Source organism: Edaphocola aurantiacus, assembly GCF_019797745.1.
Lineage (GTDB): Bacteria > Bacteroidota > Bacteroidia > Chitinophagales > Chitinophagaceae > Edaphocola > Edaphocola aurantiacus.
In genome coordinates this window covers 634,388-734,369 of sequence record NZ_VOSI01000003.1, presented here as the reverse complement: position 1 = coordinate 734,369, position 99,982 = coordinate 634,388, and the positions used below count along the sequence as shown (strand labels likewise).

Below are 99,982 nucleotides of genomic sequence, written 5' to 3'. Positions count from 1 at the left end.
TGTTATTATTGATTCCTGACATAAGTTTTGGGTTTAGAAAGTGAAAAAATATTACCTCTAAAATAATATCCCGCTCTTGCAACCGCAGCAGCCCGGGCACTAACTTATGTACTGTTTTTGGGGTTTCAGGAGGTGATAGTATGGAGCCAGGGCACAACCCTGACGCTTAGGGAGGCCTCCGCGACAGGGTTTCGTCTTCCTCGTCATATCGACTGTAGCGAAGCGAAATGGAGATATCTCCTTTTATACAGAACAGCATTCAGGAGATTTCTCGACTGCACTTCGTTCCGCTCGAAATGACGGGAAGGTTCACTTCTTGTCTGGTCTTAGTCTTCCGAAAGGACTACTAAGACCAGACAAGATCTGTTCCGATTGTATCGGGACTTATATGTAAAACACCCCGATACAATCGGGGCAGGAATTATGCAGACGTGAGTGCCCCTGCGGGACACTCACGCTAGAAGAGCCCTTAATAACAAAAATAGCGACCAGGTCTGATCGCTATTTTTTATTCACTTACTTCTGTTTAGACTTTCTTTGGTTTGTTGCAATTATTCACTCTTCATGTAAATCTGTAAAGAAAACCCGCTTTTTATTGATAAGGCAAAGCTATATTTTTGAGGTCATATGTATACAAACTTTATAGTTATTCGACAGTTAAATGGGGTTTATACTATAATGCGAAACACATACCTGCCATCACTCTTCCACAGCAGCATCCAGTAAGTCCAGGTCGGGTCGAAAGTCTTCATTGTTGATTATTAAGAAGTTATGGGTGGTATGTGTACCAGTGCCATCTTTTATGGCATGTGTCCCTACTATAAAGGTACGTGTAGCGTCCTGATATATTTTTTGGATAATGTTATGCTTAGCATTACTACTAAGCAGTTTGGCACCGCTGGCCTTCAGGGCAGTTAAGTATTTATTATATACATCAAGTTTATTTACCTGTATGCTTATCGTATTATTGGCCGATTTCTTTGGATAGGCGTAATATAAAAATGATTCTGCATCGTCAATGAGTTCTTCCTTCTTGTATGTAAAGGTAATTATCGTGTGTGTACCACCCTTATTGCGATCTGTATGCAGAAGTTCCCAGCCCTTGGCCGAAAGAAACTCCTCTACCTCCACCAAGCTCTTTTGCTGTAGACTAACAAGCTCCTCAAAGCTCAGGTTTTGTGCATAAAGTACATTGCCATACACGATTGCCAGCAGGCAAAGCAGGTATCTGATCATATCTGTCCGTTTTCTACATAAAAGCGCACGTCCTGAAACGCGCGCCTGCATATTAGTCTTTTTGAAATGTTTATTACTGATTTTTTACTTTAGAAGCCACATAACTATCTACTGTACCAAACAGAAAAGTGGGGTATTCACTGGCAAACTTCAGCTTTACAAAACCACCCAGTAGTGGACGGGCAGCAGGTTGTTGCAGGCTGGCCGTGTCTGTAGGGATCAGGTCGTATGTTGCAGCAGGGTAGTAGCTGAGCACTCTCGATGCCAGCTCTACACGATTCATATAATCGCTGCCGCCGATATGATATATACCAGATTTGCCATCTTCGAGCAATACCAGCATAGCACGGGCTATATCCCAGGCATTGGTCGGTGAGGCAAACTGATCGTAAGGCAGTTTCAGCGTCAGGTGCTGACCGGCCTCACACTGTTGTATAATGCGGGCTATAAAGTTCTTTCCCCTCAGTTCATCGCCATACACATTGGTAATACGCAGTACCAGCGTGTCCGGCAATTGCTGCACCGCCAGTTGTTCCGCCTCCAGTTTGTGCTTTCCGTAAACACTCAGTGGGTTCAGAGGTGCTGCTTCGGTATAGGGTCCGTCTTTACCGTCAAATACATAATCGGTAGAGATATAGACCAGTTTTGCATTGCATTTTTTAGCCCATTCTACGAGGTTGATGGTGCTTTGTACCGTCTTCTCGTAGCTCTCTTCAATATTGGTCTCGCAATAGTCTACATGCGTGAGGGCCCCGCAATGCACAATTACATCGGGATTAAAGGTCAGCAAATCGTAGTTGTCTGGATGTGCGGTATCCAGTGTGTTGAAATAAACGGTTTCGGCTGTAGCATAAGACAGGTGTGTACCCACAACTTCATGACCCTGTTCTTTAAAGTGTTTCAGGCAATTGCCGCCCAGCAGACCGGATGCGCCGGAAATGAATATTTTCAAAATATGTGTGTTTACTTTTAATTATAGATGATAAAAAAAGCTTTGCCGGTAGAGCAAAGCTTTTGGTTGGATATTATTTTACGTACCCCAGTATTTTCAGCATGCTCAGCGGGCTCTGCTCTTTGGCATATAACCAGTCTTCCAGCTGTCCGTTTTTATCGATGTCGACAATAACGTGTTTCGGAGACGGGATCATACAGTGCTTGATGCCTCCGTAGCCCGATAACTGATCCTGGTAGGCCCCGGTATGGAAGAAGCCGATATATAATGGCTCTTTCTCTCCTGTGGGTGTACCTGCCTGTGGTGCCGGTGCATCTTTATTGCCATCGTCCAGCTTGGGCAGGAACACGGCATTGATATGCTCTTCTGAGGTATAGAAATCATGACCATCGCAGGTAAGGCCACCAAGGTGTACTTCCTGGTATTCATTCTCCCAGCGGTTGATGGGCAGCATCAGGAATTTCTCTCCGATACCCCAGGTGTCTGGCAGGGTAGTGATGAATGAGCTATCGATCATATACCAGATCTCACGGTCATTCTGCATTTTCTCGCCCAGCACACTATAGATTACCGCTCCGGCCTCACCAACGGTGAAGGAACCGAACTCGGTAAATATGTTAGGCATATCTACTTTATTCTTTTTACATACGCTTTTGATGGTAGATACAATCTCATTAGCCATGTATTGATAATCGTAATCAAAACCCAGGTTGTGCTTGATCGGGAAGCCACCACCGATATTGATGCTGTCCAGTTCCGGACAGATCTTTTTCAGCTGGCAGTACAGGTTGATCACTTTGCTTAAGGAACTCCAGTAATAGATATCATCTTTAATACCTTTGTTCATAAAGAAGTGCAGCATTTTCAGCTGAAACTTGTTATTACCCTTGATCTTATCTACATAAAACTCCAGTACATCTTCCTTACGGATACCCAGGCGGGAGGTGTAGAAGTCAAATGTCGGTTCTTCCTCAGCCGCAATGCGGATACCCAGGTTTACCGGCTCTTTGGAGCGTACAAATTTCTGGTAATCTTCGATCTCTTCCTTGTTGTCCAGTACCGGTATTACTTTATTCCAGCCTTCATTGACCAGCTTAGAGATAGCACGGGTATATTGTTTGGTCTTATAACCGTTACAGATAATGAAACGGTCCTTGTTGATCTTCTTTTTGGCATGAAGCTGTCTGATGATATCGATATCATAGGCAAAAGAAGTCTCCAGGTGGATGTCATGCTTCAAAGCCTCTTCTACGATAAAGGAGAAGTGCGAACTTTTAGTACAATAGCAGTAATTGTAAGTACCGGGATATTTGTGCTTCTTGATCGCATTAGCGAAAAGCTGCTTCGCCCGGTTGATCTGCATCCCTATTTTCGGTAAATATGTAAGTTTGAATGGTGTGCCGTACTTATCAATAAGTTTTTTAATGTCTACACCATTGAATTGTAAATAATTTTCGTGCACATCAAAATCTTCCTGAGGAAAATGGAACGTTTGATCTACGAGACCACGATAAGTATTATTCATCTATCTAATAACGAAAAATGGGTTGTGATAAATACAAGAATGTTTAAGAGTGCAAACGTACAAAGAAATCATTAAAAATTGCGTCATCTGTGTATTAAATAATATTTAATGCATGGCTGATTTGGAAATTGCCGGCTAATCCATCACTTTTGCAGCATGAATCAGAACCTTACAGAAGAAGAGATCAAGGCAGGAGCGGTTATCCTTATCGATAAGGCTTATCGCTGGACCTCGTTTGATGCCATCAGCAAGTTCAGAAGAACGACCCATGCCAAGATCGGACACTGTGGTACACTGGACCCGCTGGCTACGGGGCTGCTGATCTGCTGTACCGGTAAAATGACCAAGCAGATAGAGCAGTTTCAGAAGCAGGAAAAGGAATATACCGGTATTATACACCTGGGGGCTACTACTCCTACTTACGACCTGGAGTCGCAACCCGAAAATATACAAGCTACCGATCACCTGACAGAGGCACAAATACTGGAGGCAACTAAAGCCTTTACCGGTACCATACAGCAATTACCACCCATACACTCTGCCATCAAAAAAGATGGTAAACGCTTGTATGAACTGGCCCGCGCGGGTAAGGAAGTGGTGGTTGAGCCCCGTACGGTTACGATCAATGCATTTGAAATCACTAAAATAGAACTGCCTGAAGTACACTTCAGAGTGCATTGCAGTACAGGTACTTATATACGATCATTGGCCAATGATTTTGGTCAGGCCTTGGGTGTAGGCGGTTACCTGCAGGCCCTGCGTCGTACACAGATCGGCGACTTCCGCGTAGAAGATGCCCGTACCATAGACCAATGGATGGAGTTTCTGCAACCGATGACATTTGTAAAAACACCAAAGCAAAGACCGGCGAACAGAAAGAAGAAGAATTTTGAGGAATAAAGTAATCGTACATCCATATCATACATGAAAACATTCCTTTTACTATTAAGTTGTTTCTGGACAAGCTATCTGTTCGGACAATCGATTAAAATAGGTGATAACCTGCAGCAGGAATTCGATAAGATTGATACGCCGTACTTCTTTGATGCTCCATCATTTACCGACTGGGCTGAGGGTAGTGGTATGATGATGATTGCATCAAAACCTAATCCTAATGAATGTGAGTATGTATTCCTTGCACTGAAAGATACCACTTTGATCGGGGCATATATAGACCGTCAGCTTAAGATACTTCTTGATACTGAAGGTAATTCGGTATTGAGCGTCGCTTCAGATTTCATGATCATTCCGGAATGGGCAGTTAAGCGTCATGCCAAAATTGATGCTACAGATAAGACGATCTACACGATATTTGATAATATGTACGCACAAGCCTTGCAGGCAGATAGTGGAGATGTCAGCGAAGAGACGCTGCTGGCATATGCCAAATTTGCAAGCGACACAACATTGGCCAACAGGCATATTGCCTTATTGTATGAAAACTATCGTACAATTATGTCAGGAACAGCTTTAAAGGATGTTCAACCTCCTCCGGAAATCTGTATACCTATAATTAATAAACTGGCCGATGAGTGCAGGGCGCTTTATGGCAGTGTTCCGGCCATTGTAAATATTTATCAGGGAGAGGCGCTAGAAAGCGCTGGTGAAATAGATAAAGCCAGAGCACATTTTAAACAATCGCTGAAGACCTATCCCGGTTCTATCCCGATACTGGTGTATAATTACGAATTAGAGCAAGATGCCCAAAAGAAGAAAGCAGTATTGAAGCAGTTGAAAAAGAAATATCCAGCACACTGGATGGTGAAGGGGCTGTAGAAATAATTCAATTACGATCAATGTATTTGGAATTGCTACAATAACATTACACCCAAAGTATACATCAGATTATATAGCCACCTAAACAGGTGGCTTTTTTAATACCGTTAAAACCACTGTCAGAATAGGGGTAAATACCCTTTTATCAGATTTGAATAGGCCTTACTTTACGGGCAAGTACCAGGAGTTGTATAAGTAAATAATAATATTTCACCTCAACAAAACAATTGATTATGAAACGGATTTTTACTTTATGGCTGCTGAGCTTATTGCCTATAGCTGCCTCTGCACAATTCCCGGGCAGAATTTATAATCTGCAGGCACCGAAGATGGACAAGGTGATGAAAACCGTAGAATCGAGTATAGACAAAACCTTTCAGGCGGGCCGGTACATTATTCTGGATACTACAAATCTGAAAACATTGCTCCGGCAGCAGAGCTCATCTTTGAATGCTGAAGATAGTTTCATGCGTTTTGTAAATAATGCAGGAGACCAATTTCAGACAGGGCTGGCGCACTTAAAGGAAGAACTGGTAAAGGACATTAAAGAAAGCAGCTACACCATGTCTACCGCAGATTCTATGATTGCTGAATATCGCAAACTGGTAGGTGCAGGTATTACAGACACGATATACCCTGCAATGGCTTACTGGTACAGAAATATCATTGATAAAGCAATATTGCAGAACCGTGCTATAGAGGAAGAGCATTACAAACTGTTACAAAAAAGTGTAATATCCCTTCCTTCGCTTAAGCCGGAAGAAATTCAGAAAGATGCATGCAAAGAATATATTCTAAATAATATACACTCAAGCCAAAAGAGAAGACTAATTGCCCAGGCGCGCAATTATTTTCATTATCTGTATCTGTCAGAAGACAACCAGGTCAGAAAACCATGGTTTATTCCTTTAAGGAGTATTACCCATGCAGAGTTCTTCTATTTTGGCGAAAACGGGGAGCGACTTAAATTACTGACCAATTTCACTATTCAATCCAATTTTACTAACAATGCCACCGTGAGTACGGAGATCATCAGCGGCATTCTTCCATTTGAGGCCTGGGGACAGAAAAATCCGCGGCGCAGATTTTCATTGCCCCTAAAGTTTGATCTGGGTACGACCCTGGCCCAGAGTTCCGATACCGCTACAGAAGCCAAAACGGCGGATAAATTACTATATGGTGGGCTGCTCCATGCACGCCTGTCTTACCCCTTCTTTTATTCTAACTGGAAGTATTATAATGGCAAGGGAATACAGCTGTACCTTCCGCTGACAACAACCATGAACTGGGAAAACGTTAAGGATGGCAGTAACCTCTTAAGTGATATGTACTATTTCGGAGAGATTGCACTAAACTTAAATGCAGAAATAGATATTATCCAGGGCATTAGTACCAAAAGCGATGCAGCCTTGTTTATCAATGGCAAATTTGCCTACATCGATGGCAGTCGCAGATTTCATGAAAGCTTATCAGCAGGCCGCTCCGGATTATGGTTGTTTCAGATGAATGGAGGCATAAGGGTACGCGAACGCTTTACTATTGCGGCAAATGTACCGGTTTGGTGCTCTAAGCCGCAGCTTTTGAACAATAAAAGTGCCTCCCTGGCTATATTAATTGATCCTAACTTTTAAAAAGCAGCATTATGAAAAAAGCATTGTTACTTATCGCTGTTGCAGCTTTACTCGCATCCTGCACAGAAAAGAAGACCTGTATGTCCTGCATTGCAGAAGCCCATTCCGGTGTTACCGTTGATTACTTTATAGAATGTAGTGAAGATGTCAGCTTTCTTCAGGGTTATGCTGAAGGCAGAAGACTGTATTATAAAGACAATGGAGATACGGTTAAGGTACATTGTATTTACGAGTAGTAAACCTGCTAATTAGAAGCCTCCCGGACAAAGTCCGGGAGGCTTCTAATTAAGGCAATGCAGTAGTGATGATGCAATCGCTAGCCATTATGATGAGCGAAATATTTCTTCGAAATGATTCATCAGGGCAGATCATTCTTTTAAGTTAGCGTATATTTGAAATAGATATGATTACTTTTCCAGACGATAAAATAATATAAGCGTACTATGAAAAGAAACACCCTTATTTTCTTTACCCTCATTTCCCTTTTTTCCTGCAATAAACCGGGCAAAAGTGGTTTTGAAAAAATGAATGGTAATTATACTGCGACTTTATACAAATGGACCGTCAGTACTAGCCAGGAAGAGCACTATGATACGCTGTACAATCAGCCGGGAATACTGGAAGTAAATGATGACTCCAATCTGGTGCGATTTAATAATATTATTTATACCGCACATAACTCACTGAAAGACTCCCGGGGAGAGGATAGCCTGTACGCCTCCGTGATGGTTGGCAGAACGGGTTATAATATAACCATCTACAAAAAAAGTAAAAAAATTAAGTATTATGAATCATGGGGCGCACCTGTAGGACCTTCAAGAGGAAGAACTATGGGTGAATACATGAAACAGTAATGTCCTATGCTTACTAAAAAGGCTCCCATACAAGATATGGGAGCCTTTCTTTTTATATAAAAATTGCTTATTGTGCCATTTCCTGAGACATCTCGTAGGTAGGACCGTACAGAGAGGGTACTACATTACCGCTGGCACGCAGGTGAGCGATCATCTCGCCACGGTGATGGTATAAGTGATTGTATAAGAACCCTCTTACAACCTGTACCTTAGGCATAGGCGGCATTAATGGATTACCACCGATATGCATCGTCCAGGTATTCATGTATTGCGATTCATCAGAATTTTCAATAGCAGCTTGTGCCTTTGCAGCATTCTCTTCGAATTTTGCTAAAATGTTAGACGCCTTGCTGATATCTCCTTTGTCGTACTGATAAGTAGACATATCGAAATTGTCCTGGTTAAAGGTAGCGTCGTACCAGTTGTATACTTCTGCAATGTGAGAGGCTAACTGACCTACAGACCACAGGTGTGGTTGCGGGCGATACTCCAGTGCGGAATCAGGAATAGCGGTTAACAGTTTACGGGTGTTTTCCATTTCGTGCATGAATTCTCCCATTAATGCTTGCTTGATCATAGCTGATGATTTTTTGAATGTTAGAGGATTGAAAATTGATACCGTAAATGTAACCAATGGATATTGATTTGACAACAATGAAATGTTAACAATGCGTGTTATTTAACCAAACCTGGTTTCGCCTGAAGGCCGGTTCAGATAAGGGTTTTCGTTCCATTTTATGCTAACTTGTTGATTATAAATTGCATATAACTTCTGACTCAAATTCGCCTGTGCAAAATGTTCGACTTTTAATCAATTGTAGTTTTTTTGTAGTGATACTGGAGTATTAAGTAACAATATATCGACACTAGCCTTAATTTTGGAATGATTACCAGATGAGTATTATGTCCCGGATAAAGAACTATACTGATGAGCAGCTATTCTATAAGTTGCTGCACAACAAAACACGTCGCAGCGACTGGAATTATATACGTGAATTACGGTCCAGAACAACGAAAAGTGTTTATGAGCAGGCAATGGCGCTTACCTATCAGGATAATCAAAGGGTTGTATTGGCCGGCATCAATATTCTAGCACAATTTGGTTTTCCCAGACTTTTTCAGCCCAGAACGATGAATCGTTATTTTCAGATACTGAAAAACACAGAAGACTGGTATATTGTCAGCACCACATTAGTGAGCATCAGCCATAATAATAAATTGCTTACCGATGAGCGTGTTCAATTTCTGAGCCGCTATCGGAAATCGCGCAGTGTAGAGATAAGGAGCGGATTACAACATGCGCTCAGTTGTTGCGATCACGACCTGGCTATTGAAATTAAGATTGAATTATCTGCCGATAAAATAGACCACATCAGGGATTGGGCTACTTTCTCCCTCGCTTCGCAAACAGAATTAGATACCAGTGCCATAAGACAGGCATTATGGGCAAGGACTACCGATCCTTACCTTATGGCAAGAGATGAGGCATTGATGGGATTAGCGATACGTAAAGATCCCGGTGTAAAACCCCTGTTGGTGCAGGCCCTTACCAGTAATGAAAATCATGACTCTATTATCCTGGAGGCTATTGAAGTATTTAATGATCCGGACTTTATTCCTTTACTGGAGCAGCAGATCATTGCCCCTGATCCGCTGTGGCCTAAAGACTGGGTACAAGGGACACTGGAAAGATTAAAAGAAACGATTCAATCTGAAAAACTATGAAACAATTAACCGCTAATCAATTGGGGAATGGATAATGTCTTCTCTGCTATACAATACCTTAATGCCTCAACAGCTACTATCTGGCAAGTCCTTACCGATCCTGCACATATGCTGCAGTGGATGGGCGATGAGACCATGAACCTGACGATCGATACAGATTGGATGCCTGGTGGTAAAATGATGATCTGGGGTACGCATCACCTGCCTTTTGAAAACAAAGGCATAGTGCTGGAATGTATACCTGGTCAGCAATTGAGCTATACCCACCTTAGCTCTTTATCACGGTTACCTGACGAACCCGAAAACTATACCCGCATGGATTTTCATCTGGAGCCCGATGGAGTACAAACAAAATTGAAGTTGGAGATCAGCAACTTCCCTACAGAGTCTATTCAGAAACACCTGGAATTCTATTGGCGTACAACGATGATTAACATCAAAAGATATGCAGAGCAGTATGAAAATCAAAATGTCTAAATACTGATATGAGGTCAAGAATCTTCTGGATACTGGTAATTGCGCTATTACTCTTTTTGGGTTATGGTTTACTTCCTGTCAAATTCCCGGACAGGAAACAAGATTATGATGCACCCAATACCTTATTCATCACCAATCAGGAATGCGGCTGCCCTTGTCCTAATGCCCGTGTGTTGAAAGGCAAGCTGGTTGCTGCTGACAGTATCCTTTTACAGTACCCTGGTCTTATTGTAGATGCCGGCGAAATAGAACTGGAAAATTTTCCTCCGTACAAAAAGCCGATAGCTGATTATGGTTTTATAGCCTTTAATCAATTTAAAGTAAAAGGGCATATTTCCGGTGCATATGCTGTGTATTGCGATCCGGGCGGCTGCAAATATGTTCCAAAGTTTACCGTAGAAAGCTGGTCCATGACCACGTATTATGCAAAATTCTGGCTTTTTCCGGCTTGGCTTGCTATATGTGTATATTATCTGTTTGTTCTTAGTGCTGCCTGCTTTGATAATATATGCGCTGTACAAGTTATGGGAGCGATATATGTCCGTATTGCCGGCCAGGCAATAAGCATTAACTGTTTTTGTACAATATTTCGTAAATTGTAGCATAACTGCTGATCTATGCACATTAAAGAAATCGACCTTTACACCGCAGATCTTGAGGGAACGATCCGGTTTTATTCAGGCAGCATTGGCCTGGAAACGCTGTCCCTGCAAGAGGATAGGGTAGCATTCAAAGCCGGAGATACGGTATTGACGTTTATCAAATCCGATACAGAACATACCTATCATTTTGCTTTCGATATTCCAAACAATAAAATGCTGGAAGCGGTGCAGTGGCTGGCCTTACGTGCCGAACGCATTGCTAATCACGAGGGCAATTACCTCACCGTATTTGAGAACTGGAATGCACAGTCTGTCTACTTTTACGACAACAATTCTAATATAGTAGAGTTTATTACCCGCTTTGATCAGAACATTAATAGTGACGAACCCTTTTCGGCCGCGCTGATCGCATCTGTAAGTGAGATCGGTTTGGTGGCAGAAAATCCTATCGATTTCGGGGAGCAGCTAGCAGCACAGTATCCCGTATCGTTTTATCATAAAGGACCCAAACGGGAAGATTTTGCTGTACTGGGCGATGAGTCAGGCCTGTTTATCATTTCCGGGCAGTCGAGGCACTGGTATCCTACAGAGATCACTGCTCATGCAGAACCCTTATCCGTTACATTCGCTAATGATCAGGCTGAGCCGGTATTCAAAATGCAATTTGGTGAGGTGCAGTAACTTATAAAATGATTGCTGAAATAAACCATTTTCTTCACATTTAATTAATTTGTTAAGTACCTGGCCAGTTCGTTACTTAACCTTCATTCATCTTACTTTTAGTAAAATTGACCTGAACTAAAACTGTAAACTATGAATAGAATGAAGATGATGACAGTCGCTTGTGCACTGCTATTAAGCTCCTGCGGCGGTACAGATACCGAAGATGCAGACACCATTGAAATACCTGTGGAGCATAAGGCAGTGGTGACACCGGAATTGCTGATGGGAGACTGGGTGGAACCAAATCCTATAGATGCTGATGAGCTTCAGGGAATAGAACTGCTCAAAGATGGCAAAGCCAAATCCATTAATATGGAGACCTTGCAGTATGCCAATTGGTATATCACAGAGGGCAAGCTGGCATTGGTGGTAAAGAGTATCGGCATTCATACCAGCAGTATTGATACATTGATCTATACCGTTGAACGCTTAACTGATAAAGAAATGATCTTAAAAGATCGTGATGTAACGATCAGCTATACAAAACAATAAGGCGCACGTGCGCCTTATTGTTTTGTATAGCTGATTAGTCTACTAGTATAATGGGTTCGGCAAGATACAGGTTCATTGCCGGTTCTGATGGAAATAAGGGCGCCTGATTCATAATATTCTCCATTTTAGCGATAAACGTTTTTACCTCAGGAGTATACTCGTTGGGGTACAATTGCAGATCATCTTTTGAGGGGAAGAAGTATACTTCGTAATACACGATCTTGCCTGCCTCATTCATCACGCAATTGCTGAAATGGACCCTCAGATCCTTATCATTGAATTTCAAAGCTGGCATTTTGGCCTTAGCGATTGATTTCTTCAAGTATTTCTCCAGTGTCTTTAGTGTCTTTGGCGGGAAAGTACTGCTCACGGCTTGCCCGTTCAGGCGCAGCAGGTGTCCGCGGTTCTGCACCGTAATCACCGTATCTTTTTTGGTATACTGACTCACCGTCTTTACTTTATCAAATACCATTTCCCATTCAAATTCATTTCCCTTGATCTTCGTAGTACGGGTTGTAGGCCTTTGTGCCAGGGCACTCATGCTCAGTGAGGTAAATGCGAGGAGGTATAAAAATCGCTTCATTGTATGCTTATATAGTTGTCAGACAAAGAAAATAAATTTCCTGTAGAATACATAGTGCTGCAGAAATAATGACTTTGCTTCACATAAGATAATATTTTATGGTTATCCGCATGTTGTCAACTCTTTTTTTGGTCCTTTTGTCCGGCAACAAAAGGACCAAAAATGCCTTTGTTTTCATCAAGGTAAAAGGTAGCAAAAGATATAAATAGACTATTTAAATCATAATGCTAGTCTTTGTTTCCTTTAAGCGGATACTCAGTAAATATTTTATGGCTTTAGGCATTGCCTTTGTAGGATAAATGCCGTTTATTTGAGACTCGAAAACGATCGTATGGAATTTGATTTTTATAAAAAATACCAGACCCTTAGCGATGCAGAACTGATGCATATCTGCCATAATTCCTCAAAATACCAGCCAAGGGCAGTAGAAGATGCCCGCAGGGTATTGGAAGAGCGCAATGTAGATATAGCAGGTTATGTGGCAGACACTTCAGAGGTGGCTCCCAAGAAGCCATCTGCCCTGGTACAAAAACTTGGCAGCATATTTGAAGAGACTGCTGTACCCAGAGATACCTGGGATTTTGATAAAGAAGGCAGCCTGCAGGAATATGCCAAGGCCCCGACACAGGTACTTCGCTGGCACTGGGTGCTGCTTTCGGTATTTACCCTGATGACGATCAGGAATACATATTTCACATTACAGCTCCTGCTGTCCTATATCATGTATCCCGATTCTATCTACAACAATTACATCACCCTTTCTTTTTATGTACTGTGGACCGCACTGGAAATAGCAATTGTATGCGGATTGTATAAAAGAAGAGCCTGGGCCTGGAGCCTGCTCGTGGGCTATGTTGTTGTCAACTTCGGAACGCGTATGCTGGGACTGTTTGATATCTTCATGGATCCATATACCAATGGTATCGCAGATTACTGGCAGGGAGAAAGTACCTTGTACCTGCTGGGGTATATTGGGGTATTTATCTTATTGATCCAGCCTTTCATGCAGGTATTTTATGGTGTAGATGATAAACGGAAAAAGAAGACTTTGCTCGTTTCTGTAGCCATTTTTATCGGATTGAGAATCCTGCTTTATCTCATCAAAAACTTTACGATCTGATATGTACGACCAATATCAATCTTATAGTAACGAAGACCTGCTGTATATCTGTACCCATGCCGAACAGTATGATGCGGTAAGCATTACCTATGCCCGTCAGGTCTTAACCGAAAGGGGAATCGCCGTTCCGGAAACTGCGCCGGAAGCTAAGTGGTCCGGTAAGGATAATGACCTGATTGGCAACCCTTATAATAAACTCAGCTGGGATTTTGATGCAGAAGAGGGCGTGCTCCATGCCGGTCCGGAGATTGATCATAAGGCCCTGCAATGGCATAAATACCTGTGCTTGTCGCTCATTGTACTGACCGCTATACTGGTTATCCTGAAACAGGCACCGGGTCTGATTATGTACGGCCTCTGCATCTATGCCTTATACAAATTCAAGTCCTGGGGCTGGTACCTGCTGCAGTACTTTGCCATCAGTAATATTATATTGGTCATCATTGAGGTATATTCCATCATCGGTATTGGCGCTTTAGACTATTTCGCAGATTCCATGACCTTGTTCAGGATCGGAACAGCGATATATTTTGGCTGTGTTCTGGTGGTGATCCACAAAGACCGTATGCTGAACCTGTTCAATATATCCCACCGGAATCGCAGAAATGCGGTTATCTCTGTATTTGCAATCATTGCTGTGATCAGAGTGCTCTTTTATTTGCGCTATAACTAAAAATAATCGGGGAATGCTGTACATTTGCAGCAAATTTCCACACGATAATGGCAATCAGAATATTAGTTACCGGCGGTACCTTCGATAAAGAGTATGATATGATCAATGGCAAACTGGACTTTGAGGAGACTCATGTTCCGGAAATGCTGCAATTAGGGCGCTGTACTATAGATACAGAAGTGCGCACCCTGATGATGGTCGACAGCCTGGAGATGACTGATACCGATCGTGAAGTGATCCTGCATAATTGCCGTAAAGCGGAAGAAGACCGTATCCTTATCACGCATGGTACCGATACAATGGCCGAAACCGCTGAGTTTATTGCCAATGCAGGACTGGAAAAAACAATTGTGATTACAGGTGCAATGATCCCATACAAGTTCGGTAGTTCTGATGGGTTCTTTAACCTGGGCGCCGCACTGGCTTTCCTGCAGACGCTGCCGCATGGTGTATATGTAGCCATGAACGGCCGTTATTATGCATGGGACAATGTGCGTAAAAATAAGAAAACCGGTTTCTTTGAAACCCTAAAATAAACGGTGTTTTGGATATTGTGCATTACGAAAAGCTGGCTAAAGAGCACCAGGGCCAGTACAGAAATTTTTTAAAAAAGGCCAACAAGAATAAAGTGTTGGCCTTATTGCCTGATCTGCATGATGAGGCATTCCAAAATGTAGATTGTCTGGCCTGTGCCAACTGCTGCAAAAATTATTCTCCACGGTTTAAGATGCCGGACATCAAGCGTATTGCCAAACATTTACGCATGAAAGAAGCAGCTTTTATAGATACCTACCTGAAACTGGACAGTGATGGCGATTATGTAGTCCGGTCCAGCCCTTGCCCTTTCCTGGGATCTGATAACTACTGCAGTATTTATGAGGAGCGCCCCAGAGACTGTGCCCGCTTTCCGTATACCAATGAAGATGTGTTGCTGAAGCAACCCAGCCTTACCCTTAAGAATACTACCGTATGCCCAGCCATGTACTATGTCATGGAGCGCCTGATCAGTATGTAATTTTTGATTTGAAGGTAATGTTCATACTGTATTATAGAACAATACTTTATGTGTCGTAGACCACATTTTTGCATCCATCTTTCTATAAATAATAATATTTCCTTTGCATTAAAATATGTACTTTTCAGTCATAAAATCAATGCATTATGGGCACACCTATTATTATGGTCGAGACATTCCAGGCACCTTTAGAACAGGTGTGGAAGGCCATTACTGACAAAGACGCAATGAAAGAATGGTATTTTGACATTGCAGACCTCTCGCTTACCGAAGGCGATACATTCAACTTTTACGAAGGACCATCTAAGCTATACCATCATCAGTGTAAGGTACTGGAAGTAGTACCCAATAAGCGTTTCAAACATACATGGACACATCCGAGCCACTCCAAGGGCACTTCCGTACTGACCTGGGATCTGGATGAAATCGATGGGGAGACAAGACTTACCCTTACACACCAGGATACCGAAAACTTTTCTGATGCCGGATCCGATTTTTCCAAAGAGAACTTTGAAGTAGGCTGGCACGGAATTATCCGCATCAATCTGCGCAATTATTTATACAATATCGAACGTACGCCTTTTACCATCGAGATCAATGCCCCGGCAGAGAAAGTATGGGAGGTAATGTGGGATCATGACAGTTACACAAAATGGACGACTCCATTCTGTCCGGGATCATATTATGAAGGAGAGCTGGAGGCCAATGAGATTGTTCACTTCCTGGCTCCTGATGGTTCCGGTATGTACAGCCAGGTGTTTTATGTAAAACCATATGAAAAGATCATCTTCAGCCATATCGGTAGCATAAAAGAGGGTGTGGAAATGCCGGTAGATGAGGCTGCACGCCACTGGACAGGCAGCCTGGAGATGTATACCCTTACAGAGAAAGACGGGGTTACGACCCTGCTCGCAGAAGTAGACGTAGACCAGAAGCATAAAGATTATATGCTGTCTACCTTCCCGAAAGCACTGGAAGAGATTAAGCGCTTATCTACTGATGCAGAGACCATCATCTGATTATAACCTATTTTTAATCATAACCTTACAAAACAGCAATCATGGCAAGCGTAAGCACCTATCTAAACTTTCCCCGTCATACCGAGGAGGCATTCAATTTCTATAAATCCGTGTTTGGCGGTGAGTTCGGCGGTCCCGGCATTATGCGCATGGGGCATGGTCCCGCACCAGAGGGTGTTCCGGAATTGTCCGAAGCAGATAAGAACCTGGTTATGCACGTAGAATTAACCATCCTGGGCGGCCATAAGCTTATGGGTACTGATGCACCGGAGTCTATGGGGTTTACCATAAACCAGGGCAATAATGTATACATCAGTCTGCAACCGGATACCCGTGAAGAAACAAGCCGCTTGTTTACGGCCTTATCTGATGGTGGTCAGGTAACGATGGACCTGCAGGATATGTTCTGGGGTGCATACTATGGCAGCTGTGTAGACAAGTACGGCATTCAATGGATGTTTAACTGCCAGTAAGTATATAAAAATCAGGCAGTCCGGGATCTTGTTTTGATCCCGGACTGTGTGTATAAATATGACGGTGTAGTGACAAATTCCTTTTTATATAAGTATTTGTTCCCGAATTGGCAATCCACTTTCTATTGATTTTCAGAATTTTACATAAAAATTACAAATTCAGAAATATTATGGAAAACAATAGAAACTTTGTTGCGATTAACTACATTGATTGTGAAGCAGATTACAAAGAAAGATTTGAAAGCCTGTTTGCCTCCCGTGCACATGCCATCGATACCATGACCGGATTTATCGATATGCAGGTATTGAAACCACAAACCGATGATGGTAAATACCTGATCGTAAGCTTCTGGGATACGGAAGAGGCCTTCAAAGACTGGACCAAATCTCCGCAGTTTATCGAAGGACACAAAAGAGGATTTGAAGATATCGCTATCGCGAAAAAAGAAGGCAAAACTCCTCCGATGAAATCCGATTTCAAAACATACAAAGTCATCAGCAGATAATGGATACACAGGAAACAGAGACGAACCCCAAGGGGAACCGTAAAAAGTGGCTTAAGCGATTAGGCATCTTCGGCTTTTTGTTTTTTCTGATCAAAGGTCTGGCCTGGATTGCAGTAGCTATTGCAGCCTGGTATGGCTTCAAGCTATTTTAGGGAGTATACCCCCATTATACATACGTGTGCCCCGGCAAATTGCCGGGGCACACGTATGTATAAACTTTGGAAGTAGTAATTACTTTTTCTTGAATAGTACCATCTTCAATAAGATGACGATGGGAAATAAAAATGCACAAGCAAATATTAAGTATGGGAACTATTGCTTAACTCATTTTATGTAATATCCAGTCTCCACTTTTTATTAATCTACTTTCCTCTGTCGGCTCTTGTGTAGCCTTACCTTCAACGACAACTCTAATTTGCTCATTCTGACCAGATTTAATTTTGAAGCTAAGGGTATTGTTATCCAAAAGCTTTACTTCTGCCTTGCCATAGCCTAATCTACGATTGGGATCACCAAATGACATTACTGAACCATTATTTAAGTCAATAAGATAAAAAGAGACTAGGGCCATGTTAGCTTTACCATCATTATTAAGATCACTGAATGTACTGCTTACAGTAACTCCATTGATTTGAAAATCATGCCAGCCAATGATAGCATCGGTGTATATCTTCCCAAATTGTTTTCTGGATTGAAGTGTTAACTTGATAGTCAATGTCTCATTGCCTCTTGTTGCTTGCCATTTACCTTCCAGTTTATGTAGATCAGACTGCTGCACATAAGTACCAGCTTTGGGCATTTGTGCGTCTGTTGTAATAGGTACTATAAACGTTGTAGTAATGAAAAGGGCTTTTATTAAGTTTTTTATATTCAAATTTTAGATTTTAATTAGTTCGCACCATTAGAAGCGTCACTTTAATGAATAAGTCTTAACCTTAAAAGCCGCTTTGGGTTGTATCAAAGATAAATATACAAGGCATAATAAATAAACAATCGGTATCGCCAGCACCGCATAGAATGCAAAACCGTGAAGTTGATCTCTGAAAATTTGCAATGCGGCACAGCTTATCCATGCCAGCAGGAATAGAATACGATGTACTTTATTTTCGGTCATCACAATTACAGAATCATTATCAACCTTTACGGTATATGTCGAAAAGTGTAATGGTGATGGTTTGACAATAACTTCTGTAGCTTCTTCAATATCCAATATCGCCTCTGACTTAAAGCCCGATATTTTATGTACAATACCATTATTGGCTATTATAATAATGGGTAACCAGGTGCCGTAGTAAGCAGTATTTTTTATAAATATCATAGTTTTGTTTTTCTGAATTAATCCCACGATAATGCGACTACAGCTGATGCAATAGCACCAACGCCGACAGCACCAACTGCAGTTCCTATACCTACAGCGGCACCCGCTAAATCCGCTTGTACCAAATTGGCAATTCGCTGCTCTTTCTGAGCCTGCATTTCTCTTTTCTTTCTTTCCTCCTCTTCTTTCTTCTTCTTATCATCGTCTCCCTTACCCATTGTAATCATTATTGCTCTATCAACCCATCCATCATAGTTGTTCTCCCAATATTGATAAGAGGAATATGCAACACTAACCATTGTCGACAATCTTATTTTATATTGAGGAGGGCACCCACGTTCGTAGTTAGCATAAATATTCAAGAGGCCCGCTTTAAATTCATCTTTACTTCCAGTGTTACGTAATAAATCTTTAATATCTGCGTAGGCTGAGCCTAGAACGGGTGTATTTTCTAAATCTGTTTTAATTTGATTGATTACAGAAACTGACCGTCCATACGCTGCGTTTTCCTTAAAAGAAACCAGATAGTTATTATCTCCATAATTAGACGCTAGTTTTTCAATATATCGCTTCATTGTGGATTGATAGATTTGACTATCTATTTCGCCATAATTATCTATCAAGATTGAAAAAGAATCTAAATGCAGGTTATGAAGGTTGCCGCTATTGTTAAGTATAGAATCATAAATTTTTAACGCGCCAGAGTACAGTACTGTTTTTCTTCCATTTGCGTTAATTGGTTTTGGGCACTTATTACAAGCTAAGAAACTAGTTGTCAGCGCTCCTGATAACCCTACTGCTACAATTAATAATACTTTTTTCATGGTTTTTGTAAATTCTACTGGTTAAGAATAGAACAAATGTATTAGGTCTTAGTATGTTCCCCAACGAACAATAACTAACTTCTGTACTGTTTTCAGACGCGGCAGGAGCAGTGGCCCATACTTTTGAATGGGTTGGTGTCAACATTACTTCACTGCACCACAGGATTAACATACTATTCCCAAAAAAATCTTATTTTTAAAGCACTGAAACTAAACTGACATCTGATGCATAATGCCCAATGGGAACAGGAGGTAGAATACCTCCATAGCATTATCCGTAAAATGAATCTTGATGAGGCCATCAAGTGGGGGGCAACCATATATACCCATAAAGGCCGCAATGTGGTGGCCTGTGGCGGATTCAACAATTTCTTTTCTCTCTGGTTTTATGATGGTGTTTTCTTAAGCGATCCCTGCAAGGTACTGGTCAACGCATCTGAAGGTAAAACAAAGGCCCTGCGCCAATGGCGGTTTACCGGTATGGAAGAGATCGATCCGCAAAAGATTGAAGCATATATAAGAGAAGCAATCCGTAATGTAGACGAAGGCAAGACCTGGACACCGGAGCGCTCTGCAGAACTGGTCATTCCTGATGCATTGCAGGAGGCCCTGGACACGGATGCAGCACTTAATGAAGCCTTTACGGCACTGAGTTTGTACAAGCAAAAAGAATACGTAGAACATATTGAAACAGCCAAGCGGGATGCTACCCGTCTGAGCCGGCTGGAGAAGATTAAACCAATGATCCTGGAAGGCAAAGGATTGAATGACAAATACCGCTAACAAGTATAGTTATGGCCAAAGCAAATAAAACTGTTTTTACAGAAGATAGTGTTACCGATTTTATAGAACAGGTAAGCGATGCGCAGCAACGCAGCGATAGTTATGAACTGGTACAGCTGATGGAGCAATGCTCCGGTAAAGCGCCGCGCATGTGGGGCAGCAGCATTATCGGGTTTGGCGAGTACCACTATAAGTACGACAGCGGCCATGAAGGAGATGCACCGGTAATCGGTTTCTCACCCCGCAAGGCGGCCATATCTGTTTATGTCTATTGCGACACCATACGCCAGCAGGAATTACTGAATGCACTGGGCAAATTCAAGATGGGCAAGGCCTGTATCTATGTAAAGAAACTGGAGCATATAGACCAGGAAGTACTCAAAGAAATGATTGCAGACACCTTACAGTTTATAGACCAGAAATACGGTATAAAATAGGGAAATGATGAAACAACATACGACTAACTATATCAATACATTTATAGAAGTGGCAGAAGATTGCCCCGTAATGCAGGCAGATGTGCCACCGCAGAAGGGAGACAAGCTGTCTATCGCCAATATGCAGTATAATATGCTGCACGATCATCCGTACCGCTACAGTTCCGACGAAGTGATCTTCCAGTGCCATGCCTTTAAAAATGAACTGACCAATGATGAGTGGGACGATGCCCGTGAGCAATTCTTCTCCAGAGGACAGGCTTGCCTGCGTGCCTCACCACTGGCCAAGCGCTATGGCTTTGGCATTCATCATAACGAAGCGGGTAAGGTAGCCCTCTACGGTCGTGAAACCAAGGAATATCAGCGCTTCTGTGCCGATAAGCATATACAGAAGGTAAAAGCCATGCGTTCCAAAAGAGCATAACCGATTAATCAAAACACATAAATTAAAACACTATGCACAATCCGATCCACGTAGAAGTACGCATTCCCGCTTCGCTGCAGCAAGTATGGGATGCCTTTACCCAGCCCGATGCCGTACAGCAATGGAATGCGGCAAGCGAAGACTGGCACTGCCCGGAAGCACGAAACGACCTTCGTGAAGGAGGTGATTTTAAATATATTATGGCCGCCCGCGATGGCAGCATGCAGTTCGATTTCGGTGGTACGTACACTGAAGTGAATCCGCATAAAACCATTGCCTATACAATGGGAGACGGCCGCAAGGTGCATGTAGCCTTTAACGAACAGGGCAATGATACCGTAGTATCTGAACATTTCGAGGCAGAAGATATCAATGACCGTGATATGCAGCAGGCAGGCTGGCAGGCCATCCTGAACAATTTCAAGCATTACGTAATCAATCAGCAAACATAAAAATCTTACCTCATAACTATTCTTAAAAAAACCTTTAAAACACACAATTATGGCAGGCTACAACCCGGTACACTGGTTCGAAATCTATGTAGATGATATCAACCGTGCACGCAAATTCTATGAAACCGTTCTGGGCTATTCCATGAACGAAATGGCTACACCAGGAGATATGGATATGAAAATGCTCGGCTTCCCTGGTGTGGAAGATGGTATGGGTACCTCTGGTGCCCTGGTACAAATGGAGCATGTAAAAGCAGGTGGTAACAGCACCCTGGTATACTTCGGCTGCAAAGACTGCTCCGTAGAGCAGGGCAGAGTAGAAGCAGCAGGCGGTAAAATACAGCAGCCTAAGTTCTCTATCGGGGAGTATGGCTTTTGTGCCATTTGCAACGATACAGAAGGCAACTACTTCGGTCTGTACTCGATGGAGTAAGATGGAGTAAACAAAATTTATTTTTTATGATAAAGGCTATTACGGTAATGTGTAATAGCCTTTATATTTGTAACAGAAATAATATTCCTATGGCGCAAACCTTTATCAGCGATATCTCCGGTCAGTCTTATCCCATATCAGAAAGGGTTAATGCACATGCCATAAATGTAGGTCTGTTCAATATGATTGTAAAGGACAAGCCACAATTCAACGATAGGTCCTCTCTCACTTTGAAAGAATTAAATGAATACCGGATGCAGTATATCTCCTCCTATCTTTCCAAAGAGGTAAGTAACCTTACCGATATGGAGCAGAAGGTAATGCAGACGCTGAATGATAATAGTATCATCACTAAAGAAGTAGATACTGAAGAGGAGACCTCTTCAGATACCTTTGGAGAAAGAGTGGCCGACAAAGTAGCCACTTTCGGCGGCAGCTGGACATTTATTATTGCATTTGGTGTGTTTATTCTGTTGTGGATCGCAGCTAATGTATACCTGCTGGCCAATAAGGGCTTCGATCCTTATCCCTTCATCCTGCTGAACCTGATCCTGTCCTGCCTGGCATCTTTGCAGGCACCCGTGATCATGATGAGCCAGAACCGGCAGGAGGATAAGGACCGGCTGCGGGCCAAGAAGGATTATATGATCAACCTTAAAGCAGAGATTGAATTACGTGCCCTGCATGAGAAGATCGATCACCTCATCATTCACCAACAACAGGAGCTGCTGGAGATACAGCGTATACAGATTGAAATGATGAATGATATCCTGGAAAAAATCGAACCGAAGACAGAAAATTAAAGCCGCCGTTCCTTACTTTTGACAAAACAACTAAACAATGTACATCTACGACAGCAAGACCTGGTTCGACTTTAAATTCTTACTCTCCAAGGCAGATACCTTGCGTAAGATGCTGCCGATACTCATCGCAATATTTATTTACTGTGCCGTTCTGGGTTATCTGGAAATCGAAGTCTGGCAGCTATCCAGCAATAGCTGGATCAAGAACATAAACCTGATGCATACCACATTGGGCTTTGTAATCTCTTTACTGGTGGTATTCCGTACCAATACGGCTTATGACCGCTGGTGGGAGGGACGCAAACTCTGGGGAGCGCTGGTCAATAACAGCCGCAATTTTGCCATAAAGCTGGCTTCTGTACTGGATTCCAAGGATGAGGAGTACAGACTGTTTTTCAGGAAGTATATACCGCTGTATGCAGAATCACTGAAGATACACCTGCAATCGGAAAGCACACGCTTAAGCCTTGATGTAAAAGAGCATCCGGAATTATATATACTGGAAAAGGATAAGCATATCCCCAACCAGGTAGCACGCATATTATCTCTTAAGGTGCAGCAGATGTATAAAGAAGGTATTATTACCGATGCCCACATGATCAATTTAAACAATGAACTCTCTGCACTGACCGATATCTGCGGTGGCTGTGAGCGCATTAAGAACACACCTATTCCTTATTCCTACAGTTCATTTATCAAGCGCTTTATCATGATCTATGTGATTACCTTACCGATCGGGTATGTATTTCAGCTGGGTTATTATGTAGCCCCACTGGTTACCTTCATCGCGTATGTGTTGGGTAGCCTGGAGCTGATTGCAGAAGAGATAGAAGATCCGTTTGGAGGAGATCCTAATGATCTGCCTTTACAAAAGATCTGTAATAATATACAAAAGCATGTAGGGGAAATTCTTTAATATAATACATTTCCCTGATATATACTTCAGTGCCTGCTGCAAAGCGGGCACTTTTTTTATGCAAAATGCCCTGCTGGTGTGATTTTGAGCAATTAGGCCCATGAAAAACGGGGATTTTTCCTCATACGGGAGCCCTGAAATATATAGACCTTTGAACTATAATTGAAAAGCGTGATTCTAATATAAAATTTATTGATAATTAACTCTAAACAATATAGACACTTCTATATATATAACCAATTTTCAACTATAGTAAACTATTCTCACTTTAAAAACAAAAATTATGAAATCAATTGTATTACTACTTGCCCTGGGCATGAGCACTTATTGCTCCAGAGCCCAGAGCATCTCGCCCTCTACGCTGAATGCCACAGGGGGTAGTGCTGCCATCTCCGGTAACACGTACGAGTGGTCCATTGGTGAAATGACCCTTGTACATACCGCAACAGCCGGTTCGCTTACGGTCACACAGGGCCTGCTGCAACCCAAGGCATCACAGGTGGGCATCAATGATGTACCCTTATCCCTGGATCAGCTGAGCGTTTACCCAAATCCCACCGGTAGCTTCGTATACCTCGAAACCAAACTGAACGCTTCTGCAGAACTGCATTACAGCCTGTATGATGTACTGGGAAGATCCCTCACCATGCACACCTACAAAATCCCTTCCGGTAAAGAAAAAATTATGATTGATCTGGCTCCTTATGCTGCGGGTAGTTACTACCTCAATGTGCAGATACAGCAGCAGGGCAGTCAATACCGTAACAGTTTTGAAATCAAAAAAGTTCAGTAAGTCAAATCATTTCAACTATTAAAAACAAAAAAACATGAAAAAGTTATTATTTATATCGCTTTGCATATGCGCATCTATGGGTATTTCTTTTGCCCAGGTGCCAGATATGTTCAATTACCAGGGTGTGGCCCGTAACAATGCAGGAGCCGCACTGGCTAATCAGTCTATCGGACTGAGGTTATCTATCCTTGATGCCTCCAACACGGTATTGTATTCCGAAACGCAGAGTGCGATGACGAATGCCTACGGCTTATTCAATGTACAGGTTGGTTCCGGTACGGTTGTGACGGGTACTATGTCCGCTGCAAATGGCCTCACCGGTGATCGCTTTATGAAAGTAGAAATGGATCCTGCAGGCGGTACCAGCTATGCAGATCTGGGTACAACCAAAATGTTGTCTGTACCATATGCACAAGCAGCCAAAGGGGTACAAGCTACGTCTAACGGCGGTTATGGCCTGGTAGGCACTACAGCCAGCAGTTTATGGTGGGGCTTTTATGAAAATGGTTTGTACAGAGGGTATCTCGGTAGCTATGCCGGTAAAAACGAAGACGTAGACTTCGGTACCGGTGGTGGTAATACATTAGGTAGCCTGCACTTAACCATTGCTGCATCACCTAAATTGACCATAGACTCTATCGGTCGTGTAGGTATCGGTACCCGTTATCCAATGACCAATCTGACGGTTACCTCAGCATCTAATGATGTGATCAATATCGGTAACATGAACGGATGGACTGCCATTGGTCTGGCCAACTCTTCTTCCGGACCGTACAACGCAATCGGTAATGGTGGCACTTACCTGAGCTTCCTGTATAACGCCACACCTACGACCAGCATATCTGCCACCAATTCAAAAATGCTGATGGATGGTACAACAAATACCTTCAGACCAACAAATGATAATACCATGTCCTTAGGCGCCAATGGTTCCCGCTGGACTGCAGTATGGGCTGCAAATGGCACGATTCAGACTTCTGATGAACGCTATAAAACCAATATCCAGCCTTTATCTTCTGGTCTTAGCACCATCATGCAGCTGAAACCGATTTCCTATAACTGGAAAGATGAAAAACTGCGCCTGGGTACAGGAGTGAACTATGGCTTCTCTGCACAGGAACTGAGTGTCAGTGCACCAGACCTGGTGATCCACTCTACTACACCGATAGATGTAGAAACAGGTAAAGCAACAGCAGAGTATAATGATGCTTATGGTGTGAAATATGCAGAATTCACCCCTGTGCTGGTAAAAGCAATCCAGGAGCAACAAGCAGTTATTGAAGAGCTGAAAAAAGAAATTGAAATCCTGAAAGCAAAAATCAAATAACAAAACCTGCAAGCAACCTGCGTCATGCGTTGCATTTCACTTAAAAACAATATTTACAATATTCTTAAAAAATCATCTGTATGAAAAAGTTAATACTAAGTATTGCAATAGCCTTTGCCGCCATCCAGGTGGGCACGGCTCAGGCACCACAAAAATTCAATTATCAGGGCGTAGCCCGCAATAATACCGGGGCTGCGCTGCCCAATCAATCTCTGGGATTGAGAATCAGCATCCTCGATGGTTCATCTTCCGGTACGGTTGTATATTCTGAAAGACAGAGTGCTACTACAAATACATATGGTCTGTATAATATCTCAGTAGGTAATGGTACACCATTGAGTGGTACTATGGCCGCAGTAAACTGGGGTACCGGCGATAAGTATATGAAAGTAGAAATTGACCCTGCCGGTGGTACAAACTATACCAACCTGGGTGCTACACAATTATTGAGCGTACCTTTTGCCTTACATGCAGCTAACGGTGGCGTAGCTGGTCCTGCTGGACCACAAGGCCCTGTCGGTCCGGCTGGTCCTGTAGGCGCGACCGGTCCTAACGGAGCTACTGGTGCTCAGGGACCCGCTGGTCCAGCAGGACCTCAGGGGCCAGTTGGCGCAACAGGTGCACAAGGTCCTGCCGGACCTGTAGGTGCTACAGGAGCAGGCGGTGCTACCGGGGCAGCAGGCCCCGCTGGTCCTCAGGGCCCTGCGGGCAGTGCCAATATCAGTGGTACGACCAACACTTTGGTTAAGTTTACCGGAGCTGCTACGGGAGGTAACTCTCAGTTGACAGATGATGGTACTTCAGTTGGTGTCAATACCGGTACCCTCAGTCCGAATATCAAATTTCAGGTGACTGCCGGTTCTATCGGCAATGCCATGAGGGCTACACTAACTGGTACGCCAGCAACCTCTATCGCTACTGCGGGTTCTGTATATGGTGAGTCCACCACCGGTATCGGTGTAATCGGGGTCAGCGGATCTCAGAACGGGGTGTATGGTCTGTCTACAGGTACTCTTGGCGGTACAGTCGGTGTTGCCACCGGTACCGGTAATGGTATCTGGGGTGTGGCTACAGGTGCCGGTGTGGCCGGTTTCTTTGATGGTGGTACTACTGGTCGTGGTATCGTAGTATCTACCGGTGCATCTGGTTTCGGTACCTCTACACCAAGCGGTAGATTGCATGTAATGCAGCCTGCAACTCCGGTTCCGGCTATAGATACCTTCGCAGCCATCACAGGGTATTCTTATACCTCTCAGGCTTGTCTTAAAGCCGGTGTATTCGGTAACTACAACGGCAGTAACTATGGTGTCGGTGTTCAGGGTACCGGTTATAACGGAGTTAATAACCAGGATGCCAACACTATTTTCGGTGTAGGTAACCAGGATCTGGGTGTGTATGGTTCTGCCAACACCGCCGGTGTAATGGGGGCTTCTGTCGGAGGTATAGGCGTGGTTGGTTATAATAAAAATGCCAGCTTTGCAGCAACAACTGGTATTGGTAATACCTATGGTGTATATGGTAACGCACAAACTGTTGGTGGGGCTACAGTACCAACCGTACGTTATGGTGTGTATGGCTTCGCCAGCGGCGCAACGACTAACTATGCCGGTTATTTCTCCGGTAATGTGCAGATCACGGGCTCTATTGCCAAAGGTAGTGGTACGTTCAAAATCGATCACCCTTTAGATCCTGAAAACAAATACCTGTACCATAGCTTTGTAGAAAGTCCAGATATGATGAACATCTATAATGGTAACATTACTACAGATGCCAATGGTTATGCAACGGTAAAACTGCCTGAATATTTTGAATCGCTGAACCAGGATTTCCGTTATCAGCTTACCGTAATCGGTGCTTTCGCACAGGCAATTGTTGCCCAGGAAGTGTCTGGCAATGAATTCAGAATTCAGACCAATCAGCCTGGTATTAAAGTAAGCTGGCAGGTAACCGGTGTGCGTCATGATAAATATGCCAATGCGCATCGTGTAGTACCTGAAGTAGAAAAAGAAGCACAATTTAAAGGACGTTATCTGCATGCTGCAGAATGGGGCATGCCGGAAGATCGCAGTATAGATGCTATTACCCGTCCTAAAGATTATATGAACGTGGAGAAAACAGCAACTCCGGAACGTAAAGTCAGCACACCTGCTACTGAAAACACAGGAAAAGTTGGTGGTGCAATCTTAAAAAACTAAACACTAGAGTAGTACAATAAACCCAAAGCACAGGGCCTCCGTTTTTCAACGGAGGCCCTCTCTTATGTTCACCTTGATTTTTTAGCGCTACCTTTTGCATCAAAGCAAAAGGCATCAATAAGAATCAAGGAAGTTTTTGTTTGCTGAATGCAGGTATTCTGTATAATTCAATCATGTCGACAATAATCCGGTGATTCAGCTCATTTATAATGCTATTTTCTTATGCTTTCTTCTGGCAGTCAACAGATAAGTCTCGATACATAAACTGATCAAGGCCAGTACCACGCACCACTTCCAGAGATCAACACTACCTGTTTTACCACCGCTGAATCCCGGACCTTTATGTTCATTCCAGTATACTGTAGCTGGTTTCAGCAGATTACTGATCTCCGCTTCTGTAGCCGGTTTCAGGCGCGATTCCAGGATGTCATTATTGACCGCAATTAAAGTACTGTCTTTAACCTCATCATTGCTCAGGCGGTAAAACCCGGTTTGGGTAATTACATTACCGGCATACACATTAGTACCATTTCCGAAAGGAGCCTGTGGGGGAACGGTTTCCTGACCGCCACCCAGGATGCGGAATACACTTCGGTTGCGGGAATGTAAAGGCACAAATACAGGCTGACTATTATTGGCCGTAACAGCGTAGATAGACTGCGCTCCGCTCTGCGCGCACATTTTGTATAATATAGGCAGAAACAGATTACTCAGCACGAAATTACCGGCCTGCTCTTCCAGCGGACTCGCCAGGAGGTATAATCTTCCCTGACCAATGGTGTATTGCGCCAGGAAAGGATGACCATTCTTCAGGCTCAAAATACTTTGCTGGCCAGCATTAAGACCGGCAGAAATAGGGTAGTGACGTAATACTGCCGGTAGCTGCACATTGGCCGGCATGCTCGCAATCACATCCTTCAACAGGGCATGTTCCGATTGCACACTACCGATCTGTGTTGCTGTAGTATCTTCTTTAGCCAGGCTGATGGGGGCCAGTGTATTTAACTGTGTATTGAAGGCCTGAATATCCCTGATGTTTTTCGGGATAATAAGGAAGCTCAAACCATTATCCAGCCCACTTTGTATTGCCTTTGCAGTAGCGGCATCCATTCCGGAAATATGATGCAGGATAACGAGGTTATATGCACTCAGGTCTTGTGTACTTATCGCACTGATCATTCCCTGTTGGGTAAGGAAGCCGTTCATAGGGCTCAAAGCCGCTGTGATATATGGACTGCTGCTGCCTTCTGTAAGATTCAGTACAGATAGTGTAGCATTGGTCTTTGCTGTAATACGGAAGGTATCATCGTAGTTTACCTGAGCATCTTTCAGCACCAGGGCTATTTTATGCCATCCCGGTGTATTGATCACCAGTGGTATGGTATCCAGTACGGTACTGTCATTCGGTACTGCAATGGTTTTTGCTGCCCTTACCTGGTTATCGACCAGTACCTGCATAGATACCTGCTGGTCCTTATCGGCACTGCCGGAACGGGCCACTTTTACGACCAGCGGATTTTCCTGGCGGGTATCAATTACCGGTTGCAGGAAGTATGCGGTATCAAAGTAAATGTTATTATGCTCGTCCAGCTCTACTGTTCTGAAATGGAAACGGGCACCGGATGTGGCTTTTACTGCAGCATCCCGCAGCAAAGTGCTGCGTTGCATATCTGAAAACAGGTAAGCATCTGCATTGGTAATATTATTGTCGGAAAGAATATTGTTAACCGCTGTTACAACCTGGCTCAGGCTGGTCGTACGGGCACTGATCTGCAGTGCATCCAGTTTCTTTAAAACCTCAGTCTGCGGTACCGGCCTGCTGGCATAAGGATTATCATTTGTAAGCAGGATAAAATCTTGTGTGGCATTGGATTGCTCTACCACTTTCTTTGCATCAGAAACAGCCTTCTGCAGCAAGGACAATTGTCCCTTATTACTGCTGATAGACATACTCTGTGAATTGTCTACATATAATATGTTCAGATTGCTCTTACCGGCAGATGCATTTTTGAATAAAGGTTGTGCAAAAGCCAGTACCAGCGCAGCTACGAACAGGATACGACTAAGCAACAGCAACCAGTTTTCGATAGTGGCACTGCGTTGTGAGGTAATCTTGATGGACTCCAGCAGACGGGTGTCCGGGAAATAAATCGTTTTGTACTTTCTGAAATTAAAGAGATGTATTATGATCGGTATGGCAATAGCCAGACCGGAGATCAGAAACAATGGAAACAGGAAGTTCATACTTATTCATTCATTAAGCCGTAGCTTGTTTTTCTTTACGCACCAACAGGTAATACACCGGAAGGCCGATCAGTACCACAATAATTCCAAATACACAGGTCTCCCATTTGGCAATCAGCAAGCCCAGTGCCATAGCACCCGCAAGGATAAAATACAATATAGGTATAAACGGATAACCGAATGCTTTATAAGGACGCTCCGCATCAGGTCTGCTTTTGCGCAGTCTGAAAATACCGTATATAGTAATCATGTAAAAGATCAGTGTTACAAATACAACGTAATCCAGCAGTAAACCGTATTTACCGCTCAGACATAATATTGATGTCCAGAAACATTGTGCCCACAGGGCCCATTCCGGAACGGAATTTTTATTCAATCTGCCTGCTTGTTTGAAGAACAGGTTATCATTTGCCATTGTATAAAATACCCTTGCACCGGTCATGATCAGGCCATTATTACAGCCAAAGGTTGAAATCATAATCATTACCGCAATTACCAGCGCACCGATATTGCCAAAGATATTAAATGATGCTGCAGTGGCTACACGATCCTGTACGGCAAAGGCAATACCACCGGAATTGGGTGCATAGATACCTCCGGTTTCAGCCGGTGTCAATGGCAGAACGGCAACATACATCAGGTTGATGGTAATGTAAATAATCGTGACGATCAGGGTACCGAAGAACAGGCTCAGGCCCACATTTCGCTGCGGGTTCTTGATCTCTCCTGCCAGGAAAGTTACATTTTCCCAGGCTACACTGCTGAATACAGATCCTACCATTGCAGAGGCAATCAATCCCAGTGCCGCAGACCAGCTGCCAACCTGAGAGAACAGATTCCATCCATTATCAGGATTACCATTTACCGGTGTGGTGAACTTCATGCTCAGGCCTGTTGCCCAGTTTTCGTTCCAGATATCGGCTTTTGCAGCCAGCAGGAATCCGAAAATGATGAGGCCGAAAAGGGATAATAATTTTGCAGAAGTAAATATAGTCTGGATGAATTTTCCTTCTTTAACTCCACGGCTGTTGACCCAGGTCAGGAAAATGACAAGAGCAATAGATACAAGTTGTGCGGGATATAGTTTAAACTGATCGCCGATGGTAAAGAGAATATTGGCATCTTTCATCTCCAATGCCGGGATGAAATAGCCGGCAAACTTACTGAAGGCTACACCTACCGCAGCAATAGTACCGGTCTGGATTACGGTAAAAAAACTCCAGCCGTATAAGAAACCGGTCAGCGAATTGTAGGCTTCTTTTAAGAACACATACTGTCCGCCCGCTTTGGGAAACATGGAAGATAACTCCCCGTAAGAGATCGCCGCAAAAACCGTCATCAGACCGGTAATGAGCCAGATCAGCATCAGCCATCCGGCGCTGCCTACATTGCGGACCATATCGGCACTGACAATAAATATACCTGATCCGATCATAGATCCGGCAACAATCAGTATGCCGTCGGTAAGGGTTAAGCTGCGTTTTAATCCGGTGGTCTGCTCCATTAATGTAGTTTTCGGTTTTTAAAGTGCCAAAGTATTAAAAATATTACATTTGAATGCCTATTCTGTGAAATTTTATCGCTGATCATCAGATCACCATCAGGCTGCAACCCCTTAGTGCTGCATGGTCGCGACGCCCCAGCACCTCGAAGGTATCGTCTCTGTGAATCTTGGCAATATCCTCTGTGGCGATGAAAGCACAGGAGTCGATATTGGCCAGGTCTATAATGTTTAAACAGCCGCTGCCATAAGCATAGGTCTCCAGTGGATCAGATTCGTCCCGCAGCAAAACCTTCATGGTACGATCGCAGGAAAACAGCCCGTTTGCAGGCGCATACGCCTGGGAGAGCAATTCGCTCATACCATATTCAGAATGTACACCCGGCAATTGCCATTGCTGTTGCAGGTAAGCATGTACCTCAATGCGGGTCCATTCTTCTTTCCGGCCCTTCATGCCTCCCGTTTCCATCACGATTACATGCGACAGGTCCATAGGGTAGGCCTCTGCAAAATCAAGCAGGGCAAAGGTTACGCCAATCAATATAATTTTCTTGTCCCGGTGTTTTTGCAACACGATGGCCAGCTGTTCAAATTCATTAAGGTAAAATCCGCTGTCTTCATGTGCACTCATCTGCACCAGGTCATTCACCATATATACCAGTGAGGAGTGCTTCCGCTCCAGGTAGGAGGGCAGCAGCCCGATCACGATATAATCCGCTACATTGCCGTAAAAATGGGCAAAGGCACTCCTGTAGGCATATTCATAATACTTCGGATGGACAATGTGGTGCCTGCTGGGAATCATACCGGTTGTGCCACTGCTTTCAAAAAGCAACTCAGGCTTATGTGTTCCGGTAAGCACCGTATGACTTTTAAAGAATGATATGGGCAGAAAAGGGATGTCTGTAAGATGACGTACCGCTTCTGCGTTTATATGTATGGCATCAGTATAAGCACGATACAAGGGATTGTGTTCGTATTGATAATGAAAGAGTGCAATTGCTCTTTCTTCAAAGTTATGATGGTCAATTGTTTCCAACCAGTGCAGATCAGGAACTGTATTTGCTGCCATGATTTTAATTGTGTATATTTGAGTGCAATAATACTACATTTGGATTTAGTAAATCGCGTTATCCTATGTCACCATATCTTAAAATTACCGCAGCAGCCCTCATTACCGGACTTGCTTTTGCATCCTGTTCCAAGGAAGATAATGTAAGCTATCCGGATACACCGGAGTTGACTTACCGTTCTATGAATACCGGAGAGGTAAGTTATAATGATACTACCCGCTGGATAATGAATTATGACTTTGTCGATGGTGACGGAGATATGGGAACAGACTATACCGATTCCAAACTGGCTGTAACCATTACCAATCTGACCACAGGAGCGATTTATCATTATCCGTTCCCCTATGTACCAACAGAAGCCCGCTTTGGTAAAAAATACCTGAAGGGTAGCGGTACCGTATCTTTTGCTAAAAATGTGTTCTTCGTTCCCCGCACGGATTCGGTGCATATGCTGCGCGATACCTTCCGATTCGAAATGTATGTAACCGATAATGCCGGTAATAAGAGTAATGTAATCTCTACACCACCTGTATATGTAAGCCCTTAAATTTTCTGAAATAATGATATAAACAATGCCCTGCTGATCTTGTTTCAGCAGGGCATTGTTGTATGTTATAATGAAGTTTGGAGCAGAAGGCTTGTAGTATATTCGAATTATCTGGATCAGCCTTATAAGCCAGGTTTAATAATTATCCTGGTAAGCCCTCCTGCGCACCAGCTTCAGATCTTGCAGTACAGAGGATTTTACATTGATGGTAAAGTTGTAATTGCGGTATATACCAAAAGGTACAATATTCAGCATCATCTGCCAGCAGTGCAGATCGCGGGTTACATTGATGGTTGTATAACCGATCGATTTGCTATAGAAATCATAACCGGAAGTGATGTTCAGCATCATCTTAGGTGTAAAGCGTATGCTACCGGTAAAGGAAAGGTTGGGTGTAATGATAATCGTATCCTTGCCACTAACCAGGTTCTTTCTCAGGTAGTTTAAAGAAGAGTTGATACTGATATTCCAGGGAATATTGAAATCGTAATAATCATTGATCCCGTTATTTCTCAGCAGCAATTGCGCCTCTTCACCCTTACGGCCCTCTTCGGTTTCATTATCCTTCTTACTTTTCTCACCGCCCTGGTAGTTAAAGCCCAGTCCGACACCCAATGTACGTAATTGTACCAGTGGCCCTCCTGTATTAATCAGAAATTCTTTAGACCGGTAACCGTTTACAAATCTGTATGCATCGAACTGTCCGTTCAAAGTCAGGTCCAGGTGTTTGGCCACATTGGTTCTGGCATTAAGGTTGATGGCACTCAGATTCTGCGAATCTGCAAAGAAATTATAATTGGCATTCAGTCCGAAACCATCCAGGATGGAGACGATGTGTGTCGATCCGGTATCTTTACCGCGCACCTTCATCTGCAGGGTATTATTGATAGAAATACCGGCAGATCCGACCGGATAAGGGTTGGTAGGGTAACCCACATTGCCCGGAGATATAGAATATGGCGACAATGCAGTAGAGTAACCAAACTGATCTACGTAATTATAAAAATAGTTGAACGGCTTATTGGAAAAGCCCGGGGTATAATTAAAGTTCAATGCTGGAGTGATCACATGGCGAATACCTGCAACACTACCTTTACGGAACATTTTTACCCCATAGATACGGGTACTGATGCTGGAGGTAACACTGAAGTCACGCGTAGCATAGAAGCCCATATTCATCGTCGTATCATCTTTACGCGTACCTGGATTCCAGGTGCGGATCAGTTGTTTGGTATTCCAATACTCATTATACGGAACATTTACACTGAAATTGAAGAAACGAAAAATATTATATGCAGCACCCAGGCTGAAGGAGTGCTTGATGCCGCTACTGAAATCAGACCATTTGATATTATTCAGGCTGAAGGTAGAGTCAACAAAATCGTAACGGTTTTGCGCAGCGACCATATAGGTTCCCGATATTTTCTCATACCACTTTGGCGTACCCACTGAATTTTTTCGCTGGAATGGAGTGATCTGCGATACATTGAAAGTAATGTCCGGGAGGGTAATAGACCCCAGTCCGGTATTTGTACTCTGGTTATGGCGTAAGGCCATAGATAAGGCATAAGGCTTGCCGATCCAGGACTTGCTGTAGGCAATGGAAGTATTGTACTGGTTGTTCAGTACCATACCGGAAGTCATCCCGTTTACGCGGTTATAGCCGCCGGTACCGAATTCTACCTTTGCATTAAAGCTGGCACCCGGCATAGACCTTGGGTCAACCTGGTGTGTCCAGTCTATACGAAAATCATTTTGCTCTGTTTTACCTATATCATAAGGCTCTCCGAAAATACTCTTACTGTAGTTGACATTGAGGCTACCATTATACTTATATCGTTTGGTATAATTTGTAGAGCCGTATACACCATAACTTCCTTTAGAGAAGATATCGAATTGTATAGTGGCACCGATATAATCATTGATATCAAAATAATACCCGATACGTTGCAAACCCAGACCACGGTTCTGTTCCATCGTATAGGTGGGCAGTATGAAACCGGATTTCTGTTTGGGGTTGATCGGGAATATCCCGAATGGAAACATTAATGGAGTAGGGATGTCTGCAATCTGCAGATTAGCCGGTCCGGAAGCAATTACTTTATTCGGAATAGCCTTGATCTTTTTGGCGTAAATGCCATAGTGCGGATGATCCAGGTTACAGGTGGTGTACGTATTTTTATATCCGTAGATCGACTGATCTGGATTACGCTTCACCTGCTGGCTGATCATAAATGCATCGCCATAGGTAGAGCGGGCATTGCGCACAATAGCTCTTTTACTTTTGAAATTATACTTTAAGGAATCGTACTGAAATTTTTCCGAGCCCTGTATAAATTCCTGGTCAGAAGTTTTCAGTCCTGTTGTATCATAAGTAGGATAGGCGCTGACCACATTACTTTTCTGGTCAAACTCTACCACACCGGATTTCAGCTCTATATCTTTCTGATTGATCTGCGCATTGCCATACAGGAAGAATACATTCTTCTCCATATCCATTATAGCAGAATCCTTAGCTACAGAAGTAACTTCATCTTCAGGTGCGTCTTTGGAAATTTTGATGCCCAGCTGCTTTTCTTTGGCTTCTTTGGTCATGGCCGGAACTTTAGCAGTGGTGTCACTTTGCTCCGTTGCCGGTTCCACATCCGTATCGGGCACCTGTGCCCATATAACACAAGGGCTCAGTAAGAGCACAATGAGCAGGAGCAGGTGACGGAATGGGCGGGTTATGTTAACGGATTCTATATGCATTGGAAAAACTTCGCAAAAATAGTATTTCTTTAATAGCAAAATTGCTTTAAATATTTTTAATTCCCTTAACCTTCGATTATATTTGCAGTCTTACCTAAAAGTATTGTACGATCAGGAACTGAAAACAATAACAGAAATCAGTATTCCGTTAGATAACGTTATGGACATGATGAAAAGTATAGCCCGACTGTTTTTAATATTGATAGTGGTAGGATGCGCACAGCAAGCCCTGGCGCAGAAAGTAGTGAGTAAGGTAGTATTGGATGCCGGTCACGGAGGCAAAGATCCCGGAGCGATCGGCAGCTTTTCCAAAGAGAAAGATATTGCACTGGGTATTACCCTTAAGGTGCGTGATATACTCAATAGAGAAATGCCGCAGCTGAAGACTATCCTGACGCGCGATGCAGATTTCTTTGTAGAACTGAAAGGCAGACATGAAATTGCCAATAAGGCCAATGCCGATCTGTTTATTTCGATCCACGTAAACTCTACCGCAGGTACGCGCAGCCGTGTGCAATCCGGTACCCGTCGTGTAAAGCAGGGCCGCAAGTATGTGACCGTGCCGGTATACAAGACCATTGTAAACCGCGCGACCAGTGTAAGTGGTACGGAAACTTATGTACTGGGTCTTTCCCGCAATTCTCAAAAAGAAAAAGCAATTGGTGAATACAGTGAAACTGTTTCTGATGAGCCTGGTCTGATGGATGAAAATGATCCAACAACAGCCATCATCATTGCGCAGTACTCACAGGCATTCCTGGGGAGAAGTGTAACACTGGGCAGTAAAGTACAGCAAAACTTTGGCAAGCTGGGCCGTGGCAACTTTGGTGTAAAACAAAAATCACTGGAAGTACTGGCCGGAAGTGCCATGCCGGGTGTGCTGATCGAGGTAGGTTTTATTAATAATGCCGAGGAAGAGGCTTATCTGAATTCACCTGCCGGACAGGATGCGCTGGCCAGAGCCATTGCAACTGCTATCATCGATTACAAACTTGAGCTGGAACGCAAGAAATAATTTTCTGTTCTCATAAAAACGCTTACTTTAGTGTCATTAATCAGTAAAAAAATGAAGAAATTAGCGGTTCTTACAGTATTAGGATTAACGATCACTATGATCAATTGCTCCCCGAAGAAAGCAGCCACTCCCGCAACAACAGCGGCAATGACCAAAGAAACAGCACAGAAACAATATACAGCAGATCAGCTGGCCTCCGGTCAGCAGCTTTATGCTTCCAGTTGTGGTAGCTGTCATAAATTATTTAAAACGGAAGCGTTTACCGATGTTAAATGGCATGGTATCCTGAACCGTATGATTCCTAAAGCAGATGTATCTGCAGCAGATGCAGCCCTGATCCGCGCTTATGTAATCGCGAATGCAGCAGCAGCTCAGTAATCAGTAAAGAAAACAAAAGAAAAGCGCAGTAACCTATTGGGTCGCTGCGCTTTTTATATATGGGTAAATCAAAGGCTTAATCACAGTTGCCATCGATATCGCAGGACGGGCCTTGTTGTACCTGTAACACCGTAGCCTGTTGCTTGCTGCTCCACTCCTGATGTGCCTGCTCCAGAGTCTGGGTAAAAGCCGGAACCGGTTGTGCGCCTGATATAGCATATTTACGGTCAAATACGAAGAAGGGAACCCCCTGCACACCTATCTGCTGCGCTTCCAGTACATCCTGTGTTACTGCTTCCGCATACTGATCTTCACTTAGTGCCAGTGCTACAGCTCCGGCATCTAAACCGATAGAAAGAGCAATAGAACTGAGGGCTTCCATATCGGAAACATTTTTACCTTCTGTAAAGTATGCTTTAAACAGTGCTTCCTCTGCGGCATCATCCAGTCCCTTTGTTTTAGCCAGTTGTATAAGGCGGTGTGCCTTAAAAGAATTGGTCATATAGGTATGATCGAAATCATAGTCCAGGCCAGCCTGTTGCGCCATTTGTGCCACCTGTGCATGCATCTTTTCTGATTCTGCCAGGCTCAATCCTTTACGTTCAGCCAGGTATGCATATACATTTGCTTTATCTCCGGCATCTTCTTCTGTAGTCGGATCCAGCTGAAAGCTTTTCCATACCAGTTCTATATCATCTTTATGGGCAAATTGCTCCAGGGCTGCTTCATAATGGCGTTTGCCGATATAACAGAAAGGGCACATGATATCGCTCCATACTTCGACTTTCATCTTTTGTTGTGCTTGCATATTATAATTGATTTGTGCAGGTATCCTGCAGGAAACAAATAAGGACTCCCTACTGGCTTTATCCGGTAGAAGAGTCCCTTGTAAGTATTAAACAACAATCTTAAAATTAATCCAGAATCGTCAGGAATTCTTCTTTAGGCGTACGCACTTTTTTCAGGTTTACCAGCCAGTCATTAGCGGCATCTCTGTATCCTAAAGTAAGAATAGTCGTACTTCTCAGACCTTTTTCACGCAGACCCAGTAACTCATCCAGCTGATCAGCTACGAAACCTTCCATTGGCGTAGCGTCAACTTTCAGTTCTGCGGCAGCGGCAATAGCCATACCGAAACCAATATAAGACTGACGTGCTGCGTGGTCGAAGTTTACTTCGGCAGGACGCGGAGTGTACATGGCGATCAGGTTGTTTTTATAATCAGCAACCGCCTCTTCCGGCATATTGCGTTCAGTTACCATGCGTGTGAATACAGTGCTGATGCGCTCTTCAGTATAATTATCCCATGCGGCAAATACCAGTACGTGAGATGCATCTGTGATCTGGCTTTGGTTGTACGCGATCGGTTTGATTTTTTCTTTCAGTTCCTCGTTAGAGATCACGAATACCTGGAATGGTTGCAGACCGGATGAGGTAGGCGCCAGATAAGCTGCTTCCAGGATCTGGTCAACCAGGTTCTGATCTACTTTTTCACCATTCATTTTTTTAGTGGCATATCGCCAGTTCAGGGCACTTAATAATTCCATTGTTTGAATTTTTTGTTTTTTATTTTGAGTATGCTTGTTGAATAAATGTTTGTACTGATTGTGGCTGACGGCCCAGTAATTGAACCAGGTCATCGGACTGCTGATCAAATTCGGTGTTGGCAATGGCCTGACCGAACATAGACAGCATGGCTGTAACCTCCTCCGGCAAGCCGGCTTCTTTCATAGTGGTGGCGTAGTCATTGACGTCCGGAGACACATATTGTACCGGCGCACCGATAGCTGTTGCAATTATTGTTCCAATTTCTTCAAAGCTGATCTGTTCTGCTCCGTTCAGCTCATAAATCTTGTTTTCATGCAGTTCCGGTTGAGACAGAATGTTCGCAGCAGCTGCCGCAAAGTCGGTTCTGGCGACAAAAGCTGTCTTACCTGTGCCTGCAGGCAGATAAACCGTTTTGGTTTCTGCCACTTGTGCACCCAGGAATAAAGGTACTACTTCGGCATACAGGTTATGCCTTAGTAACGTAAACTTCATACCCGATGCTTTGATCAGGTTTTCAGTCTGTACATGCGTACCCACAACCGGGTAGAGTGGTGCGGTAGCAGACTCATCTTTCCTTACGGTACTGGTATATAATATATGCTGAACACCTGCCTCTTTGGCAGCATTGATTACATTTTCGTGCTGTTGTGCGCGGGCAAGTATATCATTTCCGGAAACAAAGTATAATACCTCAATTCCCTGAAAAGCCTGAACCAGGCTTTGATAATCATCATAACTCCCTTGCTGTACATTGATGCCCTGGCTGGTAAATGCTTTAACGGTTTCATTTTCCGGGTTCCGGACCAGTATACTGATGTTGGCAGCTGGTTGTTTTGCTTTTAACTGACGAACCACTTCACTTCCCAATCCGCCGGTAGCCCCGGTAATCATTATTTTCTTCATTATGAATTCAATGTGATTTTTTGATTAATAAAGTATATTTACTTACTTTTGGTAAGTCAAAGGTAAATAGTAACTTTTGTTCCAACAATAAGGCACGGAAAAGTTTTATACTTACCTGGACGAAACTAATATTGAAAATCAGATAGTTATGATTGAAAATAATCCAAAAAAAATACATATTCCGGAACATTGCCCGGTGCGTAACGTATTTGATCGCTTCGGAGATAAGTGGTCTGTGCTTATTTTAATGGCATTGGATACTGCCCCTTCTATGCGTTTTAATGAATTGCATAAGGGCATAGAACTGATCTCTCAGAAAATGCTGACGGTAACACTGAAGACCCTGGAGGCCGACGGACTGGTGAAACGGACTATGTACCCGCAGATACCGCCCCGTGTGGAATACGAACTGACGGAGCGGGCTAAAACATTACTGCCACATATTCACAACCTGATTGACTGGTCTAAAGAACATATGGCAGATATTGAAGAATCCCGTAAAGTATACCAGGAACAGCTTGCATAAGCTGAAGCGGACAGGTATTATATAGTAATATTACTTGCTGAAAGTTGTGCTGCTAGCTCATAATTATTGCTCAGGCGAGGCAGTTTGTGCTGCCCGCCGAGTTTGCCGATACTTTTCATATACTGCTGGAATGCATTTCCGGGCAGGAAGCGCACGCGGGAGGCCTGTAATTGATGCTCCACGATAAGGTTATCATAAGCCTTGTTCTGCATGCGCAGCATATGATCTATAGTTACTTCAAATGCACGTGTCTCCAGGTCTGACAAAGGAGCATCCGCTGCAATAAGCCATTCATAATAAGGGGCGCCCTCAGATTCGGTATGAGGGGCAACAATAAAGTCTACCACCTTCAACTGGTGCTGGTTTGTCGCGGCCAGCATAGCCCGCTCTACATCATGGCTGATCACCTGCTCTCCGAACAGGGAGATGTAATGCTTAACCCTACCTTTTACAATAATGCGGTACGGATCCAGGCTTACAAATTGTACAATATCGCCCATATTATAGCCCCACAGACCAGCATTACTACTGATAATGAGTACATATTTCTGACCCAGCTCCACATCCTGCAGGCGCAGTCTTTTGGGCTGGTCTTTATGAATTTCTGATATGGGTATAAATTCGTAGAAGATACCGGAATTGGTGTTCAGCAACATTCCCTCTGCCTGTACCGAATCCTGGAAGGCAAAGAACCCTTCAGAGGTAGGATAGGTCTCGAGGGTATCAATATCAAAGCCCACGCGCTCTTTAAGACGACTGCGGTATACGTCAAAATTGGCGCCGCTGTGTATGAGCACCTGAAGGCTTGGGAACAGGTGTTTGATATCATTTTTCTGACTATGCTCCAGCAACCAGTCCAAGTACATCTGTATCCAGGTTGGCATACCGCTGATCAGCGTCAGGTCCTTATTCATGGTTTCTGCAACAATACGCGCCAGCTTATCTTCCCAGTTTTCGATACAGTTTGTCTCGTAAGAGGGGAACTGGTTATTGCGCATATACGCCGGCACATGGTGGTTAATGATGCCACTGAGCCTTCCTGTAGGAATGCCAGCAAAGCGTTCCAGCGTTGGCGGATCGGAAAGAAAGATCATATTCCCGTTTGCAAAATCGGCATTGCGGGAGGTGGCCATATAACTGAGCAGTACATTACGCGCAGAATTGACCTGGTTATGAATCGATTCCCGGCTGATGGGGATATATTTTACGGCATTGGTCGTGCCGGAAGTCTTGGCGAAATATAGGGGTCGTCCTTTCCAGAGCACATTGCTTTTTCCTTCCTTGATATGCTCCAGATAAGGCTTGAGCATATCATAAGTATGTACGGGTATAGCCTGGCTAAAGGCATCGTATTGCTGTACTTCTCTGAGCCTGTGGTCGTTGCCGAACTGGGTGAAAGAACCGTGTTTGAGCAGGTCTTTGAAAATGCGTTCCTGGTCCTGCACGGCTGTTCTCATTTCCTTCTGGATTTTCTTGTGAACAATCGCCGCATAGGGTTTGGCAAAAAAGGACTTTATCTTCATTGTCAATGAATTATAGAGGACAGTGAAGTTACTTAATTGTGCCCTAAAAGAAAAGCCAATTTTAGTTTTATTCCTTTTTATGCCGGCTCATCTGCATTGAAAAACGGCGCCAGTCTTTCCCGTAACACTTCGGGCAGCTTCGTCTTTTTACGGGTTACCGGATCGTAGAAAGCCAGGGTTACAGAACCTTTATTGATCAGCTTACCGGCCACATTGTACAGCTCGGAATGAAAGGTTACAAAATAGCTGTCCGGCAGTTCTTTAAGGATGGTTTTTACGGTGATCAGGTCATCATAATAAGCAGGACGCAGGTATTCAGATTGCATAGAAACGACCGGCATGATCGTGCCTTGCTCTTCCAGTTCTTTATAGGTAAAACCGAGGCTGCGCATAGCGTCACCACGGCCCTGTTCATAATATAAAGCATAATATCCGTAGTACAGGTAACCCATCTGGTCGGTCTCTCCGTAGCGTACTCTTATTTTAGTCTCGTGTGTAAACATAAACTGGAAGAAAAGAAAACCCTTTGGGCTGTTATCCAAAGGGTTTGTGTTATAATTTTCATCTGAATATTAAGCCATGTTATGGAATACGCGCTGTACGTCATCATCCTGCTCCAGGCGCTCAATCAGTTTAAAGATATCATCGCTTTGCTCTTCCGTAACTTCAGTAGTATTCAGCGGAATCCACTCCAGCTCTGCGCTGATCGGCGTCATGTTTCTTTCCTCCAGTGCTTTTTGCATATTACCGAAGTCAGAAAAAGCACAACGGATCACGATATTACCATCACTGTCTTCTCCTAATTCTTCCAGGCCGGCATCGATCAGTTCCAGTTCCATATCTTCCATACTTAAGCCTTCCGGATTTAATTTGAATACACCCAGGTGATTGAAGAGGAAACCTACAGAACCACTATTACCCAGGCTACCACCACCTTTATTGAAGTGTGTACGCACATTGGCAACGGTACGGGTTGTATTATCTGTAGCGGTTTCTACCAGGATAGCGATACCATGCGGACCATAACCTTCATACAGTACTTCATCAAATGTGCTGGTATCTTTACCCAGTGCATTCTTGATAGCCCCTTCGATACGCTCTTTAGGCATATTGATCGATTTGGCATTCTGCATTACACGACGTAAAGCAGGATTGGTATCCGGTTCAGGACCACCGGCTTTTACAGCAATTGCAATCTCTTTACCAATACGGGTAAATTGCTTTGCCATTCTGTCGTAACGTGCAAACATTTTCGATTTACGTACCTCAAATATGCGTCCCATAGTATTATTATTTCCTTAGATTAATATTGTTTAAATGCGCGACAAAATTAATGTATTTTCGAACAATAACAAATCAATCCAAAGTACTAACTTCGCCGCCAAATAAACCATTGATATGCTTGATTTTGATGCATTCCTGAGCCATTTACATTTCCAGGACCTGATTCATCCGAGAGACTATGATTCCCTGCAGCTGGCCCGCTCTATCAAGGCCCTGAGAACAGGTGGGATAGACCTTGATGCGGCAGATATTATCCTGCTGGGCTGTGGTGAGCGCCGTGGAGGGCAAGGTACCGATGTGTACTCAGATGCCCCGAATGCCATCAGAGAAGCATTTTATGCTTTATACAACTGGTATCCTAATATACAGATTGCCGATCTGGGCAATATTGTAGAGGGTGCCGCTATTACCGATACCAAAGCAGCATTGCGCATTATCCTGGAAGAGCTGCACAAAGCCGGAAAGATCGTGATCCTACTGGGTGGTACGCAAGACCTGACTTTACAGCAGTACGAAGCGTTCAAACAGCCACAGGAGACAATTGATGCCGCAGTGATTGACAGCCTTATAGACCTGGAAGACGAAGAAGCCCTCAGCGACAGAAGCTTCCTGATGGATATGCTGACCAGCCATCCTAACTATATCCGCAACTACAGTCATATAGGCTTCCAGAGTTATTATGTAAATCCGCGTATGCTGGAGACCCTGGACAAGCTGCGTTTCGATTTTTACCGGTTAGGTACAGTACGTGGTGATATGGAAGAAATGGAGCCTGTACTGCGTAATTGCAGCCTGCTCAGCGTAGATATGAATGCCCTGCGTCGTTGCGATGCCCCTTTTCTCCCGGATGCTTCACCTAATGGATTTTTCGGCGATGAATTGTGCCAGCTGATGCGTTATGCCGGTATGAGCAAGAAAATGTGTTCGGTAGGTATTTATGGTTATAATCCGGAAGATGATGAAGCGCGTCAGGGAGCCAAACTGATTGCACAAATGCTCTGGTATTTTATAGATGGGTACCGCATCCGTATTTCAGAAGCAGAGCCGGCGCAGAACGACCAGTTTCTGGTATATAATGTACCGTTTGCGGAGTATGATACCGCATTTCTGAAGAGCCGCATTACCGGCAGATGGTGGATGCAGATGCCGGATCAGTCTTATATGCCTTGTTCGCAGAAAGATTATGAGACCGCAGCACAGCAGGAAATACCGGAACGCTGGATGAGAGAACAGGAAAGATTATTATAATGATTAATAGCAAGAGGAAGATGTATACACGTCTTCCTCTTTTGTTTTGTTGAGGCCCTCAAAATAAATACACCATTCAGAAACCTCAGCGTGCATATTCTTTTAATATAGCATATAAGCAGTTCGTTTTCAGCTTAAATCCAATTAAATTTGCGTATGCTACATTTGAATGGATGGCCAAAATGCCTGACCCTGCTTCTGCTCTTTTGTCCCGCTTACCTGAATGCACAATTATTGCCTGCACATCAACGCCATAACTGGCAGGCCGTTTCAGACATACCTGCGGCCAATCCTTCAATGCCCGTAGTATCCATCCTTAATTACGGAGGCTGGAATGATTCCAGTGCAGACAACTCAGCTGCATTGTCGTTGGCTATACAAGCCCTGGGTAATAATGGAGGAATTGTACATTTTCCCGCAGGCAAATACAGATTTAACAGTACACAGCACTTACCGGCAGGTATTATTATCCGTGGTGCCGGCGCAAATGATACCCGGTTGTATTTTGACCTTGGGGGCAGTCCTTCCAATTGCTTCGAAGTAATGGGCAGCGGAACGGGCAATTTACGGGATGTGATCCAGGGATATACCGAAGGCAGTTCTATACTGCAGGTCAGCGATACCAGCGGCATCAGGGCAGGGACATTTGCCGAAATAAGAGAGGATAATGGCAGCTGGGATGTGGTGCCTGCTACCTGGGCGACTTATAGCGTTGGACAGCTATTGCTGATTGATTCCATCCGGAATAACCAGGTATACCTGCGCTATCCATTACGCATTACCTATGATACCGCATTGCATCCCCAGATACGCCCGATCAGCCTAAAGCAGGGCAATGGATTTTCCTGCTTTTATGTAGAGCGTATTGATGAACCGACCGGCGGGGCAGGGTATAATTTCCTGTTCGAACAGGCGGTATATGGCTTCTTGCGTGGCGTAGAAAGTAATAAGAGTGTAGGATCGCATGTTATGATCAGCCTGAGTAGCCATATACAGGTGCAGGGCAATTATTTTCATGATGCATTTACCTTTGACGGCGATGGCACGCGGGGTTATGGGCTCACACTGGACAATCATTCCGGCTCCTGCCTGGTAGAGAATAATATCTTCCGTAAACTGCGCCATGCCATGATGGTCAAGTATGGTGCAAATGGTAATGTGCTGGCTTATAACTACAGCCTTGAACCAAAGCGCTCAGAGGCCATTCCGGATTTTTCCGGAGATATATCTCTGCACGGGCATTATGCCTATGCCAATTTATTTGAAGGAAATGTAGTGCAGAACATTATTATAGATCATTTCTGGGGGCCCTCCGGACCGGACAATGTATTTTTCCGTAACCGTTCAGAACTCTATGGCATTATCTCTACCACTGGTACTCCCCAAACTGCAGAGCAGGCTTTCATTGGCAATGAGACCACCAATGTCGGAACATTTATGGGTAGCTTCAGCATTCCGGGTTCAGGGCATTTCAATTATGGGAATAATATACTCGGTGTGATACAACCTTCCGGTACCGGAGTCGTTAATGACACTTCATATTACCGTACCACCGTACCCGCATTCTGGTATATAGCTGCACCCTGGCCTTCAATTGGCTATCCGAATACGGTTAATCAATATACGATTCCGGCAAAGCAGCGCTATACTGAGCAGCGTTATAGTATTTGCAGTGAGACAGAACTGGGTAACCCAACACACATCAAAGAGATCAGTTTGCACACCGGCATAACGGTTTTCCCGAATCCATCTTGGGGCGTCATTAATCTTCCAGAGGGAGAAAAGGTTTCTTATATAAACGACTTGCAGGGGCGCAATATCAGCTGGACGCAGTCGGGTACAAGAGTAAACCTGATCCATGTTGCACCGGGAATGTATATAATACACACCGTTTCGGGAAAGCATGCAAGGGTAGTGGTTTTGAACCCGTAAATAAGCGCCTTTTCACTTAATTAATTTCAATATTTAGATTGAGCTTATGTAGTTTCTGTACTTATACAGGTGCTCCTCTATAGTGAATATATGGGACAATGGATAGTAGTAATTATTTTACATATTGATTATAAAATGGTTATTGTGTAGCAAAAAATATATATACATATTTGATTTCACTTTGCGGTGAATAATATTATTTTAGCCAGGCATTTAACTCTCTTTTATATGAACAAAATTTTCTCCTTTGCCACACTGGCCATGCTTTCAGTGGGCAGCATCAGTCATGCGCAAATTTTCACCAATCCTATTGCCGATGAGTTTACCTACGGCAACCCGGATATGAAAGCGCCCAATCACATTTCCTGTAACTCTGCCAGGGGGGTAGATTACGATGGGGTACCTTGTGACCTGTACGTATCCACCTGGGGCGATTCAGAACCGGGAACGATCTGTGAATTCAATTACCAGTTTGCCAAACCGGGTACTACGCTTATGGCTTACCAAGGTTCATTTTTATACAAAGATGTAACCGGACTGAGTACTGCTATTATTTATGACAACAATTACGGTACCAGAATTTTTGTGGCTTATTACAAGCCGGGTGCAGGCCACTTTGTAGATGTATACGATGTGGTTTCCTCACCTTCAAACCCTGTGGTACTGAACTCTACGGTCCAGCTGTCTAATGCTCATGATTATGGTAAAATCAGTATGGATGGCTTATTCTATGCCGGACAGTTAAGCATTGTATGGGCCAATCCTGGTGTCGGCATCGAAACAAGGGTGTACGGTCCGAATGGCTGGAGTGCTGTGAGTACCCTATTAAGCACAACAACTCAGGTAGCTCCGGATGTCGCTATGCGATATAATGGCAATGTTCAGGATGTGTATATTGTATTTAATGATAATGCGGGTAACATTACTAAGTTATCGGAGACCTGGGCTGGCCTTAATACCCCTTTTCCTGCTCTTATTACGCCTAATGTAGAAGACGTAATTAATCCGTTCGGGGCAGGACAGAAAATTACCCCGGCCATAATCGACTGTCCTGATCAGGGTGCGGCCAATTGGGCATATTCCATTTCCAATGGCGTAGATGTATTTGTGCGTTCAGCAGACTACGCTCCTAACCCGGCACTTCCGGTATATACGTTCAGAGAGATCACTACCGGTGCCGCACCGCTGAACAATCAGCCACTGAATGCATCCAGATCTTATTCCCCGGCTTTGCACTATGGTTTTTACAACACAAACAGCGGCATCATAAACGATGGTATTACCATAGCATGGTATGCGTCTAATGACAATACGTATAATGGCTACATGGGTGTTCAAATGAATCCTAATACAAATAATCTGATTAATGCACAGGATTACATGGAGCTTCCTAATGGCTTCACCAATTCACAGATTACAGAGAATCCTGGTATTGCCATCAGTAAATCTGATCTGGAGGCTGTTCCGGATTATGAGTATGCTGTTTATTATAATTACGATGAAGATAAGGGCGTATATGTACTACATCATGCATTCCATCCATGGAATAACAATGTATTTAAAGGCACGAAGGATATAAAAATTGCAGACAATACTTATCCAAATCCGTTCCATAATGAAATACATACCACGGTTACCGTTTCAGAGCATAGTCCTGTAACGTTGCAGTTACTGGATATCACCGGCCGCCAGATTATACAGAAAAGATATAACGCACAAAAAGGCAAAAATGCATTCACCATTGATGGTTTGCAGAATGTACTTGCCGGTACTTATTTCCTGAATACTACTGTAAACGGAAAGAAAGTAAATACACAGATTGTGGTGAAACATTAATCGAAATGTATACATCATATCAAAATAATAAAGGCTGCAGCAAATCTGCAGCCTTTATTATTTTATACTATAATCTCAACGAAAAATGCAGCATCGGGGACTGGCTGAAGTTGTATGGAAAAGCCAGGTCGAGCCTGATAGGATAGCCGGCCAGTATGGTTTTGGCACTGAGTCCGAAGCTATGTCTTTGCTGCCAGAGCGCATCCGGCTTCCAGGTTTCCCAGGCCCAGGCCACATCTGCAAAGGCTCCTAATTGTAGTCGGTTTACGAAAGAATAGGGTGTTTTATAATCAAATAAACCGTCAAAGATTTGCACATATACATCGGTATTCAGCAAACCATATACATTACCGTACAGACTGTTCTGCTTAAAGCCACGCAACTGCGTCACCAGGCTCTGGAATACATATGGTGCCTGCTGGTTGAACAGTACAGAGGAGTCTACTCTGCCATTTACATTATGATCTACACCACCGAATGTGTACAGGATATGTTCCCCTCCACCGCTATAGCCGGCTTTCAGCTGGGTAACCCAGTTAATGGCTTTATTTAATGGCTGATGCCATTCAAACTGATTACTGATGCCATAAGTAAATGCAGGATTTTTACTGCCGATCTGCATCATTACATCCAATAGCAACTTGTTGCGAAAGCCGCTGTAGAAGGCATTATTGTGTACCGTTGGTTTCAGGTGGTTGTGATTCAGTGCCACCGTATTCATATTCCACTGCTCCCGCAATGCCGGATAAGGCAGACTGTACGGATCAGTTGCCAGGAACACAGTACGGCCTTTACGATATGCAATCGTAGCACTTACCGCACTATGATAAGTAAACGGATAATTAAAACCCAGTTCATAATAATACGTCTTTACTTTAGCCGCAGCCGGGTAGGGAATACCCTGTGCATCTACCCATGCCTGTCGGGGATCAGGTTTCAGGCTTTCTACCTTGCGGAAATAAAGCGCATACCAGTCCAGTCGTTTTTGTTTATTATGATAGCGTACAAAGAAATCACTACCCTCGGTGCCGGCCGGTAATTTATAGCCTATACTGAACTGATGCTGTTCAAAAATATCACTGTAGCCACTGCTGAACATACCACCGATCTCAGGGTACTTATACGTGCCGAGATAGCCCTGGTAGGGTTGCAGGCGATTAATAAAATAATCATTATTGATCGCTGCCTGGAACCAGAGACTATGCAATTGCAGTCGATATGGCTGTACTTGTTTAGGATCAAAAATTGTATAATCTTTTTGTATGCCGGTATCCTTATTACTTCCCAAAACCTGCTGCAGGAAAGAGTTTCCGCCCTGTGATTTATACTTTGCTTCCAGTGCGGCAATACTGTCGTCTGTCTTTTTCTGCTTGTGATACGCCAGTAACCAGGTTTTTCGGTGTTGTGGCAATGAAGTATCTGTCTCAGATAATGCGGCCTGCAATTGTTGTTCAAACACAGAGCTGTCGCTGATCAGCAGTTGTTCTGCTTTACCTTCCGTAGCATTACTATACCAGCCATAAGTCTTTCCTTTTATGGTATCTGCAACAATACTATCTTTTATACGACTATTCTTTTTTAGCTTGATCAGATCAGGATAACCGCTGTAGTAGCGGATTACACCGGACGACTTATCTGCAGCAAGCAGTGTATTATCAGCAAGATCATTGGTCACCGGGATTACTTTCAGGCTACCCGGCAGGAAACGGATCACATCACTTCTGCCTTTAGTATAGGTCGTCATCAGCCACTCCCGTTCACTCACCGCCTCAAAACTACTGATGCCGTCTATACCGCGGGGTAATTCGCTGCGCTTAAGTCTCGCACCGGAGCCGGTGTATTCCGAAACCTGTAGATTTCCTTTCTCCGGGGCAATGATATAGATGCGTCTCGCACTTACCTGTACCAGCGGATAGGTATCCCAGTTATAATTACTGATCCATGAGGGTAATAAATAGGTATATAATTTCTTAGGTTTCTGCCCCGCCTGCTGCATCCACACACTGCGGCTTTCTTCGCTTTGCCTGATCCATAATGCTGAAGATGTATCTGCATTAGTCCAGATTAATTTGGCTTGATGATGCTCCTGCAAAGAATCTGCGAATGATAATACCGGAGCAACAGTATCATTAATCTGCTGCACTTGTCCGTAACGACTGTATAAAAATGCCATGTACAGGTCCTGTAATTGTGCGAAGGAGCGCTTGCAGACCAGGCGTACGGCTACGGCAAATGTCTTTTTCTTCCTGAGCTGAAACAGGATTTGTTTTACAGCATCTTTACGATACGTCTGTTCGAGAAAATAACAGAATCCTTTCACCGCAATGAGCTGTTGCGCAGATGTCGTTTGTGTCATAGTAGACCAGGTTGGAAAGGCCTGACGGCGATACCATTGATATAATACATCATTATCAGTCAGTGAAAATCCGGTAGCCAAATATTGTATAGCCCCTTCTTTAAACCACTGCCAGTCCAGCTCATTAGCCGTACTGCGGATGTCGGTGCCATTAATATAACCAAAGGATTGCTGCCACATATTGCGTACAAAGGCTATGCGCAGCTGTTCTGTAAAATCTTTATATCTACCATTAAAACCCAGTATGATGCGATTACCTTGCCGGGCAATGGTCGGAAAAGCCTGTGTGCCCGCATCCCAGCTCCCAATGCGGGATTCATAAGCCTGGCTTACAGCAGGATAAATGATCAGGCTCGGAGTTCCCTTTACCGACATGCCGGCTTTCTTTTCCACGATCGCCTTCTCCTGTAGGTAATGTGCCAGGGTGAATGCGCATACACTATCCATACCTGCAGGATAATAAATATGAGCATTCGGTGTTTTGTATACCTGCCAGTGCCATTGATGATAGGGCATACGGTATGCCGGCACCAGCTGGTTCAGGGCCGGAACAGATTGCTGTGCATTGGTTGTGCCATATGAAAATAAGGCCAGCAACAGGCTGCAGCACGTGACGGTATAAGTATATATAGTATTGAAAAACGTTTTCATCGATCAGGTGATCTGGCAAAATTCCGGCAAAGTAACCACAAAATATGATAACTTGCGACGCAATAAGTGAGGCCTTCTTTGCGTATATGCAGGAAAACCCACCTGTCTGATGTTATGAATACGCTTAAGTACTTCTTTTTCACTGCCATTATAAAAAGCCTTCCGGGCTGCGTCATATCTTGTCTGCTGGTGCTTGCATCTTTGCAGCAAATGAGCGCACAAGATAAAGTATGGCAATCGGTAAATGTCCGGAAATCTAAGGTACAGGAAAAGGCGAAAGTTCAGCAACAAAAAGCAACAACCCGTTTAATGCAGTTGAAAGCATGGGGTACAGACAGCAATTACCGGCATGCTATTTATGTTGGTGGACGCTTACATACCACAGGATGGAGCGGACAGGTACACTATCATTTCAACAAAAAACCTAAGGATGAAAGCTTCATCCGCCTGCAGGTCGCAGAGATTCGCCATGAAAAGGAAGTACGGCAGCAAAGACAGGATACTGCTTATCGCGGACTGACAGCCTACCGGCCGTATATATTTGGCAAGCAATATAAAGTCTATACCACACAACTGGGTTATGGTCGTGAATGGACAATCGTCCCGTCCATCTTACAAGGCAATATAAGTTTGAAAGCCAGCCTGGAAGCCGGACTCTCACTTGCCCTGCTGAAGCCCGTATATCTTAATCTGCTGCGATACGATGCACAGCAACAAGCATATGCCAGTTCTGAAGCCTATACAGAAGATAATCAGGATCTGTTCCTGAGCCGTAACCGAATACTGGGCGCGGATAAATGGAGTAAAGGTTTGAATGAATTAAGGTGTATACCTGGTATATATATCAGTCCCTCTGTAATATTCAGTCCCGACAGGCCATCCGGCTTTGTTCAGCAATTCCAGATAGGGGCACAACTAGCCTGTTACGCCAAAGCGATACCCGTGTTGCTGCAACAGAAGAACACCTTCTGGCAGGCTTCATTCTTTGTCGGCATAAGTTTGGGTAAGCGCTGGTAGGCGTACTGCCAGGCTTTCTTATATCGGCCAATGTAGAGCATTCCCCTTTCATGTTTGCGATTAAATTACTTTGATTTTCCCTTACCTATTGTGAAATAATGTTTATCATATAATGATCAGATATTTAACTGGTCTATGAAATAGCGTCTTACACTATCACTTTATAGTGATTATATAGTAGGTTGAAATGCAATACAGTAAAAGATTCCATCGCTCATTTATTGTTTTTTACAAAAATGTGAAATATTTAATTAAAAAATATTTTATTGATTATTAATAACATTTTTTCACATTCGTGCATAACTAGTAGAGAATTAACAGAAAATAGTAATACTTTTGCGCACCCTCTAAAGCCCCTCTTTGCTATACTTAAATTCGCTATGTTCAAGTCGTTTTTATTATTGCTATTGTGTATACTCCCGGCATGGATCAGTGCCCGGGCACAGGAGGCATCTGCCATTGAAGACAGTACAGAGATCGTGCATGCAGCAGAGGTGTATATCCAGAAGCAATACCGCCAGCATCTGCAATACCAGCAGAAAGCTTCCCGCGCACAACAACGCATGCTGCGCAAACTGCAGCGGCAGGAAACCCGTCTGGCTGCTAAACTGCAACGCAGCGACAGTACTTTATATGCACAGTATCAGAAATTAAATGCGGCCAATTTTGACAGTATCCGTAAAACGGCAATGGATACGGCATTACTGAACAAGCTGGCCGGCCAGCAACCGGTTAAGGCACTGGATAGCCTGAAGAAAATACAATCCTTTATACAGCAAAAAATACCTGGTGGCACAGGCTTATCCGTACCTGGTATGGATAAACTCAACAGCCAACTGAATGCGCAAGACTACCTGAAGGGCCAGGTTAAAAAACGCAGTGATGCCCTGAACCGTTTACTGGGTCAATCACCATTCGCATCCCAACTGGGTAGACTCAATAAAGCGTATGGCTACGGCACCCAGCAGGCGGGGTACTGGAAGAAAATTGTACAGGATCCTGATGCAACAGAAGAGAAAGCCCTTGATCTGCTGCAGGGTATAGAAGGATTTAATGAGATGCTGTCGCGCTCCTCACTACCGGGCATGTCTTCCGGAAACCCGGGTGAACAGGACCTGAAACAAATGGGCTACCAGACCAAATCTTCGGTCAATGCCGCCCTGGAACAGCAATTCGGCAACCAGTTACAACAGGTACAGCAACAGGCGGCACAGCAGGTACAGGACTATAGTAAACAATTAGGACTGGAGAAGCAAGCAGCTAAAGTAAAGCAGGTTGCTCAAAGTATGCAAGAGGCAAAAAATACCACAAAAGACACTAAAGATAAAGTCAAACAAGCCAGGCAGGGACTACGCAATCCTATGGATGATCTGAAAAATCCGATGCGGGGTATACCATTCTGGCAGCGCTGGGAATACCAGTACAACCTGCAGACACAAAGAGCATCCCCTAACGGGCAAAAACCTGTTATGGTACAGGCCGGACTGAATGCAGCTTATCAGCATAGTCCGCGCATCAGCATAGGTATAGGACTGGATGCCAGCCTGGGACTAGGCCGTGACTGGCAGCATCTTAGATTAAGTTATGAAGGCCTGACCGGAAGAGTATTCCTCGACGGACAGCTGATCTGGGGCATCAGCCTGCAGGGTGGTTATGAGAAGAGCCTCAAACCCCTGAACAGGCCTTATGTACAGTTGCAGGAACGTTATGGCAATGCTTCCAATGTACGTACTGCTATGGGATTATTACAGGATGCAGCTTATATAGGCCTGATGAAGACCTATCGCATTAACCGTAACCAGCAGGGCACCTTCCTGATCGGCTATAATTTCCTCAACGATAAAACAGGCATCAACAGCCCCTGGATCATCCGGTTAGGCTATAAATTATAAAGATCACAAATAATATTTCACCTAATTTTTTTGTAGTATGAAGCACACAAAACCATTAATGCTGGCAGGCCTCTTTATGATGTCTGCCGGGATGAGCACCGCCCAGGATGTGGGCAAGCTCTACAGCCCCAATCTATTTGACGGAACCGTCAATGTCAACATCCCCATTTATGAACAGTATGGCATGGGTATCTCCCTATCCTACAACACCAAGGGTGTACCCGTACGCGAGCTGGCTGGCCCGGCCGGTCTGCACTGGAACCTGAATGCCGGTGGCGGCATCAGCAGAATGATAAAGGGGTTGCCCGATGATTATCGGCTCCAGGTAGACACTAATCAGCAGTATGATATGGACCCGGTTAATGGCGTACCTGCACTGGCAGCAGTACATATGTACAAAGGTCGACTGCAGGTAGCTATGGAGACATCGACAGAAAGAGCCAATACAAAAATATTCCGTGATACCGAAAGCGATGAATATTATGTATCTGCCGGCAATATGCGTTTTACCTTTTATGTGGGGGAGAATGGGGGCATTTTTACCAACAGCTTTGCTGATTATGAGATCAGTTTCTACCGCGACGGAATGTATCGTCCGGCCGGGGACCAAAGCAGTACTGCAACCTATAATTTCTATTCAGGGGTACCTATTGCGATCAGGGATAAGAAAAATAATGTCATCTATTATTTTGGTCCGGGCATAAAAAAGGAAACCATTGTAACGGCCTATTTCCGCAGTGAGGCTTCCTTTCAGGCCAATCCTTACGGCACCGATTATTACAGTGGAGCAAAGCTACCTATAGTCACCAACTGGAACCTGGATTCGGTACGTTATGATGCCAGCAGGACGGTAAGGTATACTTATACCCGTTTCCAGATACCCAATTATATTGCACAGGACTCTTCCTGGGTAAAAAGTTTCAATACCTATCAGCCCAACCAAGCTCCAATTATTGCACCTTATTTTAATAAGACAGACTTTGACCTGGTTAGCGTAATTAGTTATCCTAATGGTACACAGCTTGAACTTGTATACGAAAATTCAAGATTGGAATTTTCGCCAAGAGCACCATACACTAGCAATCCTTCCAACACTTATCCCAGGCTGAACGAAGTAGTGTTTAAGGATAGGACTAACAGTATGCGTTATGTATTCGATTATGCTTATTTTCATAACCCGAGCAGTGCTTCCTCCTCAACAGAAGTGAGTACCGACCAGGGGGATGAGCGTGATCGTTACAGTCTTAAACTAAAGGGCATACGCCAGGTATCGGCAGATAGCAGCCTGTCCCAGACCTTATATACCTTTGGGTATAATGACCTGATTCAGCGTCGTTTTGGTGGTGGACTGGACTTCTATGGTTATTACAATGGTCAGAATATAGGTATATCAACACACTCTGTGTACCCGGATGCCTATAAAACAGACAATGCAGCTTATGGACAATTTGGTCTGCTCAAAAAGATCACCAGCGGCACCGGTGGTGTCGCCACCTTTACTTATGGTGCGCACTCACTGGAGGATGTAAATTCTGTACTGATGAGTACGGATGCTGATCTTGCCGGGACCAATGCCAATGATGGCGTAAGAATTGATAAGATCGAAGTTTCTGATTTGAATGATACTACGGTACACCTGTTCACAAACTTTGTTTATGATGGTGGTCAGCGTTTTCTGCCCAAAGGCTTTACCCGGGATCAGGAAGTATACCGGGTGGCTGGAGGGAACACAGCAGACCCTAATGCGCCCTCCAGCTACTATACCATCCGTAACTGGTATGAAACCTTTGCCAGCCCTATGGCCTTGTATTATGGTTCCAATCATGGGTATAGCAGTGTAACTGTAGAGCAGAAAAACCAGTATGGTCAATGGCTTTCTGAAACAAGCTATGAGTTCTCCAATTTCAAAGATGGTACTGCTGCTCCTAAAGTTCTGGTAACCGGTGGTGGTACTCTGGCCATTGAAAAACCCTATACGCAGAAGCAAAGAATCCGAGACTGGGAGATTGGCCTGCCGTTGACGGTACGTAATTATGACAGTAAAAGACTGCTGATTAGTGAATCCTTCACAGAATATCAGTCTGTATTGGATACTACTGGAGCGGTGACTGCCGGCTTAAATGAGGCTAAGCGTATTGTCGATCCCAAACCAAGCGGTTGGTTATTTGCCAATGCACTTGAGCAGACGGGGCAGTGGATCGCCGATTTCAATGTGATCCTGGACCCGTACAAACCCTATCGCGGTCAGAGTCTGCCTAAAAAAGTAGTGACCCGTAAGTATGCTTCTGATAACCGTTATATGGTAGATTCCATACTGTATATATACGACAGCCGCTATAACCTGAAATCAAACCTGGTGAATAACAGCCGGGGGGAGGTATTACGACAGGTAAATATTTACAACTATGATCTGCCCGCTACGCTGGTTAATAATGACCTTGACCAATTGAAAAGCAAGGGCATGGAAATGCTGGTGGGTTCTGAACAATGGAAAATGGGTACCGGTACTGCGGAACAGCAATGGCTTAATGCAAAGCTGATGTCCGCTTCTATGTATACCATGGGCCTGAACGGAGATGTTCCCGTAACGAAAGGAGTGTTTAGCCTGGAGTCCGTAGATCCCTTAAGCTATGCTACCTACACCGGACAAAGCAGTGTGCCTTCTGCAGAGCCATACACCAACGTGGGTATTACCTATACCGGCGGCGCGCTGCCGGCATATATTGCCCCTGTAACCAAAGTACAGTCTTTTGATAACCGTGGCAATGTAACGGAGACGTATATTGAGGGTAGCAAACAATATAAAACCATCTTCTTTGATCAGACCAATGATAAAAAAATTGTAGAGATCGGGAATGCCCGTAAGACCGATGTGGCTTATGCCGATTTTGATCAGAATGTGCAGGGAAATATTACGTTCACGCAGGCTAATATTATTTTCCCAGGTACCGGCATCAGCAATCCTAATGAACCGACCTTAAGCGTAAGCGGTGTAAAAGCTATGTCTGGCAAGGGATTGTATGTATTGACCGCTACCAGTCAGAAAGACCTGTATACTACCAGCCTGAGCACCGGTAAACAATACCGGACTACGTTCTGGGCTACGGATAATGTTATGCCTTCTTTCGGTATTGAAAATGGAACACAGTTTACGTTGAAGCACATTGCCACGGTAGGTCGCTTTAAGCAATATGAGGCCTTCTTCAGCCCATCGGCTGCAGGACAGAAGATCGGTTTCCATACCAGTGCCAATGTAGGTATTGAGGACATCCGCATACACCCGGTAGAGGCGGCCATGCAGAGCTGGTATTATGAACCCTTGTTCGGTGCCGGATCGGCTACCGATGCCCTGGGCCGCATTACCTATTTTGAATACGATAAGCTGGGTCGTCCATTACTGACCCGTGATCAGGAAGGTAATATCCTCAGTAAAAATCAATATAGTGTAATCAACTAAAATCCATCATCTTCCGGAGTAGAATCCGTAAAAAAATATTATATGTCAAATAGACTTTCCTATATATACCGGTCTGTAATACCGGTGCTGGCCTTGCTTTGCGGTGGGCTGGCGTACGGGCAAACCAATACGCCCAATACGACACAACAAACAGTAGCCGGTAGTGTGACTAATACGGCACCTATACCGGCATCAACCACACCCTGGGGGGTGCAGACCCTGACGGTACTGGTTCCCAAATACCGCGATACGGCTTCTGCACAGTTTACCTATAATACGACTGCCGATAAGGCTGCCATGACGGCCACAGCGTTAAGCGGACAAGGCAACCCAGTGCAGGTGGGCGTCCGCAGGAGCAATAGCAGCTTTGTCATAAAGACTACCGATATCCGTAACCTGCCCGATGGCTACAGCTTCCAGCCATATCCTTCATCTGCAGGTTATGACATCAATCCGATCTACAAATCTACTCAATACCACAATGGTACGCTATACCCTTCAGAGGGTGGTACCGAGGTGAGCACTGCTGGCCTATCTGCCTCTATGGTACGGAATACTTCCAGCAGTACCGAGCGCAGCAGTACCGCTTATGCGCCGGGCCGCAGCCGAATAGGGCAGGGCAGAGGTTCTAAAACCACTATAGTATTCAATGATGCCAATACCGGCTCCGGACTGCCACAGGCGGGCATCCGTATCTGGGACATTGGTACTAATGGTCTGCCACAGGCAAATGGCTATTTTACGGCAAATGCATTAAAGGGTAGTCAGATTACCACCGCACAAGGTGGAGAAAAACTGGTACTCGAAGACCGTGAGGGCAAACCGGTATACGAGGCCAGCCTGATGAGTAAAAGCCCTAAAACCTATGCCCGCACCTATTATGTGTATGATGCCATCGGCCGCCTGCGTTATGTATTACCCCCTAAAGCCGTAGAGGCCCTGGAGGCCGCATCCGGCACGGTAAGCCAGGCGGTGGTAGACGAGCTTTGCTTCTCTTATAAATATGATGCCAAAGGCCGCCAGTATGCCCAGCACAAGCCGGGTGAAACCGGATTTACCGAACTGGTCTACAATAAAGAGGGCCAGGTGATCATGCGCCGCAATGTAATTGAGCAAAGTAAAGGACTATGGGAAGTGATCTTCTACGATCGTCCGGGTCGTGTGATTGCTACGGCTATACTGACCAATAGCGAAAGCCGGGACAGCTTGCAGACTGCTGCGAATAGCGAAAGTAACGGTAGCACCACGGGTACGATCAATTATTACCTGTGGGGAACCGGAAGGTATACTTATCCCGACCTCCTGAGTATTACCTCCTGCGAGATACAGGCATATAATTATTATGACAGCTATGAAGCTACGCATCCCCTGGCTTCTGAAAACTTCAGCACCGGCCTGATACAGGCCAGCCTGAGTACGGCCACCGATGCGGAGACCTTTACTACCGGCGGGAGTACCTATGGTCTGCAGACATCGGGAAGAGTACGCATTATCAGGGGGCACGCAACCAATACCGGCCTCCAGGACTGGACTTACAGCAAGACCTTTTATGATAAAGAACGCAGACCGATCTATACGGTATCGCAGCATGCACGTGGCGGAAAGGACACAGCAATGGTACAATACAGTTATACCGGGCAAGTATTGGTCACCGCACATGGGCAGCAGTACGGAAATGGTACCGGCCCGGCCTTCCGCGAATGGTACCGCAATACTTACAATGCGCAAACCGGGGAGCTAAGCCTAAGTGAGCACCGTGTTAATAACATGCCATGGCAGCCCATCATTAGTAATACCTACGATGATATGGGCCGTAAATCCAGCTCTACATTAGGCTCCAATGCAGAGACCCAGAACTTTAGCTACAATATCCGAGGTGAGCTGCAGGGGATCAATGAAAACTTTGCCCTTACAGGTAGTAATGGCGGACAATCGATCACCTTCGGGGAAGCCCTTCGCTATGATTATGGTTATGACAGCCTGCGTTACGATGGGCTGGCCGCAGGTATGATCTGGAGAGGATCCGCTGGCGGTAATATGGGTGCCCATAGCTACGGCTATATATACGATGCCGCAGGCCGTATGCTGAGCGGGGCGTACAGCCGCAGTAATGCCGGTTATGTAATGCCGACCAGCTGGAGCAACAGCAGCCAGGATTACAGTGAAACCGTTACTTATGACCAGGGCGGCAATATCCTGAGCCTGAAACGCATGGCTGTAGTGGCGGTCAACCAGATGGTATACCCGACTACAGTAGACAACCTTACCTATACTTATTTATCTAACAGCAATAAGCTGGATAAAGTTGTAGATGCAATTACCACTAATTTTAGCCGTGGAGACTTTCTGAATAGATTATCTCAAGGGTATACTTACGATTTGGCAGGCAATCTGGTTAAAGATCGTTCAAAAGGTATTTTCTCGTCCAATATTGGTTATACTTACTTCAACAAGCCATTCAGTATTGTAGATTCTACTGCGCAACGATTGTATTACAGCTACGATGCGGCGGGCAATAAGGTACAGGAAATTGTAAATATCGGCAGCACGGTACGATTCGATTATATCAGCACTGCACAGTACAGAGATACTTTAAATAAACAGCCAATTGTGTTGCTGTCTATCAGTACGCCGGTGGGCCGCATTGATATGACAAAATCTACTCCTCAGGAACAGTATTTTGTAAAAGATCACTTGGGCAATGTACGCAGTGTAGTAGCAGATGCTATAGGTTCGGGAGGAATCGGGAACCTTGCCGCGCAGCAGCAGACCTATAATGCCACTTATGAGACCGGAAACCTGAGCCAGGAAGAGCAGACCTTTGACCAGGTAGCGGTATTGAGTGAAGATAAACCGGAGAGTACCAGCAGTACCGATAGCAAAGCGGCGCTGCTGACTACAGGCAATACCAGCACACCTAATGTGGGCACTACTTTACTTTTAAAAGTAATGGCTGGTGATAAGCTGAGCCTGAATGCCGATAACTATTATGAAAGTTCCGAAACCAGCAGCGGCAATGTGAGCGGTAGCAGCTTTGAACAAGTAGTGAATAGCCTGGCGCAAGCGGCAGGACAGCTGAGTGGAACAGAAGGAACTATCGCCAGCGACTGGGCAGCGCAAATGCTGAACAGTAGCAGCCTGCAGCAGGCCTATGATGCCTTACAGGCAGCAGCCACAAACCCCAATAAGCCAAAAGCATATCTCAGTTATTTATTTTTCGATGAGCAAATGCAATTGGTACCGGAGTACAGCCGTATCTGGCAGGCCGATGGCGCGGGCAGTTGGAGCCGTATCGGTACCGATGCTACTGAGACTTTGGAAGTACCCCAGAGTGGTTATGTAGCCACTTATATCAGTACCCAGAGTGCCGAACCTACTTATTTTGACAATCTTGCCGTAACTTTGGAGCCTGGCGTATTGCTGGAGGAAAAACACTATTACCCTTATGGTTTACCGATCGTAGGTATGGGTAGTACAGCTTCTGGAATGTTACCGAACAAAAACCGTTACCAGGGTAATGAATATCGTGAAGAGGGTTTTCTGAAGTGGATGGATTTTCATAACCGCCAGTATGATCCTCAGTTGGGACGTTTTCTGAGCCTGGATCCTATGGCTGATGCTGCTGGGCAGCAAGGCTTAAGCCCTTACCATGCTATGGCTTGTAATCCTTCTACCTTAACAGATCCTCTGGGATTGTATGTAAAGGGTGAAGCTCATAATGGAGGTGGTGTTCCTCAATATGGTAATGAAATGGCTATGAGGTTCCAAACGATGCCGAATTTCATGGATAGGTATCTTAATTTTGGGGAAAGAACAGCTATGCAAAGTATGGCAATACAGCAAAAGAGAGCTGAACAATGGATTAGAAATTGGGCTCTTTCTGTAGCTGCGGGTAACGATGGCATGTGGGCAAGTGGAGATAAAGCTGTAACCGCCTTATATAATTATTTAAGCGCAGCTTATTGGGGCGAATTGCGCATTGGGACTAATTTTGATGGTTATACATACACGGGATACAATAAGTATGGTCAAAGAAGTTATATCTCTCCAAAGGGATATGCTGATATTGATGCATTTATGGATCCTTCAAATGACCTGTTTTTGCAGTCTCGTTTGGATGACCTGAGAAATGCGGCAAAAGAGGCGAGTCTTATAGATGGCACAAATACCGCCTTAGGTGCATGGGGCCTGGCTTCTGGATTAAAAGAGATGGTAATTGAAGGAGGGGCAGTATTGGCTAGAGGTGGCAAAATATACAATGTAAGTACCATAAACATACTTCGTACATATGGCGCCGGAGGAGCACGTTATCTTAAGTACTCAAAAAATTTAGGTATTCTTGGATCAGTTGTTTCTACCAGCTACTCAGTCTACAAAGTGGCTGATCAACTTGAATCCGGAGGGTGGTCAGAAGTTAGTCAACATCGTGATATAGTTGATGCTAGTGTTGGTGTAGTAGGTTTAGCGACAACTGGTTTAGTATACTTTGGCATAGTCTCAAACCCTATTGGCTGGGGAATCGGTTTAGGTGTATTAATCTATGGGGGGGCAACATTGATATATGACGCAGTAAATGATGACGAAAAATAAGAATTATGAAATTATATTATAAAACTTGGGTTGATTGTATTTTAAAAGCACGAGCTCAAGCCCAGAATAAGAAGGACTGGAAGGTTTACACAATGATTTTTATGTCTATGACAATGGCATTGAACCTTGTACTGATATTATTTATCCTTCATGATTTAAGAATAGTAAAGGGAATATTCAAAATTCCAATAGATATATTTCCAGGAACGCGTATAGATGCATTCTTTAGTTTTTTCTTTTCGTACTTTTTGCCTTTTTTGTTACTTAATTATTTCTTGATTTTTCACAAAGACCGGTACCAAATTTTAATTAAAAAGTATCCATACCAGAATGGAAAACTATTTATTAAATATTTCCTGGGATCATTATGTATATTTTTAGGCTATATATTAATTGCAGTTTTAATCGCAAAATACTACAATTAAAATTCATATATAATCAATATGAACTATTCATAAATCAGTACTTTTCATACCAAAAGCAGGCTTCGGTCTGCTTTTGGTAAATTTGGACAATTAGGATCGTGAGGGGCTGAACTGGATGGACTTCCATAACAGACAGCATGATCCACAACTGGGACGTTTTATGGGTATTGGCCCGATGGCAAATGCCGTAGGGCAGCAGGGTTTAAGTCCTTATCATGCTATGGCTTGTACCCCATCAACCTTAACTGACCCTTTGGGGTTATATGTTAAAGGTGAAGCCCATAATGGAGGGGGCACTCCAGATTTTGCAATGGAGATGCTAATGAGGTTTCCTACTATGCCCAATTTTATGGAGCGTTATTTGAACTTTGGTGAGAGAACAGCCATGCAGAGTATGGCGGAGCAACAAATAGCAGCTCAAGAATTTCATCAAAAGCAGCATGAAGAGGCTGCCACAGGAACAGGTGATGTTAGAGCAATGAATGCGCGATTTAGCTTTTCTATTTTGGTAGCGAATTTATCAGGAAATTCGAGTTATTCTTCCACTGATGTTATTCTTGAAAAAGTAGGAGGGAAGGTAAATGCACAGTTTCAACAGGGTGACTATGATTGTGTTTATGAATGTTTTTCAATGGTTATGCTACAATTTGGATATGATGTATCTTACAAAAAATAAAGCGGTATGCTGAACTTTATAAAATTGGAACTCCTAAAGGGGTAGCACCAAAGGATGTTATAAAATTGGGAAAGATATTAGGTTTTGATATTTCTCCATTAAATTCAGATTATAATATTGTAACTGCAGAAAATGAAAGATTAGCATGGGATGCATTAAAATCTGGAAGTGCAGTTATGTTTTTTGTAGCAAATTCAGCAAATACTTCTCATACGTTAATGATTTCCGGCATGTTAAGAGTAGCTACCTCATCTGGCGAGGAAATCAGATCATTAATCAATGACCCCGATAAAGGGCGAAACGTACAAGGTACAGGATTTTATGAAATAAATGCGATGAGAATGTTTGAGATTAAAAGTTATAATCCAGTTCCATTGTTTTTTATGAATATTAAGCTTCGTTAATTAATCACTTTTATGTATAGAATAATTTTCATCTCACTATTATCTTTATTTATGACAATGAGTAGTAGTGCCCAAAAATCATCATTCCCCGATCCGAAAGAAGTTAAAGCTTATTTGAAAGAAGCATTACGTGCGAATTTTTCCTATTCGCCGTCATTATTGGCAAAAAAAGATTCTTTTCATTACAAAAAAAACAAGATAGCTTTTGATCAGCTAAAAAGAAAAAATGTCGGTGTATTTATAATTTATAATTTATGCTTATTCAAGGAAATTAATAATTATGATTTTGCGGATAATTTTAACCAATATTTTTATTGGGACACAGGAAGACCTAAAATAGTTTTTTTTAATGATAATTTAGATTTTAATCAGGCTTTTGCTTCAACTTATCCTATTAATTCAGGAAGCCAAAAATTAAAACCCATCAATAGTCTTGTTGATTTACCTGAGTTTAATTTCTACTTGAATTGGCAAGGGCATAAGAACACATTCCTGACATTAGCATTTGGAGAGTTTTTCATTATTAAGGATAATTCTTTATATATATTGAAGGGCGATAAAATGGAAAAGGCAAGTGATTATTTTAAAGCTCATTCAGATGCTTATCCTATTAATAAATTAACCGCTGCATTTCTTGGCTTTAAAGATGAATTATATCAAATCCCTAAACAACAATAATTATTGTCAGAATTGGCATTGTTGATATATAACATTTTCCCTACCAAAAGCAGACTTCGGTCTGCTTTTGGTAATTTTGGATAATTAGGATCGTGAGGATATAGGGCTGAACTGGATGGACTTCCATAACAGGCAATATGATCCGCAGTTGGGTCGTTTTATGGGTATAGATCCTATGGCAGATGCTGCAGGACAGCAGAGTTTAAGCCCTTACCATGCTATGGCTTGTAATCCATCAACCATGACCGATCCTTTGGGATTATATGCTAAAGGGTGAAGCTCATAATGGTGGTACTCCTCCGGATTATGCAATGGAAATGCTAATGAGGTTTCCTACTATGCCCAATTTTATGGAGCGTTATTTGAACTTTGGTGAGAGAACAGCAATGCAGGATATGGCGGAGCAACGAATTATGGCTGAATATTGGATTAAAGATTATTTCCTATCGCAAAGTTTAGGAGTTGCTGTTGAAGGGCTTGTTATAGGGAATTACTCAATTTCTATTTACACTGGCATTCGTGCTCAAGTGGCCTTTATGGGACTACAAAAAGAAGAATTTGATTACAATATGAGCCAAACATACAAAGGATTGGCATATATGAATTCTCGAGGAGCTAAAGCTTGGTACACTGATCCTAGCGAAACAATTAACCTATTCAAATCTAAAAATGATGTTTACAATAGGTACAGCAATAGTATTCCGATTAGAAGTGGGGACAATATCTTTTTTGTAACAGGACATGGTAACTTACCAGGATTTGCTCAGGATGGTAGTGGTGAAGGATTCGAGGATTTTTATGCAGATGATCCAAGAGACGTAAAGGCCTTTGATTTTTTACTAGCAAGTAAAAACCGTGCTTATAAGAAAGCAATTGAAAAAAACGATCCTTTTATATCGTGTTTGTTAGTATGCCAATCAGAATTAATGGCTCAAGGATTATCTTTACTTCATAATAATGCGAATTTATATGGGTGCAAGAGGATTTGTGATGTATGGAACAGATAATAATGGAAATCCATCTATTAATGGAGTCAGTAGTGAGCAATATAAGAATTTGAATGATGGAGCATTAATCCTATATCGTAATGGAAAACAATTAGGGCAAATAAAATTACCATGGAATCTTAAATAAAAAATTATGAATAAGAAATATTTATTTGGAGTAATTATACTCAATGTTTTCCTTTCTTGCAAGAATGATAATGGCCACAAAGCTACAATTGGATATAGTGACAGCAACTCTGTTTCTTCCGTTGGAGATGGCTCGATCTTTTTCTTTCAAAATTATGCATTAAAAGACTCGTTGGCACAGAGAATTATTAACTTTGGTGATACAATTGCCTATAAGAAACTACATGAAATGTATACAGCTGCCGGTCTACCCAGAGAGTTTTACTACTACTCATTAATGATGGCCGATATTTATAATTATAATAGAGCTTGCTTTGATGCATCAGCTGTTATGTACTCTAAGAATAAAAATGGTATTCATGAAAAAATAGCTACTTATTATCTACTAAAGTCTTACGAAGGTAATTATGAAAGGGCAAAACAGAAGGTTCAATATACATTTGGCAGTAATCCTATACCTTCATCAAAAGAATACTTGAACAACTTATCTTTATCTAATAAATAGTTGATGATAATATTGCTAATTTGATATTTTTAAATTAGTCATCAAATTCAAATACTACATTGATCTTCAATCAATATTCTCAATACAAAAAGCAGGCTTCGGCTTGCTTTTTGTACTTTTATGCCTTGTTAGAATAATGAATATCGTGAAGATGTAGGCCTGAACAGAATGGAATTCCATAACCGTCAATATGGCCCGCAGTTGGGTTGGTTTATGGGCATAGACCCTATGGCAGATGCTGCTGGGCAACAGGTAATAAGCCCATATCATGCGATGGGGTGTAATCCATCAACCATGACTGACCCGTTTGGCTTAGCTGCTAAAACAGAAGGGCATGCAAGCAGCTTTATTGACTATGCGGGAGAGATGCTCAGCAGGTTTCCTACAATAATGAATTTCATGGGCCGTTTTGTTAATTTTGGTGAACGAACTGCTTCACAGAGTATGGAGGAGCAACAACAAATGGCTGCGGAATGGACCAGAAAATATCATGAAGAGGCTACCACTGGAGGAGGAAATGCGCAAGAAACGGCCAAATCTGGTAAAGGTTTGAATTATGCGTATGATGGGGTTAGAATTTCAGAAGGGGTGGAAAATGGTTTAGACTATAATCAAGTAATCTTTACTGACAAAAAGGGTAAAACTCGAGCTTTAAATATTGGAAATGTAAAACTTAAAAAGAATGTGATAAAAGAAATTAAAGTGATACGACAAAATCATGACGAAGAAATACTTAATGATTTGCATTATTATAATTTTCAAGGCAATGAAAGCATTGTAAAAGGCCTTTTCGTTTTTCTAAGTGAAGCCGGAGGCTATGAATGGAGCTTAGTCCAGTACCAATTTAAAAATAACCCAACAGTTTTCAGCAGAATTGCAACAAGCCGTCATACGGAATTTGAAGCTGCTAATGTTGCGGTATCAAAGCAAATGGAGTTGTCTGATGTTAACGGTAGTTTGGGTATAAATTATCTTATAATGTACCAAGAAACACATTCACATGTAATCGGCGAGTCTGCACCTTCAGTTTACGATATTAATGCAGAGCAACTCATAAGAGATAGATTAAGTGATGCAAGAAGATTTATTGACCCTGAATTTAATATAATAAGAGGTGCAATTTACTATTTCAGATAAATTAAAAGTATGAAAAAAAACAGCTTATTGATATACCTTTTTATTTTAATACAAAAGGTATGTATTGCACAGGAACAATCTTCTTTGAAGGTTGACACTATAAGAATGCCTTTGAAGGAATGCATTATAAAAGACACAAATCTAATGATTGCATTAGACAAAATGCTTGTTTCATTAAACGAAGAACCAATTGATGGAATGCGCATTCCTTATCAAAAAGGAATTAAAATAGTAGAAAAGAGTAGTTTTTTTGAAGTTCAAATTTTCGCAACTAACTTTTATAGTAGGTTAGAGGCTGATGAACTAAACATACCAGCAAAGTATAATTATTTTTTTAATTATAAAGGGCATCAAATAATTATTATGCCAAATTTAGAGAATGAGAAATTGCATGAAGAATCTGTCTCAAAACATTTCATCATTACTAAAAAGGCTGGAGAGTATAAAAGGCTAGATTTTAGGAGTAGGGATAATCCTGATGCTATCTGGATTGATGAACACTCCATTACTCATGAAATTGTTTATAGGATTTATCCAACAAAGATGTATCTTATTAAAAACTGTTGGAGAGATTATTTACTATAAGATGTGCATTAAAACATTTAAATAGTGTTATAATATTTTCAATTGCATTAAGCAAAATTTATCAGCTACAAGCAGACCAGAGTCTGCTTGTAGTATTTTTTCGAAATAGGGCAATGAATACCGTGAAGATGTAGGGCTGAACTGGATGGACTTCCATAATAGGCAACATGATCCACAACTGGGCTCGTGGCTGTAGGTCCTACTTCCAATCCTGTTGGCTGGGGTATTGCGTTAGGTATATTAATCTATGGGGGTGCAACATTGATATATGACGCAGTAAATAATGATGAAAAATAAAATATGAAATTATATTATAAAATTTGGGTTGATTGTATTTTAAAAACACGAGCTCAAGCCCAGAATAAGAAAGTGCTTGGGTCTATGATCCTAATGTAGGCGAAATCATTAAACGGAAAAATTACCAGCAATCTATACAGGAATTCCATATTCTAATTATTCATACATTATAAATAACATTTTAATTAAGAAATGCAATTATGAAATATATTCTTGGCACTTTATGTTTTCTTTTTTCAATTAGTAGTAATTGTCAAATGACAAAGTCATTGTTTTGTTATAATAAATTACAAAGTGATTCTATTCTTAATTACTTCCTAAATACAAAAGATTCTATTAAAATTAATAGAAATTGCATTGTTTTAAATATAAATTATACAGATCTGGAAGAAATCGACTCCAGTAACATAAAAAAATACAAACCTGTTTTAGATTTAAAAAACTCTTTATTAGTACCGATAATAATTGATACTCTGCAAAAGGAAGTTTTATTTAGTATAAATAAGGATAGTGATTCCTTGTATTTGGGGTATAAACCTGTGCTCGATAAGGATTTTAAAAAGAATTTTAAGTATGTGCAAAACCGCTACGATCTCAGTAAAATTAAAATTTACAAAATACCAACAATGCCTAATGAGTTCTATGTGCTTATTGATTCCAAAATTTATGTAGTTCATAAGAATAGATTATACGATTTAAAGAAATACATATTGAAAAAATACGGGCATGATGAATTATTTATAGAGAAATATAAAAAATCTCTTTCTGTACACTAAGGTTATATAAAGAATTTTTATTAATTCTCAATCAACTATTTCTCTACTAAAAGCAGGCTTCGGCTTGCTTTTAGTAAATTTGGACAATTAGGATCGTGAAGATGTTGGCATGAACTTGATGGACTTCTATAACAGACAATACGATCCACAGCTGGGCCGTTTTATGGGTATTTACCCTATGGCTGGTGAAGAAGGCCAGCAAACCATGAGTCCTTATCATGCAATGGCTTGTAATCCATCAACCATGACCGATCCTTTGGGATTAGCACCGCAGTATACGGCAAACTTAAGTAATCCTAATGTAAACATAGCACCCGCTGGTCTGGGATTTGTAGAAGGACAAGCTATTATGTTTGGAGCCAGCTTGCTTGGTGGTGGGGTTTCGGATATGATGAGATCTATACAAAACACTATGGATGAAGTAAGCAAGGCGCAACAGATTAAAGCTCTATGGAATATGATTGTAATGACTTATGGAGATGGTTCCAATATGCAAGCCAGGACATTATTTGAGGCCATACAATCCGGTGAGGCAATGATTAAAGGTGGTAAACTTATATTTACCACATATCATAACGTTGCTGGTGAAACTAAAATGGTTTATGATCCAGATGCTGGCATGCCAGAAGGTATGCAAACTTACGATTCAGATATTACACACAAGAAAGAGACATTTGTGTTTAATGATGGCGACCCTGAACCTATTTATGAGATGTACGAACATGAAACTGCTATTAGTGAGAACGCAACCGTAAATTTAGATTAAAATGAAAAAAGTTACTTTATTTTTTATAGCAATAAGCCTTTCTTTTGCCACATTTGCACAATTACAATTGAAAACGGCTATTGTTAATGTTCAATTACAAGATAGCATTATCAATTATCTTAAAAATAATAAGGAGTATTTTGCAAAATTTCATGTTTTGTATCCAAAGATTTTTGAACAAGATATTAAACTGCAAATAATTAATTTAAATTATGTTGAAATATCAAATGAAAAGAAATTTGGCTTAAAGAATAGGGTTTTTTTAGAGAATTTAGATGCTGCAATAGTAGGGCCATACGCAATGCAAATTTCTAGTTTAGCAGATAATAAGTTACTATTATGCAATGTACAAATGTCAAATACAGATTCATTTGAAGTGTCGGTAGACAATAGATGTCAGATTGAACAAGAATACAATGATAAAATTGCTATTTTTTCTAAATTTTATGACTTATCTAAAACTAAAATAGTTATTATCCAAATGGCAATTTATGATCTATTTTTCTTGTATGATGATAAAATTTATGCCATTAAAGATAATACTGTAATTGATGGAATGCTCTACCTGAGAAAGAAATATAGAAATAAAAAAGGCTTTCTGAAGCAGTTCAATGCAAAGATGTATTGATCCTCAATCAACATTTTTACCACAGAAAGCAGGCTTCGGTCTGCTTTTTGTAAATTTGAACAATTAGAATCGTGAGGATATAGGGCTGAACTGGATGGATTTCCATAACCCCCAGTATGATCCGCAACTGGACCGCTTTATGGGTATTGACCCTATGGCAGATGCAGCAGGGCAGCAGGATTTAAGCCCTTATCATGCGATGGCTTGTAACCCATCTACAATGGTAGTAGATCCTTGGGGTCTAATGAATAGTAAGAATGGAGTTTTCGAAATCGGGACTTACGAGAGACGTTATAATTGACCATAGATTTTTCAGACCTATTAAATAGTCGCAATGAAATACTTAGTTATAGATGCTGCATTGAGTGGCAAAGGAATTAGAAATAAATACGAAGGTGATTATATAGCCCCTGAAGACTTAGGTTTAAGTTTGACAACTAAGCGAAAATTAAATGAGTGGTTGTTAAAATATGACAATGAACATTATAATGGCTTCGTTGATGATAACTTAATTAATGAACTTGACCGAGAAGGGAAAGAAATAGCTTTAATGATTAAAAAGGAATTGCCAGAAGTAAAATTGGAATATTTCTCTGATGCACGAATGACCATTGAAATGATTTAATAATAGAACCAGCATTCATGTGATTATTAAATAAAAATAAAAAGTTGGCTGGTAAGGGTATTTATTGTTCTTATTAGCTTTTTCTGTTTTAAAATATCATCTTTCAGCAAATTAGCTACGAGCTAAAACTTAAAAGGAGCATTACTATATGGCAGTTTTTGAACCGGATGGATTTTACAATAGGCAGTATGATCCGCAATTGGATTGGTTTATGGGCATAGTCCCTATGGCTGATGCAGAAGGACAACAAATATTCAGTCCTTAAAAAATGCCATGGATGAGTTAAGTAAGGGGCAACGGATTAAAGCTCTATAGAATATGGTTGTGATGGCCAATGGAGGAGCCTATAATACTGAAGCTAAAACATTGTTAGAAACCATTCAATTAGGGGAAGCAATTGATTAAAGAGGGGAAATTTAGTAATTGAACGATACGTTTTAAAGGGAAATTATTCCCCACAGGATTAAATCCATTAGATTTCTTTTTATAATATTAAACTACAAATAAAATGAAAGAATTTTATTCGATCAAAATTGAAGTAAATAATACTAGACATTTTGATTCAATAAGCGAAATTTTCAATTTTTCTCCAAAAGAAACCCAATTAGATTGGGAATTAATTCTAAGTGAAGAAAGTATTGAAGGTAATGTGTTAAATTATACAGTTGATTTATTGAATACCAAACTTTCCGAATTAAAAAATATTGGAATTGAATTAGACAAAATTTCGATTTGGTACCATTACGAATATGAGGATCAGTGCAATATTGAATTTGATACAAAAACGCTAAGCAAGGTCGCGGAATTGGGAGTATCATTTTGTATTAGTTGCTGGCTTGAGGGCAGTACAATTTATATTTAAGTAACAATTTGAAAACTTTATCCACTACAAATGTTCCTTTAGAATTAATGCTCAATTTGCACGACAAAAAGCAGGCTTCGGTCTGCTTTTTGTAATTTTGGGACAGTTAGGATCGTGAAGATATAGGCCTGAACTGGATGGACTTCCATAACAGGCAATATGATCCGCAATTAGGACGTTTTCTGAGTCTAGATCCTATGGCAGATGCTGCAGGGCAGCAAGGCTTGAGCCCTTATCATCCGATGGCCTGTAATCCATCGACGATGGTAGATCCTTTGGGATTATATGTAAAGGGTGAAGCTCATAATGGCGGTGGTGTTCCTCAATATGGTAATGAAATAGCTATGAGGTTTCCAACGATGCCGGATTTCATGGCACGTTATTTAACGTTTGGTGACAGAACAGCTGACAGGAGTATGGCTGAGCAGGAATGAGAGGCTGCAGATATTCGCAGAAAGGAAAATGAAGAGGCTACAACAGGAGGAGATATCGGGGTAAAGAATGAGGTGGGGGCTAAAGAAGTTGTTACAGTCGAAATTGTAGGCAGGAAGACTGGGGCTCAGCTTCAGAATGACGATTATGATTGTGTTTATGAATGTTTTTCAATGGTTATGCAACAATTTGGATATACAATATATGCAAAAAAATAAATAAAATTGCGACTATCTTTCAAATTAACACGGAAGAAGGTGTTGCACCAGATGATGTAGTCAAATTTGGCAAAATGTTGGGACTTGATATCAGTCCATTTAATGAAAAATACAACAGAAAAACAGATGACAACGAGCAGCTTGCATGGGGTTACAAATCCAATACCTTTGTTTTTTATGAATTTGAAATTACGATAACAAAAAAATATTTTATGTCTAAAATATCATGTACTCTATTTATATATTTTTTAACCTTCATAACTGTTAATGCTCAAATGTCTTCCATAGCAAATGAAATGGAGAAGAAAAGATATATTATAAGTGGGATAAAATCTGGGTATTTCTATTTGAACTCTCTAACCGAAAAAGATGATTCTTTCTATTATAAGAATAACAAATCTGCCTACAATCAGTTAAAGGCAGATAGTATTAATGTTTTAAAAGTTTATGATTTATGTTTGTTCCGAAAAATTGAGCATTATAGATTCGCCGATAGCTTTAATCAGTATTTTTATGGGAATCTAGATGAGTCTAAAATAATTTACTTCAAAAAGTATAATGGTTTAAATGAGGCATTTGCATCAACATATCCAATAAAACCACGAAGTCATAAAGTTGAACCAATATCATCCGTTGTTTTGTCTCCAGGAATTCAATTTTACTTAAATTGGGAGGAAAATAAAAATTGTTTCCTCGCTCAAGAACTTTCTGAGTGGTTAATAGTAAGAAATAATTGTATTTTTATAATAAAAGATGGTAAACTTAATAAATTTAGTGAATACATAAAAGCCCATCCCAGTGAGTTCCCTGTTGATAAATTGACTCGTGCATTTCTCGGCTTTAGAAAGGAATTATACCCAGCACCATAATAAAACAGATTAATTATTTAAATTATTGTTTTTTGATCAATATTTCCCCTACAGAAAGCAGGCTTCGGCTTGCTTTTAGTAAATTTGGACAATTAGGATCGTGAAGATATAGGCCTGAACTGGATGGACTTCCATAACAGGGAATATGATCCGCAACTGGGCCGCTTTATGGGTATTGACCCTATGGCAGATGCAGCAGGGCAGCAGGATTTAAGCCCTTATCATGCGATGGCTTGTAATCCATCGACCTTAACAGATCCTCTGTGATTATATGTAAAGGGTGAAGCTCATAATGGCGGTGGTGTTCCTCAATATGGTAATGAAATAGCTATGAGGTTTCCAACCATGCCTAATTTCATGGATAGGTATCTTAATTTTGGGGAAAGTATAACTCTAGCCGTGTTTGAAGTTAAGTACCCCTTAAGTAACCCTTTGCAGATTAATCCTCCATCTGGTTACTTTGCACAACCATTGCCTTTCACACAAGGAGCGAATATACTTTTAGCTCCATCTGTGAGAGCGGCAGGAACTACTAATTTATTAATCCGCCAAGGCGCAAGAGTTGGCTCAAGAATACCATAAATATGCAAAAGAAAAAGATTAGGTGTTTAATAAAATATGAAAATGTTGCACTGGATGTCGATAACTATAAAGTTTTGCTACCATTAAAAAGTGGTTGGAGCAACAATAGTTTGGTCACTTGTACAAATTGTGGAGAGTTGTTTGTAATTGACTGGGAAAATCCAGAGACAGAAAAGCTAAGTCTAAAACAAATTGCTGGTTCAACTTTATGTCCATCCTGCAATGTTGTTTTATCAATGCATTTAGCAAATTATCCTGCAACGATAAAAATTTCAGAAAATCAATTTGGTAGTTTCGACGATGAATCTATTCCAAATGAAGATGAAGGATCGGAAATTGTAGAATTTTATGAGCTACGCCCCCATCAAAAAGACCTATAAATAATTAATTATTTATAGAAATGGTAGCGTTATTGGCAATTTGGCATTACCAATAGTAAATCCATAAATATTTCAACATGAACAAAAAAACTTTTCTAATTGCTGCCGTAACTTTCACTGCAAGCTGTAGTCAAAACAAAGATGTTTCTCCGTCTGGAGTTGCATTTGAAAAGGAATTTCTCGATCATCATTTAAGAGATTCTTTGATTGAAAGAGTCATAAATTATGGAGATCCAATCGCTTATAAGGATCTTTCAGGAATATACTTCCGTAGTGGGATGGAGCAAGAGTTTACCGGTTATGCGTTAAGAATGGCTAATGATTATAAATCTGGAGAAGCTTGTTATGATGTGTGGGCTTTATTGAGTTCCAAAAAAGATGAAAGTATGAATAATGCTTTAGCAAATTATTATTTATTAAGAGCAGCAGAACTTAAATCCGAACAGGCTACTTATACAATTCGTAAGGTGTTTGGTAAAGATTCAGTGCCTTCATCAAGTGAATATTTAAAACAATCATTTAAATAGGGAAAGGATATAGTTCTTATTGAATTCTTGCAGAATTATACAAAAATACAAAAGAAGGCTCCGGCCTGCTTTTGTATTTTTGCTTTTACATTATGAATAAACTATTGAAGAGTACTATTCTGTTATGGGGCTCTCTTTGTCTTGCCTCCTGCGGCTTTGTAGAAGAAAAGAAAATAACAGGCAACTACTACGCCATAGCTATTGATACACACGAAAGCAGAACATTATCATACAAGGTAAATGAAGATAGCTATGTGGGTATCGTTGAAGCCTGTTTGTATAGTGTCGGAGTATCAGATCATTACCTCATTGCAGTACAAGGTCCGGAATATGGTACTGTAACAGACAGCTGCATACTTAAATATTTTATAGTTCCCATCAAGGAAACATTCACTTACTTTCCGGAGGAGGGTATAGTTGATCCGTTGGCGAAAAAAGAGTGTCTGGATAGTGCGACGGTATTAGGAATTGAAAAAATAAACTGGAAAGAATTTTAAGAAATGAAATACACCTACCGCATCAACCGCAAAAATGAATGGAAAAGCATTGCTCAGACTGTATTTACGTTCTGCCTCATTTGCCTTATAATTATTGTAGTATTCTATTTTAAATTACCGGATGAAAGTATATGGAGCATACTACCCATTCTGCTGCTGCTTGCCCTTCTGATATTTACGCCTTCCTACATCATTCATCTCAGGTATTATTTACTGAATAAGGATATTGCACTCACTTATTATATGGAGGAGCGAAGATTTGAAATTGTCAATCAGAAAAAGGGCCTGACTTCATCATTCCGTATGGATGAGATCAGATATGTCATGCATACCATGAGCCCTGCACGTGCAGAGCGGAGGTCCGGAGGATTGCTCTGGGAGGATTACAGTTATATTGAAATATTCCTGGAGCGCAATGAGTACTTTATCATCACCTGTTTAATGATTGAAAAGCCAGACTGGCAATTAGGAGATAAATATCAGGTGGTAACTACCTTCTATCCATATCCGTCTAAACAGGATAGTATCCATTAGTAGGTATCACTTGCATTCCTCCTTCCTAAAAACTACCTTTATATTTCTTCACATAGATAAAACCATGAAAAGAATCATACAGCTCAGCCTGTTTATATTGTTATCACTCTTTGCCCGCAACAGCTATGCACAGGGAGCAGAAATGGAGATCCGCAAAATGCTGCAACTGCAACAGGAAGCCTGGAATGCCGGTGATATTCCTGCGTATATGAGCGGTTACTGGCAGCATGATAGTCTGGCTTTCATCGGCGGCAGTAAAACAACCTATGGCTGGAAACCCGTGCTGGACCGCTATCTGAAATCATATCCAGATAAGGCCACTATGGGCGAGCTCACCTTTTCAGAGTTGAGTGTACATCCGCTCAGTAAGGGAGAGTATTTTGCGATTGGTAAATGGCATTTGAGCAGGAATAAAGGAGATGTGGGTGGCAGCTTTCACCTGCTGTACCGCAACATAAAAGGCAAATGGCTGATCGTGATGGATTATACCAATTAATCAGCACCTTCCTCATCCTTATGGAAATATTCATATACGACACGGGCTTTAGAAGCACCGATCGTCAAAGTCAGTTCTCTCTGGGTCATTTGTTTGATCTTCGCTACAGAACGATAGCGCTGTAATAGGGTAGTAGCGGTCTGTGCACCGATACCCGGTATATCCTCCAGTTCATTCTTAATCGTGCCTTTGCTGCGCACATCACGGTGAAAGGTAATCCCGAAACGGTGCACCTCATCCCGCACACGGCGGATCAGCAAAAGGCTTTTGCCATTGTACGGCAATTGCAGTGGCTCACTATCACCGGGATAGAAAATACTCTCTTCTCTTTTGGCCAGGCCCACGATCGTCATTTTACCGATCAGCCCCAGCGCACTGATGCTTTCCATAGCTGCGCTCAGCTGGCCCTTACCCCCATCTATAATGACTAACTGCGGCAGCGGTTTCCCTTCCTTGATCAGGCGTGAATAGCGTCTATGCACAATCTCAGCCATAGAGGCAAAGTCATTAATACCCTCAACCGTTTTGATATGGAAATGGCGGTATTCTTTTTTATACGGCATGCCCTCCTTAAAACAAACCATAGCAGCAACCGGGAAGCTGCCCTGGAAGTTAGAGTTATCGAAGCATTCGATATGCACGGGCACCTCCTTCAGTTTCAGGTCATGCTGTAATTGTACCAGGGTATCATTCATATCCTTTGTCGCCGCCTTATCCAGGTTCAGCCTGGTTTTCAGCTCCGACTGGCGCATATGTTCCTCTGCATTTTTATAACTCAGGTCCAGCAGTTTCTTCTTATCACCCAGTAATGGCAGGGTTTGAACCAGATCCGATTCCTCGGTCTGTATCTCAAAGGGCAGTATAATCTCCTTTGCCTGCGACTGGAATCGCGGACGCAGGAAGGCAATGGCGTAGGATAATAATTCTTCGGCAGTCTCCTCCAGTTTCTTTTCAATCTGCAGACTCTTGCTCTGCACAATACTACCTTCTGCCACCACCATGTAATTGACATAAGCCAGTCCGCCATGCTCTACAATACTGGCCACATCCAGGTTGCCCAGTCTGGTATTCACTACAGAAGATTTGGTCTGGAAGCCTTGCAGAATATCAATCGTCTCTTTGGTATGCTGTGCCTTTTCAAAAGCCATCTGCTCTGCTTCTTCAGCCATCTGCTGGCGTAAGCTACTCAGCACGCCACTGATATTCCCTTTGACAATCTGTTTTACCTGCTGCACATCATTCTGGTAGTCATCCAGACTTTGCAAACCCTCACAAGGAGCCTTGCAATTGCCCAGGTGATATTCCAGGCATTTTTTAAACTTAGCTTTCTTAATGTTCTCCTCGCTCAGGTTAAGACTGCAGGTACGCAGCGGAAAACGGCGCTTCACCAGGTCCATAAGCGTATAGATCTGGCTGACAGAAGTATATGGCCCCAGGTATTCTGATCCGTCTTTGGTAAATCTGCGGGTCAGGAATACACGGGGAAATGATTCATTCTTGATGGTGATGTATGGATACGTTTTATCATCTTTAAGGCTGATATTGTACGGCGGCTTGAAATGCTTGATCAGCGAGTTCTCCAGCAGGAATGCATCATGCTCATCATTCGTCACCGTCCACTCTACATGCACAATCTGGTTGACCAGCGTATGGGTCTTTACATTATCGATCTTTTTGACAAAATAAGAACTGACCCTTTTTTTCAGGTTCTTGGCCTTACCTACATACAACAGCTTCTTCCCGGCATCGTAATAACGATACACACCGGGAGCATGCGGCAGCATAGGAGATATTTCAGCCTGAAATTGTTCTTTATTCATCGGGTCATGTAATGCTTAAAAGGAAAGTACAGTACCGGCAGCAACCTCATAAGGAGCTTTACCAGCTTCAAAAATGCGGGTTTGTTCAGAACCTTCTGTAGTGATCTGATCACCTGTAACCCTGATCCAGTTACCTTCTCTGAGGCCTACAACCGGAATACTATTCTGGGTATGAAACTCTTTAATACGGGTCTCACGCGTCTCTCCGTTATGTTTCAGATCCGGATTCGGGTCCAGGTAGTGCGGGTTCAGGTTAAAGGGAACCAGTCCCATGGTTTCAAAACTCGGCGGATACACAATCGGCATATCATTGGTCGTCTGCATATTGATACCACCTATATTGCTGCCTGCACTTGAGCCCAGGTAAGGCTTTCCGCTGCTGACTGCTGCTGACAGTTCGATCATTAATCCCTGCTCATGCAGTTGTTTCACCAGCAGGAAGGTGTTTCCGCCACCGGTAAAAAAGCCCTTGGCTTCTTGTATGGCCAGTTTCGGATCAGCGAAGGTGTGTAACCCTTTTACGTCAATACCGATACCGGCAAAGAATGCCGCTGCAGTCGCAGTGTATTCATCATGTGAAATACCACCCGGACGGGCATAAGGGACAAATATGATGGAGTCAATACCTTTGAATAAGTCTTTGATCTGCTCTTTGATATACGCCAGGTATTCGCCTCCGAATAAAGTGGAGGTACTGGCCAGGATAATATTCTTCATGTATGCAATAATATCCTGCAAAAGTAGCAAATCTGCGGCTTTTGTCCGGCTGCTTTGGAGAATATTTAAGATACCTGTGGTGCCGCTTTGGGCTTACCATACAGGAGATGACTGATAAATACCAGTACCGTAAAAAATGTACCCACCAGCACTACACCTGGCCACTGCCAGGCACGCCAGGCCTGTGCTGCCAGATAAGTACCCAATGAGCCGCCGATGAAATAGCTGAACATATACACGGTATTCAAACGGTTGCCGGCAGCCAGTCTTAAAGAAAAGAAACTGGACTGGTTCATAATATGCATCGATTGCAGGCCCATATCGATCAGGATAATGCCGATGATGAGTCCGATATATGTATAACCACCAAAGTAAAAAATGACCCAGCTAATGAGCATGATCAGGATGGAATACAGCACAATCTGGAATGGACGTACCTTATTGGCGACCTTACCAACAATAGCCGCAGCCAGTGCACCTACTGCACCAATCATCCCGAAAGCACCGGCTACTGCCGCGCCGGCATGAAAGGGCGCCTCTTCCAGGTGAAATACCAATGTGGTCCAGAAAGCACTGAATGCCGCAAATCCGGCACCACCACGGAATGCAGCCAGTCTTAATACCGGCTGAGTTTTGGTCAGGTGTACCAGTGAGCGCATCAGTTCGCGATATGTACCTTTAAATGATGGATGCACTTCCGGTAATTTAAAGGCTAATACCAGGCCCAATACAACCATACAGCCCGCAGCAATGTAGAACATAGCCTTCCAGCCCCAGAGATCACCTACAATACCACTGATCACCCGTGATAATAATATCCCGATCAGCAGCCCGCTCATCACCATACCTATAGAGGCACTCTGCTTTTCTTTCGTCGCCAGTTCTGCCGCCATAGGTACAAATAACTGCGGTACGACAGAGGTAAACCCGATGAGGAAACTGATCGGGATCAGCCAGTGTATAGACGGGGCAATGGTCATGCCCAGCAGGGACAGAATGATAAATATAAAATCAATCAGGATAAGGCGCTTACGGCGCAGCATATCGCCGAGTGGTACAATCAGTAATAAACCCATGGCATATCCGATCTGGGTAAACATAGCAATGTTACTCACCTTCGCCTCACTTACCCCCATGTCTTTAGCAATCAGGCCCAGTAAGGGTTGATTGTAATAATTATTGGCGACTACCAATCCGCTGGCGATAGTCATCAGCCATAAGACAGAACGGGTAAGGGCCGGACGGGCAGGCATTTCGCCGGTTACAGATGAGTTTACTACAGGATCAGATACAGTTTGTTCGGGATTCATATGATTCAGAAAAGGGCAGGGCAGGTATTATCCTGCAAAACAACAGGATTAATAGCAATGTCGTATAGATGAAGGGCAATTTTGGTAATTAATTAACCTAAGACCCGCTCAGTAAGGCCGCAATCTCTTTATAACCTTTAAGACGCGCATGTTGTAATGGTGTAATCCCATCATGATCCGGTATATGAATATCGCAACCGGCATCAACCAGTATCCGTACAATATCTGCATATACCGCAGAACCGTCACCCAGGATAATCGCCTCCAGCAAGGCTGTCCAGCCGAGTCGGTTGATATGATCTATCGGGAAGCCCGGTGTATGGGCCAGTATTGTTACCACATCAGTATGTCCGCGTTCACAGGCAGGTATCAAGGCAGAACCATTATAACGGTTGAATATATCAAAACGGGCACCGTGCTGCAGGTACAATTGCACCAGCTCTGCCGATCCCGATGCGCCCGCATACAGGAATGGACTGTCTCTGATCTCATCCTGCTGGTTTACATCTGCACCATTAGCTACTAATAATTTAGCCATCACCACATCCTTATTACGGGTGGCGATCAGCAAAAGCGAGCTGCCGTTTTTATCCTTAGTGTTCACGTCCACACCCGCTTTCAGGGCTTTGATTACCGCATCATGGTTGTGCTCCTGCACTGCAGTGACCAGTTGTGTTGCAGCATAATGTTGTTTTTCGTTCATGTGTGCAGAACAATTTAATTGGGTAAACAATAATCCTCCGATCAGTAAGAAGTATCTAAACATCATCATTTCGGCTTTGTTGGTTTAATCACAAAGATCAGATGCTTAGCCCTCAAAACGATGGGCAATTCAGGCTTTTACTTGTAAAATTTATAAATATTGCGGAATAGCGGACTACCGGAGTTTTCAAATTTAACCGGAATATGTATCTTTGCCCTACAAAAGGAAATGGTGTGCTTCCTTACCCAACCGCTTGCAAAAGCTGATGACGCCTGATTATATATTATTATTTACCTTATAATCAGGATTATTATGCCCGTACCACAACACCAGACTACCACCAATTTTTCCCGTACTATATATATCCGGTTCCGGTTATTGTTCCGCAAGTATCCGCTTGTGCCATACCTGTTCAGATGGGTACTGATCTGCCTGATCCTCGGTTTACTCATTGGTTCTGCCTCTGCCTTCTTCCTGCAAACCCTGCAATGGGCCACAGCATTCCGGGAGGGGCATAGCTGGATTTTATTTCTATTGCCTTTCGGTGGTTTCCTGGTCGGATGGGCATATGACTGCTACGGAAAAAGTATAGTAAGCGGCAATAATCTGCTGATCGACACCATACTGGAGCCCGGTAAAACGATCCCGTTTAAAATGGCGCCCATGGTATATGCCGGTACCATCATCACCCATTTATTGGGTGGCTCTGCAGGACGCGAGGGCACTGCATTGCAAATGGCTGGCGCAATCGCCGATCAATTGCACAAGCCATTTAAACTATCCAAAGAAGACCGCAGTACATTGCTGATTGCCGCAGTAGCAGCGGGCTTTGGCGCTGTATTCGGGACACCGCTGGCCGGCGCATTATTTGGTATAGAGTTTTTTCTGCTGGGTCGCCTGCGCTACCAGGCATTGTTTCCCGCGGTGATGGCTGCTGTACTGGCCGACCTCGTCACCCGCGCCTGGGGCGTACCGCATACGCATTACCCGATCGGTATCGTGCCGGCTTTATCGTTTAGTCATCTCATCTTTGTTCTTATTGCCGGCATCCTGTTTGGCTGGTGTGCCGCGCTGTTCAGCAAAGGCATGGAGTATTGCAGTACCGGCTTCAGGAAATATATTGCATACCTGCCTTTTCGCCCGGTGGCAGGAGGTTTGCTCATATTATTATTTGTATGGCTCTCTGGTACTACAAAGTATTCCGGATTGGGTATTCCGGCCATTGTATCGGCTTTTGACACCACAGCAATGCCTTATGATTTTGCCTTGAAAATGCTGCTGACCATCATTACCTTATCTGCCGGGTTTAAGGGTGGGGAAGTAACACCCCTGTTCTTTATCGGAGCCACACTAGGCAGTGCATTAGCCTTGATTATACCCTTGCCACATGCATTGCTGGCGGGTATGGGGTTTGTTGCTGTATTTGCAGGAGCGACCAATACACCATTGGCTTGTACGATGATGGGCATTGAATTATTCGGGATGGAATGTGGTGTGTATATTGCGCTGACCTGTGTGGTAGCTTATTTATGTTCAGGCCATAACAGTATATATAGCAGTCAACAGATCGACACTCCGAAACATCGTCGTTTCGGGCACCTCAGGGGCAAAAGGATACAGGATCTGTAAACATTATTTATTATTGGCATACTTCTTTAAGTCTGCCATGCTCATCCTGCTGTTTTCGATACGTTCCGTACCAAAATATACCGCTTCCGGGTCAAACGAGGTCATGTATTGCAGGTTCACACAGCAACTGCGGTTCACCTGTACAAATGAGGCCTGCAGGCTTAACGGGAGTAATTGTGTACGCACGAAGGTCAGTGATCCCCTGATCGAATACTGAAATTGCACCTGTGCAGATTTTACTTTTACATAATTCTTACCCGCCTCCAGGCAGTAAATATCTTTCCAGAAAAACTTATTGGTCTTATGTCCCACCTTCACAAAGAAGTAATCCGGGCGGGCCTCTTCCTGCTGATCAGTTTCCGGTACCTTCTGTTGCAGGTTATTGTTTTCGATAGCCGTTTGTATGGCCGCAAATAAGGTTGCAGAACCTGCCGGTTTGATCAGGTATCCCTGCGGCTTCTGGCGGGTGGCTGCTCTGATCGTGTTCAGATCATTATAGGCCGTAAGGTAGATAAAGGGAATATTGGGCCTGGTATCCTGTATAATGCCTCCTAAAGCAATCCCGTTCTTCCATTCTTCCGCCTCTTCGAGGTTTATATCCAGCAGGATCAGATCGGCTTCAGTATGGGCAATAAGATCTCTGGCCTCATCAAAATGATAGCAGATACCGCTCACATAATAGCCCAGATCCTCGAGGGTATACTTAAGGTGCTCCGCAATAAGGGCATCGTCTTCAATAATCAGAATGTTGATCTTATTTTCCATTGGGACAAATGATGGTGTATTGATAAGGATGCTCCGGATGGCGCAATACCTGGGCATGCAATTGCCTGCTCAGCAAAGCTACGATTTCTGTGCCCAGTCCCGGCGGAGCATCTGCACTATGTGCATCTACAGAACCATTATCTGCATACCGGATCTCCAGCTGGTCTTCCAGTACACGGAAGGCAACGGTTAGGTGCAACGGTTCATTTCCGGTATCGGCATACTTTATCGAGTTAATGATCCATTCGTTCAATATCAGCGTCAGGGGTAATTGTTTCTTCTTGGGCAATCCTATATGATCGGTGCCACTTACACTAACCGTTACCGGTTTATTAATAAAATAACAGTTCACTACGGCCTGTACCAGTGCCTCTATAAAAGATTTAAAATCCACCGCCTGTTCATGATTGCCGATCCGCTGATGCAGATCTGAGATGCTCTGCACCCGCAAGCGGGCCTCCTGCAGGTCTCTTACCGTTTCCTCATTCAGGCTTCTGCGCTCCTGCATCTGCAGCAGGCTCACAATCATCAGCAGGTTATTTTTAACCCGGTGCTGCATTTCCTTATTCAGCAGGGCTACATTGCCCATCTGCCGGTCCAGGTCTTCATTGGTACGGCCGAGTTTGGCAGAAAGCGCACGGTATTTTTTTACATTTTTATAGAGAAATATACTCAAGACAGTAATGGATAAAAAGCCAATCATAAACACCACAAAGCCCAGTTCCTTCCATTGCTGCATGGTCTGTTCATACTGGATCTGCCGCCTTTCTGCATCCAGCTCCGATTTGGCCAGATCATGCTCCAGCGCTTCCAGGGCCTTGCCCTGGTTCAGTTCTACAGTAAAATTATATTCTGCCAGTAGATAAGTATAGGCCTTGGTCGTATCCTTAACCGTACGGTACAATTGTACCAGGTTTGCAGCCAGGAAGGCACGGTCAAAACCTGTTGTGGTGCGGGCATAGGCTTGTTCCAGAGAATCGAGATAGGGCGATTGTTCCTTGCCGTAATGATACACATCAATGCGGGAGCGGGTCAGGTAATAATTATCCAGGTAATTATAAGTATTGGGATCATTCCTTATCCAGGCTCTTTTGAATAGATGGTCCAGGATACTATCGGCCAGTGCATAATTGCGCACCTCGCTACTGATCAGGGCCATCTGGGAGATATAGCCCTGCTGCTTCCGGAAAGCGGTGTCTTTAATCAGCAGGGTGTCATATAGGCCCCTTAATATTTCCACCGCATGTACACTATCTTTGATCTTATCATAAGCATGAGCTACCAGCTGCTGTACATACAGATAACGGGGATATTGATCAGGAAGTCTGCCAAATAAAGCGGCAGCTTCTTTAAAATAATAAATAGTACGCTGAGGTTCTTTGTTCCAGGCATCGTAGATGCGGCCTTTAGCAAACAGGGCTTCAGCCTTTAACCGCGTATTATGGGATTGTTCTGCGATGATCTGTGCACTGTCGTAATATTTCAGGCTATGGGCGAAGGTGGTATAATTCTTCTTCTGTGCATATACGCTGTCTCCTTTATGTAAGAGGACAAAAAATAAGGTCTCTCGCTGCTGCAGATTTCGTGCCGGTTTATCTTCCCGAGTACAGGAAATCAATCCTGAAGCAAGCGACCAGGAAAACAGGAAACAGAGAATAATATGCCCGTATTGTTTACGCATTCATCTTATTGCAAATGTACCGTCAGGATGAGAATTATTATGGTAATATATCCTCAAAAATAAGCATGTTCACACTCAAAGTAAGCACTTTTTTTGGAGGACCGCAAGGCTTAGTTTTCCTTTGCAGACTAAGCAATATACCAATCGATTCCGGTATTGAGCAGGAATCGCTAAAAGAATATAAATGAATCGGGCTACCATGCTTGTATAATAGCAGGTTCATCTATGAGTAATGAAGAGAGCTAAGCCATTTGATTTTTCAGATGGCTTTTTCATAATACGCAATTATTTATCTTTATTTCATGAAATGCTTACTGACACTCGTTTTGAGCAGCACAAATATTTCTCATTCAATTGATCGCTATGTCAATGGTAATGGGCACATTCCATTTCGTTAATTGCAGGGTAACAAGTAATGTTATAGCAAACCTATCCTATTTCCTTTCCAGCCTGCTTAAAGTCTCCCGCGATACGCCTAGGTAATGTGCAATCATCGTTTTCGATACCCGCTGAAACAGGGCAGGGTATTGCTGCAACAGCAGTTCGTATTTCTCTTTAGGCGAGCTTTTCATCATAGATAAAACACGTCTCTGCAAGGCGACATAGCCACCGAAAGCTTTACGTCCGTGAAATATATACATTTTGGGCACCAGGTTACAAACCGTTTCCTTATCTGCAGCTGAAAGTTCCAGCACGAAACAAGGTTCCAGTGCCTGTACACACATATCACCACTGCTTTGCTGCGCATAAGCCGGATAGTCCGATATCCACCAGTTCTCTATAGCAAACTGGATGATGTGCTGACGGCCATCTTCATCATGCATAAATGCTTTCAGGCAGCCCTGCACCACCAGGAATTCTGCCTGTACTGTATCTCCACTCTCAATAAGCAATTGTTTTTTGGCCACCATAAGCGGCTTATAGAATGGGAGCAACAGGGCAAATTCTTCATCTGTAAGGGACACAACCTGTTCAATATGTCGGCGCAGAAAAGAGGCATATTCCATGTTGTAAATGTACAAAAGAAATATGCCTCGATGTATACTGTCTTTAAATCTAATCTAGTCCAATGCCTTTTTAATCGCTTCACCTACAGCCTTTGCCGACTGTGGGTTTTGACCAGTGATCAGTCGTTGATCTACCGTCACATGCGGTTGCCAGGCAGCAGATTGTTCATATTGCCCGCCACGGGCTTTCAGCTGGTCCTCTAACAGGAAAGGCACTACAGCACTCAGCTTCACCAGTTCCTCCTCTTCATTAGAGAAGCCATTTACCTTTTTGCCTTCCACAAGATACTTACCATTGCTCAACTGTATATTGACCAGGCCTGCCGGGCCATGACATACAGCGGCAACCACACCATTCTGCTCATAAATACGTGCTGCAATAACGGCCAGTGCTTTATTTTCCGGCAGGTCCCACATGGCACCATGTCCGCCGGCATAAAATATAGCAGTATATTCTTCCGGTTTCACCTGCTCAGGGCGCATGCTGTTACTGATCTTCTGATGATACTCTTTATTTTCCCAGAAAGCCTTGTTATCCGGATCACTCAGGTCAAAGCCGTCAACAGGCGGAGTACCACCTTTCGGGCTCACAAAATCGATTTCATACCCTGCATCAGTCAGCACTTTCCAGGGATGAGATACCTCAGCCAGGTAGTAGCCGGTTGGCGCTCCCGTACTGCCTTTGGTATCGTGGCTGGTCACTACAAATAAGATTTTCTTTTTCATGTTTGATGTTTTTTGCTGCGCCTGTATTGTACCGAAACCCGCCAGCATGGCGATGACCAGTACCAGGACCTGTAATATATTCCGTTTCATATTAATGATTGATTTGTTCCTGATAAGTTTTCCAGTCCAGGTATCCTTCCATACCCAGTCCATAATGCAGTGCCCGGTTGGGTGGGGTAACCGGCCAGTTGTTCCGGAGACGATCAACCAGATCAGGATTCGCAATGTATACCTCTCCGAAAGCAGCAATGTCAATAGTGCCGGCTTCTAGTAATGCAGTAGCCTTCTCACGGTCCATACCACCTGCCAGGATCAATACGCCGTCATACCAGCTGCGGAAGCGCTCCAGGAATCCATCAGGTAAGGCGAAGCTGCCACGGGACTGCTGGTCCATGATATGAATATACGCAATATTTCTCCGGGACAGTTCTGTCGCTAGGTACTGGTAGGTTTCTTCTATTTCCTCATAATGCGGTAATTCGTGCAATCCGCCATAAGGTGTCAGGCGTATGGCTACTTTATCAGCCCCTATTGCAGCAATAGAAGCATCAATAGCTTCCAGCAGAAAACGGGACCGGTTTGCTATTGAGCCGCCATACTGGTCACTACGGTTATTGATATGTGGATTCAGGAACTGCTCAATAAGGTAACCATTCGCGCCATGCAGTTCCACACCGTCAAAACCCGCTGCTACAGCATTTTCAGCCGCATGAGCGAAGTCCTGCACTACAGCAGATACCTCATCTGTTGCCAATGCCCTGGGCTGCGAAGCAGGTACAAATCCTTCTTTGCCCTCCGCATCATAACCCCAGGCAAAAGAGTTGGCTGCACGCAGATCAGAAGCACTCACCGGCGCCTGACCTTTAGGCTGATTAGACGTATGGGAGACGCGGCCTACATGCCACAGCTGGGTAAAGATGGTACTACCTTCTGCATGGACAGCATCCGTAACCTTTTTCCAGCCGGCTACCTGCTGCGGCGTATACAGTCCGGGAATATATAATACACCCATAGCCGTATCAGAAATAGCAGTACCTTCTGTAATGATCAGGCCCGCATCAGCGCGCTGCGCATAATATGTAGCATTAAATTCTTTAGGAATACCGTCTGCATTACGGGCACGGGTCATCGGTGCCATGGCAATACGGTTTTTCAATTTCAGGGCACCGAAGCTAACCGGTGCAAACAGATCTTTCGTCATTGTTGATTTTGATTAATAAGTTGAGGATAATGTTTGTGTTGTGGCAAGCGGATAATCTGTATATCCTTCAGCGGAACCACCGAAAAAATGTTCCCGCTTGGGTTCGTTTAATGGCAGATCATGTGCCAGGCGATAGGGCAGATCAGGATTGGCTATAAACGGCCGACCAAAACCAATCAGGTCGGCCCAGCCATTGCGCAGCGCCTCTTCTGCACGGGCTTTGGTATACTTACCGGAATAGATGAGGGTACCTTTAAATGCAGTTCTGTAGGCCTCTTTAAATGCTACCGGCATGACCGGCGCATTATCCCAATCTGCTTCTGCAACATGGATATAAGCAATACCAATTTCCTGCAATAGTCTGGCTGCTGCGATATAGGTCTCTTCCGGATGATCATCCATTGCGCCCATAAGAGTGGTCAACGGTGCCTGGCGTACACCAACACGATCGGCTCCTATAGCTTCGGCTACCGCTGTAGTCACTTCTTTCAGAAAGCGAAGGCGATTTTCAAGGCTGCCACCATATTCATCTGTACGCTGGTTGGTCTGAGAGTCAATAAACTGTTCGATGAGGTAACCATTAGCTCCATGCAATTCGACACCATCAAAACCGGCAGCGATTGCATTTCGTGCAGCTTGTGCATAATCATGGACAATGTCTTTGATCTCCGCGATAGTTAATGCCCGCGGCATAGAATGCTGTTCCATGATACCGAGTCCGGAGTCTGCTGCCGCACCTTCCGGAGCCAGGAATACTTTTACACCTTCGGCAAGTATGGCTGAAGGAGCAACCGGTTGTGTACCATCTGCCTGAAGGCTGGTATGCGACACCCGGCCAACATGCCATAACTGAGCAAAGATTTTTCCGCCGGCAGAATGTACTGCATCAGTAACTTGTTTCCATCCCGCAATCTGCTCCGGAGTATAGATGCCCGGTGTCCAGGCATAACCTTGTCCCTGCTGGCTGATCTGTGTACCCTCAGAAATGAGGAGACCGGCAGAAGCCCTCTGGGCATAATAAGTAGCCATCAGTTCCGTAGCCACATTTCCTGCAGCGGAACGGGAACGGGTCATCGGCGGCATAACGATACGATTGGATAGTGAAATTTGATTCAGTTGATATTTTTCGAATAACATAAGGTGTTCCTTTTTTGTATAATGCAAAGGTCACCCGCCTGGCTGAAATGCACCTGTGATCAGGATCACAAGTTTTTAGGCAGGCTTTAAATTTTACGTTATTTTAGCAATCAGGCTATAGAAAATCTTTATTTAAAACAACTCAATATGAGTGTCAGCAAACAACTCGCGCAACATCTGAGAGATGTTCATTTTGGCAAAAACTGGAGCTGGTCCAATCTCAAAGATGCACTGGACGGGCTTTCCTGGCAGGACGCACAAGTCTCTGTGCAGGGATTGAATTCAATTGCCATGCTTACCTGCCATATTACATACTATGTAAAGGTCATTTACAAGGTATTGGAAGGAGGGCCACTGGAGGGGAATGACAAGGATAGCTTTATCCTGCCAGATATTAAAGAACAATCTGACTGGAACGCACTACAGGAAAAAATATGGCAGCAAGCGGAGCTTACTGCCAATGCTATAGAAAAATTAGATGATATGCAGCTGGATGCTCTGTTTTCAGAAGCAAAATACGGTACCTATTTCCGCAATATCGCGGGTATGATCGAGCATATGCACTATCATTTAGGACAGATTGTACTGATCCGGAAACTCCTGACTGCACAGGTTTAATATTCGTTGTTCAGTGCTGCAGTATCCATTACCAGGTCTGTAAGAATCTCTTTGGTACTGCGTTCCGGCAATCCGGATAAAGATTGTCCTGCCCACAGGTTTACAAAACCGGTATGACCGGCATCGCGTGCAGCCTTTCTTAAAGACTGTGTAAGCCTGTTCTGATAAGGATAGGGCAGTATATGACCGGAATGTTCCAGTGCATCAATGAATGTGTTGCGCAGACCGCGGGCATATCTCCCGGAGAAGCTGCGGGTCAGCATAATATCTGATTCTCCACGATCTTTCAGTCCGGCTCTTTCAAATGGCTGCAAAGCACTTTCATTAGCATTCAGTAATAAAGTACCTACCTGAAAGCCGGATGCACCAATCATTTTTGCGGCCAGTACGGTACGGGCATTATACATACCTCCTGCATAGATCAGGGGCACTTTTACGCTATCATACACGCGGGACAGTAAAGATAGTCCGCCAATCTGCGGAATATCTTCTGTGGCAAAACTGCCGCGGTGTCCGCCGGCTTCGAGCCCTTGCACACAGATCATGTCTATACCGGATTGTTCCAGTATAAGGGCTTCATCAACAGAGGTGCAGGTACCAATCAGTAGTACACCTTTGTCTTTACACTTTCGGATGCTTTCTTCATCAAGATTGCCGAAGGTAAAACTGATAATGCGGCAACCTTCTTCCAGTGCAGCATCCAGCTGTGCATGATAATCATCTACATTGATCTCATCAATACCAGGCAGGCTTACCTCAATGCCGTGATCTGCAGCCAGTGCTTCAATAAATTGTTTGCTACCGGCATATTGCGTTTTAAGGGCTTCATCAGCCTGTGGTACCTTATGTACAAAAAGATTTACGGCAAACTGACCATTACATAAGGCTTTGGTTGCACGAATAGCCTGCACACTTTGTTCGGCAGACCAGTCGCCTAAGGGCAGTGAGCCCAGGCAGCCGGTTTCTGTGGCTGCGGCCACCATTTCAGGTGTTGTGACCCCAAACATAGGGGCTTGTATAAACGGATAAAGAATGTCTAACTGATGGATAATCGGTTGGCTCATGGGGATAATGGGTTAAGGGTTTTGGTCCAGGTTCTGCTGCATGTATTCTGCGGTGACTTGTGCTGCAGTATCAGGACCAGAGGATAGTGATGCAATAATATTTCGTTGTTCGTGTATGGTTTTATTCTGACTGAGTTTTTCTTTGGCCAGCAATTCCGTGACCTTTATGCGAAAGCCGGTTACCCCGGCCATCAATCCGTTAATGTATTTTTCCGGAAGCCGCGCCCATTGTGCCCGAAAGGCTGTTTCATAATTATCAATGGTGGCTTCCATTAAATCCTTTACAGCAGCCGGTTCGGTAATCAACTCACCGGTACCGTAAGCATGTACGGCTAGATAATTCCAGGTGGGCACATTCTGCTCCTTTTCATATAGAGAAGGGGAAATATAGGCATGCGGCTCATTAAAGACAACCAGTATTTTATGGTTGCTGATGTCTTTCCATTGATCATTTTGTTTAGCGAAATGACTGTACAGGAAAAGCTGTCCCTCTTCTTCCTTAACCAGGAAGGGCAGATGCGTTGCTACCGGAACATTATCATTGGAAGTAATGATCGTAGCAAAACTGAAGCGTTGCATAAACGCCACAATCCGCTCCCGGTCCTGCATAATATTGATTTTAGGAATGTACATGTCTGCTGATTTTATTAATCCAGTTTGCGCTGTTTACGGTCTGCCTTCTTATTACTGACAAACAGGTTTGAACATTGGTTGGCATACCGGTAATAAATATCTTCAGAAAACTGGTCCAGGTATGTCTTGGGCAAAGGCATTTTTAGCTTGATGGGCTTCATTTTGATCAACTCATCATGCTCCATATCATAATAATTCCAGTTACCGATATAGTCTCCGGTCAGCAGGTTTACACTGGATTCCCCGCTGCCATCATTGGCTGCATTACCAAACTCGTAGCGGTTCATGCCAATCAGCTGCATTTTTCTCAGCTTACCATCGAAACGAAACTGGCAGGCGTAGCCGGCACGCATCCAGTTATGGCGAAACTCAAAACCGTTTCGGGTTTCTTTTAGATAGGAATTGTCATCCATTTCAGTAGACCTACTATGCACCGGTCTGAAAGCCTGGGTAGATAAACGGCAGGTTATCGTTCCTTCATCTCTGTTCAGTCTAATGGTATCAACAATACGGTCAAGGTCCAGGTCTCTGATCAGGATATCCTGTGCACGTAAGGGTAAGTAGCTGTATAGAACAAGCAGTGTGCATAATAGTTTTTTCATATAGGATCACGCAAGTTGCCTCAAAGCTACGCCATAATTATATTTGAAAACAAGAAAAAACGTATCTTTAACCTATTAAAATCTCTTTATAAATATTATCCCGCCCGGGAATTACTACTCCGATACGCATTATACGGAGCTTGAATTGTTTTATCACATTTTATAAAGAGTCATTATGCAACAGCATACCATAGCCGTAATCGGCGGCACCGGCAAGGCCGGAACTTATCTCGTTAAAGCATTAATAACAAAGGGCTATAAGCTGGGTATGCTCGTGCGCAACCCGGAGAAAGCGACAGGCTTACAGCATCCGCAGATCAACATTGTTGTCGGCACAGTACACCAAGCAGATGCGATTAATAAAGTCCTGAAAGACTGTACCGCAGTCATCAGTACACTGGGACTGGGCATTCCCGCCAGTGAGCCCGGCATTTTCAGTCAGTCGACTAGGAATATATTGCTTGCCATGCAGCAACAGCAGATCGGCCGCTACCTCGTCATCACCGGCCTGAACGTTGATACCCCTTCAGATCATAAAGGCCCGGAAACCGCGGCAGGTACCGCATGGATGAAGGAGCATTTTCCCATATCTACTGCAGATAAACAATCAGAGTATTCCTTACTTGCAGATAGTACCGCAGCCTGGACAATGGTGCGCTTACCCAGAATCGAGCAAACTGATCTACTCAAAGAGATCATTGTCAGTCTTGAAGATTGCCCGGGAAACAGCATTAGTGCAAGCAGTCTGGCACACTTCCTCATAGAACAGATAAATGCTGAAACGTATATTCGTAAGGCTCCGTTTATCGCCGATAAATAAGCACAAAGGCAGTATATTAATTATACTGCCTCTATCATTTTCAGTCCGTACATATGCCTTTTCGGCACACAATTAAGACATTTGGGGCGAAAAAACAGGATAACTTCTTATAAATTCAGCAACTTTGCATATATCCCGTTTTATGCGGTACAAGTTATACAAGGGCAAATGACTATAAATGACCAATAAAAAGAATACATTTCTGAGCAATAACCGGAAGCGGCTTTTATTTACCGTTTCTGCATTCCTGTTATTGTACCTGGTTGCCTATATACTGGACCCGTTTTCTGCTCAGTGGTACGGCTTTTTTGAGCGCAGCCCGCTGCGTATGTTCAGAGAGTTGGGTACCAGCCTGGTGATCTGCCTGGCCATTTCAGAATCGGCTATTACCATCAGCAATATCCTGAATAAATATATTCAATGGACCTCGCGGCCATTGACCCGGCTCATTCTGGAGACGGGCCTTAACCTGGTGCTGGTATTAATCATCAACCTGCTGGTCAGTGCCTGGTGCCTGTACGGAGATCCGGAGATTGCCAATTATGTACCCTCACCGGAAGAGCAAAGAGGCTTTATACAATGGGTCATTGTGAGTATCATTATTTCCTTTATGATCATGGGCATCAATATCGGGAATTACCTGATCTCTAACTGGAAGAATGAGGTGATCAGGGTATCGGAATTGAACCAGCTGGCTACAGAATCAGAACTGCAATCATTAAAACTACAATTAGATCCTCACTTCGTATTCAATAACTTAAGTGTGCTATCTGAACTGATACTTGAAGATCAACAACTGGGCTATGCCTATGCAGAGAACTTCTCGAAGATTTACCGGTATATGCTGGTCAATGCCAAGAAAGACCTTATTCCGCTGGAAGAGGAACTCAAATTCCTGGACTCATACATGTTCCTGATTGAGAACCGTTTTGGTTCCGGAGTTCATTTTAATATCAACGTTCAACCGGAAGCCAAGGCAATGGGTATGCCACCATTAACCATACAGATGCTCGTGGAGAATGCCCTGAAACATAACCGCACCAATAAAAAGGAGCCCCTGACTATTGACATTTATGACCAGGAGGGCACTGCACTGATCGTAGCCAATAACCTGCTTCCGATAGAGCGGACTATAGATTCGTCCGGCATTGGTCTGCGTAATATTTTGCGCCGCTACCACTTACTATCGCAGCAGGAACCTAAAATTGCGGCAGATCAGCAGTCCTTCAAAGTAATCGTACCATTGATAAAGATATGATCGAAACCATACTCATTATAGAAGACGAAAAACCTAATGCTGATCGGCTGAAACGCCTGATCAAAGCGATTAAACCGCAGGTAGAGATACTGGCGGTAATAGATAGTGTGGCCGATAGTATAGCCTGGTTTGCGGCACATGAGCAACCGGACATGGTACTCTCCGACATACGCCTGTCTGATGGCATCAGTTTTGAGATATTTGATAAGATCACCCTTACCTGTCCCATTATTTTCACCACAGCTTATGATGAGTATGCGATAAAAGCATTTAAGTACAACAGTATCGATTACCTGCTCAAGCCTATTGAACAGGAAGAGCTTGAGACTGCCTTTACCAAATGGGATTCTATAGTCACTACAGGAGACCCGGTATCTCTGAAAGGTTTGCTGGATTATATACAGCCCAGGGAGTTCAGAACCCGCTTCCTGTTGCCATTTAAAGATGGATACAAATCCCTCAAAGTAGAAGATATTGCCTATTTCTATTCTGAGTTTAAGATCACCCATGCACACCTGCAGCAAGGGCAGGAGGATATTGTACCGCAGACTCTGGAAGAGCTGGAGCAGCAGCTGGACCCGAAAGTATTCTTCCGGGTAAACCGTCAGTACATTGTACACATCAACGATATACAGCGGGTACACAATTACTTTAACGGTAAACTGAAGCTGGAACTCAGGAGCAATCCAGAGGCTGAAATCGTAGTGAGCCGCGACAAGGCACAGTTATTGAGAAACTGGATGGATTTTTAATTTATAAATGATATGGCAAAATGAAATACCTATTCCTGGCATTAGCCATTATACTTGAAGTAACAGGATCCGGCTTTCTTAAGGCTTCGGAAGGTTTTACAAAGCTTGTGCCGACCATAGCGATGGCTGTTGCCTTCCTTGGCTGCTTTTACTTCCTGTCCCTGGCCTTAAAGAACATTCCGCTCAGCACTGCTTATGCCATATGGGCCGGAGCTGGTATTATCCTTACGGCACTGATATCTGTACTCGTATTTAAGCAACCCATAGATATGCCTGCTGTAATAGGCATTTTACTGATCGTAAGCGGGGTAGTAGTGATGAATTTATGTTCCAAGACAGCAGCGCACTAAGTATTCGCATTTATATTCCGTCTTGCCCTGTAAGCCCTGTGTATACTCATTCATAGTCATTACAATCAGCTTTGATAACCGGTCTGTACGGTGTGATGAAGCGATACAGTTCAGCAATAAAATTTGACGGTTCGGTTAGTTTTAACGGGAACGCCTTTTTATGTTTTATTTCTTTTGCAAACACAATTTAATACCTCTATACAATGACAAAATTATTTGCTCATAAGCATATCATATCATGCGCAGCATTATTCCTGGCCGTTTCAGCAGTACTCAGTTCCTGTGGTAACGATCAGTCGCAAAACATGCAGCAGCCGCCAGCGGAAGTGGACTTTATGGAAGTTCGCCCCGGTTCGGCATTAATGGAACAAAAATATCCCGGCACAATTGAAGGTGCTGTAAATGTAGAAGTCAAAGCACAGGTAAGCGGTTACCTCGAAGCCATATACGTGCATGAAGGCGATTATGTACAGAAAGGTCAGGCCCTGTTTCGCATTAAGGGAGATGTATACCGCGAGCAGGTCAATAACAGCCAGGCGGCCCTGAAAGCCGCAATGGCCGCGGAAGAATCTGCCCGTATCGAAGTCGAAAAGATCAGACCGCTGGTAGAAGGCAAGGTCGTAGCTGATGTACAACTGAAAACAGCACAGGCCAATTATGCCGCTGCCAAAGCACAGGTGGCACAAGCCCGCGCTGCTGTAGGTTCATCGCAGATCAATGCCGATTTCAGCCTCATCAAAGCACCGGTAAGTGGTTATATCGGCCGCATTCCGAATCGTATCGGTAACCTGGTAACCCCTGCGGACATGACGCCCTTAACGACATTATCAGACATCAATAAAGTATTTGTATACTTCAACCTGAGTGAGCCCGACTTCCTCGCCTGGATAAAAGAAAAGGAAACTGATACCGGCATGAATACTGTTGAGATGGTCATGGCAGACGGTACACCATATCAACTGAAAGGAAAGCTGGAAGCGGCGAGTGGTAATATAGACCGTACCACAGGCAGCATTGCCATGAAAGCCGTATTTGACAATCCTAACAAGCTATTGCGCTCGGGTGGTTCGGCCAAAATTCTGCTGAAGAGAAGCCTGAACAGCACGCTGCTGGTGCCTATGGCCAGTGTAAAGGATATCCAGAACAAGTACTTCGTTTTTGTCCTGGCCGATAGCAATAAAGTAGCCATGACGGCTATCGAGATCGGCGGACATGACGGGAACAATTATATCCTGAACGGCGGACTGAACAACGGTGCCAAAATTGCGATCAACCGCATTGACGTACTGAACGATGGTACGGTGGTAAAACCCATTATGATACCTGCAGATTCCGTATTACACAAATAAACCATTTCATCAACGATCAAGGTTCAACATATAAACCATGTTAAAAAGAATTATAGACAGACCTGTATTGGCTACCGTCATCTCTGTGGTGATCGTCATACTGGGTATCATAGGCCTGAGCAGGCTGCCCATAACCCGCTTCCCGGACATCTCTCCGCCGACCGTAATGGTAACCGGCAGTTATCCGGGCGGAAACAGCGAAGCCGTATTGCGCTCCGTAGTAACCCCGCTGGAAGAGCAGATCAATGGGGTGGAGAATATGCAGTACATCAAATCTACCGCCAGTAATGATGGTAGTTTCTCGGTACAGATTGTATTCAAACAAGGCGTAAATCCTGACCAGGCTGCCGTAAACGTGCAGAACAGGGTACAGCAGGCCACGCCTATATTGCCCGCAGAAGTGGTGCGTATGGGACTGACCACATCTAAGCAGCAGAACAGTATGATCATGATCTTTACGATCGCGACCAAAGACAATGCAGCATATGATGAGCTGTTCCTGCAGAACTATGTAAACATAAACCTGATACCACAGATCAAACGTGTGCCCGGAGTAGGGCAGGCGCAAATGTTCGGTGCCAAAGATTACGCCATGAGGGTATGGCTTAATCCGCAGCGCATGGCTGCGTACGGCCTTATTCCGGCAGATATAACCAATGCGATTGCCAGTCAGAGCCTGGAAGCCGCACCGGGCAAGCTGGGAGAGGAATCAGATGCCGCACTGGAATATGTAATCCGTTATAAAGGCAAAAAAGCGAAACCGGAAGAGTATGAAAATATCATTGTCAAACGCAATGGTAGTGACCTGGTGCGCCTGCGCGATGTGGCCCGTATAGAACTGGGATCGATCAGCTATAGCGGAGATAATAAACTTAATGGTAAAAATGCCGTTACCATCGCCATCCTGCAAACCTCAGGTTCCAATGCCAATGAGATTGAGATCGGGGTAAAGAAAGAGCTGGAGAAAGCTGCCAAAGCCTTTCCTCCGGGTATTGAGTACCGCAGTATGATGAGTACCAAAGACCGTCTGGACGAAGCTACCGGACAGGTAAAATCTACACTGATCGAGGCCTTTATCCTTGTATTTATCGTAGTATTCCTGTTCCTCCAGGATTTCCGTTCCACCATCATTCCGGCAATAGCCGTACCCGTGGCGATTGTAGGTACCTTCTTCTTCCTGTTGGCCCTTGGCTTTACGATCAATATCCTTACGCTCTTTGCCCTGGTACTGGCCATCGGTATTGTGGTAGATGATGCCATTGTCGTCGTCGAAGCGGTACATAGTAAGATGGAAGGATCACATATGAGCGGGCGGGAAGCCACGCATAGTGCGATGGGAGAGATTACCGGCGCGGTTATTTCCATCACCCTGGTTATGGCTGCGGTATTTATCCCGATCGGATTCATGACCGGTTCATCCGGTTTATTCTATAAGCAATTTGCCTACACATTAGCCATTGCCATTATTATTTCTGCTGTAAATGCCCTGACATTAACCCCGGCATTATGTGCACTGTTATTGAAAAATACGCATGCAACTGAAGGCGGAAAGAAAATGGGATTCGGGAAACGCTTCTTCACCGCATTCAATTCCGGTTTTGATAATTTCACGGGCAGATACATTAAAGGCGTACGCTTCTTTGCCCGCAAGAAATGGCTGGGCGCGGGTTTTGTCCTGCTCATAACAGGTGTAGCCATCTGGCTCATGACCAGTACACCACGTAGTTTTGTACCAATGGAGGATGACAGCTTTATTGCCTATAGCCTGAGCATGCCGCCGGGTACCGGTCTGGACCGCACTACAGAAGTGGCAGAGAAGATCAATAAAATGCTGGTTAATGTAGAATCGGTAGAAAGTAATTCCGGCATTACCGGCTTCAATATCCTCAGCAACAGCGCAGGGCCATCTTATGCCATGGGCTTTATCAAACTGAAACCGGCAAAAAACCGGGGTAAAGTAAAAGACATTGAAGAGATCTTCAATATCATATCTGAAAAACTGAGTACGATCAAAGAGGGTACGGTGATGGCTTTCCGCTTCCCGCCGGTTGATGGTTACGGGGTCATGAGCGGTGCCGAGCTGGTACTGCAGGACCGTATGGGTAAAGATCCGGCATCGATCAAAGCGATGGCCGATAATGTGATCGGACAGATCATGCAGCAGCCGGGTGTACAATATGCCTATACGATGTTCCGTGCCGATTATCCGCAACTGGAACTGGAAGTGGACGAAGATCGTGCCAGTCAGATGGGTGTAGATGTGAGCGGTATGCTGGCGGCTATACAGACCTATTTTGCCGGAGACCAGTCCCTGAATTTTACCCGATTCGGTAAATTCTACCGGGTGAATATTAAGGCGGATGGTGTATTCCGTACCGACCAGGAAGCCTTCAACGAGACTTTTGTCCGCAATGATAAAAATGAAATGGTGCCGGTAAAATCAATGGTTACGCTGAAGAAGGTATACGGACCGGAATCGGTAAACCGCTATAACCTGTACAATGCCGTAACCATAAATGTGGTTGCTGCACCGGGATACAGTAATGGGGCTATTATGAATACACTGGAGCAAAATGTATTGGGCAAGCTGCCTTCAGATTATAGTTTCGAATGGACGGGCCTGAGCCTGGAAGAAAAAGCTTCGGGTAACCAGACCATGTTGATCCTGGCGCTGAGCCTGCTCTTTGTATACTTCCTGCTGGCGGCACAATATGAAAGCTATCTGCTGCCACTGGCCGTACTGCTCTCTATTCCTACGGGTGTGCTAGGTGCTTTCCTGGGTATCCGTGCGATCGGGCTGGACAATAATATTTACGTACAGGTAGGACTCATCATGCTGATCGGTTTGTTGGCCAAGAATGCCATTCTTATTGTAGAGTTCGGCGTACAGCGCCGCAGGGCAGGGTTGTCTATTATAGATGCCGCGCTGGATGCAGCCAAAGCCCGTCTGCGCCCCATCATCATGACCTCTCTGGCCTTTATCGTAGGTATGATACCGCTGATGATGGCAAAAGGTGGCTCAGCTGCAGGTAATCGCTCGATCAGTACGGGTGCTGCAATGGGTATGCTCAGCGGGGTAATACTGGGTATCGTGGTGATACCGCTGTTGTTTATGTTATTCCAGTACCTGCAGGAGAAAGTATCCGGTAAGCATAAAATGGTTCCACAAGCTAATTTAAACGAACATGAAGATCACTAAATCATATATCCTCCTTATTGCAGGACTTGCCCTCACGGTAAGTTCCTGCGATGTGGGAAAGAAATACAGCCGTGCAGCACTCAATCTGCCACAGGAGTTCCGCGAGCCGGTGGCACTCACTGCCGATACGGTACAGTTACCCTGGCGCACTTTTTTTAAAGAGCCGCAACTGGTACAGCTGATAGAAAAGGCATTGGTACAGAATAATGATATAAATATTGCCTTAAAAAGCATGGAGCAGCTGGACCTG

At 43.4% G+C, this 99,982-nt stretch carries 102 protein-coding genes and 1 riboswitch (1 of these 103 only partly in view); of the genes, 70 read left to right on the top strand and 32 right to left on the bottom strand.

Going from position 1 to position 99,982, the window contains the following annotated elements; genetic code table 11:
* Positions 1-699: 699 nt before the first annotated feature.
* The 3 genes from FTD44_RS11975 to FTD44_RS11965 form a co-directional block, all read right to left on the bottom strand.
* Positions 700-1,236, bottom strand: a complete 537-nt coding sequence (locus FTD44_RS11975; RefSeq protein ID WP_222166660.1) for a hypothetical protein — start codon at positions 1,234-1,236, stop codon at positions 700-702.
* Positions 1,237-1,309: 73 nt separating this feature from the next.
* Positions 1,310-2,188: an SDR family oxidoreductase gene (locus FTD44_RS11970; RefSeq protein ID WP_222166659.1), complete on the bottom strand. Its 879-nt coding sequence runs from the start codon at positions 2,186-2,188 to the stop codon at positions 1,310-1,312.
* 73 nt (positions 2,189-2,261) lie between these two features.
* Complete coding sequence (locus FTD44_RS11965; RefSeq protein WP_222166658.1) at positions 2,262-3,713, bottom strand: type III PLP-dependent enzyme domain-containing protein; 1,452 nt, start codon at positions 3,711-3,713, stop codon at positions 2,262-2,264.
* A gap of 156 nt (positions 3,714-3,869) precedes the next feature.
* On the opposite strand from FTD44_RS11965, the gene truB reads away from it, so the two are divergent.
* The 5 genes from truB (at position 3,870) to FTD44_RS11940 (ending at position 7,974) form a co-directional block, all read left to right on the top strand.
* Complete coding sequence (truB, locus tag FTD44_RS11960; RefSeq protein ID WP_222166657.1) at positions 3,870-4,613, top strand: tRNA pseudouridine(55) synthase TruB; 744 nt, start codon at positions 3,870-3,872, stop codon at positions 4,611-4,613.
* 24 nt (positions 4,614-4,637) lie between these two features.
* Positions 4,638-5,489: a tetratricopeptide repeat protein gene (locus FTD44_RS11955; protein WP_222166656.1), complete on the top strand. Its 852-nt coding sequence runs from the start codon at positions 4,638-4,640 to the stop codon at positions 5,487-5,489.
* Between the two features lie 233 nt (positions 5,490-5,722).
* A complete protein-coding gene (locus tag FTD44_RS11950) occupies positions 5,723-7,120 on the top strand; it encodes a hypothetical protein (RefSeq protein ID WP_222166655.1) in 1,398 nt (465 codons plus the stop codon).
* An 11-nt stretch (positions 7,121-7,131) separates the two neighbouring features.
* The gene (locus FTD44_RS11945; protein WP_222166654.1) at positions 7,132-7,356 is read left to right on the top strand and encodes a hypothetical protein; all 225 of its coding nucleotides are present in this window, start codon (positions 7,132-7,134) and stop codon (positions 7,354-7,356) included.
* Positions 7,357-7,563: 207 nt separating this feature from the next.
* Positions 7,564-7,974 carry a hypothetical protein gene (locus FTD44_RS11940; protein ID WP_222166653.1) on the top strand — a complete coding sequence of 137 codons (411 nt, stop codon included), beginning with the start codon at positions 7,564-7,566 and terminating at the stop codon, positions 7,972-7,974.
* 67 nt (positions 7,975-8,041) lie between these two features.
* On the opposite strand, the gene FTD44_RS11935 is transcribed toward FTD44_RS11940, so the two are convergent.
* On the bottom strand, positions 8,042-8,551 hold the full coding sequence (locus tag FTD44_RS11935) for a DinB family protein (RefSeq protein WP_222166652.1): 510 nt from the start codon (positions 8,549-8,551) through the stop codon (positions 8,042-8,044).
* Positions 8,552-8,877: 326 nt separating this feature from the next.
* Here FTD44_RS11935 and FTD44_RS11930 point away from each other — a divergent pair, with 326 nt between their 5' ends.
* The 5 genes from FTD44_RS11930 to FTD44_RS11910 all read left to right on the top strand — a co-directional run bounded on the left by FTD44_RS11930 (position 8,878) and on the right by FTD44_RS11910 (position 11,993).
* Positions 8,878-9,699: a hypothetical protein gene (locus tag FTD44_RS11930; RefSeq protein WP_222166651.1), complete on the top strand. Its 822-nt coding sequence runs from the start codon at positions 8,878-8,880 to the stop codon at positions 9,697-9,699.
* 27 nt (positions 9,700-9,726) lie between these two features.
* Positions 9,727-10,176 (top strand): SRPBCC family protein, encoded by a 450-nt coding sequence (locus FTD44_RS11925; RefSeq protein WP_222166650.1) that lies wholly within the window; start codon positions 9,727-9,729, stop codon positions 10,174-10,176.
* 8 nt (positions 10,177-10,184) lie between these two features.
* Positions 10,185-10,778, top strand: a complete 594-nt coding sequence (locus FTD44_RS11920; protein ID WP_222166649.1) for a hypothetical protein — start codon at positions 10,185-10,187, stop codon at positions 10,776-10,778.
* Positions 10,779-10,793: 15 nt separating this feature from the next.
* Complete coding sequence (locus FTD44_RS11915; protein WP_222166648.1) at positions 10,794-11,459, top strand: VOC family protein; 666 nt, start codon at positions 10,794-10,796, stop codon at positions 11,457-11,459.
* Between the two features lie 132 nt (positions 11,460-11,591).
* Entirely contained in the window at positions 11,592-11,993 is a 402-nt protein-coding gene (locus FTD44_RS11910; RefSeq protein ID WP_222166647.1) for a lipocalin-like domain-containing protein, read from the top strand.
* A gap of 34 nt (positions 11,994-12,027) precedes the next feature.
* On the opposite strand, the gene FTD44_RS11905 is transcribed toward FTD44_RS11910, so the two are convergent.
* Entirely contained in the window at positions 12,028-12,576 is a 549-nt protein-coding gene (locus FTD44_RS11905; protein ID WP_222166646.1) for a hypothetical protein, read from the bottom strand.
* A gap of 310 nt (positions 12,577-12,886) precedes the next feature.
* On the opposite strand from FTD44_RS11905, the gene FTD44_RS11900 reads away from it, so the two are divergent.
* The 8 genes from FTD44_RS11900 to FTD44_RS11865 all read left to right on the top strand — a co-directional run bounded on the left by FTD44_RS11900 (position 12,887) and on the right by FTD44_RS11865 (position 17,534).
* The gene (locus FTD44_RS11900; protein WP_222166645.1) at positions 12,887-13,696 is read left to right on the top strand and encodes a hypothetical protein; all 810 of its coding nucleotides are present in this window, start codon (positions 12,887-12,889) and stop codon (positions 13,694-13,696) included.
* 1 nt (position 13,697) lies between these two features.
* Positions 13,698-14,369, top strand: coding sequence for a hypothetical protein (locus tag FTD44_RS11895; RefSeq protein WP_222166644.1), 672 nt, complete (start codon positions 13,698-13,700; stop codon positions 14,367-14,369).
* A gap of 47 nt (positions 14,370-14,416) precedes the next feature.
* Entirely contained in the window at positions 14,417-14,905 is a 489-nt protein-coding gene (locus FTD44_RS11890) for an asparaginase domain-containing protein (RefSeq protein ID WP_222166643.1), read from the top strand.
* A 17-nt stretch (positions 14,906-14,922) separates the two neighbouring features.
* A complete protein-coding gene (locus tag FTD44_RS11885) occupies positions 14,923-15,384 on the top strand; it encodes a YkgJ family cysteine cluster protein (protein ID WP_317196837.1) in 462 nt (153 codons plus the stop codon).
* Positions 15,385-15,530: 146 nt separating this feature from the next.
* Positions 15,531-16,403 (top strand): SRPBCC family protein, encoded by an 873-nt coding sequence (locus tag FTD44_RS11880; RefSeq protein WP_222166641.1) that lies wholly within the window; start codon positions 15,531-15,533, stop codon positions 16,401-16,403.
* A 41-nt stretch (positions 16,404-16,444) separates the two neighbouring features.
* Entirely contained in the window at positions 16,445-16,876 is a 432-nt protein-coding gene (locus tag FTD44_RS11875; protein WP_222166640.1) for a VOC family protein, read from the top strand.
* A 170-nt stretch (positions 16,877-17,046) separates the two neighbouring features.
* Positions 17,047-17,382, top strand: coding sequence for an antibiotic biosynthesis monooxygenase family protein (locus FTD44_RS11870; protein ID WP_222166639.1), 336 nt, complete (start codon positions 17,047-17,049; stop codon positions 17,380-17,382).
* Positions 17,382-17,534, top strand: coding sequence for a hypothetical protein (locus tag FTD44_RS11865; protein ID WP_202616078.1), 153 nt, complete (start codon positions 17,382-17,384; stop codon positions 17,532-17,534). Before FTD44_RS11870 ends, FTD44_RS11865 begins: the two co-directional genes overlap by 1 nt.
* Positions 17,535-17,701: 167 nt before the next feature.
* On the opposite strand, the gene FTD44_RS11860 is transcribed toward FTD44_RS11865, so the two are convergent.
* From FTD44_RS11860 to FTD44_RS11850, 3 genes are read right to left on the bottom strand one after another with little or no spacing between them, the layout of a single operon-like run.
* Positions 17,702-18,256: a DUF6705 family protein gene (locus tag FTD44_RS11860; protein WP_222166638.1), complete on the bottom strand. Its 555-nt coding sequence runs from the start codon at positions 18,254-18,256 to the stop codon at positions 17,702-17,704.
* Positions 18,257-18,292: 36 nt separating this feature from the next.
* Positions 18,293-18,700 carry a hypothetical protein gene (locus tag FTD44_RS11855; protein WP_222166637.1) on the bottom strand — a complete coding sequence of 136 codons (408 nt, stop codon included), beginning with the start codon at positions 18,698-18,700 and terminating at the stop codon, positions 18,293-18,295.
* Positions 18,701-18,717: 17 nt separating this feature from the next.
* A complete protein-coding gene (locus FTD44_RS11850) occupies positions 18,718-19,524 on the bottom strand; it encodes a hypothetical protein (RefSeq protein ID WP_222166636.1) in 807 nt (268 codons plus the stop codon).
* A gap of 225 nt (positions 19,525-19,749) precedes the next feature.
* Here FTD44_RS11850 and FTD44_RS11845 point away from each other — a divergent pair, with 225 nt between their 5' ends.
* The 10 genes from FTD44_RS11845 (at position 19,750) to FTD44_RS11800 (ending at position 28,087) form a co-directional block, all read left to right on the top strand.
* Entirely contained in the window at positions 19,750-20,307 is a 558-nt protein-coding gene (locus FTD44_RS11845) for a YdeI/OmpD-associated family protein (RefSeq protein ID WP_222166635.1), read from the top strand.
* A gap of 11 nt (positions 20,308-20,318) precedes the next feature.
* Positions 20,319-20,744, top strand: a complete 426-nt coding sequence (locus FTD44_RS11840; protein WP_222166634.1) for a DUF1801 domain-containing protein — start codon at positions 20,319-20,321, stop codon at positions 20,742-20,744.
* A 4-nt stretch (positions 20,745-20,748) separates the two neighbouring features.
* On the top strand, positions 20,749-21,168 hold the full coding sequence (locus FTD44_RS11835; RefSeq protein ID WP_246625418.1) for a DUF6157 family protein: 420 nt from the start codon (positions 20,749-20,751) through the stop codon (positions 21,166-21,168).
* A gap of 32 nt (positions 21,169-21,200) precedes the next feature.
* On the top strand, positions 21,201-21,620 hold the full coding sequence (locus FTD44_RS11830; RefSeq protein ID WP_222166633.1) for an SRPBCC domain-containing protein: 420 nt from the start codon (positions 21,201-21,203) through the stop codon (positions 21,618-21,620).
* Between the two features lie 49 nt (positions 21,621-21,669).
* A complete protein-coding gene (locus FTD44_RS11825; protein ID WP_222166632.1) occupies positions 21,670-22,053 on the top strand; it encodes a VOC family protein in 384 nt (127 codons plus the stop codon).
* A gap of 89 nt (positions 22,054-22,142) precedes the next feature.
* Positions 22,143-22,856, top strand: a complete 714-nt coding sequence (locus FTD44_RS11820; protein ID WP_222166631.1) for a DUF1003 domain-containing protein — start codon at positions 22,143-22,145, stop codon at positions 22,854-22,856.
* 37 nt (positions 22,857-22,893) lie between these two features.
* Positions 22,894-23,772, top strand: coding sequence for a bestrophin family protein (locus FTD44_RS11815; RefSeq protein ID WP_222166630.1), 879 nt, complete (start codon positions 22,894-22,896; stop codon positions 23,770-23,772).
* A gap of 283 nt (positions 23,773-24,055) precedes the next feature.
* A complete protein-coding gene (locus tag FTD44_RS11810) occupies positions 24,056-24,565 on the top strand; it encodes a T9SS type A sorting domain-containing protein (protein WP_222166629.1) in 510 nt (169 codons plus the stop codon).
* Between the two features lie 34 nt (positions 24,566-24,599).
* Complete coding sequence (locus tag FTD44_RS11805; protein WP_222166628.1) at positions 24,600-25,892, top strand: tail fiber domain-containing protein; 1,293 nt, start codon at positions 24,600-24,602, stop codon at positions 25,890-25,892.
* An 80-nt stretch (positions 25,893-25,972) separates the two neighbouring features.
* Positions 25,973-28,087: a collagen-like domain-containing protein gene (locus FTD44_RS11800; protein ID WP_222166627.1), complete on the top strand. Its 2,115-nt coding sequence runs from the start codon at positions 25,973-25,975 to the stop codon at positions 28,085-28,087.
* Between the two features lie 204 nt (positions 28,088-28,291).
* Here the strand turns inward: FTD44_RS11800 and FTD44_RS11795 are convergent, their stop codons facing one another.
* The 3 genes from FTD44_RS11795 to FTD44_RS11785 all read right to left on the bottom strand — a co-directional run bounded on the left by FTD44_RS11795 (position 28,292) and on the right by FTD44_RS11785 (position 32,904).
* Positions 28,292-30,331: a BatA domain-containing protein gene (locus FTD44_RS11795; protein WP_222166626.1), complete on the bottom strand. Its 2,040-nt coding sequence runs from the start codon at positions 30,329-30,331 to the stop codon at positions 28,292-28,294.
* A 13-nt stretch (positions 30,332-30,344) separates the two neighbouring features.
* Positions 30,345-31,835, bottom strand: a complete 1,491-nt coding sequence (locus tag FTD44_RS11790) for an APC family permease (RefSeq protein WP_222166625.1) — start codon at positions 31,833-31,835, stop codon at positions 30,345-30,347.
* An 85-nt stretch (positions 31,836-31,920) separates the two neighbouring features.
* A complete protein-coding gene (locus FTD44_RS11785; protein ID WP_222166624.1) occupies positions 31,921-32,904 on the bottom strand; it encodes an acyl transferase in 984 nt (327 codons plus the stop codon).
* A gap of 65 nt (positions 32,905-32,969) precedes the next feature.
* On the opposite strand from FTD44_RS11785, the gene FTD44_RS11780 reads away from it, so the two are divergent.
* Positions 32,970-33,452 carry a hypothetical protein gene (locus FTD44_RS11780; protein ID WP_222166623.1) on the top strand — a complete coding sequence of 161 codons (483 nt, stop codon included), beginning with the start codon at positions 32,970-32,972 and terminating at the stop codon, positions 33,450-33,452.
* Between the two features lie 135 nt (positions 33,453-33,587).
* Here FTD44_RS11780 and FTD44_RS11775 read toward each other — a convergent pair whose 3' ends face one another.
* Complete coding sequence (locus tag FTD44_RS11775; protein WP_222166622.1) at positions 33,588-36,203, bottom strand: putative LPS assembly protein LptD; 2,616 nt, start codon at positions 36,201-36,203, stop codon at positions 33,588-33,590.
* Positions 36,204-36,285: 82 nt separating this feature from the next.
* On the opposite strand from FTD44_RS11775, the gene FTD44_RS11770 reads away from it, so the two are divergent.
* Complete coding sequence (locus tag FTD44_RS11770; protein ID WP_129022095.1) at positions 36,286-37,218, top strand: N-acetylmuramoyl-L-alanine amidase family protein; 933 nt, start codon at positions 36,286-36,288, stop codon at positions 37,216-37,218.
* 51 nt (positions 37,219-37,269) lie between these two features.
* Positions 37,270-37,596: a c-type cytochrome gene (locus FTD44_RS11765; protein WP_222166621.1), complete on the top strand. Its 327-nt coding sequence runs from the start codon at positions 37,270-37,272 to the stop codon at positions 37,594-37,596.
* 76 nt (positions 37,597-37,672) lie between these two features.
* On the opposite strand, the gene FTD44_RS11760 is transcribed toward FTD44_RS11765, so the two are convergent.
* The 3 genes from FTD44_RS11760 to FTD44_RS11750 form a co-directional block, all read right to left on the bottom strand.
* Positions 37,673-38,404: a DsbA family oxidoreductase gene (locus tag FTD44_RS11760; protein WP_222166620.1), complete on the bottom strand. Its 732-nt coding sequence runs from the start codon at positions 38,402-38,404 to the stop codon at positions 37,673-37,675.
* A gap of 106 nt (positions 38,405-38,510) precedes the next feature.
* Complete coding sequence (locus FTD44_RS11755) at positions 38,511-39,143, bottom strand: NAD(P)H-dependent oxidoreductase (protein WP_129022097.1); 633 nt, start codon at positions 39,141-39,143, stop codon at positions 38,511-38,513.
* 19 nt (positions 39,144-39,162) lie between these two features.
* Positions 39,163-40,047: an SDR family oxidoreductase gene (locus tag FTD44_RS11750; protein ID WP_222166619.1), complete on the bottom strand. Its 885-nt coding sequence runs from the start codon at positions 40,045-40,047 to the stop codon at positions 39,163-39,165.
* A gap of 148 nt (positions 40,048-40,195) precedes the next feature.
* On the opposite strand from FTD44_RS11750, the gene FTD44_RS11745 reads away from it, so the two are divergent.
* Positions 40,196-40,573, top strand: a complete 378-nt coding sequence (locus FTD44_RS11745; protein ID WP_222166618.1) for a winged helix-turn-helix transcriptional regulator — start codon at positions 40,196-40,198, stop codon at positions 40,571-40,573.
* Positions 40,574-40,590: 17 nt separating this feature from the next.
* On the opposite strand, the gene FTD44_RS11740 is transcribed toward FTD44_RS11745, so the two are convergent.
* The 3 genes from FTD44_RS11740 to FTD44_RS11730 form a co-directional block, all read right to left on the bottom strand.
* A complete protein-coding gene (locus FTD44_RS11740; RefSeq protein ID WP_222166617.1) occupies positions 40,591-42,096 on the bottom strand; it encodes a GH3 family domain-containing protein in 1,506 nt (501 codons plus the stop codon).
* Between the two features lie 77 nt (positions 42,097-42,173).
* Complete coding sequence (locus tag FTD44_RS11735; protein WP_222166616.1) at positions 42,174-42,599, bottom strand: acyl-CoA thioesterase; 426 nt, start codon at positions 42,597-42,599, stop codon at positions 42,174-42,176.
* A 69-nt stretch (positions 42,600-42,668) separates the two neighbouring features.
* Complete coding sequence (locus FTD44_RS11730; protein ID WP_222166615.1) at positions 42,669-43,379, bottom strand: YebC/PmpR family DNA-binding transcriptional regulator; 711 nt, start codon at positions 43,377-43,379, stop codon at positions 42,669-42,671.
* A gap of 115 nt (positions 43,380-43,494) precedes the next feature.
* Between FTD44_RS11730 and FTD44_RS11725 the strand changes: the two genes are divergently transcribed.
* The 3 genes from FTD44_RS11725 to FTD44_RS11715 all read left to right on the top strand — a co-directional run bounded on the left by FTD44_RS11725 (position 43,495) and on the right by FTD44_RS11715 (position 48,396).
* The gene (locus FTD44_RS11725; RefSeq protein WP_222166614.1) at positions 43,495-44,628 is read left to right on the top strand and encodes a formimidoylglutamase; all 1,134 of its coding nucleotides are present in this window, start codon (positions 43,495-43,497) and stop codon (positions 44,626-44,628) included.
* Between the two features lie 156 nt (positions 44,629-44,784).
* The gene (locus FTD44_RS11720) at positions 44,785-46,560 is read left to right on the top strand and encodes a glycosyl hydrolase family 28-related protein (protein WP_222166613.1); all 1,776 of its coding nucleotides are present in this window, start codon (positions 44,785-44,787) and stop codon (positions 46,558-46,560) included.
* A gap of 228 nt (positions 46,561-46,788) precedes the next feature.
* Positions 46,789-48,396: a T9SS type A sorting domain-containing protein gene (locus FTD44_RS11715; protein WP_222166612.1), complete on the top strand. Its 1,608-nt coding sequence runs from the start codon at positions 46,789-46,791 to the stop codon at positions 48,394-48,396.
* 67 nt (positions 48,397-48,463) lie between these two features.
* Here the strand turns inward: FTD44_RS11715 and FTD44_RS11710 are convergent, their stop codons facing one another.
* Complete coding sequence (locus FTD44_RS11710) at positions 48,464-51,403, bottom strand: BamA/TamA family outer membrane protein (protein ID WP_222166611.1); 2,940 nt, start codon at positions 51,401-51,403, stop codon at positions 48,464-48,466.
* A 114-nt stretch (positions 51,404-51,517) separates the two neighbouring features.
* Between FTD44_RS11710 and FTD44_RS11705 the strand changes: the two genes are divergently transcribed.
* The 26 genes from FTD44_RS11705 to FTD44_RS11580 all read left to right on the top strand — a co-directional run bounded on the left by FTD44_RS11705 (position 51,518) and on the right by FTD44_RS11580 (position 76,391).
* A complete protein-coding gene (locus tag FTD44_RS11705) occupies positions 51,518-52,420 on the top strand; it encodes a hypothetical protein (RefSeq protein ID WP_222166610.1) in 903 nt (300 codons plus the stop codon).
* Between the two features lie 380 nt (positions 52,421-52,800).
* On the top strand, positions 52,801-54,312 hold the full coding sequence (locus tag FTD44_RS11700; protein ID WP_222166609.1) for a hypothetical protein: 1,512 nt from the start codon (positions 52,801-52,803) through the stop codon (positions 54,310-54,312).
* A 37-nt stretch (positions 54,313-54,349) separates the two neighbouring features.
* Positions 54,350-57,769: a hypothetical protein gene (locus FTD44_RS11695; protein ID WP_222166608.1), complete on the top strand. Its 3,420-nt coding sequence runs from the start codon at positions 54,350-54,352 to the stop codon at positions 57,767-57,769.
* A gap of 42 nt (positions 57,770-57,811) precedes the next feature.
* Positions 57,812-62,359 carry an RHS repeat protein gene (locus tag FTD44_RS11690; protein ID WP_222166607.1) on the top strand — a complete coding sequence of 1,516 codons (4,548 nt, stop codon included), beginning with the start codon at positions 57,812-57,814 and terminating at the stop codon, positions 62,357-62,359.
* A gap of 540 nt (positions 62,360-62,899) precedes the next feature.
* Positions 62,900-63,460 (top strand): hypothetical protein, encoded by a 561-nt coding sequence (locus FTD44_RS11685; protein WP_222166606.1) that lies wholly within the window; start codon positions 62,900-62,902, stop codon positions 63,458-63,460.
* A 65-nt stretch (positions 63,461-63,525) separates the two neighbouring features.
* Positions 63,526-63,864 (top strand): hypothetical protein, encoded by a 339-nt coding sequence (locus FTD44_RS11680; protein ID WP_222166605.1) that lies wholly within the window; start codon positions 63,526-63,528, stop codon positions 63,862-63,864.
* A gap of 57 nt (positions 63,865-63,921) precedes the next feature.
* A complete protein-coding gene (locus FTD44_RS11675; protein WP_222166604.1) occupies positions 63,922-64,542 on the top strand; it encodes a hypothetical protein in 621 nt (206 codons plus the stop codon).
* Between the two features lie 115 nt (positions 64,543-64,657).
* On the top strand, positions 64,658-64,819 hold the full coding sequence (locus tag FTD44_RS11670; RefSeq protein WP_222166603.1) for an RHS repeat-associated core domain-containing protein: 162 nt from the start codon (positions 64,658-64,660) through the stop codon (positions 64,817-64,819).
* A gap of 73 nt (positions 64,820-64,892) precedes the next feature.
* Entirely contained in the window at positions 64,893-65,549 is a 657-nt protein-coding gene (locus FTD44_RS11665) for a hypothetical protein (RefSeq protein ID WP_222166602.1), read from the top strand.
* 133 nt (positions 65,550-65,682) lie between these two features.
* Entirely contained in the window at positions 65,683-66,180 is a 498-nt protein-coding gene (locus tag FTD44_RS11660; protein WP_222166601.1) for a hypothetical protein, read from the top strand.
* A gap of 168 nt (positions 66,181-66,348) precedes the next feature.
* Positions 66,349-67,317 carry a hypothetical protein gene (locus FTD44_RS11655; RefSeq protein WP_222166600.1) on the top strand — a complete coding sequence of 323 codons (969 nt, stop codon included), beginning with the start codon at positions 66,349-66,351 and terminating at the stop codon, positions 67,315-67,317.
* Between the two features lie 9 nt (positions 67,318-67,326).
* A complete protein-coding gene (locus tag FTD44_RS11650) occupies positions 67,327-67,902 on the top strand; it encodes a hypothetical protein (protein ID WP_222166599.1) in 576 nt (191 codons plus the stop codon).
* A gap of 497 nt (positions 67,903-68,399) precedes the next feature.
* Entirely contained in the window at positions 68,400-68,975 is a 576-nt protein-coding gene (locus FTD44_RS11645) for a hypothetical protein (RefSeq protein WP_222166598.1), read from the top strand.
* A 109-nt stretch (positions 68,976-69,084) separates the two neighbouring features.
* Positions 69,085-69,741: a hypothetical protein gene (locus FTD44_RS11640; protein ID WP_222166597.1), complete on the top strand. Its 657-nt coding sequence runs from the start codon at positions 69,085-69,087 to the stop codon at positions 69,739-69,741.
* Between the two features lies 1 nt (position 69,742).
* Positions 69,743-70,369, top strand: coding sequence for a hypothetical protein (locus FTD44_RS11635; RefSeq protein ID WP_222166596.1), 627 nt, complete (start codon positions 69,743-69,745; stop codon positions 70,367-70,369).
* Positions 70,370-70,463: 94 nt separating this feature from the next.
* A complete protein-coding gene (locus FTD44_RS11630) occupies positions 70,464-70,670 on the top strand; it encodes a hypothetical protein (protein WP_222166595.1) in 207 nt (68 codons plus the stop codon).
* Between the two features lie 33 nt (positions 70,671-70,703).
* Positions 70,704-70,994, top strand: coding sequence for a hypothetical protein (locus FTD44_RS11625; RefSeq protein ID WP_222166594.1), 291 nt, complete (start codon positions 70,704-70,706; stop codon positions 70,992-70,994).
* Between the two features lie 508 nt (positions 70,995-71,502).
* Positions 71,503-71,856: a hypothetical protein gene (locus FTD44_RS11620; RefSeq protein ID WP_222166593.1), complete on the top strand. Its 354-nt coding sequence runs from the start codon at positions 71,503-71,505 to the stop codon at positions 71,854-71,856.
* A gap of 137 nt (positions 71,857-71,993) precedes the next feature.
* Entirely contained in the window at positions 71,994-72,290 is a 297-nt protein-coding gene (locus FTD44_RS11615; RefSeq protein WP_222166592.1) for an RHS repeat-associated core domain-containing protein, read from the top strand.
* A gap of 161 nt (positions 72,291-72,451) precedes the next feature.
* Complete coding sequence (locus tag FTD44_RS11610) at positions 72,452-73,375, top strand: hypothetical protein (RefSeq protein WP_222166591.1); 924 nt, start codon at positions 72,452-72,454, stop codon at positions 73,373-73,375.
* Between the two features lie 123 nt (positions 73,376-73,498).
* Positions 73,499-73,642 (top strand): RHS repeat-associated core domain-containing protein, encoded by a 144-nt coding sequence (locus FTD44_RS11605; RefSeq protein WP_222166590.1) that lies wholly within the window; start codon positions 73,499-73,501, stop codon positions 73,640-73,642.
* A 317-nt stretch (positions 73,643-73,959) separates the two neighbouring features.
* Complete coding sequence (locus FTD44_RS11600) at positions 73,960-74,337, top strand: hypothetical protein (protein ID WP_222166589.1); 378 nt, start codon at positions 73,960-73,962, stop codon at positions 74,335-74,337.
* Between the two features lie 77 nt (positions 74,338-74,414).
* Positions 74,415-74,864, top strand: coding sequence for a hypothetical protein (locus FTD44_RS11595; RefSeq protein WP_222166588.1), 450 nt, complete (start codon positions 74,415-74,417; stop codon positions 74,862-74,864).
* 92 nt (positions 74,865-74,956) lie between these two features.
* On the top strand, positions 74,957-75,361 hold the full coding sequence (locus tag FTD44_RS11590) for a hypothetical protein (protein WP_222166587.1): 405 nt from the start codon (positions 74,957-74,959) through the stop codon (positions 75,359-75,361).
* A 3-nt stretch (positions 75,362-75,364) separates the two neighbouring features.
* Complete coding sequence (locus FTD44_RS11585; protein WP_222166586.1) at positions 75,365-75,895, top strand: hypothetical protein; 531 nt, start codon at positions 75,365-75,367, stop codon at positions 75,893-75,895.
* Positions 75,896-75,959: 64 nt separating this feature from the next.
* The gene (locus FTD44_RS11580; protein WP_222166585.1) at positions 75,960-76,391 is read left to right on the top strand and encodes a YybH family protein; all 432 of its coding nucleotides are present in this window, start codon (positions 75,960-75,962) and stop codon (positions 76,389-76,391) included.
* Here FTD44_RS11580 and uvrC read toward each other — a convergent pair.
* The 4 genes from uvrC to FTD44_RS11560 form a co-directional block, all read right to left on the bottom strand.
* A complete protein-coding gene (gene uvrC / locus FTD44_RS11575) occupies positions 76,388-78,211 on the bottom strand; it encodes an excinuclease ABC subunit UvrC (protein ID WP_222166584.1) in 1,824 nt (607 codons plus the stop codon). The two genes, FTD44_RS11580 and uvrC, sit on opposite strands and share 4 nt — an antisense overlap.
* Positions 78,212-78,226: 15 nt before the next feature.
* Positions 78,227-78,928: a dipeptidase PepE gene (gene pepE, locus FTD44_RS11570; protein WP_222166583.1), complete on the bottom strand. Its 702-nt coding sequence runs from the start codon at positions 78,926-78,928 to the stop codon at positions 78,227-78,229.
* A gap of 65 nt (positions 78,929-78,993) precedes the next feature.
* The gene (locus FTD44_RS11565; protein ID WP_246625417.1) at positions 78,994-80,238 is read right to left on the bottom strand and encodes an MFS transporter; all 1,245 of its coding nucleotides are present in this window, start codon (positions 80,236-80,238) and stop codon (positions 78,994-78,996) included.
* Between the two features lie 97 nt (positions 80,239-80,335).
* Positions 80,336-80,941, bottom strand: coding sequence for an ankyrin repeat domain-containing protein (locus FTD44_RS11560; RefSeq protein ID WP_246625416.1), 606 nt, complete (start codon positions 80,939-80,941; stop codon positions 80,336-80,338).
* Positions 80,942-81,156: 215 nt separating this feature from the next.
* A riboswitch (Fluoride riboswitch) is annotated at positions 81,157-81,223 on the top strand.
* A 30-nt stretch (positions 81,224-81,253) separates the two neighbouring features.
* Here FTD44_RS11560 and FTD44_RS11555 point away from each other — a divergent pair.
* Positions 81,254-82,570 carry a chloride channel protein gene (locus FTD44_RS11555; protein WP_222166582.1) on the top strand — a complete coding sequence of 439 codons (1,317 nt, stop codon included), beginning with the start codon at positions 81,254-81,256 and terminating at the stop codon, positions 82,568-82,570.
* Positions 82,571-82,573: 3 nt separating this feature from the next.
* Here FTD44_RS11555 and FTD44_RS11550 read toward each other — a convergent pair whose 3' ends face one another.
* The 6 genes from FTD44_RS11550 to FTD44_RS11525 form a co-directional block, all read right to left on the bottom strand.
* Positions 82,574-83,335, bottom strand: a complete 762-nt coding sequence (locus FTD44_RS11550; RefSeq protein ID WP_222166581.1) for a response regulator transcription factor — start codon at positions 83,333-83,335, stop codon at positions 82,574-82,576.
* Entirely contained in the window at positions 83,325-85,016 is a 1,692-nt protein-coding gene (locus tag FTD44_RS11545; protein WP_222166580.1) for a sensor histidine kinase, read from the bottom strand. The genes FTD44_RS11550 and FTD44_RS11545 overlap by 11 nt, the downstream gene beginning before the upstream one ends.
* Positions 85,017-85,450: 434 nt before the next feature.
* On the bottom strand, positions 85,451-86,023 hold the full coding sequence (locus tag FTD44_RS11540) for a Crp/Fnr family transcriptional regulator (protein WP_222166579.1): 573 nt from the start codon (positions 86,021-86,023) through the stop codon (positions 85,451-85,453).
* A gap of 54 nt (positions 86,024-86,077) precedes the next feature.
* Positions 86,078-86,839, bottom strand: coding sequence for a type 1 glutamine amidotransferase domain-containing protein (locus tag FTD44_RS11535; RefSeq protein WP_222166578.1), 762 nt, complete (start codon positions 86,837-86,839; stop codon positions 86,078-86,080).
* A 1-nt stretch (position 86,840) separates the two neighbouring features.
* Positions 86,841-87,950 carry an alkene reductase gene (locus FTD44_RS11530; protein ID WP_222166577.1) on the bottom strand — a complete coding sequence of 370 codons (1,110 nt, stop codon included), beginning with the start codon at positions 87,948-87,950 and terminating at the stop codon, positions 86,841-86,843.
* A gap of 12 nt (positions 87,951-87,962) precedes the next feature.
* Positions 87,963-89,087 carry an alkene reductase gene (locus tag FTD44_RS11525; RefSeq protein WP_222166576.1) on the bottom strand — a complete coding sequence of 375 codons (1,125 nt, stop codon included), beginning with the start codon at positions 89,085-89,087 and terminating at the stop codon, positions 87,963-87,965.
* A gap of 147 nt (positions 89,088-89,234) precedes the next feature.
* On the opposite strand from FTD44_RS11525, the gene FTD44_RS11520 reads away from it, so the two are divergent.
* On the top strand, positions 89,235-89,705 hold the full coding sequence (locus tag FTD44_RS11520; protein WP_222166575.1) for a DinB family protein: 471 nt from the start codon (positions 89,235-89,237) through the stop codon (positions 89,703-89,705).
* Here the strand turns inward: FTD44_RS11520 and FTD44_RS11515 are convergent.
* From FTD44_RS11515 to FTD44_RS11505, 3 genes are read right to left on the bottom strand one after another with little or no spacing between them, the layout of a single operon-like run.
* Positions 89,702-90,769: an NAD(P)H-dependent flavin oxidoreductase gene (locus tag FTD44_RS11515; RefSeq protein WP_222166574.1), complete on the bottom strand. Its 1,068-nt coding sequence runs from the start codon at positions 90,767-90,769 to the stop codon at positions 89,702-89,704. The two genes, FTD44_RS11520 and FTD44_RS11515, sit on opposite strands and share 4 nt — an antisense overlap.
* 12 nt (positions 90,770-90,781) lie before the next feature.
* Positions 90,782-91,402: an FMN-binding negative transcriptional regulator gene (locus FTD44_RS11510; protein WP_222166573.1), complete on the bottom strand. Its 621-nt coding sequence runs from the start codon at positions 91,400-91,402 to the stop codon at positions 90,782-90,784.
* Between the two features lie 14 nt (positions 91,403-91,416).
* Complete coding sequence (locus FTD44_RS11505) at positions 91,417-92,004, bottom strand: hypothetical protein (RefSeq protein WP_222166572.1); 588 nt, start codon at positions 92,002-92,004, stop codon at positions 91,417-91,419.
* 175 nt (positions 92,005-92,179) lie between these two features.
* Here FTD44_RS11505 and FTD44_RS11500 point away from each other — a divergent pair, with 175 nt between their 5' ends.
* The 7 genes from FTD44_RS11500 to FTD44_RS11470 all read left to right on the top strand — a co-directional run.
* A complete protein-coding gene (locus tag FTD44_RS11500; RefSeq protein WP_222166571.1) occupies positions 92,180-92,824 on the top strand; it encodes an NAD(P)-dependent oxidoreductase in 645 nt (214 codons plus the stop codon).
* A gap of 178 nt (positions 92,825-93,002) precedes the next feature.
* Positions 93,003-94,082: a sensor histidine kinase gene (locus tag FTD44_RS11495; protein WP_222166570.1), complete on the top strand. Its 1,080-nt coding sequence runs from the start codon at positions 93,003-93,005 to the stop codon at positions 94,080-94,082.
* Complete coding sequence (locus FTD44_RS11490; RefSeq protein WP_222166569.1) at positions 94,079-94,834, top strand: LytR/AlgR family response regulator transcription factor; 756 nt, start codon at positions 94,079-94,081, stop codon at positions 94,832-94,834. The genes FTD44_RS11495 and FTD44_RS11490 overlap by 4 nt, the downstream gene beginning before the upstream one ends.
* A 20-nt stretch (positions 94,835-94,854) precedes the next feature.
* On the top strand, positions 94,855-95,184 hold the full coding sequence (locus FTD44_RS11485) for a DMT family transporter (RefSeq protein WP_222166568.1): 330 nt from the start codon (positions 94,855-94,857) through the stop codon (positions 95,182-95,184).
* A 203-nt stretch (positions 95,185-95,387) separates the two neighbouring features.
* Positions 95,388-96,533: an efflux RND transporter periplasmic adaptor subunit gene (locus FTD44_RS11480; RefSeq protein WP_222166567.1), complete on the top strand. Its 1,146-nt coding sequence runs from the start codon at positions 95,388-95,390 to the stop codon at positions 96,531-96,533.
* A gap of 37 nt (positions 96,534-96,570) precedes the next feature.
* Positions 96,571-99,732, top strand: a complete 3,162-nt coding sequence (locus FTD44_RS11475; protein ID WP_222166566.1) for an efflux RND transporter permease subunit — start codon at positions 96,571-96,573, stop codon at positions 99,730-99,732.
* Positions 99,719-99,982, top strand: partial view of an efflux transporter outer membrane subunit gene (locus FTD44_RS11470; RefSeq protein ID WP_222166565.1) — the 5' end (the start) only. Its footprint extends 1,152 nt past the window's final position; only the first 264 of its 1,416 coding nucleotides appear in the window; its start codon is at positions 99,719-99,721; its stop codon lies off the right edge, out of view. The genes FTD44_RS11475 and FTD44_RS11470 overlap by 14 nt, the downstream gene beginning before the upstream one ends.

What these genes read in the sequence shown, in the direction of transcription:
- FTD44_RS11475 (WP_222166566.1), top strand. Translation starts at nt 96,571, where the DNA reads ATGTTAAAAAGAATTATAGACAGACCTGTATTGGCTACCGTCATCTCT.
- FTD44_RS11665 (WP_222166602.1), top strand. Translation starts at nt 64,893, where the DNA reads ATGGAGCGTTATTTGAACTTTGGTGAGAGAACAGCAATGCAGGATATG.
- truB (WP_222166657.1), top strand. Translation starts at nt 3,870, where the DNA reads ATGAATCAGAACCTTACAGAAGAAGAGATCAAGGCAGGAGCGGTTATC.
- FTD44_RS11615 (WP_222166592.1), top strand. Translation starts at nt 71,994, where the DNA reads ATGGACTTCCATAACAGGCAATATGATCCGCAATTAGGACGTTTTCTG.
- FTD44_RS11530 (WP_222166577.1), bottom strand. Translation starts at nt 87,950, where the DNA reads ATGACGAAAGATCTGTTTGCACCGGTTAGCTTCGGTGCCCTGAAATTG.
- FTD44_RS11875 (WP_222166640.1), top strand. Translation starts at nt 16,445, where the DNA reads ATGGCAAGCGTAAGCACCTATCTAAACTTTCCCCGTCATACCGAGGAG.
- FTD44_RS11835 (WP_246625418.1), top strand. Translation starts at nt 20,749, where the DNA reads ATGATGAAACAACATACGACTAACTATATCAATACATTTATAGAAGTG.
- FTD44_RS11935 (WP_222166652.1), bottom strand. Translation starts at nt 8,551, where the DNA reads ATGATCAAGCAAGCATTAATGGGAGAATTCATGCACGAAATGGAAAAC.
- FTD44_RS11745 (WP_222166618.1), top strand. Translation starts at nt 40,196, where the DNA reads ATGATTGAAAATAATCCAAAAAAAATACATATTCCGGAACATTGCCCG.
- FTD44_RS11910 (WP_222166647.1), top strand. Translation starts at nt 11,592, where the DNA reads ATGAATAGAATGAAGATGATGACAGTCGCTTGTGCACTGCTATTAAGC.
- FTD44_RS11855 (WP_222166637.1), bottom strand. Translation starts at nt 18,700, where the DNA reads ATGATATTTATAAAAAATACTGCTTACTACGGCACCTGGTTACCCATT.
- FTD44_RS11950 (WP_222166655.1), top strand. Translation starts at nt 5,723, where the DNA reads ATGAAACGGATTTTTACTTTATGGCTGCTGAGCTTATTGCCTATAGCT.
- FTD44_RS11515 (WP_222166574.1), bottom strand. Translation starts at nt 90,769, where the DNA reads ATGAGCCAACCGATTATCCATCAGTTAGACATTCTTTATCCGTTTATA.
- FTD44_RS11500 (WP_222166571.1), top strand. Translation starts at nt 92,180, where the DNA reads ATGCAACAGCATACCATAGCCGTAATCGGCGGCACCGGCAAGGCCGGA.
- FTD44_RS11760 (WP_222166620.1), bottom strand. Translation starts at nt 38,404, where the DNA reads ATGCAAGCACAACAAAAGATGAAAGTCGAAGTATGGAGCGATATCATG.
- FTD44_RS11800 (WP_222166627.1), top strand. Translation starts at nt 25,973, where the DNA reads ATGAAAAAGTTAATACTAAGTATTGCAATAGCCTTTGCCGCCATCCAG.
- FTD44_RS11560 (WP_246625416.1), bottom strand. Translation starts at nt 80,941, where the DNA reads ATGAACGAAAAACAACATTATGCTGCAACACAACTGGTCACTGCAGTG.
- FTD44_RS11610 (WP_222166591.1), top strand. Translation starts at nt 72,452, where the DNA reads ATGTTTTTCAATGGTTATGCAACAATTTGGATATACAATATATGCAAA.
- FTD44_RS11920 (WP_222166649.1), top strand. Translation starts at nt 10,185, where the DNA reads ATGAGGTCAAGAATCTTCTGGATACTGGTAATTGCGCTATTACTCTTT.
- FTD44_RS11550 (WP_222166581.1), bottom strand. Translation starts at nt 83,335, where the DNA reads ATGGAAAATAAGATCAACATTCTGATTATTGAAGACGATGCCCTTATT.
- FTD44_RS11895 (WP_222166644.1), top strand. Translation starts at nt 13,698, where the DNA reads ATGTACGACCAATATCAATCTTATAGTAACGAAGACCTGCTGTATATC.
- FTD44_RS11740 (WP_222166617.1), bottom strand. Translation starts at nt 42,096, where the DNA reads ATGAAGATAAAGTCCTTTTTTGCCAAACCCTATGCGGCGATTGTTCAC.
- FTD44_RS11695 (WP_222166608.1), top strand. Translation starts at nt 54,350, where the DNA reads ATGAAGCACACAAAACCATTAATGCTGGCAGGCCTCTTTATGATGTCT.
- FTD44_RS11790 (WP_222166625.1), bottom strand. Translation starts at nt 31,835, where the DNA reads ATGGAGCAGACCACCGGATTAAAACGCAGCTTAACCCTTACCGACGGC.
- FTD44_RS11805 (WP_222166628.1), top strand. Translation starts at nt 24,600, where the DNA reads ATGAAAAAGTTATTATTTATATCGCTTTGCATATGCGCATCTATGGGT.
- FTD44_RS11945 (WP_222166654.1), top strand. Translation starts at nt 7,132, where the DNA reads ATGAAAAAAGCATTGTTACTTATCGCTGTTGCAGCTTTACTCGCATCC.
- FTD44_RS11555 (WP_222166582.1), top strand. Translation starts at nt 81,254, where the DNA reads ATGCCCGTACCACAACACCAGACTACCACCAATTTTTCCCGTACTATA.
- FTD44_RS11765 (WP_222166621.1), top strand. Translation starts at nt 37,270, where the DNA reads ATGAAGAAATTAGCGGTTCTTACAGTATTAGGATTAACGATCACTATG.
- FTD44_RS11785 (WP_222166624.1), bottom strand. Translation starts at nt 32,904, where the DNA reads ATGGCAGCAAATACAGTTCCTGATCTGCACTGGTTGGAAACAATTGAC.
- FTD44_RS11670 (WP_222166603.1), top strand. Translation starts at nt 64,658, where the DNA reads ATGGACTTCCATAACAGGCAATATGATCCGCAGTTGGGTCGTTTTATG.
- FTD44_RS11720 (WP_222166613.1), top strand. Translation starts at nt 44,785, where the DNA reads ATGCTACATTTGAATGGATGGCCAAAATGCCTGACCCTGCTTCTGCTC.
- FTD44_RS11780 (WP_222166623.1), top strand. Translation starts at nt 32,970, where the DNA reads ATGTCACCATATCTTAAAATTACCGCAGCAGCCCTCATTACCGGACTT.
- FTD44_RS11510 (WP_222166573.1), bottom strand. Translation starts at nt 91,402, where the DNA reads ATGTACATTCCTAAAATCAATATTATGCAGGACCGGGAGCGGATTGTG.
- FTD44_RS11690 (WP_222166607.1), top strand. Translation starts at nt 57,812, where the DNA reads ATGTCAAATAGACTTTCCTATATATACCGGTCTGTAATACCGGTGCTG.
- FTD44_RS11490 (WP_222166569.1), top strand. Translation starts at nt 94,079, where the DNA reads ATGATCGAAACCATACTCATTATAGAAGACGAAAAACCTAATGCTGAT.
- FTD44_RS11815 (WP_222166630.1), top strand. Translation starts at nt 22,894, where the DNA reads ATGTACATCTACGACAGCAAGACCTGGTTCGACTTTAAATTCTTACTC.
- FTD44_RS11545 (WP_222166580.1), bottom strand. Translation starts at nt 85,016, where the DNA reads ATGCGTAAACAATACGGGCATATTATTCTCTGTTTCCTGTTTTCCTGG.
- FTD44_RS11755 (WP_129022097.1), bottom strand. Translation starts at nt 39,143, where the DNA reads ATGGAATTATTAAGTGCCCTGAACTGGCGATATGCCACTAAAAAAATG.
- FTD44_RS11595 (WP_222166588.1), top strand. Translation starts at nt 74,415, where the DNA reads ATGAACAAAAAAACTTTTCTAATTGCTGCCGTAACTTTCACTGCAAGC.
- uvrC (WP_222166584.1), bottom strand. Translation starts at nt 78,211, where the DNA reads ATGAATAAAGAACAATTTCAGGCTGAAATATCTCCTATGCTGCCGCAT.
- FTD44_RS11915 (WP_222166648.1), top strand. Translation starts at nt 10,794, where the DNA reads ATGCACATTAAAGAAATCGACCTTTACACCGCAGATCTTGAGGGAACG.
- FTD44_RS11930 (WP_222166651.1), top strand. Translation starts at nt 8,878, where the DNA reads ATGTCCCGGATAAAGAACTATACTGATGAGCAGCTATTCTATAAGTTG.
- FTD44_RS11845 (WP_222166635.1), top strand. Translation starts at nt 19,750, where the DNA reads ATGCATAATGCCCAATGGGAACAGGAGGTAGAATACCTCCATAGCATT.
- FTD44_RS11735 (WP_222166616.1), bottom strand. Translation starts at nt 42,599, where the DNA reads ATGTTTACACACGAGACTAAAATAAGAGTACGCTACGGAGAGACCGAC.
- FTD44_RS11850 (WP_222166636.1), bottom strand. Translation starts at nt 19,524, where the DNA reads ATGAAAAAAGTATTATTAATTGTAGCAGTAGGGTTATCAGGAGCGCTG.
- FTD44_RS11955 (WP_222166656.1), top strand. Translation starts at nt 4,638, where the DNA reads ATGAAAACATTCCTTTTACTATTAAGTTGTTTCTGGACAAGCTATCTG.
- FTD44_RS11730 (WP_222166615.1), bottom strand. Translation starts at nt 43,379, where the DNA reads ATGGGACGCATATTTGAGGTACGTAAATCGAAAATGTTTGCACGTTAC.
- FTD44_RS11485 (WP_222166568.1), top strand. Translation starts at nt 94,855, where the DNA reads ATGAAATACCTATTCCTGGCATTAGCCATTATACTTGAAGTAACAGGA.
- FTD44_RS11870 (WP_222166639.1), top strand. Translation starts at nt 17,047, where the DNA reads ATGGAAAACAATAGAAACTTTGTTGCGATTAACTACATTGATTGTGAA.
- FTD44_RS11585 (WP_222166586.1), top strand. Translation starts at nt 75,365, where the DNA reads ATGAAATACACCTACCGCATCAACCGCAAAAATGAATGGAAAAGCATT.
- FTD44_RS11825 (WP_222166632.1), top strand. Translation starts at nt 21,670, where the DNA reads ATGGCAGGCTACAACCCGGTACACTGGTTCGAAATCTATGTAGATGAT.
- FTD44_RS11750 (WP_222166619.1), bottom strand. Translation starts at nt 40,047, where the DNA reads ATGAAGAAAATAATGATTACCGGGGCTACCGGCGGATTGGGAAGTGAA.
- FTD44_RS11535 (WP_222166578.1), bottom strand. Translation starts at nt 86,839, where the DNA reads ATGAAACGGAATATATTACAGGTCCTGGTACTGGTCATCGCCATGCTG.
- FTD44_RS11840 (WP_222166634.1), top strand. Translation starts at nt 20,319, where the DNA reads ATGGCCAAAGCAAATAAAACTGTTTTTACAGAAGATAGTGTTACCGAT.
- FTD44_RS11655 (WP_222166600.1), top strand. Translation starts at nt 66,349, where the DNA reads ATGGAATTCCATAACCGTCAATATGGCCCGCAGTTGGGTTGGTTTATG.
- FTD44_RS11865 (WP_202616078.1), top strand. Translation starts at nt 17,382, where the DNA reads ATGGATACACAGGAAACAGAGACGAACCCCAAGGGGAACCGTAAAAAG.
- FTD44_RS11605 (WP_222166590.1), top strand. Translation starts at nt 73,499, where the DNA reads ATGGACTTCCATAACAGGGAATATGATCCGCAACTGGGCCGCTTTATG.
- FTD44_RS11965 (WP_222166658.1), bottom strand. Translation starts at nt 3,713, where the DNA reads ATGAATAATACTTATCGTGGTCTCGTAGATCAAACGTTCCATTTTCCT.
- FTD44_RS11600 (WP_222166589.1), top strand. Translation starts at nt 73,960, where the DNA reads ATGCAAAAGAAAAAGATTAGGTGTTTAATAAAATATGAAAATGTTGCA.
- FTD44_RS11820 (WP_222166631.1), top strand. Translation starts at nt 22,143, where the DNA reads ATGGCGCAAACCTTTATCAGCGATATCTCCGGTCAGTCTTATCCCATA.
- FTD44_RS11725 (WP_222166614.1), top strand. Translation starts at nt 43,495, where the DNA reads ATGCTTGATTTTGATGCATTCCTGAGCCATTTACATTTCCAGGACCTG.
- FTD44_RS11590 (WP_222166587.1), top strand. Translation starts at nt 74,957, where the DNA reads ATGAATAAACTATTGAAGAGTACTATTCTGTTATGGGGCTCTCTTTGT.
- FTD44_RS11620 (WP_222166593.1), top strand. Translation starts at nt 71,503, where the DNA reads ATGAAAGAATTTTATTCGATCAAAATTGAAGTAAATAATACTAGACAT.
- FTD44_RS11705 (WP_222166610.1), top strand. Translation starts at nt 51,518, where the DNA reads ATGAATACGCTTAAGTACTTCTTTTTCACTGCCATTATAAAAAGCCTT.
- FTD44_RS11635 (WP_222166596.1), top strand. Translation starts at nt 69,743, where the DNA reads ATGAAAAAAGTTACTTTATTTTTTATAGCAATAAGCCTTTCTTTTGCC.
- FTD44_RS11520 (WP_222166575.1), top strand. Translation starts at nt 89,235, where the DNA reads ATGAGTGTCAGCAAACAACTCGCGCAACATCTGAGAGATGTTCATTTT.
- FTD44_RS11675 (WP_222166604.1), top strand. Translation starts at nt 63,922, where the DNA reads ATGAGTAGTAGTGCCCAAAAATCATCATTCCCCGATCCGAAAGAAGTT.
- FTD44_RS11710 (WP_222166611.1), bottom strand. Translation starts at nt 51,403, where the DNA reads ATGAAAACGTTTTTCAATACTATATATACTTATACCGTCACGTGCTGC.
- FTD44_RS11630 (WP_222166595.1), top strand. Translation starts at nt 70,464, where the DNA reads ATGGATTTCCATAACCCCCAGTATGATCCGCAACTGGACCGCTTTATG.
- FTD44_RS11830 (WP_222166633.1), top strand. Translation starts at nt 21,201, where the DNA reads ATGCACAATCCGATCCACGTAGAAGTACGCATTCCCGCTTCGCTGCAG.
- FTD44_RS11495 (WP_222166570.1), top strand. Translation starts at nt 93,003, where the DNA reads ATGACCAATAAAAAGAATACATTTCTGAGCAATAACCGGAAGCGGCTT.
- FTD44_RS11645 (WP_222166598.1), top strand. Translation starts at nt 68,400, where the DNA reads ATGAAATATATTCTTGGCACTTTATGTTTTCTTTTTTCAATTAGTAGT.
- FTD44_RS11810 (WP_222166629.1), top strand. Translation starts at nt 24,056, where the DNA reads ATGAAATCAATTGTATTACTACTTGCCCTGGGCATGAGCACTTATTGC.
- FTD44_RS11525 (WP_222166576.1), bottom strand. Translation starts at nt 89,087, where the DNA reads ATGTTATTCGAAAAATATCAACTGAATCAAATTTCACTATCCAATCGT.
- FTD44_RS11640 (WP_222166597.1), top strand. Translation starts at nt 69,085, where the DNA reads ATGAACTTGATGGACTTCTATAACAGACAATACGATCCACAGCTGGGC.
- FTD44_RS11650 (WP_222166599.1), top strand. Translation starts at nt 67,327, where the DNA reads ATGAAAAAAAACAGCTTATTGATATACCTTTTTATTTTAATACAAAAG.
- FTD44_RS11700 (WP_222166609.1), top strand. Translation starts at nt 52,801, where the DNA reads ATGTTCAAGTCGTTTTTATTATTGCTATTGTGTATACTCCCGGCATGG.
- FTD44_RS11580 (WP_222166585.1), top strand. Translation starts at nt 75,960, where the DNA reads ATGAAAAGAATCATACAGCTCAGCCTGTTTATATTGTTATCACTCTTT.
- FTD44_RS11565 (WP_246625417.1), bottom strand. Translation starts at nt 80,238, where the DNA reads ATGAATCCCGAACAAACTGTATCTGATCCTGTAGTAAACTCATCTGTA.
- pepE (WP_222166583.1), bottom strand. Translation starts at nt 78,928, where the DNA reads ATGAAGAATATTATCCTGGCCAGTACCTCCACTTTATTCGGAGGCGAA.
- FTD44_RS11625 (WP_222166594.1), top strand. Translation starts at nt 70,704, where the DNA reads ATGAAATACTTAGTTATAGATGCTGCATTGAGTGGCAAAGGAATTAGA.
- FTD44_RS11505 (WP_222166572.1), bottom strand. Translation starts at nt 92,004, where the DNA reads ATGAAAAAACTATTATGCACACTGCTTGTTCTATACAGCTACTTACCC.
- FTD44_RS11905 (WP_222166646.1), bottom strand. Translation starts at nt 12,576, where the DNA reads ATGAAGCGATTTTTATACCTCCTCGCATTTACCTCACTGAGCATGAGT.
- FTD44_RS11890 (WP_222166643.1), top strand. Translation starts at nt 14,417, where the DNA reads ATGGCAATCAGAATATTAGTTACCGGCGGTACCTTCGATAAAGAGTAT.
- FTD44_RS11975 (WP_222166660.1), bottom strand. Translation starts at nt 1,236, where the DNA reads ATGATCAGATACCTGCTTTGCCTGCTGGCAATCGTGTATGGCAATGTA.
- FTD44_RS11660 (WP_222166601.1), top strand. Translation starts at nt 65,683, where the DNA reads ATGAATAAGAAATATTTATTTGGAGTAATTATACTCAATGTTTTCCTT.
- FTD44_RS11540 (WP_222166579.1), bottom strand. Translation starts at nt 86,023, where the DNA reads ATGGAATATGCCTCTTTTCTGCGCCGACATATTGAACAGGTTGTGTCC.
- FTD44_RS11480 (WP_222166567.1), top strand. Translation starts at nt 95,388, where the DNA reads ATGACAAAATTATTTGCTCATAAGCATATCATATCATGCGCAGCATTA.
- FTD44_RS11940 (WP_222166653.1), top strand. Translation starts at nt 7,564, where the DNA reads ATGAAAAGAAACACCCTTATTTTCTTTACCCTCATTTCCCTTTTTTCC.
- FTD44_RS11775 (WP_222166622.1), bottom strand. Translation starts at nt 36,203, where the DNA reads ATGCATATAGAATCCGTTAACATAACCCGCCCATTCCGTCACCTGCTC.
- FTD44_RS11925 (WP_222166650.1), top strand. Translation starts at nt 9,727, where the DNA reads ATGGATAATGTCTTCTCTGCTATACAATACCTTAATGCCTCAACAGCT.
- FTD44_RS11795 (WP_222166626.1), bottom strand. Translation starts at nt 30,331, where the DNA reads ATGAACTTCCTGTTTCCATTGTTTCTGATCTCCGGTCTGGCTATTGCC.
- FTD44_RS11715 (WP_222166612.1), top strand. Translation starts at nt 46,789, where the DNA reads ATGAACAAAATTTTCTCCTTTGCCACACTGGCCATGCTTTCAGTGGGC.
- FTD44_RS11685 (WP_222166606.1), top strand. Translation starts at nt 62,900, where the DNA reads ATGGACTTCCATAACAGACAGCATGATCCACAACTGGGACGTTTTATG.
- FTD44_RS11880 (WP_222166641.1), top strand. Translation starts at nt 15,531, where the DNA reads ATGGGCACACCTATTATTATGGTCGAGACATTCCAGGCACCTTTAGAA.